We start from the raw sequence: 114,911 nt of genomic DNA, 5'->3' as shown, positions 1-114,911 counted from the left end.
GACATCCCGGTCGAAGTTTTTGTCTTCGCCGGGCTGGCTTTCGCCTTCTTCCTGTTCCTGCGCTACTTCAAATGGGGCCGCTACGTCTATTTCGCCGGCGACAACCCGGTTGCGGCGCGCAATATCGGCATTCCAGTGCGCCCGATGCTGGTGCTGCGCTACGTGCTGTCGGCCCTGGTCTCGCTGGTGGCCGGCTTGCTCACCGCCGCCAGCCTGCATTCGATCAACACCCGGATCGTCAATTCCACGCTGCTCTACGACATCGTGCTGGTGGCAGTGATCGGCGGCATCGGCCTGTCGGGCGGGCGGGGCGGTGTGCGCAACGTGCTGGTGGGTGCCGCGCTGATCGGCATCCTGCTCAACGCCATGACCATTATCGACATTCCGCTGCTCTATCAGAACCTGATCAAGGCAGCGATCCTGCTGGCGGCGATCATCGTCGATGGGTTCATCAATCCGCGCGACGAGCAGACCGCGCAGCAAGGCGACATTTAGACTGACGCGAACGGTTGGGGCCGGCCGCGAACGACATACCAAACCCAGAGGATGTGACATGAAAATCATCAGAACATTTATGGCTGCCGCGGCAGCGCTTGCCGTCTCCGCCTTCGTGGCGCCAGGCTTCGCCGCCGAAGACCCGGGTCCGGCCGCCTATTCGCAAGCGCTCAAGAGCAAGCGTGTGATGCTGGTGCCGATGGCGATGGGCTTCGACCTGGCACAGGGCTGGGCGCATTACCTGAAGACGGAGGTCGAGGCTTGGGGCGGCGTGTTCGAGACGCGTGACCCGAACTGGGTGGTCGATGCCGGCGCGCAGGCGATAACCGACGCAATCTCGTCGGACACCAGGCCGGACGTGCTGATCATCCACTCGCCGGACCTCAACTCCTATGCCAAGCTGATGAAGAAGGCGCAGGCCGCAGGCACCTATGTCCTGCTGGTCGACAACCCGGCAAACTTTCCGGCCGATGCCTTTGTCGGCAGCGACTGGGATCGGCTCGGCCAGCTGGAAGCCGAAGCGGCGATCAAGGGTTGTGGGCCGAATTCTTCCAAGAAGATCGGGCTGGTGCAGGGTGACCAGGCCAATTCGTCGAGCCTGTACCAGTATGCCGGCATCATAAAGGTGCTGGACAAGAACCCCGACTTCAAGGTCGTGGCCAAGCCGGACTCCAACTGGGATGCGACGACCTCGCGCAACGTGACGACGACGATGCTGCAGCAGAACCCCGACATCTGCGCCATCATCGATTTTTGGGACGGCGACGCGACGGGCGCATCGGCTGCGATCCGCGATGCCAAGCTCGAGGGCAAAGTCTTTCTGGTCACGACCGGGGGCGGCGAAAAGACTGCTGATTGCGACAAGCTGCAGGACGGCACCTATGGCGCGGTGGTGATGACCGACCTTGCCCGCCAGTCGGGCGACATGAACGCCATCATAAAATTCCTGCTGCAGAGCGGCCAGCCGGCCGGCACCTCGCACACCTACATCTACACGCTGGAGAAGGCGACGACCAAGGCCGACCTCAAGCCGGACAGCTGCTGGGATTTGAAAGCACTGCAAGCCCAAGCTGCGGCCAAATAAACCGCGGGTCCGTTGGAAGCATCGACGAGGTGGCCGGACGGGGTTCGGCCGCCTCTGTCTCTCTTGAGTGGCAGCAGCAACCGATGTCCTTTCGCGAACGCCTTCAATCCTGGCGCTACAATCTCGTGCCCGACCATCTCGTCGGCGAGATACTGAGCAAACGCTGGACCGACAACGCCATTCCGTTCCTGGCGCTGGTGGCGACGCTCAGCGTGTTCGGTTCGATCATCCCCGGCTTCTTCAAGCCGATGTCGCTGCAGGAATCGACCCGCCAGCTCGGCGAGTTCTCGCTGGTCGTCACCGGCATGACGGTGGTCATGCTGGGTGGCGGCATCGACCTTTCGGTCGGCTCGATCTTCGCGCTGTCCTGCTTTTCGGCCGTGTTCGTCTTCTTCATCCTCGAACAATCGGTGTGGCTGGCGCTGGCCGCCTCGATCGCCACCGGGCTGCTGTTCGGCGCGATCAACGGTTACCTGATTGGCTATTTCCGGTTGCGCGCCTTCCTGACGACGCTGGTCACCTTCATTTTCGGGCGGGCGCTGTTCGACATACTGGTCACCACCTATGCCGCCGACGTCCAGCTTTCCGATGCCACATCGGATGTGCTGGATTTCGTCGGCGACGATACCTTCTGGGGCCTTTCGGTTGCGGTGTGGGCGGCGATTATCCTGGCCATCATTACCCATGTCGCGCTGACGCGCTCGCGGCCCGGCTGGCACGTGCAGGCGGTGGGCGGGTCGCGGCGATCGGCTCACAATGCCGGCATCCGCGTGCGCCGCACCGTGTTCATGACTTATGTGTTTTCCGGCTTCTGCGCCTCGCTCGGCGGCTTCCTCATCGCCTGCCGGCTGAGCGGGGCAGGGCCGGGCACCGGGCTCAATCTCGAGGTCATGGCACTGACGGCGGCGGTCGTCGGCGGCGTCAGCCTGGGCGGCGGCCGCGGTTCGGTGATCAAGGGGCTGATGGGCGCGATCATCGTGCTGACGATGACCAACGGGCTGATCCGGCTCGGCTATGGCACCGGCACCAACCAGATGGTGCTGGGCATCATGCTGGCAGTCGCCGTCACCATCGACATTCGCTGGCTGAAGAACCGCCACAAGGTGCTGGACGAGGTCTACGTCGCACCTGTCTACCTTAAGATGGGCGCAACGCAGTCGGCCGCACCGGGCTCGGGCACGCCTTACGAACTCGACAACCGGTTGTCGGAGGCTGACCATATCGGGCTCGGCGAACTGGAAGGGCCGGAAGACGTCATCCTCGACCGCGACGACCATCTCTATTGCGGAACGAGGCATGGCGAGATCGTCCGTTTCTTCGCGCCAGATTACAAACGCTCGGAGGTCTTTGCCCATATTGGCGGCTTTCCCCTCGGCCTGGCCTTCGACAAAACAGGCAATCTGATCAGCTGCGTTGGCGCGATGGGCCTTTATTCGGTCTCGCCGGACCGGGAGGTGAAGCGGCTATCGGCGGAAACGTCGCGCTCCTGGACCTCGATCGTCGACGATGCGCGGCTGCGCGACCCCAATGATTGCGACATCGCGCCGGACGGCCGCATCTACTTCACCGATTCTACCAAACGCTACGACGCGCACGACTGGGCGCTGGACTCGATCGAGAACCGGGCCACCGGGCGGCTGCTCGTCTATGACCCGAAGGACGGTTCGACCAAGACATTGCTCGACGGCTACCGCTACACCAACGGCGTCTGCATGGCGCACGACGGCAAGTCGCTGTTCTTTGCCGAAAGCTGGGCCTGCCGCGTGCACCGCTACTGGCTGGAAGGGGCGAAAGCAGGCAGCGCCGAATGCGTCATCCGCGACATGCCGGGCTACCCCGACAACATCAACCGTGCCTCCGACGGCAATTACTGGATGGCCTGGCTAGGCATGCGCACGCCGAGCTTCGACCTGTCGCTGCGCCATCCCGACATGCGCAAGCGCATGACGCGCCGGCTGCCGCAGGACGAATGGCTGTTCCCCAACATCAACACCGGCGGTGTGGTGAAGTTCAACGAGAAGGGCGGCATCGTCGAAGCGATGGGCGACCTCTCGGGCGCCGCGCACCCGATGGTGACTTCGATGCGCGAGCACAAGGGTTTTCTGTTCGTGGGCGGTATCCTCAACAACCGGATCGGCCGCTACCGGATTGCCGGCGCCGACCCGAACTGGACCAGCCCCGTTTCCTATTGGGGAGCGAAGCCATGATGCTGGACCCGATCCTCGACATCTTTCGCGGCAAGGCGGTGACAATCCCGCCGCTCGATGGCGCCTTCAGGCCGAATACACTGCTGGACGATGCTCCGGCTTTTGCCGGCCTGACCGAGCCCGACAATCTGCTGGTTGCCGACGGCCGGCTGCTGGCCTCCAGCGGCAATGCCGTCTATGCGGTCGCCGCCGGTGCCGCGCCTGTTCTGGTCGAGACATTTCCGGCCGCGGTTACCGCGCTCGCGCTCTCGCCCGCCGGAGATCTGACGGTGGCGCTCGAAAGTGGCAGGCTGTTGATGGCAGGCAAGGAAGCCGCCGTGCCGGCCGAGATCTGCTGCATGACAGCGCTCGCCTATGCGGCGGATGGCACGCTTTGGCTGGCCAGTGGCTCGGCCGAACACGCGCCGTCGCAATGGGCGGCCGATCTGATGAATAAGGGTGCTTCCGGTTCGCTGTGGAAGCGCGAACCGGAGGGCAGCGAATTCCGCAAGCTCGCCGACGCCATCGCCTTTCCCTATGGGCTGCATCCAACCGGCAAGGATGTGTTGGTTAGCGAGAGCTGGCGGCACCAACTTGTCCGCTTCGATGGCGCGTCGGGCAGCCGCTCGACGGTGCTGGCGCATCTGCCCGGCTATCCCTCTCGCCTGTCGCCTGCCGCTGATGCCGGCGCCTGGCTGGCGCTGTTTGCGCCCCGCAACCGTCTGATCGAATTCGTGCTGCAGGAAACGCACTATCGGAACGGCATGCTGGCGCAAGTGCCGCCGCAGCACTGGATCGCGCCGGCGCTCGCCTCCAACCGCAGCTTCCTCGAGCCGCTGCAATGCGGTGGCATCCGTACCATGGGCATCCACAAGCCATGGTCGCCGAGCCGCTCCTACGGGCTGGTAGTCAGGCTCGATCGGGAGATGCGGCCGCAATTCAGTCTGCACAGCCGCGCCAACGGCACGCGTCATGGCATCTGCAGCGTGGCCGAGAAAGACGGTCGCCTGTTCATTGCCTCGAAAGGCGGCGATTGCCTGCTGGCTATCGACCTGGCTTCAGGAGGGCATCGCTGATGGAACCGATCGTCCGCCTGGAGAACGTGACCAAGACCTATCGCGGCGTGCCGGCGGTGAAGAATGTCAGCTTCGAGCTGCGCAAGGGCGAGATCCACGCCCTGCTCGGCGAGAACGGTGCGGGAAAATCGACTTTGACCAAGATCATCGCCGGCGTCGTCGACGCGACCTCGGGGAAGATGTTCCACAACGGGCAGGAGATCGCCTACGCCTCGCCGCATGCGGCTCTTCAAGCAGGCATCGCCATGGTGTTCCAGGAGACCAGCCTGGTGCCGTCGATGACGGTGGCGCAGAACCTCTATCTCGGCACGGAGCGCTTTCTCAACCGGCTGCGCGGCACCTACATCGCGGCGCAGCAATTCCTGCAGTCATTGAACTTTCCGGTCGACCCGAACGCCATGGTGGCGACGCTGGGCGCGGCCAAACGGCAGATGGTCGAGATCGCGCGCGCCGTCCACCACAATGCCGAGATCATCATCTTCGACGAGCCGACGGCGACGCTGACGCCGGAGGAAAAGCGGCACTTCTTCGCCCTGATCCGTCGGCTCAAGGCAAGGGGTGTGTCGATCGTCTTCATCAGCCATGCGCTCGAAGAGGCGCTTGATGTCGCCGACCGCATCACCATCCTGCGCGACGGCGAACTGGTGATCACCGACGATACCGCCGCTTTCGATCGCGACAGGATCGTCGCCGCCATGGTCGGGCGCACGCTGTCGGGACAGCTCTACAGCCAGCGCGACGAGGCCAGGCTGCGCAAAGCCGGCAAGAAGGTGCTGTCGGTGCAGGACATATCGATGAGCAATGTCGTGCGCAACAATTCCTTCTCGATCTTCGAGGGCCAGATCACGGGCGTTTTCGGGCTGATCGGCTCGGGCCGCACCGAGACGTTCAAGATCGTCTCCGGCATCTACAAACGCGACTTCCTGCGCGGCGGCACCGTCGAACTGGACGACCGGCCGGTGCGCTATCTCGTACCCAGCGAGGCGGTGGCGGACGGCATCGTCTATGTCACTGAAGACCGCAAGAGCGAGGGGATTTTCGAGACGATGGACGTTGCCGAGAATCTGTTCGGCGGCTTTTTGGCGGCTGGACGGGAAAAGAGCTGGGTGATCAATGCGCAGGAGATGCGGGCGCTGTCGGCGGAGTGGACGAAGACGCTGAACGTCAAGGCGATCAACGACAATGCCCGGGTGGTCGAGCTTTCCGGCGGCAACCAGCAGAAGGTGGTGATCGGCAAGGGGCTGGTGCAGAAGCCGCGCATTGTCATCTTGGACGAGCCGACGCGCGGCGTCGATGTCGGCGCCATCGCCGAGATCCACCAGATCATCAACCGGCTCGCCGACGAGGGCCTGGCCGTCGTCGTCATCTCGTCCTACCTGCCGGAGATCATGAACCTGTCCGACCGCATTCTGGTCTGCCGGCAAGGCCGCATCGTCGAGGAGTTCTCGCCGGCCGAAGTGACGGAGGAGAAGATCATGTATGCGGCGGTGCATTAGGGCTTGGCTTAGAGGGTCGACATGTCCGATGGTCGTTGGTGCATACTTTGGAGATTGGCAGAAACGTTCACCGCTTCGTCATCCTGGGGCGAAGCAAGGAGCGAAGCGACGCGGCGCAGACCCCGGGATCCATGCCGTGACTTCCAAGCGTTGCGACGGTCCGGAATTCTGCTCCGCTGCACCCCTCGCGAGAGGTCACGGCATGGATCCCAGGGTCTTCGCGACGCCGGTTCGCGGCTGCTCCGCCCTGGGATGACGACGCTGAGGTGCTTCGGCCAACCTCCACGATTCTACGCTACTCCGCGGCAGAAACTGAATCGGTCGAACCGGTTAGCCGCCTTTGCTCAAAACCTGATTCAAACGAAAGGAGCCTGCCATGGCCACCACAAGACTTCTGACCGATGCCGAGGTCGAGGCGATTCCCGCCGTGAAGGCCGTGTTCGACGACATCCGCGCGACGCGCAAATCCGACTTCGTCAACAATTTCTGGCGCGGGCTGGCCAATGATCCGGTCTCGCTGAAGCGGATTTGGGAACAGCTCAAGGCGGTGATGGTCGCAGACAGCGCCATAGATCCGCTGACCAAGGAGATGATCTACATCGCCGTCTCCACCGCCAATGGTTGCTCCTACTGCGTCCACTCGCATACAGCGGCGGCGCGGGCCAAGGGCATGACCGACGCGCAGCATGGCGAGTTGGTGTCGATCATCGGACTGGCGGGGCAGACCAACCAGATGGTCACGGCGATGCAGATTCCGGTCGATCGCGAGTTCGAGGTGCGGTGAGGGGCGGCGCGGCGTTTTCTCTTCTCCCTTGTGGGAGAAGGTGGCCGAGCGAAGCTCGGTCGGATGAGGGGTGCCGGAAGGATCGCTAGCTTGGAGACGTAAGTGCTTCAAATCGCCGAGATTTCCTCCGCCGAGATTCTTCCAGCACCCCTCATCCGTCTCGGCGCTATGCGCCGATCCACCTTCTCCCACAGTGGGAGAAGGGAAGGTCTCCGCGCACTCACACCGGCCGGTATACCTTCTCCGCCGTGTTCCAGAACATGTCGGCCTCGGCCGCCGTGCCGTGCTTGCCCACCGCTTCCCTGTGCGCCCTGATCAACTCGGCATGGCTGGTCCACAGATTCTCGATCGGGAAGTTCGAGCCGAACATCAGGTGGTCGCTGCCGAGGATGTCGATGGCGTTGTCGACGATATAGCTGATCAGCGCCGGATCGTTGCGATGGACGAAGGTGCCGAGGCCGGACAGCTTTGCATAGAGGTTGGGCGCCGCTGACAGCGTGCGCAGGCCTGCCTTCCAGGCCTCGGTGGTTTCGGGCTCCATGTCGGTCAGCATGCCGGCGTGGGTGAGGATGAAATTGGTCTCGGGGTTCTCGCCGACCAGCGTCAGCCCATCCTTCATCTGGGCGGGGAAAACCTGCAGGTCGAAGGACAGACCATAATCCCTGAGTCGCGCCACATTGGCCCGCACCTTCGGGTCGATGACCTGATCGGCCGAGGGGGCGAAGAGGAAGGCCGGCGTTTCGTGCCAGTGCAGCTGCATGCGCACGCCGCGCAGCAGCGGGTATTTTTTCAGCCGGTCGATCTGGGGACGCACATCGTCCACCGTAATGTCGGCATAGCCGACGATGGCATGCGGCCAGCCGGTCTCGTCCGCGGTCTTCTGCAAGAACGCGACTTCTTTTTCGAAATCTTCCTTGGCCCAGTTGGTCTGGACATAGACCGCCTTCTCGACGCCTGAACCTTGCTGGTCGGCGAGGAATTCCTCGATCGGATAATCGCGGCGGATCGGCTCGTAGGGGCCAAAAATGCGCGGCACCATCGGCCCGACCAGCCAGGGCTGGTCCTGTTGGCGCCAGATGTGGAAATGCGCGTCGATCGCCTTCTGCATCACGAAACCCTCTTCCAGATTGTCGCGGCCGCCGGAGCTGAGCGGGCGAGCGACAGAATGAACTCGGTGAGGCCGGCGATCGACGAGCCGTCGACCAGATCGTCGAGCACCGGCAGGATGGCGCGAAGCGCCGCCGTGACCGGCCGGAAGCGTGGATCGCCGGCCAACGGCGTCGCCAGCGAAAGCCGAAAGGCGCGGGCGCTCAGCCGGCGCATCGCCATTTCCAGCTCGGCATGGTCGCCGCGCTCCAGCGCATCCGACAGGATGACGATCGCCGCCCCGCGTGCAAAGGCGGAGAAGCGCGGCACCGACAGAAACGCGAGCAGCGTCGGTCCCATGCGGGTGCCGCCGTCCCAGTCGTCGACCTGAGCGGCGGCGCGGGCCAGCGCCTGGTCGCGGTCGCGGATGCGCAGCGCCGAGGTGATGCGGGTCAGCCGTGTGCCGAAGGTGAATACCTCCGCCCGGTCGGCGCCTTGCACGGCCGCATGTGCCAGCTTGAGATAGTCCGATGTGTAGAGCTTCATCGAGCCGGACACGTCGATCAGGATAAGAAGCTTGCGCGGCACTGTCTGCCGCCGGCGCAGCAGCGGCGAGGGGATATCGCCGTCGGCATTGACGATTTCGCGGAGCGAGCGGCGCAGGTCGAGCTTGCCGCGAACATGCGTGCGCACGGTACGAAAGGAGCGGCGGGCGGGCAAAGCGGTGGCGAGCTTCCGGCGGAAGGCTGCAAGCCCGTCGCTGTCGCGGCTGAATTCGCGGACGCTCAACTGTTCGCTGGCCGAAGACAGTTCGCCGCCTTGCTCCTGGCGGACCACTTCGATTTCTTGTTCCCTGGTTTCGCCGTCATCTTTGATGCAGGTTTCCTCGTCGCTGTCGCCTTCGACCAGCGCCGCGGCGTCCCCATAGAAATGCCTCCGGAAATGCGTCTCGAATTCGTCGCGGCGGTCGGGCGACGGCGCCAACGTGGCGAGGGCCGCTTCGCGGATGTCGGCCATCGAGCGCGGGCCGAGCAGCGTCACCGCTTGCATGAAACCGGAGACCTGCTCGGGCGCCACCGCAAAGCCGTAGCGGCGCAGCAGCCGGCCGAAGCCGAGGAAGGGTGCTGCGGCGCGGGGCAGGCTACGGTCGGGCGCCATAGCAGATGTACTCCGAGCGTTGCATTCCTTCGCGCCCCCCTCTGTCCTGCCGGACATCTCCCCCACAAGGGGGGAGATTTGCAGCTGCGGCGCCTCTCTTAGTCCTGCAACGACGGAGATCAGCGAAAGCCTCGGGGGCGTCCAATCTCCCCCCTTGTGGGGGAGATGTCCGGCAGGACAGAGGGGGGCGCTGTCCCGCCGACCTCGACGGCTCCCGCGAAACAGGCGAACGGGGATCGTTGATGTCGCGCATCAAGCCAGCGCCTCCTCGACAATCTTGCCGAGCTCGGGCGCGATGCAGGAAAGGTCCTCCTCGTCCTTGATCAGCACGCCGATGGCGCGGCGAAACGCTTCCGGCCACGGACTGCCGCCTTTTTCGAGGATGGTCGCGGCGTTGGCCCATTCGACCGCCTCGGCGATGCCGGGCGGCTTGGCCAGCGGACGGGCGCGAATGTCGCGCACGGCGGCAGCCACGGCGCGCGCCGTGGCTTCGGCGACATCGCCGGCGCGCAGCATGATGATCTCGGCTTCGCGCCCGGCGTCGGGATAGGTGATCCAGTGGTAGACGCAGCGCCGCCGCAGCGCTTCGGCCAGTTCACGGGTGCGGTTCGAGGTCAGAATGACGATCGGCTGCGCCGTCGCGCGAATGGTGCCGCGCTCGGGAATGCTGATCTGGAAATCGGACAGGAATTCCAGCAGCAGCGCTTCGAATTCATGATCGGAACGGTCGATCTCGTCGACCAGCAGCACGCGTTTTTCCGGTGCCTTAAGCACCTGTAACAGCGGCCGAGCGATCAGGAAGCGGTCGTCGTAGATGTCTATCTCGTGCTCGCCGGCATGGCGGATGGCGAGCAACTGGCGCTGGTAATTCCATTCGTAGAGCGCATGTGCGGCGTCGATGCCCTCATAGCATTGCAGCCGCACTAGGTCGCGCCCGAGCACGTCGGTAATCGCCTTCGCCGCTTCGGTCTTGCCGACGCCGGGCGCGCCTTCGAGCAGCAGCGGCTTGCCCAGCCGGATCGCCAGAAAGATGGCGGTGGCCAGGCTCTCATCGGCGAGATAGCGCGAGGCGGCGAGGCGGGACGCCACCGCCTCCGGCGAGGTCGCGACTGTCTCGGCGCTTCTGGTCCGGGCGTTTGCCTTGGGCATTCCAGCACTCAATTCGACGCGTCGGCTTGCGCCTTCAGCGCCCGCAGGATGCGCTCCGGCGTGATCGGCAGCGTGTCGATGCGCACACCGACCGCGTCGAAGAGGGCGTTGGCCACCGCCGGGATCTGCGGGTTAGCGCACATTTCCCCCGGCCCCTTGGCGCCGTACGGCCCGTCCGCCGAGGGCCTCTCCAGCACGATGATCTCGGTTTGCGCGAGATCGCCAGGACCCGGCATCAGATATTGGTTGAAGTCGGTGCCGCCATGGTCGCGGTTGGGATAATACGGTTCGGTCGTTTCGTAGAGCGCATGGCTGATGCCCATCCATGAGCCACCGACCAATTGCTGTTCGACCATTTTCGGGTTCAGCGCGCGGCCGATCTCAAAGACGTTCTTCACCGTCAGCACCGTGACCTCGCCGGTCTCGTCATCGACCTCGACCTCCGCCACCGTGCAGGCGTGCGCGTAGCAGGTAGACGGCTTCATCGCGCCGGTTTCTTTTTCCGGATAGGAGCGTGGGATCAAAAGCATGCCGCGGCCGGAAATCGAACGGCCGCGCTTGAAATGCGCCGACAGCGCGACATCGAAGATCGAGATCGATTTTTGCGGCGCGCCCTTGACCAGGATGTTGCCCAGGCCGTCGGTCTCGAGGTCCGAGGCGTTTACCTCCAGTTCCTCGGCCGCCACTTCCAGCATCACCTGGCGGGCTTCCCTGGCCGCCTGGATGACGGCATTGCCGGCGCGGTGGGTGCCGCGCGAGGCGAAGGTGCCCATGCAGTGCGGGCCGGTGTCGGTGTCGGCGGTGTCGACGACGACACGGTCGGTCGGCACGCCGATCGTCTCGGCGCAGATCTGCGCCATGATCTGCTTCATGCCCTGGCCGAGGTCGACGCTGGAGAGCGTGACCATGAAATTGCCGGTCGGCGTCGAATGGACCAGCGCCTGGGTCGGGTCGCCGCCGAGATTCATGCCGGTCGGATAGTTGATAGCGGCGATGCCGCGCCCGCGCCTGATCGCCATTTCAAGCTCCCTTCGCGTAAGACGACATAGCCATGAATTGTTCCGCCACCGGCCAGTTGGCGGCGCGTGAGGCTTCCTGCATGCATTCGATCAGCGCCGCTCCCTCGGTCGGCTGGCGATGCGCCTTCATGTCGCCGTCGCGGTAGGCATTGATGAAGCGGAATTCGAGCGGGTCCATGCCGATCAGCCGGGCGAGCTTGTCCATCTGCACCTCAAGCGCGAAATCGCCGATAGTGACGCCGAAGCCGCGCATCGCCGAGGACGGGGTGCGGTTGGTGTAGACGCAATAAGTGTCGATCCAGACGTTCGCGATCGTGTAAGGGCCGGGGTAGTGGCCAGCACCTTTCTGCGCGCCGTAGGGCGAATGCCGCGAATAGGCGCCGGCATCGGTGTAGCCGGTCACTTTGCGCGCAACGATGCGGCCGTCCTTCATGACGCCGTCCTTGATGACGACCTTCTCGGCGGCGCGCGGCGAGGAAATCTGCATCTCTTCCTCGCGGCTGTAGATAAAACAGACCGGTCGTCCTGTTATTTTGGCGCCAAGGATGGCGATCGGCTCGACGATGACGTCGACCTTGCCGCCAAAACCGCCGCCGACGGTGCCGCCGACGAAATGCAGCTTGTTGCCGGGCATCTGCAGGATGATCGAGGCGTTGTCCAGGGTGAAGAACATCGCCTGCGTGTTGGTGTAGCAGGTGAAGCGGTCATTGCCCTCCGGTGCGACGATGCAGCCTGTCGTCTCGGTCGGCGCATGCTCGATCGGCGAGGATTGGTAGGTTTGTTCGAGCACGTGGTCGGCTCCGGCGAAGCCGGCCTCGACATCGCCGAAGCGCACCTTGCGGCATTCGCCACTGTCGTAGAGGTAATAGTTCCGGCCGTGATATTCGTTGACGATCGGCGCGCCGGGCTTCAGCGCTTCCTCCATGTCGAAGACGGCCGGCAGCACTTCGTAGTCGACCTTGATCTTGGCGGCGGCTTCCTGCGCGGCGCGCTCGGTCTCGGCCAGCACCGCCACCACGGCCTCGCCTTTCCAGCGCACCTTGCCGTCGGCCAGCACCGTTTCGTCCTCCGGCCCGATCTGGATCAGGATCAGGATGGTGTAGACATTGTGCGGCACATCCTTCGCGGTCAGCACCTTAACGACGCCTGGGTGCTTTTCCGCTGCTGACGTATCGATGCTGCGGATGCGGGCGTGATGGTGCGGGCTGCGCACCATCTTCAAATGCAGCATGCCGGGAAAATTGCGGTCGGCGAAATAGGTGGTCTTGCCGGTGACATGGCCGGGTGAATCCGAACGCGGCCGCGGCTGGCCGATCTCGTGCAGATCGTCCTTGCGCTGGTCGGCGAAATAGCTCTTGCGGAGTTCCATCTTTTTGACTCCCTTAAGCCGCGTTCTGCGAATTTGACCGCGCCGCGGTCAGCACCGCCTGGATGATCGGCTCGTAACCGGTGCAGCGGCAGATATTGCCCGACAGCGCCTCGACCACGTCCTCGCGGCTGGGGTTCGGCGTGTGATCGAGCAGCACCTTGGCTGCCATGATCATGCCCGGCGTGCAGAAACCGCATTGCGTGGCGAAAGCATCGAGGAAAGCGCGTTGCAGCGGATGCAGCACGCCGCCTTCCGAAAGCCCCGACGTCGTGGTGATGGCCGCACCGTTGCAGGTCTCCGCCAGCGTCAGGCAGGACAGCCTGAGCTCGCCATCGATAATGACTGAGCAGGCCCCGCATGTGCCTTGATGGCAGCCGCCCTTCGGCGAGGTGTCGCCGATCTTGTCACGCAGCGCGTGAAGCAGCGTCGTGCCGCTGTCGATGAACTCGGCCTTTTCGGCGCCATTGAGCGTGAACTGAACCGGGACCTTTGCCATCTTTTACTCCTTGCGCCGCAGCCAGGTGCGCGCCATCGGCTTTCAGGCGAGCAGCAGCCGGCCGAGATGGACCGGCAGGACTTCGTTGCGATACCAGGCGCTGGCGATCGGATCGGTTGGCGGCGAAGTGCCGTCGCGGGCAACAGCCAGTGCCGGTGCGATGCCGTCGCTGGTGAGTTTGCGGCCAATCAAGGCTTTCTCCGCCGCGCTGGCACGGATCGGCCGGTCGGCCATGCAGCCGAGCGCGATCCGCGCGGACGACACGGTGCCGTCCGGTGCGCGTTCCAGCACGGTCGCGATGCTCAGCACCGAAATACCCTTTGGCTTGATCCGCGACACTTTCAGGAAACGAAAGCGGCCTTCGTTCGGAAGCGTGAAGCCGACCGCAGTGACGATGGCGTGGTGGCTTTCGCGTTTTGCCAGAAAGGTCTCGATCGGCAGTTCGCCGTCGCCTGTGCTGACGGTTGCGTCTAACGCCAGCAGTGCAACGGTGAAATCGCCGTAAGGCGTTGGCGCGAAGAGATTGCCGCCGACGCTCGCCATGTTGCGGATCGCCGGTCCGCCGACGGCGCGCGCGGCGGGGGCCAGCGGAGCAAGATCCGGGTGACCGGCGACCGCCGCCATGGTCACCGAAGCGCCGATGCGGACCTCGCCGCCGGAAATGCGGATAACCGACAGTGCCGGTTCGGTGGACCGGATGAAACCGGAAATCGACACGTCGCCTTCATTGGCGGCGCGCACGACCAGTGTGCCGCCACCGAGATAGCGGGTGCCGGCGGCCTTCAGCGCCGCGCCGGCGTCCTCCACCGTCGGAAAAGTCTGCAGTGCAAGCGCCATGGAACGCTCCTGTTTGTCAGCTCAAGTCAGCTCAGCCTTGCCCGCAAAATAGGCCTTCAGGGCGTTGAAGCCGCCTTGGAAGACGTTTGCGCCCATGCCTTCGGCCAGCTTGTCGGCTTCCTCTGGGGGCGCATCGAAGCTGGCAGTCCATTCTGCAAAGGTGCGGTTGCCGTCTGTCACCCGCCGCAACTGCAGCGTTGCCTTGTGGTTGGTGAGCGGCTGCGGCGTCTCCAGGATGGAGTAGCTGACGAGGAAATTCTCGTCGGAAAAATCGAGCAGCTTTTCGCGGAGACGGGCGCCGCTGGCGAGCTGGAAATTGCGTACGCAGCCGATCGTGCCGGCATCCTTGCCGTCCTCGATGTGGCTTTCGACCATGCGCGGGTGCCAGGTCGGCAGACCGTTGAAGTCGCGTATGCGCGCCCAAACCTTTTCGACCGGCGCGTCGATGACGCTGGAGATGGTGACTTTCGCCATTTGATCGTTCCCTTGCAAATCAGCTGTTTGGGAGGGTAGGGCGGCGGGTTCCGCGGCGCTTATCAATGCGTCTTGAACGCGTATCAATTAGTCTGAAAAACGGGCGCTCAGCTGATCGCCCGCGCCGCCTCGCGGTAAAGCGTCGGCGGGACGCCGACATGATCGCGGAAGAAGCGCGAGAAATTGCCCTGGGTGGTGAAGCCGAGATTGCAGGCGACCGAGATCAGCGGCTCCTGCGACCACTGCAATTGCCGCACCGCTTCCTCCATGCGCAGCGTGTTCCAATAGACGTTAGGCGTCAGATTGGTCTGTTCCTTGAACAGGGCGAAGAAATGCGGCCGCGACAGGCCGACACTGCGCGCCACGTCGTCGAAGCAGATGCGCTCGCAGACATTGGCTTTCATCAGCTGGATCGCCTTGCGGACACGGAAATCCTGCATGGTGTTGACGCGGGCGCGCACCGTATGCGGTGCGGAGGCTTCGGCGGCATCGAGCACGCTGTCGATGAAGCGCTCGATCTCGTAATTGGCGATGTCGTCGATGCTCTCATTGTCGCTGAGATGGTCGAGAAGGTTGGCCGCTGCCTTGTGCAGCCAAGGCTCGAGCGTGATTGCCGGGGCGGAGAACAGTGGCGCGGAGGAAGGCAGCTCGCGGCGCCTTCGAGCCCAGTCCGGATCGATGTAAAAGGCGAGGAACAGGCCGGGCGTGCCGTCGCGGGACAGAGCGTGGCTGTGCGGCTGGAAGGAATTGATGCCGGCGGCAGTGCCCGGTCCAAGCCGCACCGTCTCGCGGCCGATGGTCATCTCGCCGGCCGTGCCTTCCAGCCAGATGATGATATGCGCCTCGACATGGGCATGAGTGACGAAGTCGCTGGCGACGTTCAGGACAGAAACATGTCCGAACCGGCCCCAGTAGAGCCTGATCGCTTCCGTCATGGGTATATCCTCCCGCAGGCGACTGGCCTCCCTTCGCCTGCTGTGGGCGATTGTGCGGCTCAGTTTAGGCTTGCGTCAAGACGGACGTGCACGTCCGGGCGCCGGCCATGCGCCGCACCGGCGGATTTTCAGACTCGGCGATAGGAGCGCGTCCCTTTCTCCACAAGGGGAGAAGGGGACATTGGGACTTGAACGTCAGTCGTTGCGCCTGAAATTGCGGATGCGGTCGAACAGCACGGCGAGCAGGATGGCGCCGCCGATGAACACGCCTTGCCAGAAGGCATTGATGCCGAGCAGGCCGAGGCTGTTGCGGATGACCTCGATCAGCGCCGCGCCGACGACCGCGCCGAAAGCTGTGCCCATGCCGCCGGCCAGGTTGGCGCCACCGATGACGGTGGCGGCGATCACCTGAAGCTCCATGCCGTTTCCGAGATTTGTGGTGACCGCGCCCAGCCAGCCGGTCTGGATGATGCCGGCAAGGCCAGCCGCCAACGCCGAGATCATGTAGACGACAACCTTGATCTGGCGCACCGGAACGCCGGTCAGCGTTGCCGCATGCTCGTTCCCGCCGATGGCGAAGATGTGCCGGCCGAATTTCGTCCAGCGCAGCACGAAACCGGTGATCAACGCCAGCACGATCATGTAGAGCACAGGATTGGCGATGCCGAAGACCCAGGCGCCGCCGCCGAGCGCAAGCAGCTTGTCGTGGTCCGGCCCGAACTGGAAGACGACGGTGTTGTTGGAAGCGACCATGGCAAGGCTGCGCGCAATCGACAGCATGCCGAGCGTCACCACGAAGGGCGGAAAGCCGAGATAGGCGATCAGAACCCCGTTGAAGGCGCCGATGATCAGCGCTGTCGCGATCGCGGCGCCAATGCCGATCTCGATGCCGTAACCGGCATGCATGGTCACGGCCAGCACCATCGAGCACAGGCAAAGCACCGAGCCGACCGACAGGTCGATACCGCCGGTGATGATGACGAAGGTCATGCCGAGCGCCACGATGGCGACGAAGGTGACGTTGCGGGTGATGTTGTAGAGGTTCTTGGTCGTGGCGAAGGAATCCGTAGCCACCGACAGGAACAGGCAGGCGAGGATGACCGCGATCACCACCCAGAAGGTCTGGCTGGCAAACACCTTGCTCAGCAAGGTGTGTTGCTTGTGCGCGATCGTCTGATCAAGGGTGACTGCCATTATCGACCTTTTTTACTCATGGTTGAGGCGTCAATCATACCTGTTCGATCGCGCCGGTGATGAGCCCTGTGACTTCTTCCGGCGAACTCGATGCGATCGTCTTGTCGGCGACCTTGCGGCCGCGCCGCATGACGATGACGCGGTCGGCAACGTCAAAAACGTCGGGCATGCGGTGGCTGATCAGCACGACGGCGATGCCCTGGTCGCGCAAATGGCGGATCAGGTTCAAGACCTCGGCTACCTGGCGCACCGAGATCGCCGCCGTCGGCTCGTCCATCAGCACGATCTTGGCCTGCGAAAGCATGGTGCGGGCGATCGCCACCGCTTGCCGCTGGCCGCCCGACATCTGTTTGACCAGATCGCGCGGGCGCGTTTCGGATTTCAGCTCGGCAAAAATCTGGCCGGCACGTTTGTACATCGCGGCGTAGTCGAGAATGCGAAGCGGCCCGACGCCGCGGCGCAATTCACGGCCGAGATAGACATTGGCGGCGGCCGTCAGATTGTTGCACAGCGCCAGGTCCTGATGGACGATTTCGATGCCGTGCTGGCGCGCCTCGACCGGCTTGTGCAGGATCAGCTCCTTGCCGTCCATCTGCATCGTGCCGTGGCTCGGCGGGAAATTGCCGGCGATCATCTTGACCAGCGTCGACTTGCCGGCGCCGTTGTCGCCCATCAGGCCGACAACCTGTCCGGCCTCGATCGACAACGAAACGTCGTTGACCGCCTGGATGGCGCCAAAATGCTTCGAGATGTTGGTGAGTTCGAGAACCGCCACCAGCCTTCTTGCCTCCCCGTGCTTTGCGGCCCGCGGTTCTGCCGCGGCCTTTCGCGCCCCAGTTCCTCCCGGGAGCAGCGATTTTGCCCATTTACGCATAAGCCACCTTGGCGTCAACCACGGCCTCTTTCGAAAAATCAGTTTTGTAGGACAAATAGCATTGACGTCGGTGACAAGGCGATATTAGCTAAGTGTCGGAGGAGCTTGCGCCGATCTCCCGGATTGCCGGAAGAAATCGGTGAGGGTTGTCGGTCAGGGATCTGGAAACCGGCGATATCTGTCGGTGCCAGTCTGAGACTGAAGATGAAAATGCTTATCGACCTGGCTTGGCGACACGAGTGCGACGTCCTCTGTCATCTTGCTCCGGGTCGATCTGTGTGTGGCGGGCACGTGGTGTCCGTTTGTTTCAAAAGGGAGGACTGACATGAGGAAATCACTGTTGCTCGCTGCCGCCGCCGTCTTGGCGTTGGGTGCCGGGCCGGCCATGGCCAAGAAACAGCTCGTCATCGTGGTGAAGGGTCTCGACAATCCATTCTTCGAGGCCATCCACCAGGGTTGCGAGAAATGGAACAAGGAAAACGCCAGCTCGGAATACGAGTGCTTCTACACCGGACCGGCATCGACCTCGGACGAGGCCGGTGAAGCCCAGATCGTCCAGGACATGCTGAGCAAGCCCGACACGGTGGCGATGGCGATTTCGCCGTCGAACGCGCCATTGATCGCGCAGACGATCAAAAGCGCCAATCCGTCGATCCCGATCATGACCCTCGACGCCGACCTCAGCAAGGAAGATGCCACACTGCGCAAGACCTATCTCGGCACCGACAACTACCTGATGGGTCACAAGATCGGCGAATACATCAAGAAGGCCAAGCCGAATGGCGGCAAGATCTGCACGATCGAAGGCAATCCGGCGGCCGACAACATCCTGCGCCGCGCGCAGGGTATGCGTGACGCGCTTTCGGGCAAGGAAGGCCTCGCGGCGCTGGCGGGCGAAGGCGGCTGGACGGAAGTTGCCGGCTGCCCGGTGTTCACCAATGACGACGGCGCCAAGGGCGTGCAGGCGATGACCGACATCCTCGCCGCCAATCCCGATCTCGACGCCTTCGGCATCATGGGCGGCTGGCCGCTGTTCGGCGCTCCGCAGCCCTACCGCGACCTGTTCAAGCCGATGGCCGACAAGATCGCCAGCAACGCCTTTGTCATCGGCGCAGCCGATACCATCGGCGACGAGGTGGCGATTGCTCGTGACGGACTGGTGACCGCACTGGTTGGCCAGCGGCCGTTCGAGATGGGCTACAAGGCGCCCTCGGTGATGATCGACCTGGTCGACGGCAAGCCGGTCGCCGATCCGGTGTTCACCGGCCTCGACGAATGCACCAAGGACACCGTCGACACCTGCATCCAGAAGTAGGTCGGCAATTTCGGGGCGCCCGTTCGGCGGGCGCCCCGTCACGCATCGTCCAAAACGCACGAGGCGACGCTGCTTTGGAGCGTAGGCCGCTGCTTTGTCATGTGCTGAGTTCGGGTTTTCGACATGCAGCTGCCGGGGAATACCAATGCCGGACGCGACATCAAAAAAGCGACCCGCCAAGTTGAAGGCAGAGGCTGAGCGGCCGGCCGGCGTTCGGCGTGCCGACGCAGCACACTTTCCCGGCTCGAGCGTGCACGCCTCGCTCGCCAACGAAATCGGGCTGAGGATCGTGCGCGGCGACTATCCGCCGGGAACCATCCTGCCCAACGAAGCCAAATGGTCGGAGACCTTCGACGTCAGCCGCTCGGCGGTGCGCGAAGCCATCAAAATGCTGATGGCGAAGAGCCTTTTGGCGTCGCGCCCGAAGATCGGCAGCTGGGTCGAGCCGAAGGAGCGCTGGAACCTGCTCGATCGCGATGTGCTGGCCTGGTACGCGACCTCACCGGATCGCGAGGTGTTCCTGAGAACCGTGCAGGAATTCCGCCACATCATCGAGCCGGAGGCCAGCGCCTTTGCCGCGATGCGGCGCAGCGACGAGCAGATGGCCGAGATCAGCCAGGCTTGCCGCGAGATGGGCGAGGCGACCAGCCTGCAGGAGCGCACGCGCGCCGACACGCGGTTCCACCTCGCCATCCTGCGCGCCTCGGGCAACGATCTGCTTGTGCCGCTCGGCGTGCTGATCGAATCGGCGCTCGACCACCTCTTTGCTTTCGTCACGCGCGAAACCAGCGACCAGCAGCATGCGCAGAGGCTGCACGAGGCGATCGAGAAGAACATCCGCCTGCAACGGCCGGCTGCAGCCCGCGCCGCGGTGCACAGGCTTCTCGCCAACACCGACGACGTCATCGGGCGGTCGCGGCGGTGATGATTGCGCCGGAGCTGCGGATTTTTACCGCCGCGGCGTATTTTGTTCTTGCTTTGTGCCGGCAGCTATGCTATTAATTTGGGTATGGTGCTAATTGGCTCCAACGACCCGCCTCCCGAGGCGGGTTTTTTTGTTTCTGGCGTCTTCCGATCGGAAGTTGTGCGTGCTGGGGTGCATAGACTTCTCGCGAATACAGATGACGTTATCGGCCGGTCTAGGCGCTAATTCGATCGTTTCTCGGCCGAATAGCGTGTAACTCGGGTCAACCGGCAACGAAGGTCGATCATTCCTGTCGGTGGCAATCGCAAATTTAGGAGATTAGCCGAAACCCTCCCTTCGTCATCCCTGGGCGGAGCAGGGAGCGAAGCGACGCGGCGCAGACCCTGGGATCCATGCCGATACCTTGCGGCAGTGCTCCAGCGGACCAGAACCAAACGCTGCCACCCCCTACGAAAAAGCTCGAAGCACTCTGGGACTGGTCGTTTCGATCAATTCAGTCTCCCGTTGGCGGAACCAGCGCTTCAGCAGCTTCTGGCTCGCGGTCATGGTGGAAGGGCAAGGAGCGCAATGGCGGATGCAAGCGCCGCTCTGAGCCGCTGCATTCTTCGGCGGATGTCACGGCATGGATCCCAGGGTCTTCGCGACGTCGCTTCGCTCCTGCTCCGCCCTGGGATGACGAAGGTGTGGTGGCATGTGGCTAATCGCCAGCGTTGGAGATTGGCGGCTGTAGCTGGTCGGCAGCGAACGTCTACAGTTCCTTTCGGGCTCAATCGAAGAACCAAATCCTCTGTGCAAACGAACTAGCCTGCGGCAGTCGAATGTTGGTGTTTTGCGACACTGCCAGACGTTAATCCCAACGTTCTCAAATCGTCTGCTTCTTGCCATCCCTGGTGGGCATGAGGTCGACGCCGTTGACCTTGCCGATCTGCGTGGCCAGCATCGGTACATATTGGTCGGCGGGGCCGGCCGCGAAGGCGCCGGCGAAGGCGTTCTTGGTGGCGTTGCCGAGCGGGTTGGCGATCCCTGCGGCACCCGCCATCGATTCGAGATAGGTAAGATCCTTGAACGCGTTGGCGATGGTGAATTTGTGCGCGTCGCGGTCGCCTTCCAGCGTCCAGCGCATGAAGGTCTGGTAGAAGCCGCAATCCATGCGGCCGTTGCGAATGACGCTGTCGAAGCGCGGCGGCGAGATGCCGACCTTCTGCGCCAGCGCCAGCGCCTCGGAATAGATCGCTGCGTAGCCGAGCGAAATGAAATTGTTGAGCAGCTTCATGCGATGGCCGTCGCCGGTGTCGCCGATATGGACGATACGACCGGCCCAGGTTTCGAGCACCGGCTTCAGCCTGGCAAAGACCGTGTCGGGCGCGCCGACCATGGCGTCGAGCGTGCCTTCCCAGGCCTCCTTCGGCGTGCGGCTGAGCGGGGCATCGACATAGTCGACGCCGAGCCCTTTGAGTTCGGCGGCCAGCGCCACCGTCGAGACAGGATCCGAGGTCGAGCAGTCGACGACAACCGATCCCTGCTTCAGGCCTTCCTTGAGGCCGCCCGGGCCGCGGATGATGGCTTCGACCTCGCGCGAGCCGGTGACGCAGATGAAGACGATATCGGATGCCACTGCCACGTCGCGCGAGGTCGCTGCTTCCTCGGCGCCGCGGCCGAGCAGGTCTTGCGCCGGCGCGCGGTTCTTGCGGCCGAGAAACGTCAGCGGATAGCCCTTGTCGACGATGTTCTTCGCTATGCCGTGCCCCATCAGGCCAAGCCCGATGAAGCCGATCTTTTCGCTCGCGGCGGTCGTGTTCATGTCGTTTCGTCCTATTTTGCAATGATGGATGACGGCGCTGCACCTTGCCGGCGAATTGTTGAAGCGGGTTTTTGCCGCATGCCGTGGCAGGCGATTGCAGAGTTCGATATTGTCTGACAATACACATGAATCTTAGGGAATGTGGAGAGCAAAATGACGAAGCGGATCATGTTCACCGGCGGCAGCGGCAAAGCCGGGCGCCACGTCGTGCAGTATCTGGTCGAGCAGGGCTGCCAGGTGCTCAACATCGACACCAAGCCGCTCGACAATCCCAAGGTGCGCACGCTGATCACCGACATCACCGACGGCGGGCAGGTGTTCAATGCGCTGTCGAGCTATATGGGCCTGCATGAATTCGACCCGTCGCTGCGTTCACAGCCGGTCGATGCCGTGGTGCATTTCGCGGCGATCCCGCGCATCATGATCACGCCCGACAACGAGGTGTTCCGTATCAACGCGCTCGGCACCTACAACGTCATCGAGGCGGCGGTAAAGCTCGGCATCCGCAAGGTGGTGATCGCCTCCAGCGAAACGACCTACGGCCTGGTCTTCGCCAACGAGCCGCGCGATCCGACGCATTTTCCGCTCGACGAGGACTACGACGTCGATCCGATGGACAGCTACGCGCTGTCCAAGGTCGTCAACGAGAAGACCGCGCGGGCATTTGCACAACGCGATGGCACCGACATCTATGCCTTGCGCATCGGCAACGTCATCGAGCCGCATGAATATTCGCTGTTTCCGAAATGGTTCGCCGATCCGGGTTTCCGCAAGCGCATCGCCTGGAGCTATATCGACGCGCGCGACCTCGGCCAGATCACGCTGCGCGCCATCGAAAAGGACGGGCTCGGTTACCAGGTGTTCAATGCCGCCAACGACGATACCTCGTCCGACCTGCCGACGGCCGAACTTTTGAAGCGGTTTTACCCCGACGTGCCGGTCAAGTGTGAACTTGGCGAATACGAGACGCTGCTCTCCAACCGCAAGGCACGCGACATGCTCGGCTTCCGGCCGGAGCACAGCTGGCGAAAATATGTCAAGACGACCTGACGGGCGGACCTGACGCGGAGCCGGCACTGGGCCCCACTTGTCGTCATGAGGCCAGGCTCAGGGCCCGCTACGACCGATGCGCCCACACCCTACGTTCAGGCGTTCGCCGTCTGGTTCATCCACACGATTTCCCAGACGTAGCCATCTGGGTCTTCAATGTGGCGATTATACATGAAGCCAAGATCCTGTGCCGGGTTGGGATCGGCGCGACCGCCCGCCGCGACCGCGCTGGTCAGTGTTGCATCGACGGCGTCGCGGTTATCGACAGTGAGGACGATCATTGCCTGGCTGTCGCGCCTTGCGTCGCCGATCGGGCGTGTGGTGAATTCGCGGTAGTGGTCATGGGTCAGCAACATCACCCCGATCGTGTCCGAGAACATGAGCGAGGTGGATTTCTCGCCTGAAAACTGCGGGTTCACAGTGCCGCCTAGCGCCACGTAGAACGCCGTCGACGCCGACAGGTCACGGACAGGCAGGTTCACGAAAATCATTTTGGGCATCGATTTCGCCTTCTCCAGGGATGCGCGTTGCGCTATTATCTTGCTGCAATGTTAGTAGATGTGATGTATCTTGATTGCAAGATGCTTTTTTGCCAAGGGAATATCTGCCATGGATCGTGCCGAGGCCGCAGCTAAGGCATGGGCCCGCGAGCGCCCCGATCTTCCGTTGCTACCTGTTGAAACGGTAGGTCGTCTGCTTGATGCCGCTGCGCGGGTTATCCGCGATCACATGAACCCGTTGCTCAAAGATGCAGGCCTGAACGTAGGTGAATTCGATGTGCTCACGCCGCTCAGGCGCGCCGGTGAACCCTATATGCTCTCACCCACTCAGCTCTACGAATCGGCAATGATCTCCTCGGGCGGCATGACGAGCCGCCTGGACCGGCTGGAGCGCGCCGGGCTGATTGAACGACGCCCCGATCCCAACGACCGGCGCGGCAAGCAAATTGCGCTGACGACTGGTGGCAAGCGCGCGATAGACGATTTGATCGGTCCAATGGCGGCGCTGGAAGGGCAACTAATCTCCGTGCTGACGGCGGCGGAGCAGGAAACTCTTAATGCTCTACTTAAGAAATTGCTGACAGGCCTTTAAATTAGAATGGTTTGATCGCCTCACAGAAACGCCGAACCCTATCTTTTCGTTTTGACGCAATTCCGAGCGGAAAGCCGTTTCACACTTTCCTGGAATTGCACAGGTCGTTGTCCACGTCGGCAGTCGCCTCTACCTCTGAATCAATGAGGGCTGACCCTACTTGTCTTTCCAGAATTCGGCCTGGAGTTGCGCCGCTTCGTCGGCAAGCAGCGGTCCGACGACTTCAGTCGGACGCTGCCCAGCTTCGAAGACGATCCTGCAGGGCAGATCGAGCGTGGGATTCTCGACATGTGCACCCGTCAACGCCTTGAGGTCATGTTCGCTCTGGCCAAAGACGACCCGTCCGATGCCCGCCCAATAGATTGTCCCGGAGCACATCGCGCAAGGTTCGGCCGAAGTGTAGAGTGTGCAGGAGGCCAGCTTTTCGAGACTGACGTTCATCCCTGCCCACGAGGCCAGCAGCCTTTCGGCATGAGCGGTGCGGTCGCCCCCGCCGGCTTTGTAAGCGTTGGGCTGCTCGCGCAACACATTGCCGTCCTTGTCGGCGAGGAGCGAACCAAAGGGGTGTTCGCCAGCATCGCGGGCCTTGCGCGCGACTTCGAACGCCTGACGGAGCAGGCGCTCATCATAGGGGCGTTGTGGCATCGGCGGATTCTCCGGCTATGCCGCTGGACCATAGTGCCGAACGATCCGCCGACACAAGTCGGCGGCCTAAAACGCGTCGCGTTCGACCGGCCTCATGCTACGCGCTTCAGGTTCTTGTTTTGATGCATGTCGTATCGCAAAACCGCTGCACAGTTTTGCGCGACATGCATCAGGACTCGTTGCGATTCGGGCGTTGAGCCAGCCAGATGCTGCCGATGACGAAAACGACGCCGGCGATCTGAGGCAAGGTCAGCGTCTGGTCCAGGAATACCCACCCAAGCAGCACCGCGGTCACCGGGCTGAGGAAAAGCAGCGACGACACCACTGCAGATTCCAGTCGCGCAATGCCCCGGAACCAGAGGACATAGGTCAACGCCGCACCGATCAGGCCGAGCCACGCCAGTCCAAGCAGGTTGGCCGCGGTCGGGAGCGGGATGGACGGTTCGAAAAGCAGCGTCACCGGAACGAGAAGCAGACCACCGGCAGTCAGCTGCCATGCCGTAAAGGTAAGCAGCGATACCGGCGGTTGCCACCTACGGGCCAATACGCTTCCGAAGGCCATGGAGGCCGCCCCGGCGAGGCCGGCGGCAACGCCGACCGCATCGAGCGTCGCGTTCGGGGTCAGCACCAGCAATGCGACACCGGCGATGCCGACAAGGGCGGCGACGATCGCTAACGGTCGGACAGCGCTGGCAAGCAGGGCAGCGGCAAGGAAAATCACCATTAACGGCTGGACCGACAGCACCGTCGCGGCGACCCCGCCAGGAAGGCGGTAGGCGGCGACAAACAACATGCTCAGGAAGATCGAGATGTTGAGGGCTCCGAGGACGAAACTGCGCAGCCACCAGATGCCCGTTGGCAGTTGCCGAACGATCGCCAGCAGCAGCAATCCGGCGGGCAAGGCACGCAGCATTGCAACCGTCATCGGCGAAAAGTTGGGCAGGAACTGGGTGGTGACGATATAGGTGCTGCCCCATATCGCGGGTGCAACGGCTGTAAGCAACAGATCGAAACGGCGCGTTTTCATAAGATTTCCAGTACTTCGGCAAGAGCGCGGCGCGGCTTTTGCGGCCAGTTTCCGGGCGCGGCGCGGCCGACCGCGATGAGCATCACCGGCACTTCATTCAGTCCAAGGCCGAACTCGCGCGCCACGCCTTCGGCATCGAAGCCTCCCATCGGACCAGCGACGAGCCCCAGCGCTTCGGCTGCGAAAATCAGCGTTGCAGCGCCAAGCGTTGCCGAGCGCACCGCTTCGTCGCGGGCTGCCTGAGGATCGGCATATTGTGCGCGGGCGCCTTCCTGCCAGCCCGAAGCCATATCCGCCGGCATGAAGCCGGCTTCGACGAAAGGACGCAGCTTGGCATCGAGGGCGGCGTGGTCGGGCAGTACGCCGCAGACGATGAAGGTGACGGCTGCTTCCTGCACCTTGGCCTGGCCGTGGGCCACGCTGCGCAACCGCGCCTTTGCTTCCGGCGTCCGCACCGCGATGAACCGCCAATTCTGAAGGTTGTAGGCGCTTGGCGCGCGTGTTGCGAGACGTGCCAGTTCCTCGACCTCGGCATCCGTCAATGCGTGCGAGGCATCGAACCGATTGGCCGACATGCGTCGCTCGATAAGGGAGATTGTGGGGTTCGTCATCATGTCATTCCGAAATTGAGTAAGCCGTTCGGACAGCAGATAGAGAATTTACCACGGAGCGATAATATGCAACAATTGCAAGACATTGTTTACTGAAAGAGAATGGTGCGATGGATCGCCTGACCGCGTTGCAGGTTTTCCGCCAAGTGGCGGAACTGAACAGCTTCGCCGAAGCCGGGCGGCGGCTGGGTCTCTCTCCTCCGGCGGTCAGCAAGAACATCGCAGAGCTGGAGGCGCATCTGGGTGTGCGGCTCATCAATCGGACGACGCGGCGTATGGCACTTACCCAAGAGGGCAGGATCTATCTCGAGCATGTCACGCAGGGGCTCGATGCGCTGGCCAGGGCCGACCAGGTCCTCGGTCCGATCAAGACCGCGCCGAGCGGCACGTTGCGGGTCAGCGCGCCAATGACCGTCACGTTGACCCGGCTTTCGGCTGCCATCCCCGCGTTTCTATCGCGCTATCCCGATTTGAAACTCGACCTGCACCTTGACGACAGGCGCGTCGATATCGTGCGCGAGGGATTTGACCTTGCCATTCGCGGCAGCGACAATCTCGAGGATTCCAGCCTGGTCGCGAGAAAGCTTGCGGTCATGCCGCACGTGCTTTGCGCAGCTCCGGCCTATTTCGACAAGCATGGCCGGCCACAAACGCCTGCCGATTTGAAGGCGGCCAATTGCATCCGGTTCAGCCTCTCGGGACATGCGGACATATGGGAGTTCGGCAAGGACGGCCGCAGCGAGCGGATCGCCATCGACGGACGATATTCGGTGTCCTCAAGCCTTGCCGTGCGCGATGCGCTGCGCGCCGGCTTCGGCGTCAGCCTGATCCCCCATCCCTATGTCGAGAGCGACCTGAAAGCAGGCCGGTTGCAATCGGCCCTGGATGACTGGGACAAGGTCGAAACCACACTCTACGCGGTCTATCCGACACGGCAGCATCTTGCCCCGAAAATCCGCGTCTTCCTTGATTTCCTGATCGAGGAATTCAGTCGGGACAATGAGAAGTCGTTTGCCGCTCCCGCGTGAACGGCCGGCAAAGCGCGGTGCCGGCGAGGCGACGGATGCGGAAAACCAAACGAAGATATTGCCGTCGATTTCATCTCCTTGACACGCCCCCAAATCCGGACTTTGTGGAGCCATGCAGGACGCGAAGCCGGATAAGGGAAAGACAGCGGCCGAGGCTTTCGCCGAACGCACCAGCGGTGTCCGCCGGGCCGATGCGGCACGCATGCCGGGGACGAGCGTGCATGCGTCGCTCGCCAACGAGATCGGGCTGAGGATCGTGCGCGGCGACTATCCGCCGGGAACCATCCTGCCCAACGAAGCCAAATGGTCGGAGACCTTCGACGTCAGCCGCTCGGCGGTGCGCGAAGCCATCAAGATGCTGATGGCGAAGAGCTTGCTGTCGTCACGTCCCAAAATCGGCAGTTGGGTCGAGCCCAAGGAGCGCTGGAACCTGCTCGATCGCGACGTGCTGGCCTGGTATGCGACCTCGCCGGACCGCGAGGTGTTCCTGAGAACCGTGCAGGAGTTCCGCCACATCATCGAGCCGGAGGCCTCGGCCTTTGCCGCCATGCGGCGCACCGACGAGCAGATGGCCGAGATCAGCCAGGCCTGCCGCGAGATGGGCGAAGCGACCAACCTGCAGGAGCGCACGCGCGCCGACACGCGGTTTCATCTCGCCATCCTGCGCGCCTCGGGTAACGATCTGCTGGTGCCGCTCGGCGTGCTGATAGAATCGGCATTCGATCATCTGTTTGCCTATACGACGCGGGAACTCGACGATTTGCAGCATGCGCAGAGGCTGCATGAGGCAATCGAGAAGAGTATCCGCCTGCAGCGGCCGGACGCGGCGCGCAATGCGGTGCGCAAGCTGTTGGCCAATACCGACGAGGTCATCAAGTCCAGGTAGCTGCCGTTCGGCTCTAGATTTTGAGCGCTTAGTCGAACGGTGCGGTCGCGAGATGCTGCCAGGTCAGGCCGAGGAGCAGCTCTTGGTCGCGGGCGGCGTGTTCGGGCGGGTTGACGACGGCATCGCCATTGACGATTGCCGCCCAGAAGCCACGCATCTCCTCGACGAAGGCTTCGGCATAGCCGGCACGCAAATCTTTCTTCGACAATGTGTGACCGTCCGAGGTCGTCACCGTCAGCCGGGTCGGATGATGGCTGAGCCAGGGCGAGGGGAATTCGAGCTCCAGGCTGGCATCGTCGAAGAACAGCGTGATCCGCTCCTTGTATTCGGCGAGCTTCGGCACGGTAAGATGGGTCATGGTCCACAGCGCCTGTCCGTCCAGCAGCTTGACGGCGCCCTGGCCGCCGTCGCCATTGGCGAAGATCTGCGCGCCGACGACCTCGCCGTCCGGCACGCCGAGCGCGTCGAGCAGGCCATGGACGGCATTGACGTCGTGAATCAAGGCCGAGCTGTAAGCGCCGGTAAATCCACGGAAAGCGAGCTTGGTCACGGGAACACCGATGGCGTGTTCGACCTGGCGCTTCTGCCTGGCGGCGACAGCAGCGATCATGTCGTTCGGGATATCGGTGCCGCGCCTGTAGGGCTGATGGGCTATGAACGGCCAGGCGTCGGGGTCATTCACTTCCACCGAGACCGCGCGCAGCGTGCTCGATGTGCCAGGCAGCGAAGCGAGCGCAAGCCGGTAGCTCGGATCGAAGCGCTTCATATAGCCGACCTGAACGATTTTCCTGGCGGCGTCGCGTGCGGCGACGATCTCGGCGATTTCCGCCAGTGAATAGCAGAGCGGCTTTTCGCAAAAGACATGCAGGCCGCGCGCCAACGCCGCCAGGACCTGTTCGTGATGCAGTGGGTCCGGCGAGCCGATCACCACTGCGTCGAGGCGCTGGTCGAAGAGCTGGTCGATCGTTTCGAAATTGGCAATGCCATGGGTGTCGGTGACGAACTGCCGCGAAATCCTCGAGGGATCGGCGACCCCGACCAGCTCGAACAATTCACCGAGACGCAGCAGATTGGGGATATGCTCGACCTGCGAGATCATGCCGGCGCCGACGACCGCGACGCGTAACCTGCTCATGCCATCATTCCCCGCAATGTCGATTGTCAGCTCAAGGCGCCGCAGGCGGCCGGTTGCCGATCTGGGCGAGCAGGCCGGCAATCTCCGCCTCGACCGCCTTCAGATCCTCGCCGCCCGACATGATCGAGATGACCTCGTCGCGCGAGATGTCCGATTTGGCGTAGGTGCCGCGATTGCGGCCGCGGTTGAGTAGTGTGAAGGTGTCGCCGACCGGATAGGCATGGTGGATGTTGTGGCTGATGAAGATCACGGCCAGGCCTCGCATGCGCGCTTCGATGATGAACTTCAGCACCATTGCCGCCTGGTGGACGCCGAGTGCGGAGGTCGGCTCGTCGAGGATCAGAACGCGCGCGCCAAAATGCACGGCGCGTGCGATCGCTACCGACTGGCGCTCCCCGCCCGACAGCGTGCCGACGGCTTGCGTCGGGTCGCGCACGTCGATGCCGATATCGGCCATCGCCTGCCTGGCAATGGTGTTGGCGCGCTCCTTGTCGATGCGCGAGAAGGGCAGGCTGCTTTTGGTCGGCTCGCGGCCGAGGAAGAAGTTGCGGGTGATCGACATCAGCGAGATCATGCCGAGGTCCTGGAACACCGTTGCAACGCCGAGCTCCTGCGCGTCGCGCGGGCTGCGGAAGGTGACCGGCTTGCCGTCGACCAGGATTTCGCCCTTGCTCGGCCGGTAGACGCCGGACAGAACCTTGATCAGCGTCGACTTTCCGGCGCCGTTATCGCCGAGCAGGCAATGGACTTCGCCCGGATAAACCTTGATGTCGATGTCCTGGAGGGCGCGCACCGAGCCGAAATTGACGCTGACGCCGCGCAGTTCCATTGCCGGTTCGGTCGTTCGGGCCGGTTCGCTCATTTGGGCTGGCGCAGTCATTTGCCACCTCCGCGTCCCAGCGCCTTCAGCCTGATGTAGTTGTTGACCAGCACGGCCATCAGGATGACGATGCCGAGGAAGACCTTGAACCAGTCGGTGTCGATGCCGGTGTAGAAGATGCCCATCTGCACCAGTCCGAAGATCAGCGCCCCGAACAGCACGCCATAGACTGTGCCGTAGCCGCCGGTGAGCAGCACGCCGCCGATGACGGCGGCGATGATCGCCTCGAATTCCTTGAGCAGGCCGCGTGTGGTGTCGGCGGAGCCCGCCTCCATCACCTGGATGGTGGCAAGCAGCGTCGCCGCGCAGGCGGTGTAGACGAACAGGCTGATCTTGACGCGATCGACCGGCACGCCGACGTTGCGGGCTGCGATCAGGTCGCCACCGGTAGCGAAGATCCAGTTGCCGTACTTCGTCTGGGTGAGCACGTAGCCGGCCAGCGCCGTCAGGCCGAGCCACCAGACGATCGACATCGGAATGCCGGCGACGAAGGGAATGCCGTCGCTGCGAGTGGCGATCCAGCCTTGCGCGCCCATCCAGTGGAACAGGCCGGTGAGCAGATGACCGTTGAAAATGCCGGCCGTCGCCGGGTCCGGTGCGCCTTCGAGGATGTAGGGGATCTGGGTGCGGCCGGTGACGGCGCGGGTGATGCCGATCGACAGTCCGCGCAGGATATAGAGCGTGGCGAGCGTGACGATGAAGGAGGGCAGGCGCGTCTTCACCACGATCAGGCCGTTGAGATAGCCGGTGAGGATGGCGACGGCGAAGGCACAGGCAATGCCGCCCCATAGCGGCAGGCCCCAGTATTTCACCGTCAGCCCGATGACGACGCCAGCAAAGCCGACCATGGAGCCGACCGAAAGATCGAACTCGCCGGCGATGATGAGAAGTGCCGCCGCGGTGGCGACGATGCCGAGCTCCGCCGACAGCGTCAGGAAGGTCATCGATCCCTGCAGCGAATAGAGGTTCGCCGCGCCCGGCAGCAGGGCAAAGATGATGATCGTCGCAAGCAGCCCACCAGCGGCACCGGCTTCCGGCCGGCGCAGCCACTGGGTCAGCTTGCCGGTGCTGGCCAGCCGCTCGTCGGCGCCGGCGGCCCGCTTCGATGTCATGCCGAAGCGGTCGGTCGCCTTCAGTTCACCCGAAGATATCGCTTTGTCTTCCACGACCGCCATTAGGCTCTCCAATCGCTCAATTCGCAATCTTCGAACGCAACGGGAGAGCGCTGGCCGCATTCTCCCGTTCCGTCGGAGCGCTCGCCTAAAAGCGCGTCGCGTTCGACCGGCCTCATGCGACGCGCTTTATTCTTGTTTTGATGCATGTCGTTACCGCAAAACCGCTGCACACTTTTGCGCGACATGCATTAGCGGATGCCCTCTTTGGCGAGCGCCAGGATCGCCTTGGCTTTTTCCGGCGAGTCTATGAACAGCGGTCCGGTATAGGAATTGTTCTGCGGCCAGAAGCCGTGCGTCGCCTGCTCGACCAGATAGATCACCGGCAGGTAGCCCATCAGATATTGCTGGGCGTCCATGCCGAAGCCCATTTCGCCGGCGACGACAGAGTCGAGAACCTCGGGGCTGATGTCGAACGTGTAGAGCTTGAGCTTGCCGAACAGTTCCTTGTCGCGGAACATCGGGATCAGCGGGTTGGCGGCCGTGGCGCCAAGCGCAAAGACGGCCTGCGTGTCGGGATGTGCCGACAGATAGGCTTCGGTGCGGCGCTGGATGTCGGCCGGATCCGGCGCCACGGCCAGAACCTCGGTGCCGCCGCCGGAGGGCTTCAGCCCGTCATTGAGCCCCTGGCAGCGCTGGTCGAGGCTGACGTTGCCGACCTCGTGGTTGATACAGACGACCTTCAGCGTGCCTTCCTTGGCCAGCCGCTCGCCGGCCTTCTTGCCGGAATCATATTCGGAAACGGTGCCGACATAGAGCGTCGTGCCGAGCTCGGCGCCTTCCTTTTCGCCGGAATCCAGAACCACCATGGGAATATTGGCGGCAAGCCCGGATTTGACAGATTTGCCGAGCGCATTGGCGTCGGCGATGGAGACGGCGATGCCGTCCGGCTTGGTGGCAATGGCGGCATCGAGAAGCCGGGCCTGCTCGACCACGTCGAAGACCTGCGGCGCGTAATATTCGACCTTGGCGCCGGTCAGCGCCGCCGCGTCATCGACGCCGCGCTTGACCACCGACCAGTAGGGATCGGACGCCGACCCATGCACCACGAAGGTAATGTGGACGTCCTTCGGATCCTTGAGGCCCGCGGCCTGCGCAATGCCTGTCATCAGGCCCGCCGAGACAAAGGCGCCCAATGCCACTTTTAGAAGAGTTTTCATCTTATTCTCCCATTTATCGTTGCAGTTCCAATCCCTTGTCCAATCCCTTTGGCGCCGTTTTCGGTCGCGACGATCGGCTCATGTCGCGGATCGGGTGGCCGCTTTGCGGGCCTTTGCCGACGCTAATCGCTGTTCGCCCGCGGTGTCTCCGCGGCTTGTTGTTGTTGATCGCCCGGCCGAGAGTGTTGCGCGAAGCTCCTCGCGCAACGGCTTCATGCCGATGACTTCGATCGGCTGCGCGGCGAGCCAGTCGCGAAAGCCCTGGTCGCGGAACAGCTCGTACTCTTCGCTGCGGATATAGGCGGAGCGCGGCTCGATCAGCTCGAGTTCACCGGGCGCGTTGCAATGCAGGCAAAAGAAGGTCAGGCCTTCGCGCACGCCCTCGATGAGCGCTTTGTAGGCGGGCTCGATCGGCTTGGAACGCGGCCGGCCCCAGGTCGTCTGGATCGCGGTGTCGAAAATGGCAAAGCCGCCGGCACGGGCCAGTGCCACGCCGCGCTGGAATGCCTCCTCGGTGACGCCGACCAGATTGTCGTTGGGGGAATAGGCGGACAGTGTCCTGGTCAGCAGCACAGGCAGCTGATATTCGAGCCCGAGCTTGATGTAGATGTCGCAAAATTCCGGCGACAATGCCGCGCCCATATGCGCGTCGAGATGGGTGACGTCAATGCCGGCGCGATAGGCGTTGTCGATCTGGGCGCGAAGCTCGGCCTCGACCGCCTGCGGCACCGCCTTGCGGCGCGTGGCCGCCACGTCGGGCCAGAAGAAGCCGAACTCGTCGGTCAGACCGGCCGCTCGCGACGGCGCAGTCAACGGCCGCCATTTATAGTGCTGCTTCTCGCTGTTCAGCGTCAGATGGACGCCGAGGTCGAGGCCAGGGTCGGCGGCGGCGCTTTCGGCCATTTCGAGGAACCAGGGGCACGGCACCATCACCGCGCCGGAACTGCAGACACCCAGCGCGCTCAATTCGAGAAAGGCGCTGTTGGCGCCATGGCACATGCCGACATCGTCCTCGTGGAGCACGAGCCGCTTGCTGGAGCCGGCCGCGTTCACGAATGGCCGCCTTTCCGCCGGCACGCCGGTTTCGAGGGTCTTCCAAAGTGTGTCCCGTATTTCATGGAACCAACCGTTTGCCAACTGGCCGGAATGGAACGCCGAAAGCTGGGTTTCCGACAGGGCCACTTTGGCGAATTCGGATGGGTACGATTTGCCTGCCGGCTGAGACACTTAGCTGCCGATTTCCCAAATCAGGGTTCAAAACCACTCATCGGAACCGTCTTTCGGGCCCAGATGGCTTGGTCGAATTGCGGCGGAGTGGTTCTTTCAAACTGTGCCGACAAGCCTACAGCTGTCCACACCATCAAGCGACCACATTATCAAGTGACCCAAATTACCAAGTAAGTTGGAGGCCTGTCATGTACACCGCCGGCGAAGAGGAAATCGAAGCCATTGCCAGGGTGATCCGCTCGGGCGCGTTGTTTCGTTACGGCAAGGACAGCGAATGCGACCGCTTCGAGGCACGCTATGCGCGGCATCTCGGCGTCGAGCATTTCGCGCTGGCCGCCAGCGGCACCTATGGGCTTGCGGCCGGCCTGATCGGGCTCGGCATCGGCCCCGGCGACGAAGTTCTGGTGCCTGCGCACACCTATATGGCGACCGCGACCGCGGTGCTGTCGGTCGGGGCAATTCCCGTCATCGTCGACATCGACGAGAGCCTGACCATCGATCCCGTCGCCTTGCGCGACGCCATCGGCCCGCGCACCAGGGCGATCATCCCGGTGCATATGTGGGGCGCGGCCTGCAACATGAATGCGATCATGGACATTGCTGTCAGGCGCGGCTTGCTGGTGCTGGAGGATGTCTGCCAGGGCATCGGCGGCGGCTACGAGGGCCGCAAGCTCGGCTCGGTCGGCCATGCCGGCGCCTATTCCTTCAACTACTTCAAGAATATGACCTCGGGCGAGGGCGGTGGAATCGCTACCAGCGACCCGAAAGTGGCGGAGCGGGCGCGCTGCACCATCGACCCTTGCCATTTCTATTGGCAGGGCAGAAGCGATAGCATCAAACCCTTCGCCGGCATCGGCGCGCGTGCTTCCGAACTGATGGGGGCGATGCTCAACGTCCAGCTCGATCGACTGGACGGCATCATCGAGGCGATGCGGGCCGAGAAGAAGAAGGTGCTGGCCGGCACCCGCCATCTCGGCAATCTCGGCCTGACGCCATCGCCGATGAACAGCCCGGACGACGATTGCGCTGCACAGGTGATGTACCTGCTGCCGAGCGAGCAGGCTGCGCAGACTTTTTCGAAGACCATTCCGAGCGTCGTTGCCGGCAAGACCGGCCGTCACAATTTCACCCAGTGGGACCAGGTGCTGATGCATGAAGGCGCGCATCATCCGGCGCTCAATCCTTATGCATTGCCCGAGAACCAGGGCCTGCGACTGGATTACGCCGACGACCTCGGCAAGCGCTCGCTCGACATTCTCAACCGCACGGTGATGGTCGCCATGAACCCGGCGCACAGCGATACCGACATTCAGGACATGATCCACAACATCGACGCGGCGGCGCGGGTGGCGCTGGAGAATGCTTCGCTGGATGATGTCGAATTGCGCAAGGCGGCACCGGTTGATCTACAGAAGTTCGACAGTGTGAACTAGACCAGTTCCGACGCGATTTGCTACCCTGCGGCCGAGTTCCCTGTCCGGCGGCCGGGCGAGGATTCCGGCCGGCATAACCGGTCGTCAAAAAATCCGCAGGCCCGTGTCGGATAGGCCGGGCTCCGCTCGTCCTAGGGGCATCGATCACCAACATGGAGGATTAACGATATGCCCGGCACCGTACGTCTGCACCGCGTTCTGACAACCAGCCCGGAGAAAGTCTACCGCGCGTTCCTCGAAGCGGATGCACTTGCGAAATGGCTTCCGCCGAACGGCTTCACCTGCACGGTTCATCACTTCGAGGCGAAAGTCGGCGGTACATTCAAAATGTCGTTCCGCAACTTCACCACCGGCGGCAGCCACTCGTTCGGCGGCGAATATGTCGAGCTCGTGCCCAATGAGCAGCTGCGCTACACCGACCGGTTCGACGACCCCAACCTGCCCGGCGAGATCGAGGTGACCGTGACATTGAAGAAAGTTTCCGTCGGCACCGAAGTGAATATCACGCAGGCCGGTATTCCAGACGTCATCCCGGTTGAGGCCTGCTATCTCGGCTGGCAGGAGTCGCTGCGAAATCTGGCGAAACTCGTCGAACCCGAGATCAACCAGTAAGATAAAGCTGCCCTGGCGGGTTGGCGTCGCTAACCGGAAACCCAGGGATGACGCCGTTCTTCCCACCCAACATGCGCCGGCGCCGGAAACGCGGGGTCGGCGAAGCAGCCGACCGCGACGGCGATCCATTCAGGCTTTCGGTCGGGCTCCCAGAAGACGCTCGAGCCGCAGCCCGGGCAGAAATGGAAAGTGACGTGATGGCCGCTCCGAGCCGATCGCCTGTAGGTATTGGCGTCGCCTTCGGCTTTTACCTTGTCTCGCGCGAAGAAGGCCGCGACGCCATATGTGCTGCCGGTCCGTTTCTGGCAGTCGAGGCAGTGGCATTGCGCGACCAGTCGCGGGTCTCCTTCACAGGAGATCCTCAGTTGCCCGCAGGCACAGGATGCGGTTCTCATTGCAGTCCTCACGGTCAGACGAGTGCGTTGCTCCGCCAATTTCGGCGGTTGGCTTCTGGTTTTCGGGGAGATTCGGCCTTGTGAGTGGCTCCCTGCGCAAACGTGGCGAAGGACCAGGACCGATGCCGTATTTCTAATCGCCTCGGGCGAATGTTGCAACCGCGGTGAACGAGATGACGCGCTTGCCTAGCTTCTGTCCAACCTCAGAAACGCGGCGCGCAGGGCAAGCACGGCGCGCAGGATCTGGCGTTCGTCCATCGCCGCATAGCCGAGCAGCAGGCCGTGTTCGGGTTCAGTGGAATGGTAGTTGATGGAAATGCCCTGGACGTCGAGCCCTTCCTTGACAGCGGCGGCGACCACGTCGCTGTCCTTATAGGGCCTGACGAAGCTCGCCAGCAGCTGCATGCCGGAATCGTTTTCCGTGACGGTCAGCCATTCCGCCAGATGCTCCTGGCACAGCTTGACGAAGTTCGCCTGCCGACGTGCATAGAGCCGGCGCATGCGCTTGAGGTGCGTGGCGAAATAGCCCTGCGTGATGAAGTCGTTGACCGTTGCCTGCAGGATCAGGGGCGCGAACTGGCCGGTGATGCTGACCGCCCGGTCGAACGGCACCGACAATTCGCGCGGCACGATCAGATAGCCGATGCGCAGCGCCGGGATCAGCGTCTTGCCGAAGCTGCCGATATAGACGACGCGGTCGGAATGATCGAGCCCGCGCAGCGCCGGCACCGGCCGGCCGCGGAACCGGTATTCGCCGTCATAGTCATCCTCGACGATCCAGGCGCCGTTGCGTTCGGCGATGTCGAGCAACTGCAACCGCTCCTCGATGCGCATGATGGTGCCGAACGGCCATTGGCAGGATGGCGTCACATAGATCAGCCGCGGCGGCGGCAGCTCCGGATCGGCAAGATGCCAGCCGCGCCTGTCGACCTTCAACGGTGCTAATCTGGCGCCGCTGGCGAGAAAGGCGCTCTTGGCGCCGAGATAGCCGGGCTCTTCCATCCAGACATGGTCGCCTTCGTCCATCAGCACGCGCGAGACGAGATCGAGCGCTGCTTGCGCACCGGTGACGATGATCACCTGGTCGGCGGTGCAGCTGATGCCGCGCGACAGGCCGATGGTCGAGGCAATGGCCTGACGCAGACCGGGGTGGCCGGCAAAGGAGAGATAACCCAGCAGGCTCTCGTCGCGGCTGCGTGCATTGCGCACCAGAAGGCTTGACCAGATGGTGAACGGAAAAGATGCCGTTTCGGGCACGCCGGGATGGAAATTGATGACGCCGGCATTGCGTGGCGGTTGCGGGCCGTTGACGATGGTCTGGCCACGCCGCGACAGTTTTTGCGGCGCTGCCAGTCCGGCGCGCAGGGACGCCAAGGGGCGGTTCTGCTGGATCGGTGCGACCCAGGTGCCCGATCCGGCACGCGCCTCGATGAAACCTTCGGCGAGGAGCTGGTCATAGGCGGCGATGACGGTGTTGCGCCCGACCTTCAGATCTTCGGCCAGCGAGCGCGTCGACGGCAACAGCGTGTTCTGCGGGATTTGGCCGTCAAGGATGAAGCGTCGCAAGGCGCCGTAGATCTGACGATGCATCGGTTCTTCCGAAGCGCGGTCGACCGACATGATGTCGAGGGAAAGGCGCATGTGGTCGGCCAAGGCACTATCCCCCGACGAACCGGGCGGCGCGGGCGATCTTTTCCTCGTTGAGCCGGCAGACGGTATCTAGCACCAGTCGCCTGGTTTCGGGCCGGATCTCGCGGCTGTTCTTCAGCGCGCGATGCACGGTGGCGGCGCCAAGTTCCGCCTTCTCGGCGATCTCCCGGATGGTGCAAAGCCGTTCCATGCCAAGCGCAGCTTCGAAAGCCATGTCGCTCCTCCTCGGTTGCATCAAGGCACGGCTTCCGGCCGGCCTCAAGCTTGAAAGTCGGGGTTTGAAATCCACAGCCGGGATTCTGCGATCCGCGCCGCGCAGGGAGCAAGACGGCGCGGATCGCCGGGCGCTTTCGCGTCGCTAACCCCATTGAGGCGCGCGCCCATTGTGTTCCTCCGGCTCGCATGCGGGCCGGTCAGTCTGCCTGCCGCGTCGCCACTTCGAAGCCGGCTTGGCGGGCGGTGGCGAGCAGCGAGAAATAGCCCTTGCTGGCATAGGTCAGCGGATGCGCCTTGGCCGGATCCTGCTCGGCCTCGACAACGATCCAACCTTCATAGCCGCGCGCGGCGAGGGGTTTCAGCAATGACAGGAAATCGACCGAGCCGTCGCCGGGCACGGTAAAAATGCCTTCCAAAACGGCCGCCATGAAGCTCATGTCCTCGCGGCGTGCCTTTTCCAGCACCGCCCTGCGAATATCCTTGCAATGGAAATGCACGATACGGTCGAGATGCCGCTGCAACAGCGATTGCGGCTCGCCGCCCGAAAACAGGCAGTGGCCGGTATCGAACAAAAGGCCGACGCTTCGGTCCGTCGCCGCCATCAGCCTGTCGACTTCATCGTCCGTCTCGACGATGGTGCCCATGTGGTGGTGGAAGGCCATGCCGACCCCGAATGCGGCCATGCGCTCGGCGAGGGCGGTCAGTTTCTCGCCATAGGCCCGCCAGTCGCCGTCGCCGAGGCGCGGACGCTCGGAGATCGGTGCGAAAATGCCGTCGTGGCGACCGCGCGAGGTATCGGCATAGACGGCGACCTCGGCGCCAAGGTCGCGCAGCAACGTCAAATGCGGCGTAATCGCCGCGAATTCCTCGTCGACCGTGCGGTCGAGAATGCGGCCATCATACCAGCCGGAGACGAGTTCCAGGCCATAGGAGGACAGGATTGGGCCAAGCACATCAGCCTGGCGCGGAAATTTGCCGCCGAGTTCGGTGCCGCGGTAGCCGGCCTGCGCCGTTTCCGCCAGACAGGTCTCCAAGGGCGTATCGCCGCCAAGTGCGGGAACATCGTCATTGCTCCAGGTGATGGGATTGATGCCGATCTTGACCGTCATGACGCCAGGCTTTTGCGGGCTTGGGAATACAAGCCGAGCCTGCAGACTGGCGACAAAGAGGCCCTGTCACTAGGTCCAGTTCAGCCGAATTTGGCGGAACCAATCAACGGCAACCGATTCTAGTCTTCCTTTTGGCGGCCAAGAAGGACACGCAATTCATCTTTGGCATCCTCCAGCACTTTCTTCTGCGCCGCCGGCAGGTTCTTGCCGGCGCGGTTGATGTAGAAATTCAGCATCGACATGGCGGATTGAAACGGCCCCGCCTTGCGCCGATCGCTTTGCTCGGCCGACCGCTTCAGCGAGGCGGCGATTTTCCTTGGATCGTGGGATTCGAAGATGTGTTCCTCGAGGTCCAGCGCGTCGCTATGCTCAGTCACGTCGGCGGACCATTTCCGTTGCGCGGTCATGGCAAACTCCTTCCTAGGTCGTTGCCGGCAAAACGCCTTATGGCGCACCCTGTTCCCACTTCGGCCCGAATCCCTGGAGCCACGGATTTGCCTGTCGTGGCGCTGCTCGGGGAGGCGAATGCGCCGATAGTGGTCAGAACCGCCGATCTAAGAACCGCGGACAGGAAACGCTCTTGACCCCAATCGTCTCAAGCCAGGCAGGAAGTTCCGGCATCGACAGTGCCTATGCCTGGATACGTCTCGGCATCTCGATGCTGCTGGCAACGATCGGCGGGGTCGGCATGTGGGCGGTGGTCGTGGTGCTGCCCGCCGTGCAGGCCGAGTTCGGCACCGATCGTGCCGCTGCCTCGATGCCCTACACCGCGACCATGGTCGGCTTTGCCGCCGGCAATGTGCTGTTCGGCCGCGCCATCGACCGCATGGGGTATTGGATCCCGGCGCTGATTGCCGCGATTACACTTGGCGCCGGCTTCCTGCTGGCCTCGCTGACGAGTTCGATCCTGCAGTTCACCCTCGTCCAGGGCCTGTTGATCGGCGTCGGCTCGTCGGCGATTTTCGGGCCGCTGATCGCCGACATCTCGCACTGGTTCAACCGGCGCCGCGGCGTCGCGGTGACGGCTGCCGCGTCCGGCAACTATCTCGCCGGAGCGATCTGGCCGACGGCGATGCCCTATGTCATGCAGACGCAAGGCTGGCGCTTCACCTATGCCGCGATCGGTGTCGTCTGCCTGTTCACCATGGTGCCATTGATCCTGCTGCTCCGGCGCGGCGCACCGCCCCAGGCAGCTCCGGGATCGCCGGGCAGCCGCGTGGTCCGGCCGATCTCGTTATCGCCGGCGGCCTTGCAGGCGCTGCTCATCGTCGCCGGGCTCGGCTGCTGCGTGGCGATGTCGATGCCGCAAGTCCATATCGTCGCCTACTGCATGGATCTCGGCTACGGCGTGGCGCATGGCGCCGATATGCTGTCGATCATGCTGGCGGCGGGCGTCGTCAGCCGGCTTGGCTCGGGTTTCCTTGCCGATCACATCGGCGGCGTGAAAACCCTGCTGATCGGCTCGGTGCTGCAATGCCTGTCGCTGTTGTTCTATATCCCGTTCGACGGGCTTGCCTCGCTTTATGTCGTCTCGCTGGTCTTCGGCCTGTCGCAGGGCGGCATCGTGCCCTGTTATGCGATCATCGTGCGCGAATATATGCCGGCCAAGGAGGCTGGCCAGCGCGTCGGCATCGTTATGATGGCGACCATTTTCGGCATGGCTATCGGCGGCTGGATGTCGGGCTGGATCTACGATTTGACCGGTTCCTATGCCGCCGCGTTCCTCAACGGCATTGCCTGGAACCTGCTGAACATTTTGGCCATGGTGCTGCTGCTGTGGAAGGCCCGGCGCAGCGCTGCTGTGACGGCCTGAAGCACGGCGGTACGGGTACAGTCTCGCCGGCCGTCGCTTGACAATAGCCGAAGCCTGCGCGACGCCAGACAAGGTGTGGCAATGGGCGAGGTTGGCAAGGCAGCAGTGGCAAAGACGCTGAACATCGTCTCGGAACCAATGCGGTGATCAAGCCGCGCTCGCGCCGCGGCGGCGGCCGCCCGACCATCGCCGACGTCGCCCGCAAGGCCGGTGTCGGCGCCATTACGGTATCGCGCGCCTTGCGTGAGCCGGGACGTGTCTCGGAAGATCTGCGCCGCCAGATCGCGTCCGCCGTGAACGAGCTCGGCTATGTGCCCGATCCGAATGCGCGGGCGCTGGCTTCGGCGCGCGCCGAGGTGTTTGGCGTCCTGGTGCCGTCGCTTACCAACAACGTCTTTGCCGAAGTGGTGCGCGGCATCTACGACAGCCTGTCGGGCGGCCCTTTCCGCATCCAGCTCGGCAACACTCACTATTCCGGCCTCGAGGAAGAGCGGCTGCTGCAGGTGTTTGGCCCGCAACGCCCGGCGGCGCTGATCGTGGCCGGCATCGACCAGACGCCGGCGTCGCGAAAACTGCTGGAAACGGCAGGCTGTCCGGTGGTGCAGGTGATGGAGACCGGGCCCGATCCGGTCGACATGATGGTCGGTTTCTCACATTTCGAGGGCGGCAAGGCGGCTGCGGAACATCTGATCGAGGCAGGCTATCGCCGGATCGGCTTCATCGGCGCGCGCATGGATCCGCGTTCGCAGCGGCGGCTTGCCGGCTATCGCGCGGCGATGGAGGCGGCCGGCCTGTTCGATCCGAGGCTCACCACCACGACGCCGGTGCCCTCCAGCGTCACCCTCGGCCGCGAATTGTTCCGCGACGCGCTGGCCAAGGTGCCAAGCCTTGACGGCGTGTTCTGCAATAATGACGATATCGCCCTTGGCGTGCTGTTTGAATGCCATCGCGCTTCGATCGCCGTGCCGAAGACGATCGGCATCGTCGGCTTCAACGATCTCGACATGATGGAAGTGGCGTTTCCGTCGGTCACCAGCGTTCGGACCTATCGCTACGAGATCGGCCGGCGGGCTGTCGCCATGGCGCTTGCGGCTATCGAGGGCAACAGGCCGGAACAGCGCGTCGTCGATCTCGGCTTCGAACTCAAGCGACGTGAGAGCACGGCGCGCTGAAGCGAACTTCCACGCAATGGCGCTTTACACTACGTCATGGTAGCGCTACCAGTTATCGCCGGGCGGTACGTCGCCCCGAAGATGCGAGGCTGTTTATTATACATAAGCGACAGCTCACGCTTGTTTATTATGTATAATATGATAGTTTTTGCGGGATTAGCCGGGCAACAAAGGAGGGGATCGGGTCGGCATTCGGCCACCTGAACGCGCAACGGGTACGGCGGGAGGTGCCGGACCGGAAACGCGCAAATTCATCGGCGTAACAACAAACAAAACTGCAACTGGGAGGAATATCGATGATCAAGTCACTCGTTGGCGGTATCGTTGCCGCCACTGCTTTCGTCATGCTGAGCTCGTCGGCGATCGCCGACCCTGAAATCGTCAAGGGGCCATCGGCCGAGCCTGAGTGCTTCGCGCCCTGGTCGGCCGATACGCAGTTCTTCAAGTTCCCTAAAAAAGACGGCCCCTATCGCATCGCTCTGGCCAACGGCTACATCGCCAACACGTGGCGCATCCAGATGGTGCAGACGGCGAAGGCCTATGCAGCGCAGCCGGAAGTCGCGGCCAAGCTCAAGGAATTCAAGGTGGTCTCGACCGGCGAGGACGTGCCGGCCCAGATTTCGGCAATCAACAATTTCATCGATTCCGGCTATGACGCGATTGTCGTCAACGCGCAGAACCCGACCGCATTCGGCCCTGTCATCAAGCGGGCCAAGGAGGCAGGCGTCGTGCTGGTCGCCTTCGACAACATCCTCGACACCAAGGATGCCATCAACGTCAATGTCGACCAGAAAGGCCTTGGCGAATTGTGGGGCAACTGGCTGGTCAAGCACATACCAAACGGCGGCAAGATCCTGGAAGTCCGCGGCGTAGCCGGTACGTCCGTCGACACCGACCGTCACAACGGCATCCACGAGGTTCTCGACGCGTCGGGCAAGAAGTGGGATGTCACCGAGGTCGTCGGCAAATGGGATGACGGCGTTGCGCAAAAGGCTTCGGCCGACGCCATTGCCACCAATGGTCCCTTCGACGGCGTTACCGGGCAGGGCGGCGATACCGGCATCGTGCAGGCGATGATCGATGCCAAGCATCCGTTCGTGCCGTTCGGCGGCGAGACGGAGAATGGCTTCCGCAAATTCTGCGCCAAGTTCGCCGCTGACGGCCTGAAATGTTCGTCGGCGGGCACCGGCCCGGCTCAGGTCGCGGTTGCCATCAAGACGGCGATTGCAGCACTTGAAGGCCAGGTCGTGCCGCAAGCGGTCAAGCTGCCGCTGGCGATCGTCGAGGATCCGAACTTCAAGCCAGGTCAGGATTTCTTCCCCGACCAATCCGACAATTTCTTCGTCGGCAATTCCTTCCCGACCTGCGGCATCAATTTCACGGCGCAGGAAATCATGGGCCAGAGCAAGGAAAACCAGTAAACTCCAACAGTCCGACGCCGCGGGAAATCCTGCGGCGTCGGCGCTCGACATCCTGATTGCCAAGCGCCTGGGGAGGGCCGATGGACGGTGCGGTTCCGCTCTTCCGGATGGAAGGCATATCCAAGCGTTATGGCGGCGTGCGAGCGCTGGAGAAGGCCGAACTGTCGGTCACTCCAGGCAGCATCCACGCCATTCTCGGCGAGAACGGCGCCGGCAAATCGACGCTGATCAAGGTCATGGCGGGGGTCGTCGCGCCCGACGAGGGCCGTATGATGCTGGACGGAAGCGAAGTGACCTTCGCTTCGCCGGCCGCTGCCAACCAGGCCGGCATCGTCTGCATCTTCCAGGAACTGTCGCTCGTCCCCGAACTCAGCGTGGCCGACAACATCGCCATTTCCGATCCGCCCAAGCGTTTCGGCATGATCGACCGCAAGGCGCAGCGCCGCATCGCCCAACAAGCCCTGGCTCGCGCCGGCGCCTCCGATATCCATCCGCTGGCGCTGGTGAAGGATCTTCCTCTTTCGAGAAGGCAGATGGTCGAGATTGCCAAGGCACTGGCGCGCAAGCCACGCATCCTGATCCTCGACGAGGCGACCTCGGCGCTGACCGCGGCTGACGTCGCCAGGGTTTTTGCCGTGTTGAAGCGGTTGCGTTCGGAGGGGCTGGCGCTGCTCTATATATCGCACCGCATGAACGAGATCGCCGAACTGGCCGACCATTGCACGGTGTTCCGCAATGGCCGCAATGTCGCCAGCTACGCGGCCGGCACCAAGAGCGACAACGAGGTCGTCGAACTGATGATCGGGCGCGAGTACAGCCACATCTTTCCGCCTAAGCCTGCGCGGGCGGCGGCTGCAGTCACGCCGGTTCTGGAGGCGCGCAGCCTGTCCTGGACGGATCGGCTGCACGATGTCTCGCTGTCGGTCGGGGCGGGAGAGGTGGTCGGGCTTGGCGGCCTCGACGGCCAAGGCCAGCGCGAATTGCTGCTCGCCTTCTTCGGTGTGCTGCGCGGCCTGTCAGGCCAGATCCTGATCGACGGCAGACCGGTGGCGATCGCCAGCCCGGCCGCCGCGCGCGATGACCGGATCGGCATGGCGCTGATCCCGGAGGACCGCAAGACCGAAGGGTTGATGCTGCCGATGACGGTGCGCGAAAACCTCTCCTTCGCCGCCCTCGACCGGCTGTCCAGGGCCGGCATCATCGATCGCGTCGCCGAGCAGCAACTGATCGACGACATGGTCGGTCTTCTTGCGATAAAGACCGCCGGGCTTGACATTCCGGTCGGCGCGCTGTCCGGCGGTAACCAGCAGAAGGTCGTCATCGCCAAATGGCTGATGCGGCAGCCGCGCATCATCCTGCTTAACGATCCGACACGCGGCATCGATGTCGGCACCAAGCAGGAGCTCTACCAGTTGATGCGCAAGCTTGCCGACCAGGGCGCGGCGATCCTGTTTTATTCGACCGACTATGACGAGCTGATCGGCTGCTGCGACCGGGTGCTGGTGCTCTATGACGGGGCGGTGAAGCGTGAACTGGTCGGCGCCGAAATCACCGAGCGGGCGCTGATCGCCAGCGCGCTCAACATTCACGAAGAGATGCCAAAGCAAGGAGCGGACGCGTGAAGGATTGGCGCTACTGGCTTGCCGAACAGCGCGGAACGCTGCTGGCGTTCGGCATCTTCGTCGTCATGTTCGTCATCTACACCTCGAACCATCCGGCGGGCTTCACCGCGAACGTCGTACAGACGGCTTCGAACAAGGGCGTGCTGCTCGCCTTCGTCGCCATGGCGCAGACGCTGGTGGTGATCACCGCCGGCATCGATCTTTCGGTCGGCATGATCTTCACGCTGACCAACTGCCTGGCGTCGTGGCTGGTCGTCGGCACCGGCATCGAGACCGCCTTTGGTGTCATCGCCGTGCTCGGCACCGGGCTGCTGTGCGGGGCAATCAACGGCGCCATCGTCATCTATGGACGCCTGCAGCCGATCGTCGCCACCATCGCCACCGGCGCGGTCTATTTCGGTATCGCGCTGCTGCTGCGGCCGTTTCCGGGCGGCTCGGTCAATGAGGGGCTCGCCGACGCGCTGACAGGGCGCCTGTTTGGTATCGTGCCGGCGAGCCTGGTGGCGCTGGTGGCGGTCGTGCTTGTCGTTTGGGTGCCGTTCAGCCGGTCGGTGCTCGGCCGCGCCGCTTATGCAGCCGGTTCCTCGGAGATGGCGGCCTACATGTCCGGCGTGCCGATCCGGCGTGGAAAGTTCGCCGCCTATGCGCTTGCCGGGCTGCTTGCCGCGATCGGCGGGCTGTTCCTGACGTTCTTCACCTATACCGGCGATGCGGCCTATGCGAGCGGCAACGCCTATACGCTGTTTTCGATCGCCGCGGTCGTGCTTGGCGGCGTGTCGCTGTTCGGCGGCAAGGGCAGCGCCATCGGCGCGATCTTCGGCGCGCTTGCCTTCCGCACTATCGGCGACCTGCTGTTCGTCTTCGATTTCGATCCGCTCTGGCAGCCCCTGTTCCAGGGCGTGATCCTGCTGATCGCGGTCAGCCTCGGCGCCTTCGCCCTGTTTCGGGTCCGCAACCGGCTGGAGTGGTTCCTGTGAGCGAAACGACTGTAAGTGGTCTCGCCGGCCGCATGCCGAAATTCCTTCGCCGCGCCGACCCGGCGGTGCTGACGGCGTTCGCTTGTATCGTGCTGCTGCTGTTGCTCGGCAGCCTCTATTCGCGCAGCTTCCTGTCGCCTGAATACCTGTTGCAGCAGCTCAAGGTGGCATCCTTTCTCGGCGTCATCGCCACCGGCATGATGCTGGTCATCCTGCTCGGCCAGATCGACCTTTCGGTGCCATGGTCGGTGGCGGTCGGCGCCATGATGGCTTGTGCCGCGGCCGCATACGGCCCTGTCGGCGTGGCGCTTGCCATTCCGTTCGGCATCTTCTGCGGAGTCCTGATCGGCATCGTCAACGGCATTGGCGTCGCTTATCTGCGCATTCCCTCGATGATCATCACACTCGCCACCAACGCCGTCGCGCAGGGACTGATGGTGGTCTATACGGGCGGTTTCTCGCCGCAGGATTCGGCAACCGGTGCGATGCGCTATCTGGCGACCGGCTTTGCCGTTCCTGGCGTGCCCAACGCCGTCCTCATCTGGGCGCTGATCGGCGCAGCAACGGTCTTCGTGCTGACCCGCACCGGCTTCGGCCGCACCGTCTACGGGATCGGCAATCGCGAGCGTGCCGCCTATCTTTCCGGCATTGATACAAGGCGCGTGGTGATGATCGCCTTTGCGGTTTCGGGTGGGCTCTCGGCCTTCGGCGGCGTGCTGTTGGCCGGCTATGCCTCCAAGGCGGCACAGTCGATGGGCGATGCCTATCTGCTGCCGTCGATCGCCGCCGTGGTGCTCGGCGGCACCTCGATCCTCGGTGGGCGCGGCTCCTATCTCGGCACCGTCGCCGGCGTGATCCTGATCACGCTTTTGCAATCCATTCTCTCGGTCATGCAGATGCCGGAGGCGGGACGGCAGATCATCTACGGCGTCGTTATCGTTGCCATGCTGCTGCTCTATGGCCGGGCGCCGGCAAGCCGCTGACCTGCATGACCGGGAAAGACGTGGCATATAGACCGGCGAGCACTGTTCGAACGAAACCCGCCATCGTGGTGATGGGCGTCGCCGGCTGCGGCAAGTCGGTCGTAGGCGAAGCGCTTGCAGCGGCATTGGGCGCGCTCTTTATCGAAGGCGACAGGCTTCACCCCCCCGAAAACGTCGCGCGCATGGCGAGCGGGCAGCCGCTCACCGACGCGCTGCGCGAGGGTTGGCTCGACGCGATCGGCCAGCGCATGGCCGCATCGGCAGCAAGCGGGCAAGGTGTGGTCGCCGCCTGCTCGGCGCTGAAGCGCAGCTATCGCGATCGCCTGCGCGGCTTCTGCCCGGATATCGTTTTCGTCTATTTGGACATCGACCCGGCAACGGCAAAACAGCGCGTCGGAAGTCGCAAGGGTCATTTCATGCCGGCAAGCCTGGTCGACAGCCAGTTCGCCACGCTCGAGGCGCCAGCGGCGGACGAGGCGGCGATAACCTTGGATGGCACGCGGCCGGTCGCCGACATCGTTGCGACCGCCTTGAGCCTGCTCGCGCGCTAGATTTGCGACGTCAGTTCGACCGGGAAATCGTCATTGTCGGCGTCGCGCATGGCGGCGAGGCTGCGGTTGTCGAGCACCTCGGCGATCGCCTGCCGCACCTCCAGCATCATGTGGCGGACCTGGCAGGTCGCCTCGTCGCAATCGTCGCACCGCTGGTATTGCGTGCGGCTGGCGCAGGGGATCGGCGCCAGCGGCCCGTCGAGGACGCGCACGACATGGCCGATCTTGATCTCGGAAGCCGGCCGGGCAAGGCGGTAACCGCCTTCCTTGCCCTTGCGGCTCTGGACGAAGCCGGCGTTGCGCAACTCGCCCAGGATGGCATCCAAAAATTTCTTCGGGATGTTGTTGGCGACCGCAATGTCGTTGACGAATGCGAGCTGGCCGACCGGCAGACCCGACAGATGCACGAGGGCCTTGAGGCCGTATTTGCCTTTTTTGGTAAGCATGCCCGAACCAACCCATGAAGCCCCAACCAACCGCATCTGGCGGCTGTTTGTGTGCAAATAATGACGGTTTGGCCATGTGACGCCGTTCGCGCAGACAGACCGCCCGACGACATATTGCGTGCAAACGCGTTGATTCTTCGTAACGTTTTGGACGGCGGGCGGTCCGCAACGTGCGGAAGCCGCGTTTTCGTCGGGCAAATGAAGAAAAAGCCGGCAAGCGCCGGCGTTCAATCAGTTCGCGAGGTTGGCGACGTCAGCGGCTGCCATAAGTCTGGTCGAGCAGGCCGCCCGCAGCAAAATGCTCGGCCTGGACCTTGGCCCAGCCGCCGAAGACGTCCTCCACGGTCAGCAGGCGGACATCGGGAAACTCAGCCTTGTATTTGGCGGCGACCGCCGGGTCGCGGGCCCGCAGGCCGTTGCGGGCGGCGATGTCCTGACCCTCCGGCGTATAGAGAAAGTCGAGATAGGTCTTGGCGAGATCGCGTGTGCCGTGCTCGTCGGCGACCGTGTCGACGATCGCCACGGGAAACTCCGCCAACAGGCTGACCGAAGGCGTCACCTGCTCGAATTTGTCCTCGCCATACTCCTTGCGGACGCCGCGCGTTTCCGACTCGAAGGTGATCAGCACGTCGCCGATCTCGCGCTGTACGAAGGTGGTTGTCGCGGCGCGCCCGCCGCTGTCGAAGACCGGCACGTTGTTGAACAGCTTTGTCACAAACTCCTTCACCTTGGCATCGTCGCCCTTGAAAGCTTCCTTGGCGTAGGCAGTGGCCGCGAGATAGGTGTAACGCGCATTGCCCGACGTTTTCGGATTGGGGAAGATCACCTGAACGTCGTCGCGTACGAGATCGTTCCAATCCTTGATGTTCTTCGGATTGCCGGCGCGCACCAGGAAGGACGGCAGCGAATAGAAAGGCGAGGCGTTGTCCGGAAAATCCTTCTGCCAGTCGGCGGAGATGAGACCCTTCTTGACCAGGAAGTCGACGTCGATGACCTGGTTGAAGGTGACCACGTCGGCGCCGAGGCCTTCGGCAATGGCGCGTGCCTGCGCAGACGTCCCGGCATGCGACTGATCGATGGTGACACCGGGGTGGCCGGCGACGAACGCCTTGTTGACCTGCGCAAACAGTTCGCGGCCAACATCGTAAGAGGCGTTCAGCAATTTGTCGGCCGACCAGGCTTGGGAGGATGCGAGGAACAGGCCGGCCAACGTAGCGACGCCAAGCAAAAATCGCTTCATGTAAACAGGCTCCCTGAAACACCGTTGTCCAACGTCCAAGATAATAGGGCATCAGGTCCACAGGACGAGGTATGCTGCCGGGTCTCCAAAACGGCTATGGGAAAAACCACCGTCAAAACAGCCGGTTGGTGGGATTTTCTTCCAAGATAGAGTCTTTCCGGCGTGTTTTGGCCGTGTCGACATCTCTACGCGGCCGGAAAAAGCTTCCAGCGCCGCGGCCGAAAAGCCACTCGACTTTTCTGCGCCGCCGGATGGTCGACGGGCAATTCGATTTCGACCCGTTGGCGTTCGCCGCCGATTTCGAGCTCGACCCGCCTGGTGCCGGCGACGCGGCGGCTGGCGGCGACCGTGCCGGCTATGCAGCCGTTGCATTCTTCCACCAGATCGACGTCGTGCGGGCGAAAAAACAGCGTCGCTTCGCCTTGCGATGCGTGCGGCGCGGAAAGCCCGATCGGCCGGTCGGCGATCCAGACTTGGCCGTCCTCGACCTTGACGGGAAGCGAGCTCGATTCGCCGATGAAGCCGTAGACGAAGGGCGAGTTCGGCGTGTCGTAGATCTCGTCAGCGGTGCCGACCTGCTCGATGCGGCCCTGGCTCATCACCACGACGCGGTCGGCAAGTTCCAGCGCCTCTTCCTGGTCATGGGTGACGAAGACCGTGGTGTGGCCGGTGGCGTCGTGGATTTCGCGCAGCCAGCGGCGCAGTTCGCGGCGCACCTGGGCATCGAGCGCGCCGAACGGCTCGTCGAGCAAAAGCACGGCCGGTTCGATCGCCATGGCGCGGGCCAGTGCCACGCGCTGGCGCTGGCCGCCCGAAAGCTGCGCCGGATAGCGTTTTTCCAGACCGGAAAGCTGAACGAGGTTGAGGAGTTCCGAGGCGCGTCGGCGGATTTCCTTCGCCGACGGGCGTGACGGCCCGTGCCGGACCTTGAGTCCGAAGCCGATATTGTCGGCGACCGTCATATGGCGAAACAGCGCGTAGTGCTGGAAAACGAAGCCGACATTGCGCTCCTGGATCGACTTTTGCGAGGCATCCTCTTCGCCGAAGAAGATCTTTCCGCGGGTCGGCCGCTCCAAGCCGGCAATCAGCCTGAGCAGCGTCGTCTTGCCGGAACCGGAAGGTCCCAGCAGGGCGATCAGTTCTCCCGACTTGATGTCGAGCGAAACGTCGTGGAGGGCCGGAAACCGCTCAAACTCCTTGCGCACGTTGGCAACGCGAACTTCCATGCAAACCCCTTTTGTAGTTGATGCATGTCGTTATCCCAAAAACCGGTTCCCACTTTTGGGCGACATGCATTTTGTCAGTGTCCGCGCGTCGCGGCGATCTCGGCGCCGTAGCGCATCTCGAGAAGTGTTTTCAAGACCAGCGTGACGAGCGCCAGGCCGGCAAGCAGCGAAGCGACGGCAAAGGCGGCGGCGGCATTGTACTCGTTATAAAGGATTTCGACATGCAGCGGCATGGTGTTGGTCAGCCCGCGTATGTGGCCCGACACCACCGAGACCGCGCCGAACTCGCCCATGGCGCGGGCATTGCACAACAGAACGCCGTAGAGCAATCCCCATTTGACGTTGGGCAACGTCACGTACCAGAACGCCTGCCAGCCATTGGCTCCAAGCGACAGGGCTGCCTCCTCGTCGCCGTTGCCCTGTTCTTGCATCAGCGGAATCAATTCGCGGGCCACGAAGGGGAAGGTGACGAAAATGGTGGCCAGTACGATGCCCGGCACGGCAAACAGGATGACGATGCCATGCGCCTTGAGCCAGGCGCCGAGCAGGCCTTGCGCGCCGAACAAAAGCACGTAGACAAGCCCCGAAATGACCGGCGAGACGGAAAAGGGCAGGTCGATCAGCGTGGTCAGGAACGCCTTGCCCTTGAATTCGAACTTGGCGATCGCCCAGGCGGCGGAAATGCCGAAGACGACGTTGAGCGGCACCGAGATCCCAGCGACCAGAAGCGTCAGGCGGATCGCCGAGCGCGTGTCCGGTTCCGACAGCGCCTGCGTGTAAGCCTCGATGCCTTTGGCGAAAGCTTCCTTGAAGACGATGATCAGCGGCAGGAGCAGGAAAATGCCGAGGAAGGCAAAGGTCACGATCATCAGCACGGCTCTCGCCGTGCGGCTTTCGGTCACAGCTGGCGACTGGCTTTCGTGGTGCGGCGCGTAGGATTTGATCTCCGGGTCAGCCATAGCGCTTGCGGCTCCAGGTCTGCACCAGGTTGATGACCAGCAGCATGACGAAGGACAGCGCCAGCATGATCGCCGCGATCGCGGTCGCCGCAGCGTAATTGTATTCCTCCAGCCGGATGACGATCAGAAGTGGCGCGATCTCGGATTTGAAGGGCAGGTTGCCGGCGATGAAGATGACGGAACCGTACTCCCCGACACCGCGCGCGAAGGCCAGCGCGAAACCGGTGACGATGGCCGGCGCCAGTCCGGGTAGCAGAACGCGGCTGATGATCTGAAAGCGATTGGCGCCGAGTGTGGCGGCCACTTCCTCTACCTCCTTGTCGATCTCCTCCATGATCGGCTGCACGGTGCGCACGACGAAGGGCAGACCGATGAAGACCAGCGCGATGACGATGCCGAGCGGCGTGTAGGCGACCTTGATGCCGAGCGGCGTCAGCAGGCTTCCGATCCAGCCGTTCGGTGCGTAAAGCGTGGTCAGCGCGATGCCGGCCACCGCCGTCGGCAGCGCGAAGGGCAGGTCGACCATGGCATCGACGATGCGGCGGCCGGGAAAGCTGTAGCGCACCAGCACCCAGGCGACGATCGTGCCGAAGACGACGTTGACGGCGGCGGCAATGAAAGCGGTGCCGAAGCTGATTTCAAGCGCGTTGATGGTGCGGCGGTCGGTGACGATCGCCCAGAAGTCGGTCCAGCCGAGCGCCGCCGAGCGCCAGATCAGTCCGGACAGGGGAATGAGGATGATGAGGGTGAGGTAGGCAAGCGAGAAGCCGAGCGTCAATCCGAAACCCGGAATGACGCTCGGCTGTCTGAACCGCCACCCCGCCTTGGCGGGTGCTGTGGTCATGTCGTCCTGATCTAGATGCTACTGGGCCGGCTTATAGATCTGGTCGAATATACCACCATCGCCGAAATGATAAGGCTGTGCCTTCTTCCAGCCGCCAAAAAGCGGGTCGTCGATGGTGATCAGCTTGATCTCAGGCAGCTTGGCCAGGTCCTCCGCCGGCACCAGGTCGGGCTTCGAAGGGCGATAATGGTTCTTGGCGATGATCGTCTGGCCTTCCTTGGAATAGAGGTAGCTCAGATAGGCTTCGGCAACTTTGCGCGTGCCTTTGGCGTCGACATTGGCGTCGACCACGGCGACTGGCGGCTCGGCCAGGATCGAGGTCGGCGGGTAGACGATATCGAAATTGTCGGCGCCGAACTCGTCGAGCGCCAGATAGGCCTCGTTTTCCCAGGCGAGCAGCACGTCGCCCAGCCCCTTTTGCGCGAAGGTCACGGTGGCGCCGCGCGCACCGGTGTCGAGAACCGGGACATGCGCATAGAGATTGCCGACGAATTCCTTGGTCTTGGCCTCGTCGCCGCCGTCCTTGGCGCTGGCATAGGCCCAGGCGGCGAGATAGTTCCAGCGCGCGCCACCGGAGGTCTTGGGATTCGGCGTGATCACCTGGACGTCTTCCTTGACCAGATCGCCCCAGTCATGGATGCCTTTCGGGTTTCCCTTGCGGACTAGAAAGATAATAGTCGAGGTGTAGGGCGCCGAATTGTTTTCGAATTTCGTCCGCCAGTCGGGATTGATCTTCTTCGTTTTCGAGACAATGGCGTTGATATCGCCTTCGAGCGCCAGCGTCACCACGTCGGCGTCGAGCCCGTCGATCACGGCGCGCGCCTGGGCGCCGGATCCGCCATGCGACTGCTGGACGGTGACCGTCTCGCCTGTCTCGGCCTTCCAGTGGGCAATGAAGGCCTCGTCGAACTGCTTGTAGAGCTCTCGCGTCGGGTCATAGGACACGTTGAGAATGGTGGCGTCGGCAAACGCGAAACCGAGCGTGCCGAACTGGACAGATGTGGCGACCAGTGCGCCGAGCAGTTTCCTGAAATGAGGTTTGGTCATTTCCGCCTCCGTTGAACTCGCGCCAAATCTACCGAATTGATAGAATTTAGATGCATTCAATGTTGCCTTTTTTGGCTCATTGAAGCAATTTTTCGCCTGCTTTCGGCGATGCGAGGAACTATTTTCCCCGCACGGACCATGATCGCGCTCCCGACGCGATTAACTAGAGACGGCCAGCTCTTCGGCAATGGCTGCTTCGCGTCCGAAGGTTCGGCTGGCTATTCGGCGGTAACGGGAAAGTTGAAGCGCTCTCTTGGAAACGGCTCGTTTTCCAGCGTGAAGTGCCACCATTCGCGCGCGTAATTCTTGAAGCCGCTGGCGCGCATCGCCTCGACAAGTTTTTTGCGATTAGCCGCCGCTTCACTGGCGATCGGTCGGTGAGCCGTTTCGCTCGCCGGATCGAAACAGTCGAAACCCGTGCCGAAATCGAGCGTGTCGGCATCGGTCGCGCCGCAGGCCGGTTTCGGAGCGCTCTTGCGATCGGCCTGCTTGTGGTCGATCCGGGCGATCGCGACATCGACCGTCGATCCGCGCGAATGGGTGGACAGTTCGCCGATATAGCCCTTGGCGATGAGATCCTTGCGCTTGACCTTCGGGTACCATTGCGGGTCCGGTGGTCCGCCCGTTTTGGTCCATTCACCCATGTCGATGACAGCCCGTGCAGGGCGGTAGCAGTCGAACACGACAAGCGTCAGCCCTTCGGCGGCAATCGCTTGCTGCACTGCCGAAAGTGCTTGCGCCGCTTGCCTGGTGAGCACGCATCCCGGCGCATCGTAACCGCTTACCTTGCGATGCAGGAAGTTTTCGAGGCTGGCATAGCGGATATCCTGCCGGATACTGGGGTCGATGTCGGCCAGCCGAACAAAGCCGGCGGGGAGGGCGTCAGCAGAGGCCGAGGAAATACCGGCGGCCGAAAGCAAGGCGTAAAACCCAATCCGCTGAATCACCTGCCGGAAACTATTCAAGGGAAACTTTCACTCGACAAAAACCTTCACACTGGCCGCGCGCCCCGCCGCGTCGATTACGGTCAGGGTGGAATAACCGGCGCCGTCCGGCTGCCAGGTCGCGGTGCGCCGCCGGTCGATGCCGACCAGCGGCTTGCCGTTGGCCAGCCAGCGGAACGGTGCGCGGCCGCCTTGCAGCTTGAGCACCAGCGGCGAGGCGTCGGCCGAGGAAGTGCGGAGATCGACACGGGCGCCGTCAGGCGGAAAGACGATGGTTGGTGCAGGTTCGGTCGGCGCCGCCTGCACCAGCCCATCGGTGCCGGCGCCGAAGCGCGTCAGTGTCACCGGCAATTCCTCGCGCTTTGGCCGGCGGACGCCGGACGGTTGGCTTGGCAGCGGCACGGCGGCCAGGCTGGAACGGACAAAGCCTTCGAACAGGATGGGCGCGGCCGAGACATAGCCGGACAGGCCGGGCACCGCGCCGGCATCGGGGCGGCCCACCCAGACGCCGAGGACGTAGCGGCCGTCGAAGCCGACCGACCAGGCGTCGCGATAGCCGTAGGAGGTGCCGGTCTTGTAGGCGATGCCGCGCTGGGCAGCACCCTGCGGCGGCTTGACGCCCGACAGGATGTCGGTGATCTGCCAATTCGCCTGCCCGTCGAGGATGGTGGTGGTCGAGCGTTCGGCATTCGCCGGCTCGGTGCCGTCATGCAGCGTGTGTGCCTTGCCGCCATTGGCAAGCCCCGTATAGAGCTGAACCAGGTCGCGCAGCGTCACCCCGACGCCACCGAGGCCGATTGCCAGGCCAGGCGCTTCGTTGACGGGCAGTATCGGCATCACGCCTGCCTGGCGAAAGCGCGCCATCAGCCGGGCCGGGCCGACCGCGTCGAGCACGCGGATCGCCGGCACGTTGAGCGACAATTGCAGCGCCTGCCTGATGCTGACATCGCCCTGATAGCCCATGTCGAAGTTCTTGGGCCGGTAACCGGAGAAATCGGCCGGGCTGTCCTCGATCAGCATCTCCTGCGCCACCAGGCCTTGCTCGAAGGCGAGGCCGTAGATGAACGGCTTCAGCGTCGAGCCAGGCGAGCGAACGACTTTGGTCATGTCGATCCAGCCCGAACGGCTGGCATCGAAGAAATCGGCAGAGCCGACCTCGCCAAGAATATCGCCGGTGCGGGCATCGGCCAGCACCATGGCCACCGAGAGGCGAGGGCCGAGCCTGGCGGCGGCATCCTTAGCCACCTGCTCCAGCCCTTCCTGGACACTCTTGCGGATGGTCAGTTGCAGCTTCTGGCCGGCGATGGCCTTGGGCAGCATTGCAAAGGCAGCATGAGCAGCGAGCGCCGGCAAGGTGCGCCGCAGCCCCGACACATCGTCGAGCGCGGCTCGTGCGGCCTCACGTTCGCCGAGCAGGCCTGCCGAGACCATGCGGGTCAGCACGCGGTCGCGGGCCGCATGGGCGATTTCGAGATTGCGGTCGGGGCGCCGCTTTTCCGGCAATTGCGGCAAAGCGACGAGCAGGGCCGCCTCCGAGACCGCCAGCCGTTTCGGCTCCTTGCCGAAATAGGCGAGCGAAGCGGCGCGCACGCCTTCGAGATTGCCGCCATAGGGCGCCAGGGTCAGATAGCGTTCGAGAATCTCGCGCTTGGAAAGGCGCCGTTCGATTTGCAGGGCGCGCAGCATCTGCTTGATCTTCGAGCCGAGGCTGCGGCTGTCGCGTGGTTCGATCAGCCGGGCGAGCTGCATCGATAGCGTCGAACCGCCGGAGACGATATGGCCGCTGGTCGCGAATTGGCCGGCGGCACGCGCCAGTGCCAGCACGTCGACGCCGTCATGATCCCAGAAGCGCTTGTCCTCATAGGTGACCAGCATGTCGAGGAACTGCTTGTCGACCTGGTCCAGGCTGGTGGCGAGCCGCCAGTAGCCGTCCGGCGTGGCGAAGGGGCGCAGCAGCTGGCCGTCACGGTCCTGCACCTCGGTCGAGACCGTCAGCGCAACCGGCAGCGGCGGCGGAAAGGCGCGGTCGAGCTGCCAGAGGGCGGCCGCGGTAATTGCAGCGAGACCGGCGAAGGAAATGCCCGTGATGGCCGCTCGGCGCAGAAATTTTCGGGAGAGCATCGCGCCGCCCCTCATCCGCCTGCCGGCACCTTCTCCCCGTTTAGTGACGGGGAGAAGGGCGCTGTCGTGACCCTTGGTGCCTTTTCTGCGACGTCTAAGGTTGGCGAAAGCTTCGGCGCAAGCCTCTTTCTCCCCGTCTCTATACGGGGAGAAATGCCCGGCAGGGCAATGAGGGGCAGCGCCATCGCCATGTTTCTGTTCGCCATCTTTGCCTTACGGCGCCTTGACTTCCATCATGCCGGTGGCGGTGCGGGCCGAATATTGCGGCCGGTACATGTCCTCGATCGTTGCCGCCGGGTGGGCATAGGTGCCCGGCGTCACCGCGCGCACGACGTAGGCGAGCGTGATGTTGCGGTCGCCGTCGCCGTCGTTCGGATTGAACGCCGCAACGAAACGGTCGTCGCGGAATTCGAGATGGGCGGCATCGGTCTGCGCCAGCCAGGAGAAGTTCGTCAATTGGGCACTGGAGACCAGGCCCGGATTGTCGATCTCGAAGCCGGCCGGCAACAGGTCGGTGATCAGCAGCCGCGAAGGCCAGGTGTTCTGCTCGTAAACCTTGAGCACGACGACGTAGCGTTCGTTCTGCTTGACCTCCGTCACGTTAGCCTCTGTGCCGTCGAGCTTGTAGTAGGTACGGCTGATGGTAAAGCCGTTGCCGCCGGCCGGCAGAGGTTGGATCGGCGAGGCAACAGTGGTGACGACCGCCTGCAGCGGATTCCTGCCGGTATTAACGATGGTCAGCGGACTGTCGGCCAGGTCGCCACCGGCGACCTGGTCCGAATAGCCGCCGGCATGCGGTGCGCCGTTGACGGTCAGCGCGATCGAATCGTTGCCGGCCTTCAGCGCGCGGGCCGCCAGCAGCATCCAGGACTCGTCCTGCGTGCTGGTCCACCTGACGTCGGCGCGTTCCCTGGTCACCAGCTGGATCAGCGCCGGCACGATGGTCGGCACCGGTTTGCTTTCCGCTGCAAGGGCCAGGATCGCCGCGCCGTCACGCAGCGGCGAGCCGTAGTCGGACCGGTAATAGTCATATTCGGGCGTCGACTTGGCCAGTTGCAGCGCGGCCTGGAAGGTTGCCTCCGAGCGCTGCGTGTCACCGTAGAGCGCGAGAGACGCCGCCAATTGGGCGACGGCCATCGGGCTGGTAAAGGCCTCGAGCTGGGTGTCGGCATAATAACGCAGATCGCCAACCGAGGCCTTCTTGTTGCGGGCAAGCACATAGAGCGCATAGGCGATCTCGCTGCCGCGATCCTGGACGTCCTGATCGTAGCCGATCGCGTTCTGCAGATTGCTCAGCGCCTGGTTCATCGCCAGGGCCGGCACGTCGTATTTCTGCTCGCGCGCCCGGGTCAGGAAATCGGTGACATAGGCGTCGAGCCACAGATCGCCGGAACCCGGGCCCCACAGGCCGAAGCTGCCGGCCGAGGCCTGGTAGCTCAGCACCTTGTAGATGGCGTCCTGGACGCGGCCATGCAGATCGGGGTCGCTGGCCATGCCGACGCCGGAAGCCATCTCGTTGACGTAGAGAAGCGGCATGGCGCGGCTGGTGGTCTGTTCGGCGCAACCATAAGGATAGCGGTCGAGCGTCATCAGCAGCGACGGCACGTCGAAGGCAGCCGCCTGCGAAACGCCGACGCTCACCGAAGCGCCATGGAGCAAGCTCGCCGCCAGCAGTTCCTTGTCGACGCGCAGCGCGCCGCCATTGCCCTTGAGGTCGACGACCATACGGGTGGTCACCGGCAATTGCGCCGGGCGCACCGGCACATAGAGCGTCTGCTCGACGGCGGTGCCGTCCGCATGCGCAAGCTTGATGGTGATCGAGGCGTTGCCCGCGGTCCGCGCAATCAACGGCACGGCCAGTGTCTGCCGCTTGCCTTTGGCCAGCGTCAGCTTTTCAGGCAAGGCGGCACTGCCGGTAGACAGGTCGCCCGTCGTGTCGATGCTCAGCTTGTAGTCGCCAGCGGGGCCGTCGGTGTCGGCGACGTCGAGCCGCATGACGGCGGAATCGCCGGGTGCCAGGAAGCGCGGCAGGCCGGCGGTGATTACCACCGGATCACGAACGATGACGTCGGACTGGGCATGGCCGACGGCTTCCTTGGTCCAGGCGACGGCCATCACGCGAACGGTGCCGTTGAACTGCGGAACGTCGAAGTCGATCCGCGCCTTGCCGTCGGCATCGAGCTGGACCGGGCCGGAGAAGAAGGCGACCAGCTTTTCGGTCGGCGGGCTGCCTTGCGACTGCATGTTGGCCCCGTCGCCGCCGGTGCGCAGCTTGCCGGTCGTGCCCAGCGAGCCGTCGATCAGCCGGCCATAGATGTCGCGAACCTCGAGGCCGAGCATGCGCTGCCCGAAAAACCAGTTCTCCGGATCCGGCACCTTATAGTTGGTCAGGTTTAGGATGCCGACGTCGACGGCCGCGACCATGACATAGGCGTTGGTGCCGGGCTGCACGCCGGCAACGGCGACCGGGATCGACAGCTGCTGACGCGGCATGGTCTTGTCCGGCGGCGCCAGGCTGACGGCAAGCTTCCGCGAGCCGGGATCGAGCTTCAGCCATTTGACGCCGATGGCGCGCGCCGGCATGCGTGTCTCTTGCGCATCGCCCGGCCTGAACAGCGTTGCCGTGACGTAGGCGCCGGCACCCCAGTCGTCGCCGACGGGGATATCGACTGTGCTGCCGCCGGCCGGCACGCTGGCGGTGACGGTCTTCAGGAGCTTGTCGGCGCCGATGGTGACGAGCAGCTCGCCGGCAAAGTGCGGCGACACTTTGAGCTTGGCCACTTCACCCGCCGCATAGGTATCCTTGTCGAGGGCGATCTCGAGGCCGTCGGGCGTTTCGGTGGTGGTGGAACTGACATACCAGCCGGCGTCGAACTCGTAGCTGGTGGCCGGGCCTTCCGGATCCGCTGTCTCGATCTCGAGCCGGTAGCGGCCCCAGTCGACTGGCAGCGACACCGTAGCCTCGCCATCGGCGCTCAGGTCGACCTGGCCGTTGGCCACCGCCTTGGTGAAGGTGACCGGCTCATAGTTCCAGGAGTTGCTTGAGCGGTACCACTGGTAGCTGCGCTCGACCTTGACCAGCGACCACTGCGCGCCCTTCAGCGCCTCACGCTTGCCGTCTGGGTCGACAGCGATCAGGCTGAACTTGGCCGTGCCGCCTTGCGGCACCTCGTCGTCGTCGAAATCCGGGCGGATGCCGATCATGTGGCCCTGCGGGCGTATGCCGATATTCAGTGAGCGCTCGACGGCACGGCCGCCGGTTTCACGCATCCTGACCGTGACCTTGGCGTCGACTAGCTTGGTGGTCGACGGCAATTGATCGACGGAAACCGGGAAAATCGCCTTGCCGTCCTCGCCGACCACCGGCAGGCCGGTGAAGGGCGTCACCGTCGGTTCCGCCGACTGTTCGTCGGCGAGACCGAAGGAATAGCCTTTGAAGCGGTCCCAGTCGCGGGCGGTCGACAGCGTCAATTCGCCTTCGAGCGCGAGGCCCGCGGCCGGCGCGCCATAGAGAAAGCGGCCATCGACGGTAATGTTGGCGGTCTCGCCCTGAGCGATCTCCTGCTTGTCCGAGGACAGGTCGAACTCGATGCGATCCGGTACGAAGTCCTCGACCAGGAACATCTGGCTGGCGACCGCCGCCTGCTTGGGATCGGTATGGATCGCCACCGTCCAGGTGCCGCGCATGGCGTTGGGTTCCAGCGGCAGGTCGACGGCGTGACCGCCGGCCGATGCGCCGTCGCTGACGATGCGGCGGTCCTCGACACCGTCGGGCCGCGAGAAGATGAAGGTCAGCGGCAGGTTCTCGACGGCTTTGGCGGCACTGTCGCGGGCAAGAGCCGCGACATGGACGTCTTCGCCGGCGCGGTAGATGCCGCGTTCGGTCCAGGCATAGACGTCGAGCGCGCCAGGCGCCGGCCGTCCGGCGACGCCACGGTCGGAAAGGTCGAAGCCGGCGCGGCCCATATCGAGGAAGACGAAATCGTCGTCGCCCTGTTTGGCCATCAGCACGGCCGGGGCCATGCCGCTGTCGCCGCGCGTCAGGCCGGGATTGAACACCGCACGCCCTTCCGCGTCGGTGGTCGCGGTGCCGAGGATTTCATTGTTCCTGGCCAGCAGTGTCAGCTCGGCGCCGGCGATCGGCTTGGCGATTGCAAGGGAACGGGCAAAGACGTTCAGCCCATCCTGACCGGTATAGGTCGACAGGCCGATGTCGGAGACGACGAACCATTGCGTGGCGTGCGAATCATAGTCGTCGCTGCGATCGTTAACGGCTTGTGCGGTCAGCACATAGACGCCGGGCTTGCGCTTCGGCAACGCCTCGTCGATGGGAAAGGAGGTCGTGACTTCCTTGTTGAGGTCGTTGGCGATGTCGAGCTGGCCTTGCCAGACCGGCTCGCCCATCTGTTCGGAGATGTTCGAAATGTCGTAGCCGTCAAGCTGGCGGAGGAACTGATATCCCGACAGAAGCTGCGCCAGCGAGCGGTCGCCGACGCGGAAGAGCTTCATTTCGGCGGCGTTCATGTTGACGGTGACGACCGGTATGCCGCGGCGTGCGCCGGCGGGCAGCACGAAGCTGTCGCCGGTGAAGCGAGCCGAAGGCGCGCGGTCCTGCACGTAGATCGACAGAACCACCGGTGCCGCGGTGACCTCGCCAATGGCGGCCGGCAGGCCGGCGCGGAAGGTCACGTCATAGTGTTGGCCGTGCTCGAGTCCTTCGACGCAGATCTGCTTGTCCTTGGCTTCGACGCCCTTGGGAGCGGCGTTGTCGACGGTGACGAACTGCGAATAATCGACGCCGGTCTTGACCAGCTCCTCGGAGAACTGGGCGCAGATGCGCGGCGCGCTGGTGTCGGCATCGACGGTATGATCGATGACGCGGAAGCCCTTGCGGGCCTTGAGATCCTGATAGGCGGCCCTGACCGCCGGCGAATTGACCAAAGCGAGGCTCGCCTCGTAGGCCTGCAGGGCCGGCCTGTAGAGGTCGCGGCGATCAAGGCCGTCCCCGAGCAGCGCCAGCACGTCGGCGCGCGTCTTGGTGGTGCGCAGCAATCTGTAGGCGTTGAAGGCGGCGGAAGTGGCGTTCGCCGGCAGGGTCGACGGCTCCGAACTGTTGGCGGTCGGATGGACGGCAAGCGTTTCGCGCGCCAGCTCGAGCCAGAGCTGGCCATCATCAGGCAACACCGAAACCGACGCTTCGTATTTGTGCATGGCCGAACGATGATCGCCGGTTAGCGCCGACTGTTCGGCGGCCGCCCTCAGCGCCGTCAGCCCCTCGGTCGGCTTGGTGTAGGTCGGGCCGGTGAGCTTGTTACGGTATTGCTGGGCCTGGTCGGCCATCCAGTTGGGGAAGAAGGCGAGTTCGGGTGGCGCGCCGATGTCGGGATCGCCATCGATGTTGACGACCTTGCCGCCGACGGCGCCGCCGAAGGGTTTCAACCAATTGTAATCGGATTTAAGGAAGCACCATTTGGCCTTGAGGTTGTAGGTGAAGGCGCGGCAGGCCGGGTCGCCGAGGCAGGTGGTCTTGCACTGGTCGAGGCTGACATTCTGGTCGGATCTGAGATCGAAACCAAAATAGTCGGAATTGTCCGATGTCACCACCCGCCGGGCTTCGGCGGCTTGCGCGACCCCACCCCACGCGAAAAACAGAAGGAAAAGAATCGATAGACCACGAGCCGCACGCATTGCCATAAACCCCTCCAGACAAGTGCTAACGTCCAGACATGTTCAAGCTTCAGTCGCGCTTGTCAACATCAGGACGCGGCAGGAAGCGCCTGCCGACGGATTGCTTTCCGGTCGGTGACCGGTAGTAGCTCCATAGGACAGGGGATCACGCTTTCTTGCGGCGACGCAGAAGGTGTGAGTTCCAAGCCCTGTCTATTTCAGCAATTGGATTGTGGCCCCTTTACGAGTGCTTCAGAACTTCATTCCAATTTTAGGTTTGCGAGCTAGGCTAGGAGCATAATGCCGGCGTATGAAAGGCAGATGTCGGGAGGAACCGCGCCACGGCGCGCGCTTTCGCGCGCCCTGCTTTTTGCATTGTTGTGCTCGACGGCACTTGTTGCCGAAACCGGAAGTGCGGCAGCCTTCGAGATTTTCGGCATCAAGCTGTGGGGGTCGTCAAAGGACGAAGATGCCGACATCGTCGACCCGCTGCGCTATGCCGTAACGATAGAAGCGCCCGACGCCGACAAGGATCTCGCCGAGAAGCTCGAAAACGCCTCCGCGCTGAAAGCCGACGAGGAACACCCGGTATCAGGTTCGCTGGGTCTTTTGGCCAAGGCGCGCAGCGACCGTGAGCAACTTGTCGCCGCGCTCTATGCGGAGGCGCGCTACGAGGGTGTCGTCACCATCACCATCCAAGGCAAGCCGCTAGACGATTTGCCGCCCGATGCCGAGTTTTCCGGCCCGCAGCCGATTCCGGTGGTGATAAGCATAGCAGCCGGGCCGAAATTCACGCTTGGCAACGTCAGGCTGAAAGGCGATGCAGCGGGGCTGGCAAGTGCCGATTTCGGTCTGATCGCCGGCGGTGACGCCAGTTCGGGCGCCGTGCTCAAAGCCGAGGCGGCGATCGTGCGGGCACTCAAGCAAGAAGGCAGGCCGCTGGCCAAGGTGACGGGCCGCGAGATCGTCGCCGAGCACGCCGGTTCGACGCTCGACGTGACGCTCACCGTCGCGGCCGGGCCGGTCGCCGGCTATGGCGACACCACTGTCGAGGGCACCGAAAAGGTCGACCGCGACTTCACCGAATATATGACCGGCCTGAAGCGCGGCCGCCGATATTCGCCCGATGAGATCGACGATGCACGCGACCGGCTGCTCGGGCTCGAGGTCTTCAACAGCGTGACGGTGAAGGAAGCCGACGCCCTCGACGCCGAGGGCAACGTCCCGATCGGTGTCCAGGTCAGCGAACGCAAGCCGCGCTATTTCGGCATTGGCGGCAGCTTCTCAAACACCGAAGGGCTGGGCCTCGAAGGCTATTGGGGGCACCGCAATCTGTTTGGCCACGCCGAAAAGCTGCGCATCGACGGCAAGATCAGCGGCATCGGCAGCAACGACTTGACCCAGCTCAATTACAATGCCGGCGTCATGTTCGAAAAGCCGGGCGTGGTCGGACCGGCGTCGAAATTCATCGCCAGCGTCAATACCGTGCTGGAGCACCCCGACGCCTACGACCATTTTTCGGTCAAGGGTAGCACCGGCCTATCCTACGAACTCGACAAGAAGCAGACGGTTTCCGCGCAAGTCGCGCTTGATTACTCGAGAATCCACGACGCTTTCGGCAAGCACACCTATCTGATCGCCAGCATTCCGCTGCAATATGTCTACGACAATCGCGACAACAAGCTCAATCCGACAAGGGGCTTCAGGGTGCTGGCCTATGCCGAGCCGAGCTACGACGTTTTGAGCGGGGCTGCCTTTGTCAAGCTGAAGGGCGAGGGGTCGGCCTACCAGTCGCTCGATTCGGCCTCGAAATTCGTTTTCGCCGAACGTGTCGCCATCGGCTCGATCATCGGCGCCGGTCTTCAGGATGTTCCGGCCGACCGCCGCTTCTACTCCGGCGGCGGCGGCTCGGTGCGCGGCTATGCCTATCAAGGCATCGGCCCGAAGGACAGCAATGGGGAGCCGATCGGCGGGCTTTCCTTCTTCGAGACCTCGGTCGAGATGCGCATTGCCGTCACCGACAAGATCGGCGTCGTGCCGTTCGTCGATGCCGGCACGGTGTCGACCAGGCAGGTTCCCAATTTTTCGGACATGAAGGTCGGCGCGGGTGTAGGCTTGCGCTATCTGACGGCGTTCGGGCCGCTGCGCATCGACGCGGCAGTGCCGCTCAACCGCGGCCCCGACGATCCTCATTTCGGCATTTATGCCGGCATCGGCCAGGCATTCTGATGGCAATATTCAGGCGCATCCTACGTATGCTTTTCTACACGCTGCTCATCATCGCGACAGCGGCGGTGGGAGCGCTCGTCGTGCTGACCAAAACCGAGGGCGGCCGCGAAAACCTTGCCGGCATCATCTCGACCATGGCCTCGACCGGTGATCGCAAGATCACTGTCGTCGGCATTGACGGCATCTGGTCGGGCGCGCTGAGGGTTGATCATGTCGTTCTGGAGGATCGCGAAGGCGCCTGGATGGTGGCGCGCAACGTGGCCGTCGACTGGTCGCCGCGGGCACTCCTGTCGAAGAGCTTCAGCGCCGATCGCATTGCGGTCGAGCGTATCGAGTTGGCAAGGCTGCCGGTGGCCAATACACAGCCGAGCCAAGGCGGAGCGACGACGCTGCCGGTTTCCATCGACGTGAAGCAACTCGACCTTCCCGAGATCGCGCTCGGGCAGGCTCTGGCCGGCAGCGGTGTCGCCGAACTTGCAGCCAAGGGAGCGCTCAAGGCCGACGCCTCACCATTGGCGATCGAGACCAACCTCAACGTCATTCGCCACGACAGCAAGCAAGGCACGGTCGACGCCAAAGCCCATTTCGCGCCGGCCGACAACAAGCTCGACCTCGACCTTAAAGCATCCGAGCCCGCCGGCGGCATCATCGCCAACCTGCTCAACCTGCCGGGCGCGCCGCCGGTCAACATTGTCGTTTCCGGCACAGGACCGCTCGCCAACTGGAATGGCATCGGGACCTTCGTTGTCGACGGCCGGATCGTCACCCAGCTTACCGGTCGCCATCAGCTCACCGACAAGGGTCATTATGTCGAGGCCAATGGCGATGGCGAATTCGAGCGCTTCCTGCCCGAAACCCTGAAACCGCTGTTTGCCGGCAAGACCAGCTTCGACCTCGCCGGCACAGCGACCGCGGCCGGCGGCGTCGATGTCGAGCGCGCCACTATCGACAGCGGCGCCGTGCACGCGACTGCCGCAGGCATTGTCGATCCGAACGGCGCCAGCGATCTTTCGGTGAAGCTCGCCGCAAAGGGGCCGCCGATCGTGCTCAGCCTCGCCAGCGAGGCGCAGCCGATAACCGTGGCGATCAAGGATGCCACGGCCCGCGCGTTCGGCGATGGTAAGGCGCCGATGGTCGATATCGGCGTGTCGCTGGTCTCGGTGGTGGCGGGCGGCACGCGGGTGGACGACCTGATCGGGCAAGTCCATTCCGATGGTTTCGACATCCAGAACCGTAGCGGCCCGGTCACTATCCAACTGACGGCGGCCGGCCTGAACACCGACGTCGCGACTTTGGCGCCGCTGGTAACGGGCAGGGTCAGCGCCGGTCTGGCCGGCTCGGTTAGCAAGGATCAGGTCGTCGTCGACCAAGGCACGCTGCGCAGCGACGCGCTCAATGCGTCCGTGACGGCGACCGTGGCACTTGCCGATCTGTCGATGACGCTCAAGATGAATGCCGACGCGGCTTCGACGGCGCTGCCGCCGCAGATCAGCGCGGTTCTCGGCCAGCGCGTGCAGTTTTCCGCAACCGCGACCCGCGACCCGGACGGGGCGTTCGCCGCCAATGCATTGCAACTCACCTCAGGCACGCTTAGCGCCAGCGGCACCGCCAGTGCGCAAGGCACCGATATCCGGGCCGATATCAAGGGCACGCTGGCCGACGTGTCGGTGCTGTCGCCGCTGGTCGGCGCCAATGTCGGCGGCGCCGTCGGTTTCGCGCTGACCGCAAGCGGCGCGCGCAGCGCACCGGATTTCTCGGTTTCGGCCAATAGCGACAGCCTGACGGCGTCCGGCCATGTGGTGAAGCAGATCAAGCTGAGCGCAAGCGGCAAGGCCGATATCGCCAGTCCCGCCGCCGATGTCTCGCTGACCGGCTCGGTCGACGACCAGCCGCTCGACCTCAAGGCATCGCTGGTCACAACCGACGGCAAGCGTTCCATCAACGGACTTGCCGTCTCGCTGGCCGACAACAAGGTCTCCGGCGACCTCGGGCTCGACGACAACCTGCTGCCGCTCGGCACGTTGACCCTCGATGCCGCCGATATTGCTCCGCTGGCCAGACTTGCCGGCCAAACGGTAGCCGGCGACGTTCGAGGCACCATCCGATTTGCGAACGACAACGGAGCGCCGACGGTCGCGATCGATGCGATGAGCGCCGTGATTTCGCGCGGCGAACTGGCGGCCAAGACAATCGCCGTCAACGCACTGGTCGCCAATTATCTCAAAGCCCCGGCAATCTCCGGCAAGATCAAGGCCGACACGATCACCTCCGGAACGACGGTGATCAGCGGCATCGATGTCGACCTGAAGCGCGACGGCGACTGGACCGGCTTTAGCGGCGGCGCCACGGTCGCCGGCATTCCGGCCAGCGCGGCCGGGCGGATCAGGGTTGCGAACGGCACCACCAGCATCGAGCTTGCCTCGGGCGAGGCGACCATCCGCGGCATCGAGGCAGCGGTCGCGCAGCCATCGGCGCTGACAATCGCCAATGGCATGGTGAGCATAGAGAAACTGGCGCTCGGTGTCGGCGGCGGTTCGGTTGCCGTATCGGGTTCGGCTGGCCAGACGCTCGATCTCGCTGCCACCTTGTCGGCGGTGCCGGCAGCACTTGCCAATGATTTTTCGCCGGGTCTCGATGCCGTGGGCACGCTCAGCGGCACCGCACAGGTCACGGGATCGTCGGCTGCCCCAGATATTCGCTTCAACGCGCGGCTCAGCGGCGCCGAAACCAGCCACACCCGACAGGCTGGGCTCGGGCCACTCAATGTCGATGCGGCAGGCCGTTTCTCGTCGGCCAGCGGCCTGGCGATCGAGCAGGCGACGCTTGCCGGCGAGAAAATCTCCGGCAAGGCGGCCGGCACTATCAATCCGAACGGTGCCAGCGATTTTGCGCTTGACCTAGCCTCTACCGGCCCGAGCTTGCCGTTGTCGCTTGGCAGCAAGGAGAGCCCGATCAAGCTCGAGCTGCAGGCGCTGTCGCTGAAGGCCGTCGGGCAGGGCACCCAGCCGCAGCTCGATATTTCCGCAACGCTGCCCTCGGCTGCGACCAATGCTGCCAAGGCCGAGAGCATTAGCCTTGCGCTTCACTCCGATCGCTTCGACGTCAAAGCGCGCAGCGGGCCAATCTCCGGCACCGTGACTGCCCAAAAAATCGGCCTCGACAATCCGAGCATCGCGCCGCTGGTCGCCGGCAAGGTCATCGCCAAAGTCGCCGGCAGCCTTGCCACCGATGCCATCGTCATCGATAGCGGCACGGTGACCAGCGACGCGTTCAACAGCGGCTTCAACGGACGGGTCTCGTTGGCCGACGGCGCCATCGACCTTAATGTCAAGGCGGATGCCGCGTCAGCAGCGCTGCCGGCCGGAGTTCGTGGCATGCTCGCCGAGCGGACGCAATTCGGTGCCGCGCTGAAGCGGGACGCCAACGGCAATGTCACTGCCAACGCCGTCAGGCTATCGTCCGGTTCGCTGAGGGCAGACGGAGAGGCGAGCCTTGCCGACAACAAGCTCAGCGCCGACGTCAGAGGCGCGCTGGGCGACGTTTCGTTGCTATCCAAGGACGCCAAAGGCGCCATCTCTTTCGCGCTGAATGCGCAAGGCGCCGCCACCGCGCCGGATCTGTCGCTGACTGTCAACAGCGACAGGCTTTCGGTCGCGGCGCGCGAGATCACCGGTCTGAAGCTCACTGCCACTGGCAAGGCTGATGCCGCCAACCCGGCTGCGAATGTGCAACTCACCGGAAATGTCGGGGGTCAACCGCTGCAGGGCAGCGCCGTGCTGGCGACATCGGACGGCAAACGCGCCATCAACGGGCTTTTGCTGTCGCTCGGCAAGAACCGTATCTCCGGCGACCTGGCGCTCGACGATGCCTTCGTGCCGGCCGGCACCGTGGCGCTCGACCTGCCCGATATCGGTCCGCTTGCGGCCCTGGCATTGGAAAAGGCCGATGGCGATGTGCGCGGCACGATCGCCTTCTCCAAGACGGGCACCGTGCCGCAGGTCGCCGTAAAGGCGACAACGGCCTCGATCTCGCGCGGCGATGTCTCGGCGAAGGCCGTGACAATCGATGCGCTGATCGCCAATTATCTGGCGGCACCGGTGATCTCGGGCAAAATCCGTGCCGATAGCGTAACTTCCGGCGGCACAGCTATTCGGGGCGTCGATGTCGATCTCAAGCGCGACGGCGAATGGACCGGTTTTTCCGGTGGTGCCTCCGTCAAGGATATTCCGCTGAGGGCCGCCGGCCGGGTCAAGGCGATCAAGGGCACGACGACGGTCGAACTAGCCTCCGGCGAGGCGACCATCCGCGGCATCAAAGCGGCCATCGCCCAGGGCTCGACCATCAACATCGCCAATGGCGTGACCAGCCTCGACAGGCTGGTGCTCAATCTCGGCGGCGGCACGGCGACGGTCACGGGCAAGGCTGGGCAGGCGCTCGATCTCAACGCGGCGCTCGCACGCGTGCCGATCTCGATAGCCAACAGTTTTTCGCCGGGCCTCGATGCCGTCGGTTCCATCTCGGGCACGGTGAAGGTGACGGGTGCGCCGGCCAATCCGGCCGTTGCCTTCAAGATCGACGCCGCAGGCGTTCAGACGTCGCAGACCCGTGGTGCAGGTTTTGGCGCCATGGGCGTTTCATCCTCGGGTACGTATTCGGGCAACAGACTGACCTTCGACGCCAACATGAGCGATGCCGCCGGCCTCGGCCTCAAGGGCGGCGGCACGATGACAACATCAGGCGGGCCTACCCTTGATCTCAAATTTTCCGGCAAGGTGCCGTTCGCCTTCCTCACCAGGACACTCGCCGCGCAAGGCCTGTCCTTGAGCGGCACGGCCGACGTCGATGTGCAGGTGCGCGGCCCGGCGACGTCGCCGGTGATCTCAGGCACGGTCCGCACGTCAGGCGCCCGCCTGCTCGACGCGCGCTCGGGGCTTGCGGTCAACGACATCACTGCCGATGTCGCCATCGGTGGCGGCGTGGCCAGGATCAACCGCCTGACCGGCACGCTGTCGACGCGCGGCAGCCTCTCGGCCAGTGGCACCGTCGGCATCGATCCGGCTAAGGGTTTTCCGGCCGATCTGTCGATCAAGCTCGTCGACGGCCGCTATACCGACGGCAAGGTGGTCACCGCCAATCTTGGCGGCGACCTCACCGTCAAGGGACCGCTCACCTCCGCGCCGGTGATTTCCGGCACCGTCAACCTGGCCAAGACCGTCATCACGGTACCCGAAAAGCTGCCCGGCTCGCTGGCCCAGCTCAATGTCAAGCACAAGAACGCGCCGGCCGCCGTGCGTGCGCAGGACAAGGCGTTGCGCCCGGCCGCTGCAAGCAGCGGTGGCGGAGGCAGCGGCCTCAACCTCGACGTCACGGTGAATGCGCCGAGCCAGATCTTCATCCAGGGCAGGGGCGTCGACGCCGAACTCGGCGGTTCGCTGCGGCTGACCGGCCCGGCATCGTCACCCCAGGCGGTCGGCACCTTCACCTTGCGGCGCGGACGGCTGACGATCCTTGCCAAGCGGTTGACCTTCACCGAAGGCTCCGTCGGCTTTTCCGGCTCCCTGGTGCCTTACCTCAACCTCACGGCGCAATCGAAGACAACCAGCGCCACCGTGACCATCGTAGTGTCGGGCGAGGCGAACAACCCGAAATTCACCTTCTCCTCGGTGCCCGCGTTGCCGGAGGATGAGGTGCTGGCGCAGCTGATCTTCGGCCGTTCAATGTCGAACCTGTCGCCGCTGCAGATCGCGCAGCTTGCCGAGGCTGCCGGACAACTGGCCGGCGTCGGCGGCTCGACCTCCCTGCTGCAGAACCTGCGCAGCGCGATCGGCGTCGACGATCTCGACGTAATCACCGACGAAGCGGGCGGCACCGCCGTCTCGGCGGGCAAGTATCTCAACGACCGCACCTATGTGACGATCCAGAAGGGCGACAGGCCTGGCTCGGGCAAGGCAACCGTCGATCTCGACGTGGGGCGCGGCGTCAAGCTGCGTGGCGAGGCAACCGACGCCGGCGAAGCCAAGGGCGGTGTTTTCTACGAACGGGAATATTGAAACCAGCCGTTCGCGCAGAACGGTTGCTTGTCCGAAGAACGCGCTACGCAGCAGCGAATGCCCCAGTTTAATCGCCCGTTGAGATTTCGGCCGAAATCCCTGGCGCAGTAGCAAATTTGCGCCAAGACTGTCGTTATCGCGCGAACCGCCCTGCTTTCAAAGTTGCACATTCCTTGGCATGTTCCCAATCCGTGCCGTCTTTGACATCATGGCGCGAATGCGGAATGTTAAAAGGCAGAAAGCCAACAATGGGAGTTAGTCATGACGATCTACAAGAGTAACGGCGACCGCGTTCCCGATCACATCCTGGCCATGGCCGAAGACGCCAAGGCAGGCAAGATGGATCGTCGCGAATTTCTGGCTCTCGCCAGCGTCTTCGGCGCGTCGACCGCGATGGCCTATGGCATGCTTGGCCTTGCAGACCCGACGCCGGCCAAGGCGGAAGAGGTCCAGGGCAAGAAAGGCGGCGTATTGAAGGTCGCGCAATGGATCAAGGATCCGAAGGATCCGCGCAAGTCCGACTGGTCGGAAATCGCCAATGCCGAGCGTCAGGCGCTCGAGCCGCTGGTCAAATATACCACCGAATACACATTCCGCCCCTATCTGCTGGAGAGCTGGGACGTGAATGACGACGCTACCGAATACACGCTGCATGTGCGCAAAGGCGTCACCTGGAACAACGGCGATCCTTTCACCGCAGACGACGTCATCTTCAACCTCAAGCGTTGGGCCGACAAGAAGGCCGAAGGCAATTCCATGCCCGGTCGCCTCGGTTCGCTGGTCAAGGACGACAAGCTGGATGAGAGCGCGGTGACCAAGGTCGATGACCACACGATCAAGCTGACGCTCAGCAAGCCGGATATCGCCCTCATTCCCAACGTGTGCGACTATCCCGGCCTCATCGTCCACAAGACGTTCGACGAAAAAGGTGGCGACTTCAAGTCCTGCCCGATCGGCACTGGGCCGTTCGAGCTGGTCTCCTACGATGTCGGCCAGAAAGTGGTCTATAAGCGCCGCGAAGATAACAAATGGTGGGATGGTGACGTCTTCCTGGACGGCATCGAGTTCATCGACTACGGCACCGATCCGGCGGCGATGGTCAGCGCTTTCGAAGCTGGCGAAGTGCACACCAATTTCGAAACCTCGGCCGACTATGTGTCGATCCTCGACGGCATGGACTTGGCGAAGTCCGAGGTCGTCACCGCCTCGACGATCGTCTGCCGCACCAATGTGACCAACAAGCCTTACGGCGACCAGAAGGTTCGCAACGCCCTGCAGCTCGCGGTCGACAACGCTGTCGTCCTCCAGCTCGGCTACGGCAATGCCGGCACGGTTGCCGAGAACCACCATGTCGCCCCGATCCATCCGGAATACTACGAATTGCCGAAGGTTGCTCGCGACCCGGCCAAGGCAAAGGCGCTGATGGCGGAAGCCGGCCAGGCCGATTTCGAGCATGAACTGATCACGGTCGACGAAGACTGGCACAAGAACACCGGCGATGCGATCGCCGCGCAGATGCGTGACGCCGGCATCAAGGTCAAGCGTACGGTGCTGCCGGGTTCGACCTTCTGGAACGACTGGACGAAGTATCCGCTGTCGATGACCAATTGGAACATGCGGCCGCTCGGCGTCCAGGTTCTGGCGATCGGCTATCGTACAGGTGAAGCCTGGAACGAGACGGCCTGGTCGAATCCGGAGTGGGATGCCAAGCTCAACGCTGCGCTCGCGGTTGCCGACGCAGCCAAGCGCAAGGAAATGATGAAGGATATCGAGCAGATCCTGCAGGATTCCGGCATTATCATCCAGCCTTATTGGCGCAAGCTCTACAGCCATTCGGTCAAGGCGGTGCAGAACTACAAGATGCACCCGACCTTCGAGCGCGACTACGGCAAGGTCTGGCTCGACCAGGCCTGACCTGACGATCCGGAAAGGGGCGTCTCGCCCCTTTCCGTCGCTCTTTGCATGGTCCTTGGGACCGGAAGTCGGCGCAGCAAAAAGTTGCGGACTCTTCGGTCGGGGTCTGCAATAAAAAGGGTATTGCATCTGGGACTGGTCTGAAGGCTTGTTCTGTCGCTGACGGCAGGGCACGGCTTGCAAACCGGTTCCAACCCCCAACCCGACCGGCAGGGGACCGCCATGCTTTCTTTCGTTATCAGGCGTCTCGGCACCATGGCATTGACGATGCTGTGCCTGACGATGATCGTCTTCTTCCTGGTTAATCTCGGGCCTAATCTGAAGAAGCTCGCGATCAGCCAAACCGAAATGCACACATCGGCCGAGCAGCTTGAGGCTTGGCTGGTCAACCATGGTTATCGGCAGAATTTCTTTATCCGCTACGGTCAATGGCTGGGCGTCATGCCCAAGCAGCCGGTGACCGACCCGGCGACCGGCAAGCCCGCACAGCGTTTCTCCTTCTGCAACGATCCGGTCGTGCCGACATTCTCCGGCATCCTGCAGGGCGATTTCGGCTGCTCGACCAAGTTCAAGACGACCGTCGCCTCAAAGCTCTTTCCGGCGCTCAGCGCGACCGGCATACTGATGCTCTGCGTGCTTGCGGTTATGGTGCCCGTCTCGCTCCTGATCGGCATTCTTGCCGGCATGCGCGAGGGCTCACGCACCGACCGCACGTTGTCGGTGGCTTCGATCGCCTCGACGGCGACGCCCGAATATGTGTCGGGCGTCATCTTCACCGTCATCTTCGCCTCCTGGCTCGGCGTGCTGAACGGTTCGGCCGCCTCGGCCAGCCAGGGCATCACCTTCTACAATTTCACCTTGCCGGTGATGACGCTGGCGATCTACGGCATCGGCTACATCGCCCGCATGACCCGCGCCTCGATGGTGGAGGTGATGACACAGCAATATATCCGAACCGCCCGGCTGAAGGGCCTCTCCTTCGGCAGCGTGGTGATAAAGCACGCTCTGCGCAACGCGCTGATCGCACCGTTCACCGTCATCATGCTGCAGTTTCCCTGGCTGCTCACCGGCGTCGTCATCGTCGAGGTGATGTTCCGCTACCAGGGTTTCGGCTACACGCTGGTCGAGGCCGCCGGCAACAACGACATCGATCTTCTGCTCGGCTGCTCGCTGGTCTCGGTGTTTATCGTCCTGATCACACAGCTCATCTCCGATGTCGGCTACGCGTTCCTCAATCCGCGCATCAGAGTTCAATAGGAGACCAGCGGATGCAGGTCGAATATCTCAGCGCCTTCAATGTCGTACTCGGCGTGCTTACCCGCTTCTGGCCGGTCTGGATCGCTCTCGCCCTGGTGATGGGGGCGAGCTTCGGCTACAAGAAGAAGCTTGGCCTTTACGGCCAGCTTTTCGACAGCGGGGTCGGCATCGTCGGCGTCGGCATCTGCCTGTTCTGGCTGTTTACTGCGATCTTCGCCTCGACCATCTCGCCCTTCGATCCGCTCGCCCAGGTGCCGATCATGAAGGACGCGCTGCCGGGCGCAATCGATTCGCAATCGGGGCTCGCCTATCTCTTCGGCGGCGACAAGCTCGCCCGCGACGTGTTCAGCCGAATGGTCTATGGCAGCCAGATCGTGCTGATCATCGCGCCGGCGGCGACCGGTTTTGCGCTGATGGTCGGCATCACGCTCGGCCTGCCTGCCGGCTATTATGGCGGCAAGATCGATACGGTGCTGTCCTTCCTCGCCAACCTTGTGCTGGCCTTCCCGGTCATCCTCCTGTTCTACCTGCTGGTGACGCCGGGCATCATGGACACGCCGATCCCTTACGCGATGGCAGGGCTGTTCTTCCTGTTTCCGATCATCTTCTTCAGCGTGCTGTTCTGGACGCGCTACAAGAACCGGCCCGACCGCCTCTATATCCTGCTTGGGCTGACGTTGGTGGTTGGCGGCTGGATCTATGCCGGCCTTGTCTTCGATGCCGATCCGTTCAAGATCATCCACATCGATCCCAACCAGCTCAACATCTTCGTGGCGGTGGTGTTCGCCTCCAGCCCGGGCGTGTTCCGCATCGTGCGCGGCCTGGTCATGGACATCAAGACGCGCGATTATGTTGCGGCGGCGCAGACGCGCGGTGAATCGCCCTGGTACATCATGCTGTGGGAGATATTGCCCAATGCGCGCGGGCCGCTGATCGTCGACGCCTGCCTGCGCATCGGCTACACCACGATCCTGCTGGGCACGCTCGGCTATTTCGGGCTGGGATTGGCGCCGGAAAGCCCGGACTGGGGCACGGCGATCAAGGATGCCAGCCGGCTGCTGCGCTCGTTCATCCACCCGGCGCTGCCGCCGACGATCGCATTGATGTCGTTCGTGCTCGGCCTCAACCTCCTGGCGGATTCATTGCGCGAACAGTCTATGAAAGATTGATGCCGGGAAAGATTTGAACGCCGAGAAAGATTGACGCCGGGAAAGATCGATGCCGGGTTCGGCCCGACATGCCTGAAGAACAAGGATTGGAGCGACCCATGAATGAGGCAGTTCGAAATCCCGCCAAGCCGACCAATGGGCCGACGAACGGGCCGATCATCGAGATCGAGAACCTGTCGATCTCATTCTTCACCCGCAAGGGCGAGATCCCGGCCGTCATGGATTTTTCCTGCACGGTGATGCCCGGCGAGGCGATGGGCATCGTCGGCGAATCCGGCTGCGGCAAGTCGACCGTTTCGCTCGGCATCATGCGCGACCTCTCCAACATCGGAAAAATCGTCGGCGGAAAGATCAAGTTCCAGGGCAAGGACATGGGAGAACTGTCCGTCGAGGAACTGCGTGCTATCCGCGGCAACAAGATCGCGATGATCTACCAGGAGCCGATGGCCAGCCTCAACCCGGCGATGAAGGTCGGCCAGCAGCTGATGGAAGTGCCGCTGATCCACGACAAGGTGTCGAAGGACGAAGCCTACAAGCGCGCTTTGGAAATGGTGCGCGCGGTGAGGCTGCCGGATCCCGAGCGCATGATGCGTTCCTACCCGCACCAGCTTTCCGGCGGACAGCAGCAGCGCATCGTCATTGCTATGGCGCTGCTGTCGAAGCCGGCGCTGCTCCTGCTCGACGAGCCGACGACAGCGCTCGACGTGACGGTTGAGGCCGGTATCGTCGATCTGGTCAAGGGGCTGGGCGAGAAGTTCGGCACCTCGATGATCTTCGTGTCGCACAATCTTGGCCTGATCCTGGAGACCTGCGACCGCATCACGGTGATGTATTCGGGCGAAGCGGTGGAGACGGGCAAGATCAAGGACGTCTTCGACCGGATGCGTCATCCCTACACGCAAGGCCTGTTCCGCTCGATCCCGTTGCCGGGCGCCGACAAGAATTCACGGCCGCTGATATCCATCCCTGGGCAGTTGCCGCTGCCGCACGAGCGGCCGAAGGGCTGCAATTTCGGCCCGCGCTGCCACCATTTCGTCGAGGGCGTCTGCAACGCCGCCGAAATTCCGATGATCGCGGTCGAAGGCCATGACGGGCATTTCTCGCGCTGCGTGCGCTTCAACGAGATCGACTGGGAGGCGCTGCCACCCGGCGCCAAGAAGGTCAACGAGCGGGTGGTGCCTGGTGCGCCGGTGCTCCAGATCGAGGACCTCAGGAAGTATTACAAGGTCGGCGGCAGCGAAGTGTTCGGCTCGAGCGAGGGGCGTGTCGTCAAGGCCAACGAGACGATCTCGTTCATGGCGCGCGAATCCGAGACCGTCGCTATCGTCGGCGAATCCGGCTGCGGAAAATCGACTTTGGCCAAAGTGCTGCTCGGCCTCGAAACGGCAAGCTCCGGCCGCGTGAAGCTCGGCAACAAGGAGATCCAGTCGACCGGGATCGAGAAGCGCAGCGTCGACACGGTGTCGTCGATCCAGATGGTGTTCCAAAATCCGTTCGACACGCTCAATCCCAGCCATTCGGTCGGTTCGCAGATCATTCGCACGCTGGAAAAGTTCAATGTCGGCGACACAGTGGCCGACCGACGCAAGCGGATGCTGGAATTGCTCGACCTGGTGAAGCTGCCGAGGGCGTTCGAGACGCGCAAGCCGCGCCAGCTTTCAGGTGGCCAGAAACAGCGCATCGGCGTTGCGCGGGCCTTTGCCGGCGACGCCAAGGTGGTGGTGGCCGACGAGCCGGTCTCGGCGCTGGATGTGTCGGTCCAGGCCGCGGTGACCGAGCTCTTGATGGACATCCAGCGCAAGAACAAGACGACGATGCTGTTCATCAGCCACGATCTGTCGGTGGTGCGCTACATCGCCGACCGCGTCGTCGTCATGTATCTCGGCTATATCGTCGAGCAAGGTACGACCGACCAGATATTCGCGCCGCCCTATCACCCCTATACCGAGGCATTGCTGTCGGCGATCCCTATCGCCGACACCAGCGTGGTCAAGAAGCACATCGTGCTGGAGGGCGACATCCCTTCGGCGATGAACCCGCCGTCCGGCTGTCCGTTCCAGACGCGCTGCGGCTACAAGAAACTGGTGCCGGACAATCTTTGCGAAACCAAGGTGCCGCCAGTCAAAAATCTCGGCGACGGCCATATGAGCCTGTGCTGGCTGTCGGACGACGTGCTGGCGAAAATGGAGCCGGTGATCAAATTCGACAAGGAGCACGCCGCGAATGAGGGCGTGCCGGATGATGCAAGCCACGGTGTTGGCCCGGGCTTTGCCGGAGATCCGCCCAAGCGACCGCATGGAAAGACTGGCAGTGTTGAAACCGATGCCGAGGGCCAGGCAGTGGAGAATGCCGAAGCGGTCGCCAAAGCCCGAAGTCACGAGGTTCGCGACGACGTTTCAGAGACCGGCGGCACCTCAAGCCCTGCCGACAGCGCGGTGGCACCAATCATGCCGCCGACTGTCGGCGACGGCCGCCAGGCCGAGGACGCGACGCGCAAGCCGCGCAAACCCAAGGGCGGCTGAGAGCCGTTAATACGCGCCGTTAAATGCTAGCGCGCGCATTGCCGTAGCTGCGCGGCGTAGTCCTGCGCCATCTGTTCGGTGGCGTGCGCATAGCGCTGCACGTCGGCGTCGCCGCGATTGCCGCGCTTATAGGCGTTCCAGCCGAGATAGTAGGCGAGATACAGATTGTAGGTGTCGTTGCGGGCGACGCCGAGCGTGTCGGCGGTTTTCGAATGATACCAGCCGACAAAGTCGACGGCATCGGCAAAGCGGGTGCGGCGCGCCGCCCAGCTGCCGGTCTCGTTCTGGTATTGCGCCCAAGTGCCGTCGAGCGCCTGCGAGAAGCCGGTGGCGCTGGAGATATGTTTCCAGGGAATGAAGCCCAGCAGCTTGGTGCGCGGCGGCCTGGCATTGCTCTTGAAGCCGGATTCCTTGCGCACCGTCGCCATCAGCACCGGGACCGGCACACCGTATTTCTGCTCGGCGCGTTGTGCCGCCGCCTGCCAATTGTCGAACCAGCCGTCATTCTGGTCGAAAACGGCGCAGACATCGTTGATGTGGCTCGGCGGCGTCGCGCAGGCCGAAAGCGTCAGCGGCACGGCAATCGCGACAATTTTACTAAAACTCGACCTATGCATTGGAAGACCATTAGGCCGAAAACATAAAAGGAATCTTGCTGCCTTCCTTAACGGCTCACTGGCCGCTTTGGCTGGCACTGAGCTAGTATTAACATTCCGACCTTTGTTGTCGCTTTTACGACGTGAAATTCCCGTAATGGCGCCTTGGCTAAAATCACGCCCGCAGGTGGCGGAATCTTGACAGCTCGATCCTTGTGCCGGCGCTTTGATGCCCCGTATGAGCGAACCAAGACGCAAGCGCGGCGCCGAGCGAACTAGCAACAGGGGACCGACCGCCATCCCGCAGCTGCCGCTCAGGCGGGTTACAAATCCTTATCCGCCGATGGCGATGCTCTCGGCCGACCAGATCGAGGCGATCCACCAGGCGTCGATGCATATCCTGGAGAATTTCGGCATCGAGGTGATGAGCCCGCGGGCGCTGTCGCTGTTCGAGCAGGCCGGGGCCAAGGTCGATCGTGCCTCGATGAACGTCCGCATCGATCGCGGGATGATCGAGGAGGCGCTGAAGAAGACACAGTCCAGCTATACGCTGACACCGCGCAATTCCGCCCATGCCGTCCACCTCGGCGGCAATACCATCAACTTCACGCTCGTCGCCGGGCCGCCGAATGTGCACGACATGGAGCGCGGCCGCCGTGCCGGCAATTTACGCGATTATTCCGATCTCGTCCGGCTGGCGCAGCATTTCAACTGCATCCACATGCTCGGCAACCAGGTCTGCGCGCCGGTGGAACTGCCGGCGAATTCCCGTCACCTCGACACCTATTTCGCCAATCTGACACTGACCGACAAAAGCTTTCACGTCTCGGCCATCGGCCGCGGCAGGGCGCTCGACGGCATCGAAATGATGGCAATCGCGCGCGGACTGACGCTTGACGAGATTCGCGACGATCCCGGCGTCACCACGATCATTTCGGTCAACTCGCCGCGCCGCTTCGACGAGATGATGGCCGAGGGGCTGATGACGATGGCCGAGTTCGGCCAGTCGGCGGCGGTAACGCCATTCACGCTGATGGGGGCGATGAGCCCGGTCACGCTTGCCGGCGCGCTCGCCCAGCAGAATGCCGAGGCGCTGTTCGGCGTGGTGCTGACGCAGCTCGTCCGCCCCGGCGCGCCGGTGATGTACGGCGCCTTCACCTCCAATGTCGACATGAAATCGGGAGCGCCGGCTTTTGGCACGCCTGAAAACACCAAGGCGAATATAGCGTCCGGACAGTTGGCACGGCGTTACAAGCTGCCTTACCGCACGACACCGGGCTCGGCTTCCAATGCCGCCGATGCGCAAGGCGCCTATGAGACGCTGATGGCGTTGTGGGGCGCGGTGCTAGGCCATGGCAATCTCGTCTACCATGCCGCCGGCTGGCAGGAGGGCGGGCTGACAGCGTCGTTCGAAAAGTTCATCATCGACGTCGAGATGATCCAGCACATGATGGAGTTTTTGCGCCCGATCGAAGTCAACGAGGCGGAGCTTGCCGTCGAGGCTTTGGGTGCGGTGCCGACCGGCGGCCACTTCTTCGGCGAGCCACACACGCTGGAGCGCTACGCTACGGCCTTCTACCAGCCGATTCTGTCCAACTGGCAGAATTTCGAAGCCTGGCAGGAGGCCGGCGGGCTCGACGCCACGGCGCGTGCGACGCGGCTTTGGAAGAAGGCGCTGGAGGACTATGTCGAGCCGGTGATGGACATCTCCAGGCGCGAGGCGCTGGAGGCGTATGTCGCCAAGCGCAAAGAAGCGATCGGGCAAAGCGAGCCTTAAGCACCACTCTTCTCGGATCCATTTTCTTCTCCTCCTGAATCATGGAACCCATCCAACTCTTTGAAATGACGAGAATCCCATGAAATCGCATGCAAAGGTCGTGGTTATCGGCGGTGGCGTTGTCGGGTGCTCCGTGCTGTTCCATTTGGCCCGTCACGGCTGGACCGACATCGTGCTCCTGGAGCGCGATGAATTGACCTCCGGCTCGACCTGGCACGCCGCCGGCGGCATGCACACGATCAATGGCGATCCCAATGTCGCCAAGCTGCAGAAATACACGATATCGCTCTACAAGGAGATCGAGGAGCTGTCCGGCCAGGCGACCGGCGTGCATTTGACTGGCGGCGTCTTGCTGGCGGCGACCGAGGCGCGGCTCGACTGGCTGCGCGGCGTCGTCGCCAAGGGCCGCTATCTCGGCATCGAGCTCGAGGAGATATCGCCTGATGAGGCGGCCGAGCTGATGCCGTTGCTCGATCGCAAGCAGTTCGTCGGCGCCGTCCGCAACAAGGAGGATGGTCATCTCGACCCGTCCGGCGTTACCCACGCCTATGCCAAGGCGGCGAGGAAGCTTGGTGCCGAGGTCGAGCGTTTCACCAGGGTCGAGGATATCGTGCGGCGCGCCGACGGGCTGTGGCGCGTCATTACCAACAAGGGCGAGGTGGTGGCCGAGCATGTCGTCAACGCCGGCGGCCTGTGGGCGCGCGAGGTCGGACGAATGGTCGGGCTGGAGCTGCCGGTGCTGGCGATGGAGCACATGTACCTGATTACCGAGGACATGCCGGAAGTCGCCGCCTGGAACCAGAAGACCGGCACGGAGATCATCCATGCAGTCGATTTCGACGGCGAGCTCTATCTGCGCCAGGAGCGCGGCGGCATGCTGATGGGCACTTACGAAAAGGCCAACAAGCCGTGGTCCGAGTTCCAGACACCATGGAATTTCGGCCACGAGCTGCTCGAACCCGACATCGACCGCATCGCACCGTCACTGGAGGTCGGCTTCCGGCATTTCCCGGCCTTCCAGAACACCGGCATCAAGCAGATCATCAACGGGCCCTTCACCTTCGCGCCGGACGGCAATCCGCTGGTCGGGCCGGTACGCGGCCTGCCGGGTTTCTGGGTGGCCTGTGGTGTCATGGCGGGGTTCTCGCAGGGCGGCGGCGTCGGACTGGCGCTGTCGAACTGGATGATCGAGGGCGATCCTGGCGCCGATATCTGGGCGATGGATGTGGCGCGCTACGGCGACTGGGCGACAATGGCCTACACCAACGCCAAGGTGCGCGAAAACTATTCGCGGCGGTTTTCGATCCGCTTCCCCAACGAGGAACTGCCCGCCGGACGGCCGCTCAAGACGACACCGATCTACGATCTGTTGTCGGCGAAGGGCGCGCAATGGGGGGTCGCCTACGGGCTGGAGGTTCCGCTCTGGTACGCGCCCGAAGGCGTCAGGGACGAATTCTCCTGGCGCCGCTCGAACGATTTTGAGCATGTCGCGAAAGAAGTGGAGACGGTTCGGCAAGGCATTGGCCTGTCGGAAATCTCGTCATTCGCCAAGTACAGAGTAACCGGCGAGGGCGCTGCAGCGTGGCTCGACCGCTTGCTTGCCTGCAAGCTGCCAAGGCCCAGCCGCATGACGCTGGCGCCGATGCTGAAGGAAGACGGCAGGCTGATCGGCGACTTTACGCTGGCCAATCTCGGCGGTCCAAATTCTGCAAGTAACGATTGGTTCCTCGCTGGCTCCGGCGTCGCCGAGCAGTACCATATGCGCTGGTTCGAGGCGCATCTGCCGAAGGACGGCTCCGTCAGCATCGAGGCGCTCGGAGCAAAACTCACCGGCTTGTCGATTGCTGGACCGAAGGCGCGCGATGTGCTGGCAAAGGTTACGCGGTCGGACGTATCCAATGCCGCCTTTCCGTTCATGGCCATCAGCAAGATGGATGTCGGCATGGCGCCATGCCTGGTCGGGCGCGTCAGCTACACCGGCGATCTCGGCTACGAAATCTGGGTCGCTCCGGAATATCAGCGTGCGGCATTGCAAGCCTTGATGACCGCGGGCGAGGAATTCGGCATCGGCCTGTTCGGCTCGCGCGCCCTCAATGCGCTGCGGCTTGAGAAGAATTACGGCTCGTGGGCGCGCGAATACCGGCCGATCTACGGGCCGTTGGAAGCCGGGCTCGACCGCTTCGTCGCCTACGGCAAGCAGGCCGATTTCATCGGCAAGCAGGCGGCGCTGGCCGAGCGCAAACACGGCGGAAGACTGCGGCTGCGGGCCTTTGTCGTCGGTGCTGTCGATGCCGATGTCATCGGCGACGAGCCAATCTGGTACGGCGGTGCGATGCGCGGTTGGGTCACGTCGGGCGGGTACGCGCATCATTCGAAAAAGTCCGTCGCCATCGGCTATGTGCCGAAAGAGATTGCCGACGAAGTCGAAGGCTTTGAAATCGAGCTTTTGGGCAAACGACACGTCGCACGCACGCAGCCGACCCCGTTGTTCGACGCGAATTTCGAGCGGATGCGCGGCTGAAGTTTCAGGCACCGCGGCGGTTGGGAGGAATGCCGCAGCCTTGGGGCCGCCGATGGCGGCCCCGCGATAGCGCGGCCGCTAATGCCCGGGCGCTGTCAGGGCAAAGTGTGCGCCTTGCGGGTCTGTGCACTGCACGATCCAGCTGCCGCCGGGAACCTCCATCGGACCCATCAGGATCTTGCCGCCATTGTCGGTGACGCGCTTGGCTGCCGCATCGATACCGGGCACATTGAAATAGAACTGCCAGACCGCCACCGGGATCTGCTCGGGCTTGTTCATCATGCCGCCAACGGGTTCGCCGCCGAAGGAAAAGAGCTGGTAGACGCCCATCGGACCCATATCCATGGCGTCGCCCTTCTCCCAGCCGAACTGGCTGGAATAGAAATCGAATGCCGCCTTCCAGTCTGACGTATAGAGCTCATGCCAGCCGATGTTGCCGGGTGTCGTCAACGGCAGCGGCGGCTGGTCGGGACCGCTGGGCTGCAGGAAGTTGAACATCGCGCCTTGCGGGTCGGCAACGACGGCGAAGCGGCCGACGCCTGGAATATCGTCCGGCTCGCGGTGAACCGCGCCACTAGCCTTCTTGAGGGAGGCGGTTGCGGCATCGACATCCCTGGTGAGGATATAACCGATCCAGGCCGGCGGCATGCCCATCTTGCGCGCGTCATCGGGCAGCGTCATCAACCCGCCGACGCCGCGCTCGCCGACATTCATGACGATGTAGCGCGGCATGCCCGGCGCCCCGTCGAAAGGCTGCCCCCTCCAGCCCACCACGGCGGTGTAGAACGCCTCGGCGGCGTCGAGATCGGTGGTCATCAGCTCGTACCAGAAGAAGGGCATCGGGGACTGTGGCATTGTCGTGCTCCTTGCGGTTTGTACATCGATCATGCGCGATCCATTCTAGGACGATCTTCACGACGAAAATCCGACAGCCAACCAAAAAGATGACGGCAAATTGGAAATGTTACTGGGTTGCGCGCTTTGCGGTTTTCGACTTTGCTTACGGTCAACGAGGGGTTGCTGATCCATGCGCCGGATGTCGCTCACTTCCGAACTTGTCGCGCTGTGCCATCGGGAGGAGATCGATCCCGGCCCCGATGGCAGCTGGACGCAGCTGACCGACGAAGATTTCCGAGCCCTTGCCTTGCGCCTTTCAGGCGAAGCAGACGAGGCCCCCTTGTGGGTGTTCGCTTACGGCTCGCTGATCTGGAAGCCGGCGTTCGAATCCGTCGAACGACGACGCGCCACCGCGTTTGGCTGGCACCGGTCCTTCTGCCTCGACATGGTGCGCTGGCGCGGCAGCGTCGAGCAGCCAGGACTGATGATGGCGCTCGAGCGGGGCGGGCGATGCAACGGCGTCATCTACCGCCTGCCGGAAGGCGAAAAACCGCTGCAGGTCGAAAGGCTGTTGCGGCGCGAGATCGATGACCGAGAGAGTATCGGTTCTGTCAGGTGGCTTCCCGTGCATACGGCCCAAGGCACGGCCAGGGCGTTGGGCTTCTGGGTCGGCGTAACCGGCAGGGGCACCTCGCTCCAACAGCCGCTGGAAAAGGTGGCGCGGGTGCTGGCGAGATCCTGCGGGCATGTCGGATCCGGTGCCGAATATCTCTACAACACCGTCAGTCACCTGGAAGAGTTCGGCATTCGCGACCGCAATCTGTGGCGGCTGCAAGAGTTGGTCGCGGACGAAATCATTTCGATCCATGGCAACACTCCTGAACGCGGTTCCGTAACTGCTTCGTGACGTATATGGCCGTTTGGAAAATATGACTGTTGCAGTCAAGTTTATTGAAGCTTTTCAGTCGGTTGCACTGAAAATTGACCAATTGATAAAAAAATAAAACGTGCTAGCCTTCTCCAAAACAAGAACGTGGGGAACTGACGATGCCAGAAGGCCAGTTCAAGCAAGGCATTGCCGGCGGGCGGCTCGCGCCGGAACAATACGCCGACAATTTCGCCGACCTGCATCCGCCGCTCGATCATCACGAGGCGCTGGTCGAGTCCGACCGCTGCTATTTCTGCTATGACGCGCCGTGCATGAATGCATGCCCGACCTCGATCGACATCCCGCTGTTCATTCGCCAGATTTCGACAGGCAATCCGATCGGCTCAGCCAAGACCATTTTCGACCAGAACATTTTGGGCGGTATGTGCGCCCGCGTCTGTCCAACCGAGACGCTGTGCGAACAGGTCTGCGTGCGCGAGGTAGCCGAAGGCAAACCGGTGCAGATTGGTCGACTGCAGCGCTATGCCACCGATGTCGCCATGGCCGAAAACAAGCAGTTCTACAAGCGCTCCGAACCGACCGGCAAGACGGTCGCCGTGGTCGGCGCCGGACCGGCCGGGCTTGCGGCCGCGCATCGACTTGCCCGCTACGGCCACGACGTGACCATCCTGGAAGCCCGGCCGAAGCCCGGCGGCCTCAATGAATATGGTATCGCCGCCTATAAGAGCGTCGACAATTTCGCCCAGGCCGAAGTCGATTATGTCACGTCGATCGGCGGCATCGACATCCAGAACGGCAAGGCGCTCGGCCGTGATTACCAGCTGTCGGACCTGACCAGGAATTACGATGCGGTGTTCCTCGGCATGGGGCTTGCCGGCGTCAATGCCTTGCGAGCGGATGGCGAGGAGGCGCAAGGCGTCACCAATGCCGTCGACTTCATTGCCGAGCTTCGCCAGGCCGGTGATCTGGCCCGCCTGCCGGTCGGACGGCGTGTTGTCGTCATCGGCGGCGGCATGACGGCGATCGACGCGGCGGTGCAATCGAAGCTGCTCGGAGCCGAAGAGGTGACGATCTGCTATCGGCGCGGCCCGGAGCACATGAATGCCTCCGAATTCGAGCAGGATCTGGCTGCCGCCAACGGCGTCATCATCCGGCACTGGTTGCAGCCGAAGCGGGTCATTGCCGATGGCGGCAAGGTGTCGGCGATCGAGCTCGAATACACCGCGATGGACGGCGACCGGCTCGTTGGAACCGGCGAGCGGCTGATGCTGACCGCCGACCAGGTGTTCAAGGCGATCGGCCAGAGCTTTGTCCCGGCTGCGCTCAACGGCAGCGGAGCCTTGCTTGCCCTGGAAGCCGGCCGCATCAAGGTCGACGCCGAAGGCCGCACCTCGCTGCCAAACGTATATGCCGGCGGCGACTGCATTTTCGGCGGCGACGACCTGACAGTCTCGGCTGTCGCGCAAGGCCGCGACGCGGCCGAATCCATCCACCGGGCACTGACCTCGAACGGGAGGGCATGAGCATGGCAGACATCCGCAACAATTTCGTCGGCATCAAATCGCCGAACCCGTTCTGGCTGGCCTCCGCGCCGCCGACCGACAAGGCCTATAACGTCATCCGCGCCTTCAAGGCCGGCTGGGGCGGCGTTGTCTGGAAGACGCTCGGTGAAGAGGGTCCGCCGGTGGTCAATGTCAACGGCCCGCGCTATGGCGCGATCTGGGGCGCCGATCGCCGACTGCTTGGCCTCAACAACATCGAGCTGATCACCGACCGCGACCTGCAGGTCAATTTGCGCGAGATCAAGCAGGTCAAGATGGACTGGCCCGACCGGGCGATCGTCGTCTCGCTGATGGTGCCGTGCGAGGAACATGCGTGGAAGGCGATCCTGCCGGTGGTCGAGGAGACCGGCGCTGACGGCATCGAGCTCAATTTCGGCTGCCCGCACGGCATGTCGGAACGCGGCATGGGTGCGGCGGTCGGCCAGGTGCCGGAATACATCGAAATGGTGGTGCGCTGGTGCAAGGCCAACACCCGCATGCCAGTCATCACCAAGCTGACGCCCAACATCACCGACATACGCAAGCCGGCACGCGCCGCGCTTGCCGGCGGCACCGACGCGGTGTCGCTGATCAACACCATCAATTCGATCACGGGGGTCAATCTCGACAATTTCGCACCGGAGCCAACGATCGACGGCAAGGGTTCGCATGGCGGCTATTGCGGCCCGGCGGTGAAGCCGATCGCCATGAACATGGTGGCCGAGATCGCGCGCGATCCGGAAACGAAAGGCCTGCCGATCTCCGGCATCGGCGGCATTACCACCTGGCGTGACGCCGCCGAATTCATGGCGCTCGGCGCCGGCAATGTGCAGGTGTGCACGGCGGCGATGACCTATGGCTTCAAGATCGTGCAGGAGATGATCGCCGGCCTGGAAAACTGGATGGACGAGAAGGGCCATGCCTCGCTTGACGACATCGTCGGTCGCGCCACGCCCAACGTCACCGACTGGCAGTATCTCAATCTCAACTATATCGCCAAGGCGCATATCGACCAGGACGCCTGCATCAAATGCGGCCGCTGCCACATCGCCTGCGAGGACACCTCGCACCAGGCGATCACCAGCATGGTCGACGGCGTCAGGCATTTCGAGGTCATCGAGGCCGAATGCGTGGGCTGTAATCTCTGCGTCAATGTCTGCCCGGTCGAGAACTGCATCACCATGGAGCCGCTGGCGGTCGGCGTGATGGACCAGCGCACCGGCAAGCCGGTGTCACCGATCTACGCCAACTGGACGACGCATCCGAACAACCCGATGGCCAAGGTGGCGGCGGAATAGCATTGCGAAAAAAAGCGGCATTCATGGGCGCCGCTTTTTAACTTTCCTATTGCGGATGAAAATTATCCACGATAGTCTTTATCCATGAGCAGGAGAGCACGATGAAGCTGGGCGAGGGCGTCGAAGCGGCCATTCATTGCGCCGCGATGCTTGCCGGCGTTGATGGCGCGGCGACCATGCCGGGTGCTGCAATGGCGGAAGCGTTCGGGTTATCGCCGAGCTATCTGCTTAAGCATCTCAATATGCTGACGGCGTCGGGCATTCTGGAGTCGGTGCCGGGGCCGTCCGGCGGTTACCGGCTGGCGCGGCCTGCGGAACGCATAACGCTGCTCGATATCGTACTGGCCGTCGAGGGGCGCGAACCGGCCTTCCGTTGCGCCGAAATCCGCCAGCGCGGCCCAGCGAAGCTCGATGCCTCGGTCTATGTCAAACCTTGCGGCATCAAGGTGGCGATGCTGAAGGCCGAGCGTGCCTATCGCGCCGCGCTCGCCGACGCCCGGCTGTCGGACATCGTTGCGGAATACACGGCCGATGCCGATCCTCGTTCGGTCGTCGCCAACTGCGCCTTTGTCGAGCGCCACCAGCGGCCGCAGAAATTAAGTACAACCAAGCAAGCATGAAAGGCTACGGACGATGAAACAGAGGCTGCAATTTTTCGGCGCGGCGCCGGAGATCATGAAGGCGGTGTCGGCGCTCAACAAGGCAGTCGACGAATGCGGGCTCGAAAAAAACCTGTTGCATCTGATCAAGCTCAGGGCGTCGCAGATCAACGGCTGCTCGTATTGCGTCGAGATGCACAGCCGCGAGGCCCGCCGCGACGGCGAAAGCGAGCAGCGGCTCTATCTCGTCTCCGCCTGGAAGGAATCACCGCTGTTTTCAGAGCGCGAACGCGCAGCCTTCGCCTGGACCGACGCGCTGACCAGGATCGCCGACAACGGTGTGTCGGACGAACTCTATGCAAGGACGCTCGAGCATTTCTCGGACGAGGAGCTTGTCAAGCTCTCGGTTGCGCTCGGCATGATCAACACCTGGAACCGGCTTTGCGTTCCGTTCCATGCAATCCATCCGATGCCGGCGGTCATGGCCGCTTGAGCATGGACCAGGCGCGCGGCCTTGCGCGCGCGCCTCTCTTCTGCCCAAGGACCGACAGCATGTTTTCAAACTTTGATAGTGAGATCCTATTCGCCGCCCGCTTGCTGCTTGGCAGCACTTTTGTCTTTGCCGGCCTGCGCAACATCCAGAATGCGGCGTTGGTGAGCGAATTGATGAGGATGCGCGGCGTGCCGCAGGCGCGGCTGGTGCTGTGGCTGGGGATTGTCCTGCAGATCATCGCCGGAGCACTGGTGATTGTGGGCATCTGGACCGCTGCCGCCGCTCTGTGCCTGATCCTGTTCCTTATCCTTGCTACGCCGATGTTCCATAATTTCTGGGATCATCAGGGCCCCGAGCGCGCGTCCCGCATCAATGGCTTTGTCGGCAACGTCGCGCTGACCGGAGGATTTCTGGCGCTGATCGCGCAGTCGCTTTGAAAACGATCGCCGCCTTGTGGAGGCAGCCGCTCACGCCGCATACCGCAAACCGCCATCGCAGGTCAGGACCTGGCCGGTGACGAAGCTGTTCGAAACCAGGAATGCGATCGCCTCAGCAACGTCCTCGGCCCGGCCGATGCGGCCGACCGGCGTCTTGCCGGCATACTCGGCAAATACCGCCTGGCGCTGATTATCGGGCAGGAAATCCCACCAGGGCGTGTCGATGACGCCCGGCGCCACGACATTGACGCGTAACGGCTTCAGCTCCATCGCCAGGATCGGCACCACGGTCAGCAGCATGCCGTTGATGGCGGCGATGCCGGCGACACCCGGCGCCGCCAGTTGCGCCGACACCGCCGAGATGAAAGTCACCGAGCCGCTCTTGTTCAGCGTCGGCAAGGCGGCCTGCAGGCAGGAGAGCTGTGGCCGGACCTTCTCGTCGACGCCGCCGCCGATGTCGGTCAGGTCAAGCGTTTCGAACGGGCCGAGCCCCTTGCCGCCGCTGGCAGCCAGCACCAGGTGATCGAAAGGGCCGAGATCCCTGAAGAACCTGCAGACCTCGTCCGGCTTCGCGGCATCGAAGGCAGCTTTTTCGACCGCGCCTCCAAGGCTTTGCCACGCGTTGTCGAGCCTTTCCTGGTTGCGCCCGGTGATCGTCACCTTCATGCCCGGGCCGAGCAGCTTTTTCGCGGTGGCGAGGCCGATGCCGGAGGAGCCGCCGACGATAACGGTGTGATAGGTTTTCTCGGTCATGAATTTTCTTTCTTCGATGTTGCGGAAGCGGCTGCGAGCCCGACAAGGCCGAGGCTCAATTCGCGCAACTGCTGCCTCGCCTTCGCGTCATAGGCTTGCGCATCGGCGCGGGATTCTCTTTGGCCGTCGAAATAGAGGCCGCTTCGCCCTTCGAGCGCCGGCGATGTGGCGAGATTTATGATGGCTTCGGCGCCGGTTTCGACCGAGCTCCACGGCGTGATGCCCGCCTGCCGCACCATCGTGGTGTTCATGTAGCTTGCCGGATGCAGGCTGTTGACGGTCACATTGCTGCCGTTCAGTTGCTCCGCCAGATCGATGGTAAACATGATCTGCGCCAGTTTGCTCTGGCAGTAGGCACGGACGCCGTCATAGGAGCGGGTCAGCATGAGGTCGTCGAAATCGATCGCCTGCTGGCCTGCCGAGGCGACGTTGACAATGCGCGCCGGAGCGCTGGCCTTGAGCAGCGGCAGCAGCTCCGTGGTGAGCAGGAAGCCGGCGAGATAATTGACGGCGAAGCGCAGTTCGTAGCCATCGGCGCTGACCTGCCGTTTTGCTTTTGGGCCGGCGGTGCCGACGCCGGCATTGTTGATCAGGATTTCGAGCCGCTTGGTCCTGGCGCGCACGGCCTCGGCGAGGCGGCGGACTTCCGCCAGGGAGGAGAAGTCGGCGACAAGCAGCTCGGCCTTGCCGCCGGCGGCTTCAATCTCGGCCACGGTCGCCTTGCCCCTTGTCGCGTCCCGGCCATGCACCAGGATGCGGGCGCCGCCGGCGCCGAGCCTTTGCGCGACGACGCGGCCGACGCCATCGGTCGAGCCGGTGATGAAGATTGTCTTGTCTTTCAGTTCCATGTTCAGAGCCTCCATCTCATCGCTCTGAGCGGAAAGATGGGGCACCGGCCACTTGCCAAACAGTTCAAACTTTATCCTGGTATCGATACTGCTATAATAGCGCATGGATTCCACCACGCATTCCGCCGAAGACAGCCGCCGCCGCGAGCTTGGCGCCTTTCTGCGTTCGCGCCGCGAAAGGCTGACGCCTTCGGCCACGGGCATCTCGACGGGGTTGCGCCGGCGCACGCCCGGGCTGCGGCGCGAAGAGGTGGCGATGATCGCCGGCGTCGGTACGACCTGGTACACCTGGCTGGAGCAAGGCCGTGACGTCAGGCCATCGGTGGAAGTGCTGACGGCGCTCGGCCAGGCGTTGCGCCTGGACGCGGCCGAGAAACGGCATCTGTTCATCCTTGCCGGCCGGCCGCAGCCGGAGCGTCGCGTCGACGCGCCGGACAAGGTCGATGGCCCGTTGCTGCACATGCTGCAGAGCCTGGTCCTGCAGCCGGCCTATGTCCTTGGGCGGCGCTGGGACGTGCTGGCCTGGAACTCTGCCGCGGCAGCCGTGTTCGGCGACTATGGCCTGCTGGAGGGCGATGCCCGCAACATTGTCCACATGGTTTTCACCAGCCCGCAGCATCGGCGCCTGCTCGTCGACTGGGAGGAATTGGCGCGTGCCGTGCTGGCGTCATTCCGGGCGGAAAGCGCCAGATATGTCGGCGATCCGGATTTCGAGCGGCTGATCGCGCTGCTGACGCGTTCAAGCCCGGAGTTCCGTGCCTGGTGGCCGCTGCGCGACGTCGCCCGCAACCTATCGGGTGTGAAGCATGTCCGGCACCCGATAGCGGGCGCCATGGCATTCGAGCATATGAGCCTGTCGATCGACGACGGGTCGGACATGAAGCTGATCGTCTACACGCCGCTCGCCGAGCAGAACTCGATCGCTAAGCTCGAACAACTGCTGGAGACGCTTCCGGCCGAGCGGCGCAGCGCGTGAACCATCAAGGCTAACCCTTCGGCTTCAGCCCCTCGATGAACAATTGCTCGAGAAACCTCGCGGCATCCTCAAAGCGGCCGTCGCCGCCGCGGTCGGGGCCGAGCACGGCGCGGACCTGGACGTCGAAATCGGCATAATGCTGCGTCGTCGCCCAGATCGAGAAGATCAGGTGCCAGGGGTCGGTGCGAGCAATCTTGCCGGCGCGCATCCAGCCCTTGATGACGTTGGCTTTCTCGTCGACCAGCGTCTTCAACTCGCCTTCCAGCATCGGCATGATGCGTGGCGCGCCCTGCAGGATCTCGTTGGCGAACAGCCGGCTCTCGCGCGGGAAATCGCGCGCCATTTCGAGCTTGCGCCTGATGTAGCTGCGCAGTTCAGTCAGCGGATCGCCGATGTCGTCGAGTTCGCGCAGCGGCGCCAGCCAGGTGTCGAGAAGCCGCTGCATCAGCGTCTCGTGGATGTCCTCCTTGCGGCGGAAATAATAGAGCAGGTTCGGCTTCGACATGCCGGCGGCTTCGGCGATCTGGTCGATGGTCGAGCCCCGAAAACCATTGGTCGAGAAGACTTCGAGCGCTGCCTCGAGGATGAGCTCGCGCTTTTCCAGCTGGATGCGGGTACGGCGTGGAGCGGAGCTTTCGACCGCCCCCGTCACCTCGAAAAACCTTCGCTGCGAGGAGCATCTGGACCAATTCTCTGGACCAGTTTTTCACCGCCCTGTGGAGCGCACTTCGAAAGCCGCATTTCCGCTAGTAATCCCTTGACCGCTGATAGAGCGGTGCTAACGTTTGTCCAACCGGTCAAAAATTTGCGTAGCACGAAAACACAGCAAAGACCAAGTGTTGGAAGACCAGGCGTTAGCCGCACCGAAACAGGTTACAAGGGGAAATCTTGGTCATGTCCAACCGGCTGAAAGTCACGCCGAACGATCTCAGCGCATTCTGGATGCCGTTCACGGCAAACCGGCAGTTCAAGCAGGCACCGCGCATGATGGTGTCGGCCAAAGACATGCACTACACGACCAGTGACGGGCGCAAGGTTCTCGACGGCACCGCCGGCCTGTGGTGCGTCAATGCCGGCCACTGCCGTCCGAAGATCACCGAGGCGATCCAGAGCCAGGCGGCCGAGCTAGACTATGCGCCGGCCTTCCAGATGGGCCACCCGATCGTGTTCGAACTGGCGAACCGGCTGGTCGACATCGCGCCGAAGGGCATGGACCATGTGTTCTTCACCAATTCCGGATCGGAATCGGTCGAGACCGCGCTGAAGATGGCGATCGCCTATCATCGCGCAAATGGCGAGGGCTCGCGCACCCGCCTGATCGGCCGCGAGCGCGGCTATCACGGCGTCAATTTCGGCGGCATCTCGGTCGGCGGCATCGTCACCAACCGCAAGATGTTCGGCACGCTGCTCGGCGGCGTCGATCACATGCCACACACCCATCTGCCGGAAAAGAATTCCTTCACCCGGGGCGTGCCCGAGCACGGCGCGGAACTGGCGAACGAGCTCGAGCGCATCGTCGCCTTGCACGACGCCTCGACCATTGCCGCCGTAATCGTCGAACCGGTTGCCGGTTCCACCGGCGTCATCCTGCCGCCGAAGGGCTATTTGCAGAAGCTACGCGAGATCTGCACCAAGCACGGCATCTTGCTGATCTTCGACGAGGTCATCACCGGTTTCGGCCGTCTCGGCACGCCGTTTGCCGCCGACTATTTCGGCGTCACGCCCGATATCATGACCACCGCCAAGGGCGTCTCCAACGGCGTCATTCCGATGGGCGCGGTGTTCGTCAAAAAGGAAATCCACGACGCTTTCATGACCGGCCCCGAGCACATGATCGAGTTCTTCCACGGCTACACCTATTCGGGCAATCCGATCGCCTGCGCGGCGGCGCTGGGCACGCTCGACACCTACAAGGAAGAGGGGCTGCTGACGCGCGGTGAGGAACTGGCGCCGTACTGGGAGGACGCGCTGCACTCGCTGAAGGGCGAGCCGAACGTCATCGATATCCGCAACATCGGCCTGATCGGCGCGATCGAGCTGGCGCCGATCGCCGGGCAGCCGACGAAGCGGGCCTTCTCGGCTTTCGTCAAGGCGTTCGAGCGTGGTGCGTTGATCCGCACCACCGGCGACATCATCGCGCTGTCGCCGCCGCTGATCATCACCAAGGGCCAGATCAACGAATTGATCGACCATGTCAGGGATGTGCTGAGGTCTATCGATTGAAGAACTGGGAGCGGATATCCCTCCCCCTCGAGGGGAGGGTGGCCGCGAAGCGGTCGGGTGGGGTCGGTGCGGCAGCGCGCCAACCTGACCTTGGGCCGCATGAGTGCCTGTGATGCCGCGGACCCGCGTGACCTTCGAAATGCGCCAAAAGGCACGCGCGCTTCGAGTTCGCGCGACCAAAGGCGAATCCCTGCTGTGGTATGAACTGCGCGAAATGAAATCGGCCGGGATGAAATTCCGCCGCCAGTGTCCGATCGAACCTTATATCGTCGACTTCGCTTGCCTAGCGGTAAAGCTGGTCGTTGAAGTCGATGGTGATCTGTATGAACAGGAGAGGGGCAAACGGCACGACGCCGTCCGTGATGCCTATCTGCGATCGCTTGGGTTCGATATATTTCGCGTCGATGAGCCCGATGTCATAAATAGCGCCTGGCATGTCGCACAGGCGGTCAAGAAGAAGGTCGCGCGCATGTCAGCCGACCCCACCCGACCGCTTCGCGGCCACCCTCCCCTCGAGGGGGAGGGGGACGCCGCGCAACCAAAGAGGTTTTGAATGGCCGCCCCCGGCGAGAATCTGCGAGTGAATTCAGACCGTTTGTGGGATTCGATAATAGAGATGGCGAAGATCGGCCCCGGCATTGCCGGCGGCAACAATCGCCAGACCGTTACCGACGAGGACGGCGAAGGGAGGCATCTGTTCAAGCGCTGGTGCGATGAGGCGGGGCTCGAAATGGGCGTCGACGAGATGGGCACGATGTTTGCCCGTCGCGAAGGCACCGACCCCAGCCTGCCGCCGGTCTATGTCGGCAGCCATCTCGATACCCAGCCGACCGGCGGCAAGTATGACGGCGTGCTCGGCGTGCTCGGCGGGCTGGAGGTGGTGCGCTCGCTCAACGATCTCGGCATCAAGACCAAGCACCCGATCGTCGTCACCAACTGGACCAACGAGGAAGGCGCGCGCTTTGCGCCGGCGATGATGGCGTCCGGCGTTTTTGCCGGCGTGCTCGACCAGGCCGACGTCTATTCGCATGTCGACAAGGACGGCAAGAAGTTCGGCGAGGAACTCGAACGCATCGGCTGGAAAGGCACCGAGAAAGTCGGCGAGCGAAAGATCCACGCCTTCTTCGAATTGCATATCGAGCAAGGCCCGATCCTCGAGGACGAGGGCATCGACATCGGTGTCGTCACCCATGGCCAAGGGTTGAAATGGCTGCAGGTGACGCTGACCGGCAAGGAGGCGCATACCGGCTCGACACCGATGCCGAAGCGCCGCAATGCCGGGCTCGGCATGGCGCGGGTGATCGAACTGGTGCACGAAATCGCCATGGACTATCAGCCCGACGCCGTCGGCGCGGTCGGCCACATGGAGGTCTATCCGAACTCGCGCAACATCATCGCCGGACGCACCGTCTTCACCATCGACATCCGCTCGCCGGAAAAGGAGGTGCTGGACGCCATGGACGGCCGCATCCGCGAAGGCATAGACACGATCTGCGACGCGCTCGACATCAAATATCAAATCGATCAGGTCGGCCATTTCGATCCGGTCACCTTCGACGCGGGCTGCGTCAGGGCTGTGCGGGATGCGGCGGAGCGCCTGGGTTATACGCATCGCAATATCGTCTCCGGCGCCGGCCATGATGCCTGCTGGATCAACCGCGTTGCACCCACCGCAATGGTGATGTGTCCCTGCGTCGACGGTCTCAGCCACAACGAGGCGGAGGAAATCACCAAGGAATGGGCGGCGGCGGGTGCGGACGTGCTGTTCCACGCGGTGGTCGACACGGCGGTGATTGTCGAATGATGGGATAGCTGCCGCCTCGCAACGCCGCTCACAAGAAGCGCGACAAGAATAAGGGAACAAGAAAATGTCCAAAGTCATCAAGAACGGCACCATCGTCACCGCCGACCGGACGTGGAAAGCCGATGTGCTGTTCAAGCACGGCAAGATCATCGGCATCGGGCCGGATCTGCGTGGCGACCATGAGTTCGACGCCAGCGGCTGCTATGTGATGCCGGGCGGCATCGACCCGCATACCCATCTCGAAATGCCGTTCATGGGCACCTATTCGGCCGACGATTTTGAATCCGGCACCCGCGCGGCACTTGCCGGCGGCACGACGATGGTCGTCGATTTCTGCCTGCCGGCACCGCAGCAATCGCTGCTCGAGGCCCTGCAGATGTGGGACAACAAGACCTCGAAGGCATCCTGCGATTATTCCTTCCACATGGCGATCACCTGGTGGGGCAAGCAGGTGTTCGACGAGATGGCCACCGTCGTCGACAGGGGCATTACCTCGTTCAAGCATTTCATGGCCTACAAGGGCGCGCTGATGGTCGATGACGACGAGCTCTATTCGTCGTTCCAGCGCTGCGCCGACCTCGGCGCGCTGCCGCTGGTCCATGCCGAGAATGGCGACGTCGTGGCCGCCCTGTCGCAGAAGCTGCTGGCTGCCGGCAACAACGGTCCGGAAGGACACGCCTATTCGCGCCCGCCGGAAGTCGAAGGCGAGGCGACCAACCGTGCCATCATGATCGCCGACATGGCCGGCGTGCCGCTCTATGTCGTGCATGTCTCCTGCGAGCAGGCCCATGAGGCCATCCGCCGGGCACGCCAGAAAGGCATGCGGGTATTCGGCGAGCCGCTGATCCAGCACCTGACGCTGGACGAGAGCGAATATTTCAACAAGGACTGGGACCATGCGGCCCGGCGCGTCATGAGCCCGCCCTTCCGCAACAAATGGCACCAGGATTCGCTGTGGGCCGGCCTGCAGGCCGGGTCGCTGCAAGTGGTGGCGACCGACCATTGTGCCTTCACCACCAAACAGAAGCGCAACGGCGTCGGCGACTTCACCAAGATCCCGAACGGCACGGGCGGGCTCGAGGATCGTTTGCCGGTGCTGTGGACGACCGGCGTCAAAACCGGCCGGCTGACGATGAACGAGTTCGTCGCGGTGACCTCGACCAATATCGCCAAAATCCTCAACATGTACCCGAAAAAGGGGGCCATCGTTGAAGGCGCGGACGCCGACATCCTCGTATGGGACCCCAAGCGCAAGAAGAAGATCACGGCCAAGAAGCAACAGTCGGTGATCGACTACAACGTCTTCGAAGGTTTTGAGGTTACCGGTCTGCCGCGCTTCGTCTTCTCGCGCGGCGAACTGTCGATCGAGGAAAACGAGGTCAAGGCAAAGCTCGGCCATGGCGAGTTCGTCGCTCGCGAGCCGAACGCAGCGGTCAACCGGGCGCTGTCGACGTGGAAGGAAATTTCCGCCCCGCGCAAGGTGGAACGGACAGGCATCCCGGCGACGGGCGTCTGAGCTTGGCAAGCCACGGAGCGATTATCTCAATGGCCGCGGTGATCCTTGCCGCCGAGCCGGCGGCGGCTGACGTCCTTGCCGGCTCCTTTGGCAATGAGGTCGGTTGCGTTGGTGTACGGCTCGGTTATCAGGACCGCGACGATTATGTCGTGCTGACCGCCGACGGCATCGAAACCTATGGCAGCGGCTGCCAGTTCGCACAGCGATTGACGACGGCGCCTGGCACCCTGTTGTTGAGCTCCACCTGTTTCGCCGAGGGCGAGGAGGGGACGACCACGGATGTCGTCAAGGTCATCAACAAAGGAGGGGACGGTTTCTTCGTGACCATTCCCGGCCTTGAGGAGGTAGGGCCGCTGAAATCATGTTCTTGAAGGTGCCGATGACGGCCGCTGCCTCGATGCCGGCGTCAGGCGACCAACCCGTCCAGTTCCGGCAGCAGGACGACGCTTTCCTGTTCGTTGGGGTCGGTGCGGGCGATGACCGCCGAGGCGGGGCTGTCGCTGAGATTGGCTGGCAGATGCGGCACGCCGGGGGGAATATAGAAAAGATCGCCGGCCTTGACCACGATATGCTGTTCGAGCCGGGCGCCATACCAGGTATGGACTTCGCCGGAGAGCACATAGATCGCGGTTTCATGGTTTTCGTGCATATGCGCCTTGGCGCGGGCGCCCGGCGGCATGGTCAGCAGATGCATGCAGATGCCGGAGGAGCCGACTGTTTCGGCGGCGATACCGGCGAAATAACTCAGGCCCTGCTTGCCTTCATAAGAGCTTTCAGGGCGGATAAGATGACAAGTCGGTTCGGGCGACATCGGGGCAACTCCGGGCGTCTATCTGATCGGACAAGGGCGTAGGACCGGGGCGAGTAGGACCGGGGCGACTAGAACCGGGGCGAGTAGGACTGGGCGAGTGGAAAGCAACATCGCGGTAAAATCAACGGGATTCCGGCCGGCGCAGCAGTGGCCGGAAGCGGCAGGCTACGGCCGATGACGGGAGCATCGCCAGCCGTTGTTTCGGCAAGCAAGCTTTGCCTGACCTTCCAGACCAATGATGGTCCGGTGCAGGCGCTGTCGAACGTCGACCTGACGATCGGCAAGGGCGAATTCGTGTCCTTCATCGGGCCCTCCGGCTGCGGCAAGACGACCTTGCTGCGGGTCATCGCCGATCTGGAGAAGCCGACATCGGGAGCCATCTCCGTCAACGGCATGACGCCCGAGCAGGCGCGCCAGAGCCGCGCCTATGGCTATGTCTTCCAGGCGGCCGCGCTTTATCCGTGGCGCACGATCGAGCGCAATGTGGCGCTGCCGCTCGAGATCATGGGCCTGTCCAGGGCGGAGCAGGCCGCTCGCATCAAGCGCACCCTCGACCTCGTCAACCTCAGCGGCTTCGAGAAGAAATACCCCTGGCAGCTTTCGGGCGGCATGCAGCAGCGCGCCTCGATCGCACGGGCGCTCGCCTTCGACGCCGATCTTTTGTTGATGGACGAGCCATTCGGCGCGCTGGACGAGATCGTGCGCGACCACCTCAACGAACAGCTGCTGGAGCTTTGGGAACGGACCAACAAGACCATCTGCTTCGTCACCCATTCGATCCCCGAGGCGGTCTATCTGTCGACGCGCATCGTCGTCATGTCGCCACGGCCGGGGCGTGTCAGCGACGTCATAGAATCGACGCTGCCGAAAAAGCGGCCGCTCGATATCCGCGAGACGCCGGAGTTTCTGGCCATCGCGGCACGGGTGCGCGACGGGCTGAGGGCAGGGCACAGCTATGATGATTAAGGGGGATGAACTCCCTCCTCTCCTCAGCGGGGAGAGGGTGGCCGGAGCGAAGCGGAGGTCGGGTGAGGGGGCGGCTAACCACGCCTTCGTCATCCTACGGCGGAGCAGCCGCGAAGCGGCGTGCGCAGACCCTGGGATCCATGCCGTGACGTCGGCCGAAGGGCGCAAGCGCTCGAGAATAAGCGCCACTCGGAGGGATGCGCAGGGAGCCGTTTTCAGCACCGCTCCGGAGCGGAAAGGTAACGGCATGGATCCCAGGGTCTGCGCCGCGTCGCTTCGCTCCTTGCTTCGCCCTAGGATGACGAAGGCGGGGTTGGGCGCTCCCTTTGCGCACGCCGCTTCGCGGCTGCTCGGCCCCAGGAAGACGAAAGAAACGATTGCCGGGGCGAAAGTACCCGGCCTCCGCTTCGCTCCGGCCACCCTCTCCCCGTCGGGGAGAGCAGGGCGTGTACCTGGCGAGGCCTGCTAAATGGACTCGTTTCGCGACAAGCTTGTTCCGGTGGCCTCGATCCTCCTGGGCGTCGTCGTCGTTTGGTACGTTATGGCCGTCATCCTCAACATGCCGTTCCAGCGCGATCTCGACCGCCGCGCCAATCAGACCCCGGGCGTTGTGGAATTCATCGGCAAGACGCTGGCGCAACCGAAGCCGACGCTGCCGGCGCCGCATCAGGTGGCGGTGAATTTTTTCGAGAATACCTTTTTGCGCAGCATCACCTCGAACCGCAGCCTTGTCTACAATGCCTGGGTTACGCTGTCGTCGACGCTGCTCGGCTTCGCCTTCGGCACCGCGCTCGGCATCGTCATTGCCGTCGGCATCGTGCATGTGGCGACGCTCGACCGCAGCCTGATGCCGTGGATCATCGCCTCGCAGACCATTCCGATCCTGGCGGTGGCGCCGATGATCATTGTCGTGCTGGCGGCGGTCGGCATCACCGGGCTGATCCCGAAAGCGCTGATCTCGACCTATCTGTCGTTCTTCCCGGTGGCGGTCGGCATGGTGAAGGGACTTCGCTCGCCAGAGCTTACGCACCTCGACCTGATGCACACCTACAATGCCAGTCCCTCGCAGACCTTCTGGAAATTGCGGGTGCCGGCTTCGGTGCCGTTCCTGTTCACCTCGATGAAGGTGGCGGTGGCCGCCAGCCTGGTCGGCGCCATCGTCGGCGAGCTGCCGACCGGCGCCGTCGCCGGTATCGGCGCCAAACTGCTCGCCGGCGCCTATTACAGCCAGACGATCGACATCTGGTCGGCGCTGGTTGCGGGGTCGGTGGTCGCGGCGCTGCTGGTGATGGTCGTCGGCATTGCCGGGCGCCTCGTCGACCGCGCCATGGGCGGGAGGCCGGCATGAGCTCGCTCCTGAGTCTTTCCTCAATCACGCCTCGATCCTGGCAAGGGTATGCCGCTATTGTCCTTCTTGTCGGCGCGCTGCTTGTTTGGCCGCTCGTCAGTGCCACGCCCGGTTACGGCATGGCGGCTACGGTTTCGATTTTCATTTTGCTGCTCGTGGCAATCGAGGCCGACAACTTTCCACCGATGATCGGGGTGGTATTGTTGTTCCTTGGCGCGCACGGCGCGGCGTGGATGCTGCTCGCCGGCATAACCGGCAATGAGGGCAGCGCTCGTGGCTCGTTCTATCTGCTGCTCGTCGCGGCGTGGCTTTTGGCCTGGCGCTGCGTAACGGTCTTGTCGTCGTTTCGCCCGACATCGCGCTGGGCGTCAACCGCCTTGCGCCTGATCATTCCGGCCATCTTCGGCGCCTGGATCCTGATCATCTGGGAAGCGGTGACGCGTGGTGCCGGCATTCCCTTCATCCTGTTGCCGCCGCCAAGCGCCATCGGTGCGCGCATCGTCGGCTCGCTGCCGGTGCTGGGGGCCGATGTCAGGCAGACCATCTTCAAGGCGGTGATCTTCGGCTATGTGGTGGGCAGCGGCGCCGGCTTCCTCGTTGCCATCGCCGCCGACCGCGTGCCGTTCCTGCGGCGCGGGCTTTTGCCGATCGGCAATATGGTGTCGGCGCTGCCGATCATCGGCGTCGCGCCGATCATGGTGATGTGGTTCGGCTTCGACTGGCAGTCGAAGGCAGCGGTGGTCATCATCATGACCTTTTTCCCGATGCTGGTGAACACCGTCGCCGGGCTTGCCGCCTCCGGCCATATGGAGCGCGACCTGATGCGCACCTATGCCTCGAGCTACTGGCAGACGCTGTTCAAGCTGCGGTTGCCGGCGGCAGCACCCTTCATCTTCAACGCGTTGAAGATCAATTCGACGCTGGCGCTGATCGGCGCCATCGTCGCCGAGTTCTTCGGCACGCCGGTGGTCGGCATGGGATTCCGCATTTCGACGGAAGTCGGGCGGATGAACATCGACATGGTGTGGGCGGAAATCGCAGTTGCAGCACTTGCGGGTTCGGTCTTTTATGGCGTGGTCGCTCTTCTCGAGAGAGCAATCACGTTTTGGCATCCCTCTGTCCGTGGTGGATAGGGGCGGTGGGTTTAGGGCGCTAACTTCAGAGGGTAAAAACATGAAAAGACTTGTTGTTTCGATGCTGGCCGGCGCAATGTCGCTTGCCGCGTTCCAGGCGATAGCCGCGGACAAGGTGACGCTGCAGCTGAAATGGGTCACGCAGGCACAGTTCGCCGGCTATTATGTCGCCAAGGCCAAGGGCTTCTATGAAGCCGAGGGCCTCGACGTAGAGATCAAGCCCGGTGGCCCGGACATCGCACCGGAGCAAGTCATTGCCGGCGGCGGCGCCGACGTCATCGTCGACTGGATGGGCGGTGCGCTGGCTGCACGCGAAAAGGGCGTTCCGCTGGTCAACATCGCCCAGCCGTTCAAGAAGGCCGGCATGGAGTTGGTCTGTCCGAAGGACGGCCCTGTCAAGACCGAAGCCGACTTCAAGGGCCATACGCTGGGCGTCTGGTTCTTCGGCAACGAATATCCGTTCTATGCCTGGATGAACAAGCTTGGCCTGAAGACCGATGGCGGGCCGGACGGCGTCACCGTGCTCAAGCAGAGCTTTGACGTGCAGCCGCTGATCCAGAAGCAGGCGGATTGCATTTCGGTCATGACCTATAACGAGTACTGGCAGCTCATCGACGCCGGCTACAAGCCGGAAGAGCTGACCGTCTTCAACTATTCCGCCATGGGCAACGATCTGCTCGAAGACGGCCTCTATGCCCTAGAGGACAAGCTCAAGGATCCGGCCTTCGAGGACAAGATGGTGCGTTTCGTGCGGGCTTCGATGAAGGGTTGGAAATACGCCGTCGACAATTCCGACGAGGCGGCCGGCATCGTCATGGACAATGGCGGCCAGGACGAGAACCACCAAAAGCGGATGATGGGCGAAGTCGCCAAGCTGATCGACAATGCCGATGGCAAGCTCGATCCGGCGACCTACGAGCGCACCGCCAAGGCGCTGCTCGACCAGAAGATCATCAGCAAGGAGCCGACCGGCGCCTACACGACGGCGATCACTGACGAGGCCATCAAATAGGGCTGTCAAACTGGCTTGTAGCGGAAAAAGGGGCGGGCGCCCGCCCCTTTTTTAGCGGGATGTAAAATGAACGTTACCCGCGGAAACATCTGCTCGCAAAATCGTTGTGCCGGTGCATCCAACTCAGGGGTGCCACAACGGAGGTTTCCATGCGCATCCACTCCTTCACGCCGATGCTTTCGGCGCTGGCCATTTCTGCAGCCATTTTCTCTGCTTCACCGGCCCTGGCCGAAACCGTAAAGATGACTGCGACGCTCGATGGTGCTCAGCAGAGCCCGCCTGTGACCACGAAGGGCAAGGGCACCGCCACGCTCAGGTTCAACACCGCCACCAAGAAACTCAGCTGGACGGTGAGATATTCCGGCCTCAGCGGGCCGGCGACGGCCGCACATATTCACGGCCCGGCGGCAAAGGGTCAAAACGCCGATCCGGTGGTACCGTTCGAAGGCAAGCTGAAGAGCCCGATCAAGGGTTCGGCGACATTGACCGATGCCCAGGCCACCGATCTTGAGGCCGGCAAATATTACGTCAACATCCACACCAAGAAAAATCCGGACGGGGAGATCCGCGGGCAGATCGAGAAGGCGGCGGCGACGATGTAGCACAAGCCATTCCGCCGACGGAAGGGGCGGACGACCGCCCTTTCCGTCGGATTACGACTTGTCGCGTATTTGCGTCATCGTGCGGGTTGGCGTGATGGCTTCGGGGTCGAGCCTGATCTCTACGATCGACGGCTTGCCGCTGGCCCGCGCTCGCTCGAAGGCCACCGCGAAGTCGGCGGTCTTTTCCACCGTCTCGCCATGGCCGCCATAGGCGCGGGCCAAAGCGGCAAAGTCGGGATTCTTCAAATCCGTGGCGACGACACGGCTGGGATATTCGCGCTCCTGATGCATGCGGATGGTGCCGTAAATGCCGTTGTTGATGACGATGACGATGATCGGCAGCCCGTATTGCACGGCGGTGGCGAATTCCTGGCCGTTCATCAGGAAACAGCCGTCGCCGGCAAAGGCGATCACGTCGCGGTCGGGGAAAAGCTGCTTGGCGGCGACGGCCGCCGGCGTGCCGTAACCCATCGAGCCGGATGTGGGTGCTGCCTGCGTGCCGAAACGCCGGAAGCGATGGTAACGATGCACCCAGGTGGCGTAGTTGCCGGCGCCATTGGTGAGGATGGCGTCGTCCGGCAGCATCGTTTCCAGGTAATTCATGATCGGCCCCATCTGCACGGCGCCGGGGCCGCTCTCCGGAGGCGTCGACCAGTCGAGATAGGCGGCGTGCAGCTTGGCTGCCTCCGCCGCCCACACCGGCGTTGCGGCCGGCTTGCGGTTGGCAAAGGCTTCAACGAAAGCGGCAGGCGAGGCATTGATCGCCAGCGTCGGCCGGTAGACGCGGCCGAGCTCGCTGGCGTCGGCATGGATATGGACCAGCGTCTGGTCCGGGTAGGGGCTCTTCAGCAGCGTGTAGTCGGATGACGGCATCTCGCCCATGCGGCCGCCGATCAGCAGCACAAGGTCGGCCTGCTTGATGGCGGTTGCTATTTTGGGATTGATGCCGATGCCGATATCGCCGGCATAGTTCGGGTGGAGATGGTCGAACAGCATCTGGCGGCGGAAGGAGCAGCCGACCGGCAGCGACCAGGCTTCGGCTATCGTCCGCATCCGTGCAACGGCCTGCGCGTCCCAGCGTGTTCCGCCAAGGATGACGAATGGCCGCTTTGCCTTATTGAGCAGCTCTTCCAGCGCATCGAGCTCGACTTCGCCAGGCCGCGTCTCGACAAGGGTGTAATGCCGGGCTTCCGGTGCCTCGGCGAGGCTGGTCAGCATATCCTCGGGCAGTGAGATGACGACCGGGCCGGGGCGGCCGGACGTCGCCACCGAAAAAGCGCGCGTGACGAATTCGGGGATGCGTGCGGCATCGTCGATTTCGACCACCCATTTGGCGATATCGCCGAAGAACCTGACGTAGTCGACCTCCTGGAAGGCCTCGCGCCCCTTGGCGTGGCTGGCGACCTGGCCGATGAACAGGATGAGGGGGACTGAATCCTGCATGGCGATGTGGATGCCGGCCGAGGCATTGGTGGCGCCTGGGCCGCGGGTGACGAAGCAGATGCCGGGCTTGCCGGTCAGCCGGCCATGGCAGTCGGCCATCATCGCGGCGCCACCCTCCTGGCGGCAGACGATGGTGCGGATTGGCGAGTCGTGCAGCGCGTCGAGCACCGCGAGATAGGATTCGCCCGGCACGCAATAGATACGGTCCGTTCCGTTGGCTTCGAGCGCATCGACGATGAGTTGTCCGCCGGTCTTCATTTTCCTGACCTCTCCAGCTCGGCAAGGATTTCTTCGGTGTGTTCGCCGAGACGCGGCGAGGGCCGCTCATAGACCAGCGGCGTGCCGGACATGACCATCGGCGCCCGCACGGAAGGCAGGAGATTGCCATGGCCGTCATCGAGGTCGAGCCGCATGCCGCGCGCGATGGTCTGCGGGTCGGCAAACATCTGGCCGATGTTGTTGATCGGGCTAGCCGGCACGCCGGCCGTCTCGAGCCTGGCCAGCAGCGGGTCGCGATCGAAGGCTTTCAGCGCTTCGATCATATGCTCGCGCAGCTTTGCCCGGTTGGCGACGCGGGCGGGATTGGTGGCGAAATCAGGGTTCGACGCCAGCTCGTCTAGCCCGACGGCAGCGCAGAACTTTGCGAACTGGCCGTCATTGCCGACCGCCAGGATGATGTGGCCATTCTTCACCGTCACCACTTCGTAGGGCGCGATGTTCATATGCGCGTTGCCCATCTGCACCGGCGACTGTCCGGAGACGAGATAGTTGAGGTTCTGGTTGCCGAGCGTCGAGATCTGGGTGTCGTAGAGCGCCATGTCGATATGCTGGCCTTCGCCGGTCTTCTCGGCATGGCGAAGCGCCGCCTGGATTGCAATGACCGAATAAAGCCCGGTGAAAACATCTGAAATAGCCACGCCCGCTTTTTGCGGCTCGCGGCCGGCTTCGCCGGTGATCGACATCATGCCGGCCATGCCCTGGATGATGAAATCGTAGCCGGCGCGCGGCGCGTACGGTCCCGACTGGCCAAAACCTGTGATCGAGCAATAGATCAGCCGCGGGTTGATTTTCTTCAGGCTGTCATAGTCGAGGCCGTATTTCTTCAGTCCGCCGACCTTGAAGTTTTCGATCAGGACATCCGATGTCGCGACCAGCCGGCGCACCGTCTCGGCGCCCTCGGGCGTCGAGAAATCGATGGCGATGGAGCGCTTGCCACGGTTGCAGGAATGGTAATAAGCGGCCGAAAGGTTCTCGCCGTCATGGCCGATGACGAAGGGCGGTCCCCATTTGCGGGTGTCGTCGCCGCCGTCCGGGCTCTCGACCTTGATCACGTCAGCGCCGAGATCGGCAAGCAGCTGCCCGGCCCATGGCCCGGCGAGGATGCGTGCGAGTTCGATGACGCGGATGCCTTTGAGCGGAGGCTCAGTCATGGATCACCGTGGTTGATCGAAAGCGCAGCCTCTATCAACCCCGCGCGCCGCTGTCACGGCCCTTGCGATGGGCCAACCGTTACGGCGCCCTCAGCACGCGGTCGGCCCAGAGCGCAAAATCCTCCATGATGATGTCTCGGTTGATCTCGTTCAGGCTTTCGTGGCGGGTTTTGGCGTAAACCTTTGAAACGAGATTCGAAAAGCCCATCATGTGCATCCGGCCGGCGAGATGGCTGACCGCCTTGCCGCCGTCGGAGGCCGGATCCTGCTCGCCGCCGACCAGATTGACGAACAGGTCGCGCCGCACGCCGGAAAAATTGCGGTCGCTGCCGCAATGCAGCGCCATCTTGACGATGTCCTGCCACATCGACACCGACGCATCCCAGCCGCAAAGCGGATCGGCGATATATTTCTCGACTTCAACGGCATCCCGCGTCAACCAGTCGAACGGCGTCCGGCGATTGGGCACCGCCTTGCCCCAAGCCCGGAACGTCAGCCGGGGTAGCAAGCGCGACGGCACGTCTGAGCCAAGCCGGAACTTTTCCCAACCAAGCACGCCCAGCGCGATCTGGCCGAGCAGTCCGGCCGAGAAATTGCCGTTCCAGATCGCGGCGGCATGGATACGCGCCGAGTGGCGGAGGACAAAGTTCAGCGCGACCGACGCGCCCAAGGAGTGACCGAAGGTGATGACCGGCAGGCCCGGCTGTTCCCTGGCGATGAGATCGTGGACGGCGGCGACATCGGCGATGACCTTCGCACCGCCATCTGCATCGGCGAACCTGCCATGTGGCGCGTCGGGCGCCTTGGTGGCGCCGTGGCCACGGTGGTCGTGCGCGTAGACCTGGTAGCCGCGCTCGCCAAGGAAATCGGCGAAGCGGGCATAGCGCGCGGCGTGCTCGGCCAGCCCGTGGTTGATCTGGACGATTGCGCGCGGCTGGCCTGTGGCGTGTTTCACATAAAGGTTGAGCTCGGCGCCGGTCGGCGATCGAAGCACAAGCTGTTGGTCGAATGACATCGCCGCGTCGTCTCCAACGCCCCGACACGATACCGGACGCGAGATTTGTTTGCGCCGGCGCCGGTTTTGCGTCAATCCGGCGTGACCGATTTGCGCGCCGACGTTTACCGCACGTTCGCAATTCTGACATGGTGGCAGCGGCAGTCTGTTGCCGCAGTTTTTCAGCCGAGGACCCTTATGCGGACAGGTTTTGTTTTCGGATTGGCGCTTGCGGCCGTACTGCTTGCCGGCGCGGCGCGGGCCGATGTGAAGATGACCGGCTCTTTCGTCGCCGATGCTGCCTGTCCGGCAACGCAGGCGATCAAGAGCGGCAAGAACCCCGGCAACATATCGACCGCGACTGGTCAGAGCTACGATCTGCTGGCCGGCAACAAGGACGCGCCCACGCATTATCTCATTCGCGTGCCGGGCGCCGATCCGGAGCGCCGCTGGGTCAAGATCGGCTGCGGCCATGTTTCGGGCGGCAGCGCCTCGACGATGCCGGCTGCACCGGCGCCTGCCGAGCCGAACAAGCCATCGGCGTCCGGAAAACCGGAATATGTCCTCGCGCTGAGCTGGCAGCCGGCTTTCTGCGAGACCAAATCCAGCAAGGCCGAATGCCGGGCGCAGACCGCCGCCGGTTTCGATGCGATCCACTTCACCTTGCATGGGTTGTGGCCGCAACCGAATGGAAATTTCTATTGCCAGGTCGCGGCAAGCGACAGAGCGAACGACGATCCGGCGCACTGGCGGGATTTGCCGCCGGTCGCGCTGGACCCGAATACGCGGTCGGAACTCGACCAGGTGATGCCGGGCACCGCATCCGCCCTCGAAAGGCATGAGTGGATCAAGCACGGCACCTGCTACGGAAAGAGCCAGCAGGAGTATTTCTCCGACGCCTTGAACCTGATCCGCGCGGTGAATGCGTCGCCGGTGCGCGATCTCTTCACCAGGAACATCGGCAAGCAGCTGACATCCGACCAGATACGGAGCGCCTTCGACAGCGCCTTCGGCAAAGGCGCGGGCGACCGGGTTCGCGTATCCTGCGTGGTCGATCCTTCGAGCGGCAGGCGGCTGATTGGCGAGCTGACGCTCGGCCTGGCCGGCCCGATCGCGTCGAACTCTTCGCTCGGTGCCCTGCTGCTCGCCTCGGCGTCGACAGCCAAGGCCGGCTGCCCGAAGGGCACGGTCGATGCCGTCGGGTTCCAGTAGGGCGCTGGCGGTTTCGCTCGGCCCGTTGGCGCTACGTGCCGGCGCTGCGCTCCGGCCTGGTCCATGTGTTGCGGCCGTCTGCTTCGTCGCCGCCAGGTTCGCCGACAACGCGATCGCGCCCAGTCGATTTGGCCTTGTAAAGACGCTGGTCGGCCAGCGCAAAGAGATCGGCAAGGCAACGGGTCGTCTCGCTGACCGTCGAGATGCCGGCGCTGACGGTGATGTCGAATCGGCTGGTGCTCGCGGACGTCTTGACCGCTTGCCTGACGGTTTCGCCCAGCAGTCTGGCGAGCGGCTGCGGACGCCAGCCGAGGATGGCGAATTCCTCGCCGCCGATCCTGAACAATTGATCTTCGGTCCCGACAAGTTCGCCAAGCAAAATCGCCAGCGCTTTCAGCACCTTGTCGCCCTCGGCATGGCCGAAGCGGTCGTTGATCGATTTGAAGTGGTCGACATCGATGATCAGCAGGCTGAGCGGCCTGGCGGTTCGCAGGCTGGTTGCCACGGCGGCCTCGCCATCGCTGTCGAAGCGACCCCTGTGCAGCAGGCCGGTGAGGCCGTCGCGACCGACATGCTCGACCAGCGCTTCATAGCGCTCGCGATAGGTCAGCGTATCAAAAAGGTCGGAAAGCCCGCGCGGCGCCGGCACCTGCCGCGCCTCGAACCACCTGATATAGGCGACCAGCATGGTGCTGTAGACCAGGGCCGCTGCCATCTTGGCGAACCAGCCGCCGAAGAACACCGCGACCGGCGCACCGGTGACGAAATGCAGCGCCGTAAAAAAACCTGCCTGGTCGAAGGTGAGCACGCATGCGACGGAGACCAGGATGCGGGTGAAAAGCGCCTTGCGCAGATATTTGCCGAGCTTTTCATAGAGCAGGATGATCAGGATGGCGTCGACGAACAGCAGCGTCGTGCCCCACACCATCAGCCAGCCCATCTCGTCGATGAAGCCGATGTCGAGAAGCTTGCCGTCGGGCAGCGGTGCGATCTCGTGCAGGCGAAGGATCAGCACGAGCCCGATCATAAGGGCATTGCCGAGCAGCAGGCCGTAGATGGGTTGCCGGACGGTTGCCGCATCCTCCTTGATGTAGAGCAACAGAAGCATGACCAGCTTGCCGGAAAACAGCACGGCCGAACCCGGCGACACCACGCCGAACGGCAGCGCGACGTAGAAGACGCTGGCGAGATAGGTTTCCAGGAAATGCATGACGCCAAGGGCGCAGACAAAGACGCCGAGGCCGATGCGGCCCCTGAACCGGAAGAGCGTGACCATGATGCCGAAATAGAGCACCGCTTCGGCAAAAAGCAGGAAACTGTTCAGCACGGCCCGATCTCTCCCCGAAATCGCGGCTGCCGGCGATTTCCCATCCAACATTGTTTTGACGCGGAATGGTTAACCGGAGCTTTCGCCCGGGCGCCGGCACGAAATGAAGCGGCTAAGCGTTTGCGGGTGCGACCAAATCCGCTTGGGGCCAAAACTGTTTGCCGTTCGGGGCCGCATCGCTTACATAGCGCCCAACTCAATCCGACATCAGTCGACTTTTCAGGGAAAGCGCGCGTGGCACGCCAGTTCATCTATCACATGGCCGGCCTCAACAAGGCCTACGGCACCAAGAAGGTGCTCGAGAACATCCATCTGTCCTTCTACCCGGACGCCAAGATCGGCATCCTCGGCCCCAACGGCGCCGGCAAGTCAACGATACTCAAGATCATGGCCGGCATCGACAAGGAGTGGAGCGGCGAGGCCTGGCTGGCCGAGGGTGCTACCGTCGGTTACCTGGCGCAGGAGCCGGCGCTCGATCCGAACAAGAACGTGTTCGAAAACGTCATGGAAGGCGTCGCCGCCAAGACCGCCATCATCGAGCGCTACAACGAATTGATGATGAACTATTCCGACGAGACGGCGGACGAGTCGGCCAAGCTGCAGGACGAGATGGACCGGCTCAACCTGTGGGATCTCGAACAGCAGGTCGAGATGGCGATGGAGGCGCTCGGCTGCCCGCCCAAGGAGGCCGATGTCACCAAGCTATCGGGCGGCGAGCGCCGTCGCGTCGCGCTCTGCCAACTGTTGCTGCGCCAGCCCGACCTTCTGCTGCTCGACGAGCCGACCAACCATCTCGACGCCGAGACGACGGCGTGGCTGGAAAAGCATCTGCGCGCCTATCCGGGCGCGGTGATGATCATCACTCACGACCGCTACTTCCTCGACAATGTCACCGGCTGGATCCTTGAGCTCGATCGCGGCCGCGGCATCCCGTACGAAGGCAACTACACCAAATATCTCGAAGCCAAGGCCAAACGGCTCAAGCAGGAAGGCCGCGAGGACGACGCGCGCCAGCGGGCGATCGGCCGCGAGCGCGAGTGGATCCAGTCGAGCCCGAAAGCCCGGCAGACCAAGTCGAAAGCCCGTATCCAAGCGTTTCAGGACCTGCTGGATGCCGCCGACAAGCGGCGCCCGAGCGACACGCAGATTGTCATTCCGCATGGCGAGCGGCTCGGCAATGTGGTGATCGAGGTCGAGGGCCTGTCGAAGGGCTTTGGCGACACGCTGTTGATCGACGATCTCGAATTCAAGCTGCCGCCGGGCGGCATCGTCGGCGTCATCGGCCCGAACGGCGCCGGCAAGACGACGCTGTTCCGCATGATCACCGGCCAGGAAAAGCCGGACGCCGGCACCATCCGCGTCGGCGAGACGGTCAAGCTCGGTTACGTCGACCAGAGCCGCGACGCCCTCGACCCGACCAAGACTGTCTGGGAAGAGATCTCGGGCGGCGCCGAAGTGGTCAAGCTCGGCAAGTTCGAAGCCAACACCCGCGCCTATTGCGCGTCGTTCAATTTCCGCGGCGGCGACCAGCAGCAGAAGGTCGGCAACCTGTCCGGCGGGCAGCGCAACCGCGTGCATCTGGCCAAGATGCTGAAGACCGGCGGCAATGTGCTGCTGCTCGATGAACCGACCAACGATCTCGATACGGAAACGCTGGCGGCACTCGAAGACGCGCTGGAAAACTTCGCCGGCTGCGCCGTCATCATCTCGCACGATCGCATGTTCCTCGACCGGTTGGCGACACATATCCTCGCTTTCGAGGGCGACAGCCATGTCGAATGGTTCGAGGGCAATTTCGAGGATTACGAGCAGGACAAGATCCGCCGCCTCGGCCCGGAAGCGGTCAACCCGCACAGGATGACATATAAGCGGCTGACGCGGTAGGGAACGGATTGGTTGCAAGCATTCCAGGCTGCTCGTAGAATTACCGGAAGGAGACAAACATGCTTAATGTGGAACTTCCTACCGCGCTGGAAAAACGCCTCGAGATCGTGGCAAGGAAAACTGGCCGGACAAAACACGACGTAGTCGTTGAGGCCATTGTCGAGCAAATTCAAGATTTGGAGGACGGACTAATCGCCCTCGAGCGCCTTAACGATGGTGAAGGTGAATGGCTTTCTCTGGCCGAAGTTAAGGGACGACTGGGATTGGACGATGCAAGCGACCGCAGTGACGGCTGACCGTGTGGACAATTCGTGTCGAGAAGCGTGCACTGAAGGATATCTCCAGATTGCAAAGGTCCGATCAGCGTCGGATTGTCGACTTCCTGGAAAACAGGCTCGCCCCGCGCGATAATCCACGCGAACTTGGCGAAGCGCTAACAGGACCGCTTGCGGGGCTCTGGAAATATCGTGTGGGTTCATTCCGAATTCTGACAAGGATTGACGATAGCGCTGTAGCAATTTGGGTGGTTCAAGTCGGCGACCGTCGCGAGGTCTATCGATGAATACAGTCGCTAAAGTAAGACCCGACTGGTCCGCCGCCCTCTACCTGAAATTCGAGGATGAGCGCACCCGCCCGGCGCGCGATCTCGTTGCGCAGGTGCCGGTGCGGGAACCGCGCCAAGTGGTGGACATTGGCTGCGGGCCCGGCAATTCGACCGAATTGCTGGTCGAGCGCTGGCCGCAGGCGCAGGTCAGCGGCTTCGACACTTCGCCCGACATGATCGAGAAGGCGAGGGCGCGCCTGCCCGGCGTCAGCTTTGGCTTGGCGGATGCGGCGGCGTGGCAGCCGACGGAACCCGTCGACGTGATCTTTGCCAATGCGGTGTTTCAATGGCTGCCGGAGCATCCGGCGGTCTTCCAGCGGCTGATGGGATTTTTGGCGCCCGGTGGCGCGCTTGCCGTGCAGATGCCGGACAATATGGCCGAGCCATCACACCGGCTGATGCGGGAGACCGCGGCGGAGGGGCCGTTCGCCGAAAAGCTCGGCGACGCTGCCCGCGCGCCGCTGCCGCCGGTCGCGTTCTATTACGACCTTTTGTCGCCATTTTCGGACCGGCTCGATATCTGGCACACGATCTACAACCATCCGCTGGCCGATGCCGAGGCGATCGTCGAATGGGTGAAGTCGACGGGGCTGAAGCCGTTCCTCGATCCGCTCAATCAAGACGAGCGACGGCTTTTTCTCAAGCTCTACACGGCAAGGATCGCCAAGGCCTATCCGAAGGCGGCGAACGGCAAGGTGCTGCTGCGCTTTCCCAGGCTCTTCGTCGTCGCGCGGCGTTCCGCTTAGCCACGGCAATCGCTTGAGATTTTGCGGCGCCGTTTTCCGGACGGCGCTGAGTTCGAAGTGGCGGTCTCCCCCAACAAGGTTCGTCGGAAGCGATTGCACTGAGGCGATGCACGGCGGCGCTTGATCCGGTTTCGCCGCCATGCATGTCAGGCGCGCACAATCGTGATCTTTTGCCTCGGGCACTTGATTTAAGCCGGCGTAAACAGGCTAGGTGCGAAAACTGTTGCGCTGCGTTCTCGCAGCGCCCAAATGAAGCCGCAACGCCTGCGCACGGGACGAACTGGAAATGCATCGCGTCATCATCAGCGGCATCGGCGTTGAAATCCCCGAAGCTTCGATCACCAATGAGGAACTCGTCGCCAGCTTCAACAGCTGGGTGGACATGGAGAACGTCCGCCGGGAAGTATCGGGCGAGCCGCTGCTGCAGAAATCGGACAGTGCCTTCATCGTCCATGCCTCGGGCGTCCAGACCCGCCATGTCATCGAACGGGAGGGCATCCTCGACCCGACCCGCATGGCGCCGCGCTTCCCGGCCCGGCCCGACGATGCGCTGTCGCTGGAAGCCGAGTTCGGCATCGCCTCGGCCAGCAAGGCGCTCGATCATGCCGGGCTGAAACCCGGGGATATCGACCTGGTGATCTGCTCGGCCTCGCACCATCAGCGGCCCTATCCGGCGATCGCCATCGAAATGCAGCAGGCGCTGGGGACGAAAGGCGCCGGCTTCGACATGGGGCTTGGCTGCTCGTCGGCGGCGGCGGCGTTGCACATTGCGGTCAATCTGGTGCGGGCAGGGGCGCACAAACGCGTGCTGGTGACGACGCCGGAGATCATCACCGGGCATCTCAATTTTCGCGACCGGCAGACGCATTTCATCTTCGGCGACGCGTCCGTGTCGATGATCGTCGAGGGGCTCGCCCAGGGCGAGAAGCGGCCGGGGCGCTTCGAGGTGCTCGACACGCGCACCTGGACGCAGATGTCGAACAGCATCCGCACCAATCTCGGTTACTATACCCGCGCCACCCAGGAAGATCCGTACATGGTCGATCTGGAAGGCAATCTGATCAAGCAGATCGGCAACAAGGTGTTCAAGGAAGTCACCGTCGCTGGCCACAAGTTCATCGTCGAATTCCTGGCTGAGCACGGGCTGACGCCGCAAGCGATCCGGCGCTTCTGGCTGCATCAGGCGAATGCGCGGATGAACGCCATGATCCTGAAACTGTCGTTCGGCCATGACGTCGACCATGACCGCGCACCGATGGTGCTGGAGCGCCTCGGCAACACCGCCGCCGCCGGGGCCATCGTCGCCCTGTCGGAGAACCATGCCGATATGAAGGCCGGCGACTACGGCCTGCTCTGCGCCTTCGGCGCCGGCTACTCGATCGGCGGCGCGCTGTTGCGCATGCTCTGACTATTTCGGCGCGAACGGCACCAGCATTGGAACGCGTCTGCTGTACTCCTCATAGGCGGTCCCGAGTTCGCCGCGCAGAAAACGCTCCTCCAGCCTTGCCGTCATGACGATGCCTGCGGTGAGAAGAATGGCACCGGCGACGCCCCAGACGGTGCCTTTCGCCGCCATGGTAGCGAGGATCGCCAGTAGCAGCCCGGTGTAGATAGGATGGCGGACCAGCCGGTAGGGACCGGTGTCGATGACGCGGTGTGCGGCCTTGGCTGTCACCGTGCCCGACCACAGCCGGCCGAGATGCAGCCGCGCCCACCAGGCAAATGCCAGGCCGGCGGCAATCAGCGCGACGCAGATCCACGCTCCGGCAAGGTTCGCCGTCCAAAGCCTCAGCGGGCCGGCATAGCCGTGCGCCGGGATGAAGAGCAGGATCGTGCCAACCACCAGCATCGCCCGGTAGGGCAGTTCGGCCTCCAAGCCGGCGCGTTTTTCGGCCCGGTCGGCCCAGAAGGCGGCCGCGGCGCATGACACAACCCAGAGCAGCCAGAGCTGCGCGATTGCTGATGCGGGATGCATGATAACCTCCGCAGGCTTTTACCTGATGATATTATCAACCGATGCAGGGCTGCAGCAATGCGGCACGCTTTTGTAACGGCTGATTCGACCAGGGAGCTGGTGGTGTCGACCCTATCAGCCGTCTTGATTGGAGCATCAACGCTTTCGACTGGACCCCATAAATCGACTTCGGCTAATTGCATCCAGTCGCCAGGAATGAAACCAATGCCGGATCTGTTTCCCGCAACCGAAAGTCCGGTCGAGATCGTGCCGGCGCGAAAACTCGCCGCCAGGGTGGCCGCGCTCTATCTCGCATCATTCGATCGTTTTGAGACACGAGCGGTGGATGCGCTGCAGCTCGGTTTCCACGGCATCGAGGGCGATTTCCATGCCGGTACGACGCGGCGCTCCGGCGGGCGGGAACCCTGGTATCCGCGCGGCACCGAGATGCGCAACGGGCGGCAATTGTCGATCGTGGCGGCGGACGAGCTGGCAATCGTTGCCGAACGGATGGGCATTGCCGAGATCAAGCCGGAATGGATCGGCGCCAATCTCCTGATCGAAGGGCTGCCGCACCTCTCCATGTTGCCATCCGGCTCGCTGCTGTTCTTCAAAGGCGGCGCGACCGTCAAGATCGACGCGCAGAACGGGCCATGCCGGATCGCCGGGCGATCGGTCGCCGAAAATGCCGGGATTGCCGATCATGAGACCGGCGCGCTGCTGTTCCCGAAAGCGGCGAAGCGCTTGCGTGGGCTCGTCGCATGCGTCGAGAAGCCCGGCACGATCGCGGCCGGCGAGGAGATTTCGGTGCGCGTGCCCGAGCAGTGGATTTACCGGGCCTAGTCCAGGCAAGGCGGCATTGCCAGTCGAAGCCGCGTTCCTTCGTACCCCTATATCCTGCAGGGCAGAGGGGCACTGTCTCCCTCGACCTCTCAAAAACTGGGTTCCTCGCCCACCGCGAAGCGGGGGAGAGGTGGCCGCGAAGCGGCCGGAGAGGGGCTCTTTCGTAGAGCGCAGTCCCCCACAACCTTGGGCGGGAGGACCGGCGCCCCCCCCCCACACACAGCTGTATATTATAATAA

99 protein-coding genes (1 of these 99 cut by a window edge) are annotated in these 114,911 nt (G+C 63.2%); 53 read left to right on the top strand and 46 right to left on the bottom strand.

All coding sequences use genetic code 11. The features are described 5' to 3' along the window. From AC0L2P_RS13645 to AC0L2P_RS13620, 6 genes are all read left to right on the top strand, one after another. On the top strand, nt 1-495 hold the 3' portion of the coding sequence (locus AC0L2P_RS13645; protein WP_473501759.1) for an ABC transporter permease. It extends 492 nt beyond the left edge of the window; only the last 495 of its 987 coding nucleotides appear in the window; its start codon lies off the left edge, out of view; it ends in the stop codon at nt 493-495. A gap of 58 nt (nt 496-553) precedes the next feature. Next, nucleotides 554-1,579: a sugar ABC transporter substrate-binding protein gene (locus AC0L2P_RS13640; protein ID WP_473501758.1), complete on the top strand. Its 1,026-nt coding sequence runs from the start codon at nt 554-556 to the stop codon at nt 1,577-1,579. A gap of 83 nt (nt 1,580-1,662) precedes the next feature. Continuing rightward, nucleotides 1,663-3,786, top strand: coding sequence for an ABC transporter permease (locus tag AC0L2P_RS13635; protein ID WP_473501756.1), 2,124 nt, complete (start codon nt 1,663-1,665; stop codon nt 3,784-3,786). Continuing rightward, nucleotides 3,783-4,841, top strand: a complete 1,059-nt coding sequence (locus AC0L2P_RS13630) for an NHL repeat-containing protein (RefSeq protein ID WP_473501754.1) — start codon at nt 3,783-3,785, stop codon at nt 4,839-4,841. The genes AC0L2P_RS13635 and AC0L2P_RS13630 overlap by 4 nt, the downstream gene beginning before the upstream one ends. Next, a complete protein-coding gene (locus tag AC0L2P_RS13625; protein WP_473501753.1) occupies nt 4,841-6,337 on the top strand; it encodes a sugar ABC transporter ATP-binding protein in 1,497 nt (498 codons plus the stop codon). The genes AC0L2P_RS13630 and AC0L2P_RS13625 overlap by 1 nt, the downstream gene beginning before the upstream one ends. 376 nt (nt 6,338-6,713) lie before the next feature. Beyond that, on the top strand, nt 6,714-7,121 hold the full coding sequence (locus tag AC0L2P_RS13620; protein WP_473501752.1) for a carboxymuconolactone decarboxylase family protein: 408 nt from the start codon (nt 6,714-6,716) through the stop codon (nt 7,119-7,121). A gap of 220 nt (nt 7,122-7,341) precedes the next feature. Here AC0L2P_RS13620 and AC0L2P_RS13615 read toward each other — a convergent pair whose 3' ends face one another. From AC0L2P_RS13615 to AC0L2P_RS13565, 11 genes are all read right to left on the bottom strand, one after another. Continuing rightward, on the bottom strand, nt 7,342-8,229 hold the full coding sequence (locus tag AC0L2P_RS13615; RefSeq protein ID WP_473501808.1) for an amidohydrolase family protein: 888 nt from the start codon (nt 8,227-8,229) through the stop codon (nt 7,342-7,344). Continuing rightward, nucleotides 8,229-9,365, bottom strand: coding sequence for a vWA domain-containing protein (locus AC0L2P_RS13610; protein WP_473501751.1), 1,137 nt, complete (start codon nt 9,363-9,365; stop codon nt 8,229-8,231). The genes AC0L2P_RS13615 and AC0L2P_RS13610 overlap by 1 nt, the downstream gene beginning before the upstream one ends. A 252-nt stretch (nt 9,366-9,617) precedes the next feature. Further along, entirely contained in the window at nt 9,618-10,514 is an 897-nt protein-coding gene (locus AC0L2P_RS13605; protein WP_473501750.1) for an AAA family ATPase, read from the bottom strand. Nucleotides 10,515-10,522: 8 nt separating this feature from the next. Beyond that, on the bottom strand, nt 10,523-11,533 hold the full coding sequence (locus AC0L2P_RS13600) for a xanthine dehydrogenase family protein molybdopterin-binding subunit (RefSeq protein ID WP_473501749.1): 1,011 nt from the start codon (nt 11,531-11,533) through the stop codon (nt 10,523-10,525). Nucleotide 11,534: 1 nt separating this feature from the next. Continuing rightward, a complete protein-coding gene (locus tag AC0L2P_RS13595; RefSeq protein ID WP_473501748.1) occupies nt 11,535-12,902 on the bottom strand; it encodes a xanthine dehydrogenase family protein molybdopterin-binding subunit in 1,368 nt (455 codons plus the stop codon). A gap of 13 nt (nt 12,903-12,915) precedes the next feature. Then, a complete protein-coding gene (locus tag AC0L2P_RS13590; protein ID WP_473501747.1) occupies nt 12,916-13,398 on the bottom strand; it encodes a (2Fe-2S)-binding protein in 483 nt (160 codons plus the stop codon). A gap of 42 nt (nt 13,399-13,440) precedes the next feature. Beyond that, complete coding sequence (locus AC0L2P_RS13585) at nt 13,441-14,235, bottom strand: FAD binding domain-containing protein (protein WP_473501746.1); 795 nt, start codon at nt 14,233-14,235, stop codon at nt 13,441-13,443. A 21-nt stretch (nt 14,236-14,256) separates the two neighbouring features. Continuing rightward, nucleotides 14,257-14,709 carry an SRPBCC family protein gene (locus tag AC0L2P_RS13580; RefSeq protein WP_473501745.1) on the bottom strand — a complete coding sequence of 151 codons (453 nt, stop codon included), beginning with the start codon at nt 14,707-14,709 and terminating at the stop codon, nt 14,257-14,259. A gap of 107 nt (nt 14,710-14,816) precedes the next feature. Beyond that, complete coding sequence (locus AC0L2P_RS13575; protein WP_473501744.1) at nt 14,817-15,644, bottom strand: helix-turn-helix domain-containing protein; 828 nt, start codon at nt 15,642-15,644, stop codon at nt 14,817-14,819. Nucleotides 15,645-15,839: 195 nt separating this feature from the next. Beyond that, nucleotides 15,840-16,838 (bottom strand): ABC transporter permease, encoded by a 999-nt coding sequence (locus AC0L2P_RS13570; protein WP_254820532.1) that lies wholly within the window; start codon nt 16,836-16,838, stop codon nt 15,840-15,842. 34 nt (nt 16,839-16,872) lie between these two features. After that, nucleotides 16,873-17,613 (bottom strand): ATP-binding cassette domain-containing protein, encoded by a 741-nt coding sequence (locus AC0L2P_RS13565; protein ID WP_473501743.1) that lies wholly within the window; start codon nt 17,611-17,613, stop codon nt 16,873-16,875. A 424-nt stretch (nt 17,614-18,037) separates the two neighbouring features. Here AC0L2P_RS13565 and AC0L2P_RS13560 point away from each other — a divergent pair, with 424 nt between their 5' ends. Continuing rightward, the gene (locus AC0L2P_RS13560) at nt 18,038-19,027 is read left to right on the top strand and encodes a sugar-binding protein (protein WP_473501742.1); all 990 of its coding nucleotides are present in this window, start codon (nt 18,038-18,040) and stop codon (nt 19,025-19,027) included. 145 nt (nt 19,028-19,172) lie between these two features. Beyond that, nucleotides 19,173-19,952 carry a FadR/GntR family transcriptional regulator gene (locus AC0L2P_RS13555; RefSeq protein ID WP_473501741.1) on the top strand — a complete coding sequence of 260 codons (780 nt, stop codon included), beginning with the start codon at nt 19,173-19,175 and terminating at the stop codon, nt 19,950-19,952. An 862-nt stretch (nt 19,953-20,814) separates the two neighbouring features. Here the strand turns inward: AC0L2P_RS13555 and AC0L2P_RS13550 are convergent. Next, nucleotides 20,815-21,753 (bottom strand): NAD(P)-dependent oxidoreductase, encoded by a 939-nt coding sequence (locus AC0L2P_RS13550; RefSeq protein ID WP_473501740.1) that lies wholly within the window; start codon nt 21,751-21,753, stop codon nt 20,815-20,817. Between the two features lie 153 nt (nt 21,754-21,906). Between AC0L2P_RS13550 and AC0L2P_RS13545 the strand changes: the two genes are divergently transcribed. Next, on the top strand, nt 21,907-22,803 hold the full coding sequence (locus tag AC0L2P_RS13545; protein WP_473501739.1) for an NAD-dependent epimerase/dehydratase family protein: 897 nt from the start codon (nt 21,907-21,909) through the stop codon (nt 22,801-22,803). Between the two features lie 95 nt (nt 22,804-22,898). Here AC0L2P_RS13545 and AC0L2P_RS13540 read toward each other — a convergent pair whose 3' ends face one another. Then, a complete protein-coding gene (locus AC0L2P_RS13540) occupies nt 22,899-23,303 on the bottom strand; it encodes a VOC family protein (protein WP_352815684.1) in 405 nt (134 codons plus the stop codon). 109 nt (nt 23,304-23,412) lie between these two features. Here AC0L2P_RS13540 and AC0L2P_RS13535 point away from each other — a divergent pair, with 109 nt between their 5' ends. After that, a complete protein-coding gene (locus AC0L2P_RS13535) occupies nt 23,413-23,895 on the top strand; it encodes a MarR family winged helix-turn-helix transcriptional regulator (protein WP_473501738.1) in 483 nt (160 codons plus the stop codon). Nucleotides 23,896-24,051: 156 nt separating this feature from the next. Here the strand turns inward: AC0L2P_RS13535 and AC0L2P_RS13530 are convergent, their stop codons facing one another. The 3 genes from AC0L2P_RS13530 to AC0L2P_RS13520 all read right to left on the bottom strand — a co-directional run bounded on the left by AC0L2P_RS13530 (nt 24,052) and on the right by AC0L2P_RS13520 (nt 26,178). Continuing rightward, on the bottom strand, nt 24,052-24,540 hold the full coding sequence (locus AC0L2P_RS13530) for a nucleoside deaminase (protein WP_473501737.1): 489 nt from the start codon (nt 24,538-24,540) through the stop codon (nt 24,052-24,054). Between the two features lie 169 nt (nt 24,541-24,709). Further along, nucleotides 24,710-25,567 carry an EamA family transporter gene (locus AC0L2P_RS13525; RefSeq protein WP_473501736.1) on the bottom strand — a complete coding sequence of 286 codons (858 nt, stop codon included), beginning with the start codon at nt 25,565-25,567 and terminating at the stop codon, nt 24,710-24,712. Further along, the gene (locus AC0L2P_RS13520) at nt 25,564-26,178 is read right to left on the bottom strand and encodes a nitroreductase family protein (RefSeq protein WP_473501735.1); all 615 of its coding nucleotides are present in this window, start codon (nt 26,176-26,178) and stop codon (nt 25,564-25,566) included. Before AC0L2P_RS13520 ends, AC0L2P_RS13525 begins: the two co-directional genes overlap by 4 nt. 110 nt (nt 26,179-26,288) lie before the next feature. Here AC0L2P_RS13520 and AC0L2P_RS13515 point away from each other — a divergent pair, with 110 nt between their 5' ends. Together AC0L2P_RS13515 and AC0L2P_RS13510 are read left to right on the top strand one after the other, a co-directional pair. Then, the gene (locus tag AC0L2P_RS13515) at nt 26,289-27,206 is read left to right on the top strand and encodes a LysR family transcriptional regulator (RefSeq protein ID WP_473501733.1); all 918 of its coding nucleotides are present in this window, start codon (nt 26,289-26,291) and stop codon (nt 27,204-27,206) included. A 112-nt stretch (nt 27,207-27,318) separates the two neighbouring features. After that, the gene (locus AC0L2P_RS13510; RefSeq protein ID WP_473501732.1) at nt 27,319-28,092 is read left to right on the top strand and encodes a FadR/GntR family transcriptional regulator; all 774 of its coding nucleotides are present in this window, start codon (nt 27,319-27,321) and stop codon (nt 28,090-28,092) included. A 28-nt stretch (nt 28,093-28,120) separates the two neighbouring features. On the opposite strand, the gene AC0L2P_RS13505 is transcribed toward AC0L2P_RS13510, so the two are convergent. The 5 genes from AC0L2P_RS13505 to AC0L2P_RS13485 all read right to left on the bottom strand — a co-directional run bounded on the left by AC0L2P_RS13505 (nt 28,121) and on the right by AC0L2P_RS13485 (nt 33,492). Then, nucleotides 28,121-29,227, bottom strand: coding sequence for a Gfo/Idh/MocA family protein (locus AC0L2P_RS13505; protein ID WP_473501731.1), 1,107 nt, complete (start codon nt 29,225-29,227; stop codon nt 28,121-28,123). A gap of 31 nt (nt 29,228-29,258) precedes the next feature. Continuing rightward, the gene (locus AC0L2P_RS13500; protein ID WP_473501806.1) at nt 29,259-30,089 is read right to left on the bottom strand and encodes an ATP-binding cassette domain-containing protein; all 831 of its coding nucleotides are present in this window, start codon (nt 30,087-30,089) and stop codon (nt 29,259-29,261) included. A 14-nt stretch (nt 30,090-30,103) separates the two neighbouring features. Then, a complete protein-coding gene (locus AC0L2P_RS13495) occupies nt 30,104-31,219 on the bottom strand; it encodes an ABC transporter permease (RefSeq protein WP_352456268.1) in 1,116 nt (371 codons plus the stop codon). A gap of 251 nt (nt 31,220-31,470) precedes the next feature. Beyond that, nucleotides 31,471-32,439 (bottom strand): rhizopine catabolism ABC transporter substrate-binding protein, encoded by a 969-nt coding sequence (locus AC0L2P_RS13490; RefSeq protein WP_473501730.1) that lies wholly within the window; start codon nt 32,437-32,439, stop codon nt 31,471-31,473. Nucleotides 32,440-32,517: 78 nt separating this feature from the next. Then, nucleotides 32,518-33,492, bottom strand: coding sequence for a polysaccharide deacetylase family protein (locus AC0L2P_RS13485; protein WP_473501729.1), 975 nt, complete (start codon nt 33,490-33,492; stop codon nt 32,518-32,520). A 362-nt stretch (nt 33,493-33,854) separates the two neighbouring features. Here AC0L2P_RS13485 and AC0L2P_RS13480 point away from each other — a divergent pair, with 362 nt between their 5' ends. Beyond that, entirely contained in the window at nt 33,855-35,099 is a 1,245-nt protein-coding gene (locus AC0L2P_RS13480; protein WP_473501728.1) for a DegT/DnrJ/EryC1/StrS family aminotransferase, read from the top strand. 168 nt (nt 35,100-35,267) lie between these two features. Beyond that, a complete protein-coding gene (locus AC0L2P_RS13475; RefSeq protein ID WP_473501727.1) occupies nt 35,268-35,711 on the top strand; it encodes an SRPBCC family protein in 444 nt (147 codons plus the stop codon). A 29-nt stretch (nt 35,712-35,740) separates the two neighbouring features. Here the strand turns inward: AC0L2P_RS13475 and AC0L2P_RS13470 are convergent, their stop codons facing one another. The 5 genes from AC0L2P_RS13470 to AC0L2P_RS13450 form a co-directional block, all read right to left on the bottom strand. Then, entirely contained in the window at nt 35,741-36,106 is a 366-nt protein-coding gene (locus AC0L2P_RS13470) for a GFA family protein (protein WP_473501726.1), read from the bottom strand. A gap of 186 nt (nt 36,107-36,292) precedes the next feature. Then, nucleotides 36,293-37,759, bottom strand: a complete 1,467-nt coding sequence (gene mocR, locus AC0L2P_RS13465; RefSeq protein ID WP_473501725.1) for a rhizopine catabolism transcriptional regulator MocR — start codon at nt 37,757-37,759, stop codon at nt 36,293-36,295. A gap of 4 nt (nt 37,760-37,763) precedes the next feature. Next, nucleotides 37,764-37,970: a LacI family DNA-binding transcriptional regulator gene (locus AC0L2P_RS13460; RefSeq protein ID WP_352453276.1), complete on the bottom strand. Its 207-nt coding sequence runs from the start codon at nt 37,968-37,970 to the stop codon at nt 37,764-37,766. A 199-nt stretch (nt 37,971-38,169) separates the two neighbouring features. Further along, entirely contained in the window at nt 38,170-39,081 is a 912-nt protein-coding gene (iolE, locus tag AC0L2P_RS13455) for a myo-inosose-2 dehydratase (protein WP_473501724.1), read from the bottom strand. A 119-nt stretch (nt 39,082-39,200) separates the two neighbouring features. After that, the gene (locus AC0L2P_RS13450; protein WP_473501723.1) at nt 39,201-39,488 is read right to left on the bottom strand and encodes a DUF3175 domain-containing protein; all 288 of its coding nucleotides are present in this window, start codon (nt 39,486-39,488) and stop codon (nt 39,201-39,203) included. Between the two features lie 173 nt (nt 39,489-39,661). Here AC0L2P_RS13450 and AC0L2P_RS13445 point away from each other — a divergent pair, with 173 nt between their 5' ends. The 7 genes from AC0L2P_RS13445 (at nt 39,662) to AC0L2P_RS13415 (ending at nt 47,620) form a co-directional block, all read left to right on the top strand. Next, nucleotides 39,662-40,894, top strand: coding sequence for an MFS transporter (locus AC0L2P_RS13445; RefSeq protein WP_473501721.1), 1,233 nt, complete (start codon nt 39,662-39,664; stop codon nt 40,892-40,894). Between the two features lie 143 nt (nt 40,895-41,037). Next, entirely contained in the window at nt 41,038-42,066 is a 1,029-nt protein-coding gene (gene gntR, locus AC0L2P_RS13440; protein ID WP_473501720.1) for an HTH-type transcriptional regulator GntR, read from the top strand. A gap of 296 nt (nt 42,067-42,362) precedes the next feature. After that, nucleotides 42,363-43,487, top strand: coding sequence for a sugar ABC transporter substrate-binding protein (locus tag AC0L2P_RS13435; protein ID WP_473501719.1), 1,125 nt, complete (start codon nt 42,363-42,365; stop codon nt 43,485-43,487). An 80-nt stretch (nt 43,488-43,567) separates the two neighbouring features. After that, nucleotides 43,568-45,109 carry a sugar ABC transporter ATP-binding protein gene (locus tag AC0L2P_RS13430; protein WP_473501718.1) on the top strand — a complete coding sequence of 514 codons (1,542 nt, stop codon included), beginning with the start codon at nt 43,568-43,570 and terminating at the stop codon, nt 45,107-45,109. Next, nucleotides 45,106-46,086, top strand: coding sequence for an ABC transporter permease (locus AC0L2P_RS13425; protein WP_023721232.1), 981 nt, complete (start codon nt 45,106-45,108; stop codon nt 46,084-46,086). Before AC0L2P_RS13430 ends, AC0L2P_RS13425 begins: the two co-directional genes overlap by 4 nt. After that, on the top strand, nt 46,083-47,069 hold the full coding sequence (locus tag AC0L2P_RS13420; RefSeq protein ID WP_473501716.1) for an ABC transporter permease: 987 nt from the start codon (nt 46,083-46,085) through the stop codon (nt 47,067-47,069). The genes AC0L2P_RS13425 and AC0L2P_RS13420 overlap by 4 nt, the downstream gene beginning before the upstream one ends. Nucleotides 47,070-47,140: 71 nt before the next feature. Next, nucleotides 47,141-47,620 carry a gluconokinase gene (locus tag AC0L2P_RS13415; protein ID WP_473501805.1) on the top strand — a complete coding sequence of 160 codons (480 nt, stop codon included), beginning with the start codon at nt 47,141-47,143 and terminating at the stop codon, nt 47,618-47,620. On the opposite strand, the gene AC0L2P_RS13410 is transcribed toward AC0L2P_RS13415, so the two are convergent. The 9 genes from AC0L2P_RS13410 to AC0L2P_RS13370 all read right to left on the bottom strand — a co-directional run bounded on the left by AC0L2P_RS13410 (nt 47,617) and on the right by AC0L2P_RS13370 (nt 62,141). Continuing rightward, entirely contained in the window at nt 47,617-48,066 is a 450-nt protein-coding gene (locus AC0L2P_RS13410) for an RrF2 family transcriptional regulator (protein ID WP_136622569.1), read from the bottom strand. The two genes, AC0L2P_RS13415 and AC0L2P_RS13410, sit on opposite strands and share 4 nt — an antisense overlap. Nucleotides 48,067-48,319: 253 nt before the next feature. After that, the gene (locus AC0L2P_RS13405; RefSeq protein ID WP_473501715.1) at nt 48,320-49,306 is read right to left on the bottom strand and encodes a sulfate ABC transporter substrate-binding protein; all 987 of its coding nucleotides are present in this window, start codon (nt 49,304-49,306) and stop codon (nt 48,320-48,322) included. Between the two features lie 185 nt (nt 49,307-49,491). Then, entirely contained in the window at nt 49,492-50,532 is a 1,041-nt protein-coding gene (locus AC0L2P_RS13400; RefSeq protein ID WP_473501713.1) for a sulfate/molybdate ABC transporter ATP-binding protein, read from the bottom strand. Nucleotides 50,533-50,606: 74 nt separating this feature from the next. Then, nucleotides 50,607-51,491 (bottom strand): sulfate ABC transporter permease subunit CysW, encoded by an 885-nt coding sequence (gene cysW, locus AC0L2P_RS13395; RefSeq protein ID WP_473501712.1) that lies wholly within the window; start codon nt 51,489-51,491, stop codon nt 50,607-50,609. Next, entirely contained in the window at nt 51,484-52,335 is an 852-nt protein-coding gene (gene cysT / locus AC0L2P_RS13390; protein ID WP_352665961.1) for a sulfate ABC transporter permease subunit CysT, read from the bottom strand. Before cysT ends, cysW begins: the two co-directional genes overlap by 8 nt. Before the next feature lie 18 nt (nt 52,336-52,353). After that, the gene (locus AC0L2P_RS13385; protein WP_473501711.1) at nt 52,354-53,382 is read right to left on the bottom strand and encodes a sulfate ABC transporter substrate-binding protein; all 1,029 of its coding nucleotides are present in this window, start codon (nt 53,380-53,382) and stop codon (nt 52,354-52,356) included. Nucleotides 53,383-53,600: 218 nt separating this feature from the next. Beyond that, nucleotides 53,601-54,329, bottom strand: a complete 729-nt coding sequence (locus AC0L2P_RS13380) for a M15 family metallopeptidase (RefSeq protein WP_473501710.1) — start codon at nt 54,327-54,329, stop codon at nt 53,601-53,603. Nucleotides 54,330-54,356: 27 nt separating this feature from the next. After that, nucleotides 54,357-56,447, bottom strand: coding sequence for a penicillin-binding protein 1C (gene pbpC, locus AC0L2P_RS13375; protein ID WP_473501709.1), 2,091 nt, complete (start codon nt 56,445-56,447; stop codon nt 54,357-54,359). 213 nt (nt 56,448-56,660) lie between these two features. Then, a complete protein-coding gene (locus tag AC0L2P_RS13370) occupies nt 56,661-62,141 on the bottom strand; it encodes an alpha-2-macroglobulin family protein (protein WP_473501708.1) in 5,481 nt (1,826 codons plus the stop codon). Between the two features lie 273 nt (nt 62,142-62,414). Between AC0L2P_RS13370 and AC0L2P_RS13365 the strand changes: the two genes are divergently transcribed. From AC0L2P_RS13365 to AC0L2P_RS13340, 6 genes are all read left to right on the top strand, one after another. Next, nucleotides 62,415-64,343 carry an autotransporter assembly complex protein TamA gene (locus AC0L2P_RS13365; RefSeq protein WP_473501707.1) on the top strand — a complete coding sequence of 643 codons (1,929 nt, stop codon included), beginning with the start codon at nt 62,415-62,417 and terminating at the stop codon, nt 64,341-64,343. Then, complete coding sequence (locus AC0L2P_RS13360) at nt 64,343-70,393, top strand: translocation/assembly module TamB domain-containing protein (RefSeq protein WP_473501705.1); 6,051 nt, start codon at nt 64,343-64,345, stop codon at nt 70,391-70,393. Before AC0L2P_RS13365 ends, AC0L2P_RS13360 begins: the two co-directional genes overlap by 1 nt. Before the next feature lie 261 nt (nt 70,394-70,654). Further along, complete coding sequence (locus tag AC0L2P_RS13355) at nt 70,655-72,307, top strand: ABC transporter substrate-binding protein (RefSeq protein WP_473501704.1); 1,653 nt, start codon at nt 70,655-70,657, stop codon at nt 72,305-72,307. A 222-nt stretch (nt 72,308-72,529) separates the two neighbouring features. Beyond that, on the top strand, nt 72,530-73,564 hold the full coding sequence (locus AC0L2P_RS13350; RefSeq protein WP_292663614.1) for an ABC transporter permease: 1,035 nt from the start codon (nt 72,530-72,532) through the stop codon (nt 73,562-73,564). Between the two features lie 11 nt (nt 73,565-73,575). Then, on the top strand, nt 73,576-74,733 hold the full coding sequence (locus AC0L2P_RS13345) for an ABC transporter permease (RefSeq protein ID WP_473501703.1): 1,158 nt from the start codon (nt 73,576-73,578) through the stop codon (nt 74,731-74,733). 98 nt (nt 74,734-74,831) lie between these two features. Further along, nucleotides 74,832-77,255, top strand: coding sequence for a dipeptide ABC transporter ATP-binding protein (locus tag AC0L2P_RS13340; protein WP_473501702.1), 2,424 nt, complete (start codon nt 74,832-74,834; stop codon nt 77,253-77,255). 26 nt (nt 77,256-77,281) lie between these two features. Here AC0L2P_RS13340 and AC0L2P_RS13335 read toward each other — a convergent pair whose 3' ends face one another. Continuing rightward, the gene (locus AC0L2P_RS13335) at nt 77,282-77,872 is read right to left on the bottom strand and encodes a transglycosylase SLT domain-containing protein (RefSeq protein ID WP_473501701.1); all 591 of its coding nucleotides are present in this window, start codon (nt 77,870-77,872) and stop codon (nt 77,282-77,284) included. A 217-nt stretch (nt 77,873-78,089) separates the two neighbouring features. On the opposite strand from AC0L2P_RS13335, the gene AC0L2P_RS13330 reads away from it, so the two are divergent. Continuing rightward, a complete protein-coding gene (locus tag AC0L2P_RS13330) occupies nt 78,090-79,628 on the top strand; it encodes a trimethylamine methyltransferase family protein (protein WP_473501700.1) in 1,539 nt (512 codons plus the stop codon). 79 nt (nt 79,629-79,707) lie between these two features. Continuing rightward, the gene (locus tag AC0L2P_RS13325; protein ID WP_473501699.1) at nt 79,708-82,149 is read left to right on the top strand and encodes a GcvT family protein; all 2,442 of its coding nucleotides are present in this window, start codon (nt 79,708-79,710) and stop codon (nt 82,147-82,149) included. Nucleotides 82,150-82,227: 78 nt separating this feature from the next. Here AC0L2P_RS13325 and AC0L2P_RS13320 read toward each other — a convergent pair whose 3' ends face one another. Further along, a complete protein-coding gene (locus AC0L2P_RS13320) occupies nt 82,228-83,004 on the bottom strand; it encodes a VOC family protein (RefSeq protein ID WP_473501697.1) in 777 nt (258 codons plus the stop codon). Nucleotides 83,005-83,176: 172 nt separating this feature from the next. Between AC0L2P_RS13320 and AC0L2P_RS13315 the strand changes: the two genes are divergently transcribed. From AC0L2P_RS13315 to AC0L2P_RS13290, 6 genes are all read left to right on the top strand, one after another. Further along, nucleotides 83,177-83,893, top strand: a complete 717-nt coding sequence (locus AC0L2P_RS13315; RefSeq protein ID WP_473501696.1) for a gamma-glutamylcyclotransferase — start codon at nt 83,177-83,179, stop codon at nt 83,891-83,893. 140 nt (nt 83,894-84,033) lie between these two features. Beyond that, the gene (locus tag AC0L2P_RS13310) at nt 84,034-85,398 is read left to right on the top strand and encodes an NAD(P)-dependent oxidoreductase (RefSeq protein WP_473501695.1); all 1,365 of its coding nucleotides are present in this window, start codon (nt 84,034-84,036) and stop codon (nt 85,396-85,398) included. 2 nt (nt 85,399-85,400) lie between these two features. Next, on the top strand, nt 85,401-86,714 hold the full coding sequence (gene preA / locus AC0L2P_RS13305; protein ID WP_473501693.1) for an NAD-dependent dihydropyrimidine dehydrogenase subunit PreA: 1,314 nt from the start codon (nt 85,401-85,403) through the stop codon (nt 86,712-86,714). Nucleotides 86,715-86,815: 101 nt separating this feature from the next. Beyond that, a complete protein-coding gene (locus tag AC0L2P_RS13300; protein WP_473501692.1) occupies nt 86,816-87,334 on the top strand; it encodes an RrF2 family transcriptional regulator in 519 nt (172 codons plus the stop codon). 13 nt (nt 87,335-87,347) lie between these two features. Next, nucleotides 87,348-87,806: a carboxymuconolactone decarboxylase family protein gene (locus AC0L2P_RS13295; protein WP_473501691.1), complete on the top strand. Its 459-nt coding sequence runs from the start codon at nt 87,348-87,350 to the stop codon at nt 87,804-87,806. A 59-nt stretch (nt 87,807-87,865) separates the two neighbouring features. Beyond that, nucleotides 87,866-88,243, top strand: coding sequence for a DoxX family protein (locus AC0L2P_RS13290; RefSeq protein WP_473501804.1), 378 nt, complete (start codon nt 87,866-87,868; stop codon nt 88,241-88,243). A gap of 30 nt (nt 88,244-88,273) precedes the next feature. Here the strand turns inward: AC0L2P_RS13290 and AC0L2P_RS13285 are convergent, their stop codons facing one another. Together AC0L2P_RS13285 and AC0L2P_RS13280 are read right to left on the bottom strand one after the other, a co-directional pair. After that, nucleotides 88,274-88,996, bottom strand: coding sequence for an SDR family oxidoreductase (locus AC0L2P_RS13285; protein ID WP_473501689.1), 723 nt, complete (start codon nt 88,994-88,996; stop codon nt 88,274-88,276). After that, nucleotides 88,993-89,844 (bottom strand): SDR family NAD(P)-dependent oxidoreductase, encoded by an 852-nt coding sequence (locus AC0L2P_RS13280; protein WP_473501688.1) that lies wholly within the window; start codon nt 89,842-89,844, stop codon nt 88,993-88,995. Before AC0L2P_RS13280 ends, AC0L2P_RS13285 begins: the two co-directional genes overlap by 4 nt. A gap of 103 nt (nt 89,845-89,947) precedes the next feature. On the opposite strand from AC0L2P_RS13280, the gene AC0L2P_RS13275 reads away from it, so the two are divergent. Then, nucleotides 89,948-90,820 (top strand): helix-turn-helix transcriptional regulator, encoded by an 873-nt coding sequence (locus AC0L2P_RS13275; protein ID WP_473501687.1) that lies wholly within the window; start codon nt 89,948-89,950, stop codon nt 90,818-90,820. A 10-nt stretch (nt 90,821-90,830) separates the two neighbouring features. On the opposite strand, the gene AC0L2P_RS13270 is transcribed toward AC0L2P_RS13275, so the two are convergent. After that, nucleotides 90,831-91,472: a TetR family transcriptional regulator C-terminal domain-containing protein gene (locus tag AC0L2P_RS13270; protein ID WP_473501686.1), complete on the bottom strand. Its 642-nt coding sequence runs from the start codon at nt 91,470-91,472 to the stop codon at nt 90,831-90,833. Between the two features lie 242 nt (nt 91,473-91,714). Between AC0L2P_RS13270 and aptA the strand changes: the two genes are divergently transcribed. The 5 genes from aptA to AC0L2P_RS13245 all read left to right on the top strand — a co-directional run bounded on the left by aptA (nt 91,715) and on the right by AC0L2P_RS13245 (nt 96,734). Beyond that, nucleotides 91,715-93,043, top strand: a complete 1,329-nt coding sequence (gene aptA / locus AC0L2P_RS13265; protein ID WP_473501685.1) for an omega-aminotransferase AptA — start codon at nt 91,715-91,717, stop codon at nt 93,041-93,043. 112 nt (nt 93,044-93,155) lie between these two features. After that, entirely contained in the window at nt 93,156-93,596 is a 441-nt protein-coding gene (locus AC0L2P_RS13260) for an endonuclease domain-containing protein (protein WP_473501684.1), read from the top strand. Beyond that, a complete protein-coding gene (locus AC0L2P_RS13255) occupies nt 93,597-94,847 on the top strand; it encodes a Zn-dependent hydrolase (RefSeq protein WP_473501682.1) in 1,251 nt (416 codons plus the stop codon). It begins immediately after the preceding gene. Nucleotides 94,848-94,911: 64 nt separating this feature from the next. Then, nucleotides 94,912-96,363 (top strand): dihydropyrimidinase, encoded by a 1,452-nt coding sequence (hydA, locus tag AC0L2P_RS13250; protein ID WP_473501681.1) that lies wholly within the window; start codon nt 94,912-94,914, stop codon nt 96,361-96,363. Between the two features lie 29 nt (nt 96,364-96,392). Next, a complete protein-coding gene (locus AC0L2P_RS13245) occupies nt 96,393-96,734 on the top strand; it encodes a hypothetical protein (protein WP_473501680.1) in 342 nt (113 codons plus the stop codon). Nucleotides 96,735-96,769: 35 nt separating this feature from the next. Here the strand turns inward: AC0L2P_RS13245 and AC0L2P_RS13240 are convergent, their stop codons facing one another. Beyond that, a complete protein-coding gene (locus AC0L2P_RS13240) occupies nt 96,770-97,174 on the bottom strand; it encodes a cupin domain-containing protein (RefSeq protein ID WP_473501679.1) in 405 nt (134 codons plus the stop codon). 174 nt (nt 97,175-97,348) lie between these two features. Between AC0L2P_RS13240 and AC0L2P_RS13235 the strand changes: the two genes are divergently transcribed. The 5 genes from AC0L2P_RS13235 (at nt 97,349) to AC0L2P_RS13215 (ending at nt 102,235) form a co-directional block, all read left to right on the top strand. Further along, on the top strand, nt 97,349-98,140 hold the full coding sequence (locus AC0L2P_RS13235) for an ABC transporter ATP-binding protein (RefSeq protein ID WP_473501678.1): 792 nt from the start codon (nt 97,349-97,351) through the stop codon (nt 98,138-98,140). A gap of 469 nt (nt 98,141-98,609) precedes the next feature. Continuing rightward, nucleotides 98,610-99,488: an ABC transporter permease gene (locus AC0L2P_RS13230; protein ID WP_473501677.1), complete on the top strand. Its 879-nt coding sequence runs from the start codon at nt 98,610-98,612 to the stop codon at nt 99,486-99,488. After that, entirely contained in the window at nt 99,485-100,621 is a 1,137-nt protein-coding gene (locus tag AC0L2P_RS13225) for an ABC transporter permease (protein WP_473501676.1), read from the top strand. Before AC0L2P_RS13230 ends, AC0L2P_RS13225 begins: the two co-directional genes overlap by 4 nt. Before the next feature lie 40 nt (nt 100,622-100,661). After that, nucleotides 100,662-101,633, top strand: coding sequence for an ABC transporter substrate-binding protein (locus AC0L2P_RS13220; protein ID WP_473501675.1), 972 nt, complete (start codon nt 100,662-100,664; stop codon nt 101,631-101,633). A 149-nt stretch (nt 101,634-101,782) separates the two neighbouring features. Continuing rightward, nucleotides 101,783-102,235, top strand: a complete 453-nt coding sequence (locus AC0L2P_RS13215; protein ID WP_473501674.1) for a CHRD domain-containing protein — start codon at nt 101,783-101,785, stop codon at nt 102,233-102,235. A gap of 51 nt (nt 102,236-102,286) precedes the next feature. Here AC0L2P_RS13215 and AC0L2P_RS13210 read toward each other — a convergent pair whose 3' ends face one another. The 3 genes from AC0L2P_RS13210 to AC0L2P_RS13200 all read right to left on the bottom strand — a co-directional run bounded on the left by AC0L2P_RS13210 (nt 102,287) and on the right by AC0L2P_RS13200 (nt 106,123). After that, nucleotides 102,287-103,936: a thiamine pyrophosphate-binding protein gene (locus tag AC0L2P_RS13210; RefSeq protein ID WP_473501673.1), complete on the bottom strand. Its 1,650-nt coding sequence runs from the start codon at nt 103,934-103,936 to the stop codon at nt 102,287-102,289. Next, nucleotides 103,933-105,108 (bottom strand): CaiB/BaiF CoA transferase family protein, encoded by a 1,176-nt coding sequence (locus AC0L2P_RS13205; RefSeq protein WP_473501672.1) that lies wholly within the window; start codon nt 105,106-105,108, stop codon nt 103,933-103,935. Before AC0L2P_RS13205 ends, AC0L2P_RS13210 begins: the two co-directional genes overlap by 4 nt. Nucleotides 105,109-105,187: 79 nt before the next feature. Next, complete coding sequence (locus AC0L2P_RS13200; protein WP_473501671.1) at nt 105,188-106,123, bottom strand: alpha/beta fold hydrolase; 936 nt, start codon at nt 106,121-106,123, stop codon at nt 105,188-105,190. A 177-nt stretch (nt 106,124-106,300) separates the two neighbouring features. On the opposite strand from AC0L2P_RS13200, the gene AC0L2P_RS13195 reads away from it, so the two are divergent. After that, nucleotides 106,301-107,314, top strand: a complete 1,014-nt coding sequence (locus AC0L2P_RS13195) for a ribonuclease T2 family protein (protein WP_473501670.1) — start codon at nt 106,301-106,303, stop codon at nt 107,312-107,314. Nucleotides 107,315-107,345: 31 nt separating this feature from the next. Here the strand turns inward: AC0L2P_RS13195 and AC0L2P_RS13190 are convergent, their stop codons facing one another. Continuing rightward, nucleotides 107,346-108,641, bottom strand: coding sequence for a GGDEF domain-containing protein (locus tag AC0L2P_RS13190; protein ID WP_473501669.1), 1,296 nt, complete (start codon nt 108,639-108,641; stop codon nt 107,346-107,348). 234 nt (nt 108,642-108,875) lie between these two features. Between AC0L2P_RS13190 and ettA the strand changes: the two genes are divergently transcribed. From ettA to AC0L2P_RS13165, 5 genes are all read left to right on the top strand, one after another. Next, the gene (gene ettA / locus AC0L2P_RS13185; RefSeq protein ID WP_352644759.1) at nt 108,876-110,525 is read left to right on the top strand and encodes an energy-dependent translational throttle protein EttA; all 1,650 of its coding nucleotides are present in this window, start codon (nt 108,876-108,878) and stop codon (nt 110,523-110,525) included. 59 nt (nt 110,526-110,584) lie between these two features. Beyond that, the gene (gene relB / locus AC0L2P_RS13180) at nt 110,585-110,821 is read left to right on the top strand and encodes a type II toxin-antitoxin system RelB family antitoxin (protein ID WP_473501668.1); all 237 of its coding nucleotides are present in this window, start codon (nt 110,585-110,587) and stop codon (nt 110,819-110,821) included. A gap of 2 nt (nt 110,822-110,823) precedes the next feature. Next, complete coding sequence (locus AC0L2P_RS13175) at nt 110,824-111,087, top strand: type II toxin-antitoxin system RelE family toxin (RefSeq protein WP_473501666.1); 264 nt, start codon at nt 110,824-110,826, stop codon at nt 111,085-111,087. Then, on the top strand, nt 111,084-111,875 hold the full coding sequence (gene tam / locus AC0L2P_RS13170) for a trans-aconitate 2-methyltransferase (protein WP_473501665.1): 792 nt from the start codon (nt 111,084-111,086) through the stop codon (nt 111,873-111,875). The genes AC0L2P_RS13175 and tam overlap by 4 nt, the downstream gene beginning before the upstream one ends. Nucleotides 111,876-112,161: 286 nt before the next feature. Continuing rightward, the gene (locus tag AC0L2P_RS13165) at nt 112,162-113,283 is read left to right on the top strand and encodes a beta-ketoacyl-ACP synthase III (RefSeq protein ID WP_473501664.1); all 1,122 of its coding nucleotides are present in this window, start codon (nt 112,162-112,164) and stop codon (nt 113,281-113,283) included. On the opposite strand, the gene AC0L2P_RS13160 is transcribed toward AC0L2P_RS13165, so the two are convergent. After that, nucleotides 113,284-113,850 (bottom strand): methyltransferase family protein, encoded by a 567-nt coding sequence (locus AC0L2P_RS13160; RefSeq protein ID WP_473501663.1) that lies wholly within the window; start codon nt 113,848-113,850, stop codon nt 113,284-113,286. Nucleotides 113,851-114,054: 204 nt separating this feature from the next. On the opposite strand from AC0L2P_RS13160, the gene AC0L2P_RS13155 reads away from it, so the two are divergent. Then, nucleotides 114,055-114,672, top strand: coding sequence for an MOSC domain-containing protein (locus AC0L2P_RS13155; RefSeq protein ID WP_473501662.1), 618 nt, complete (start codon nt 114,055-114,057; stop codon nt 114,670-114,672). Nucleotides 114,673-114,911 lie beyond the last annotated feature (239 nt).

The organism is Mesorhizobium sp. WSM4836 (assembly GCF_055811815.1).
This window is presented reverse-complemented; position numbering and strand designations above follow the sequence as displayed.

What these genes read in the sequence shown, in the direction of transcription:
- AC0L2P_RS13630 (WP_473501754.1), top strand. Translation starts at nt 3,783, where the DNA reads ATGATGCTGGACCCGATCCTCGACATCTTTCGCGGCAAGGCGGTGACA.
- AC0L2P_RS13215 (WP_473501674.1), top strand. Translation starts at nt 101,783, where the DNA reads ATGCGCATCCACTCCTTCACGCCGATGCTTTCGGCGCTGGCCATTTCT.
- AC0L2P_RS13480 (WP_473501728.1), top strand. Translation starts at nt 33,855, where the DNA reads ATGTACACCGCCGGCGAAGAGGAAATCGAAGCCATTGCCAGGGTGATC.
- AC0L2P_RS13605 (WP_473501750.1), bottom strand. Translation starts at nt 10,514, where the DNA reads ATGCCCAAGGCAAACGCCCGGACCAGAAGCGCCGAGACAGTCGCGACC.
- AC0L2P_RS13500 (WP_473501806.1), bottom strand. Translation starts at nt 30,089, where the DNA reads ATGAGCGAACCGGCCCGAACGACCGAACCGGCAATGGAACTGCGCGGC.
- AC0L2P_RS13430 (WP_473501718.1), top strand. Translation starts at nt 43,568, where the DNA reads ATGGACGGTGCGGTTCCGCTCTTCCGGATGGAAGGCATATCCAAGCGT.
- AC0L2P_RS13505 (WP_473501731.1), bottom strand. Translation starts at nt 29,227, where the DNA reads ATGAGCAGGTTACGCGTCGCGGTCGTCGGCGCCGGCATGATCTCGCAG.
- AC0L2P_RS13320 (WP_473501697.1), bottom strand. Translation starts at nt 83,004, where the DNA reads ATGCCACAGTCCCCGATGCCCTTCTTCTGGTACGAGCTGATGACCACC.
- AC0L2P_RS13235 (WP_473501678.1), top strand. Translation starts at nt 97,349, where the DNA reads ATGACGGGAGCATCGCCAGCCGTTGTTTCGGCAAGCAAGCTTTGCCTG.
- hydA (WP_473501681.1), top strand. Translation starts at nt 94,912, where the DNA reads ATGTCCAAAGTCATCAAGAACGGCACCATCGTCACCGCCGACCGGACG.
- AC0L2P_RS13355 (WP_473501704.1), top strand. Translation starts at nt 70,655, where the DNA reads ATGACGATCTACAAGAGTAACGGCGACCGCGTTCCCGATCACATCCTG.
- AC0L2P_RS13290 (WP_473501804.1), top strand. Translation starts at nt 87,866, where the DNA reads ATGTTTTCAAACTTTGATAGTGAGATCCTATTCGCCGCCCGCTTGCTG.
- AC0L2P_RS13195 (WP_473501670.1), top strand. Translation starts at nt 106,301, where the DNA reads ATGCGGACAGGTTTTGTTTTCGGATTGGCGCTTGCGGCCGTACTGCTT.
- AC0L2P_RS13255 (WP_473501682.1), top strand. Translation starts at nt 93,597, where the DNA reads ATGGCCGCCCCCGGCGAGAATCTGCGAGTGAATTCAGACCGTTTGTGG.
- AC0L2P_RS13205 (WP_473501672.1), bottom strand. Translation starts at nt 105,108, where the DNA reads ATGACTGAGCCTCCGCTCAAAGGCATCCGCGTCATCGAACTCGCACGC.
- AC0L2P_RS13160 (WP_473501663.1), bottom strand. Translation starts at nt 113,850, where the DNA reads ATGCATCCCGCATCAGCAATCGCGCAGCTCTGGCTGCTCTGGGTTGTG.
- AC0L2P_RS13615 (WP_473501808.1), bottom strand. Translation starts at nt 8,229, where the DNA reads ATGCAGAAGGCGATCGACGCGCATTTCCACATCTGGCGCCAACAGGAC.
- AC0L2P_RS13595 (WP_473501748.1), bottom strand. Translation starts at nt 12,902, where the DNA reads ATGGAACTCCGCAAGAGCTATTTCGCCGACCAGCGCAAGGACGATCTG.
- AC0L2P_RS13385 (WP_473501711.1), bottom strand. Translation starts at nt 53,382, where the DNA reads ATGACCAAACCTCATTTCAGGAAACTGCTCGGCGCACTGGTCGCCACA.
- AC0L2P_RS13415 (WP_473501805.1), top strand. Translation starts at nt 47,141, where the DNA reads ATGGGCGTCGCCGGCTGCGGCAAGTCGGTCGTAGGCGAAGCGCTTGCA.
- relB (WP_473501668.1), top strand. Translation starts at nt 110,585, where the DNA reads ATGCTTAATGTGGAACTTCCTACCGCGCTGGAAAAACGCCTCGAGATC.
- AC0L2P_RS13510 (WP_473501732.1), top strand. Translation starts at nt 27,319, where the DNA reads ATGCAGGACGCGAAGCCGGATAAGGGAAAGACAGCGGCCGAGGCTTTC.
- AC0L2P_RS13450 (WP_473501723.1), bottom strand. Translation starts at nt 39,488, where the DNA reads ATGACCGCGCAACGGAAATGGTCCGCCGACGTGACTGAGCATAGCGAC.
- AC0L2P_RS13545 (WP_473501739.1), top strand. Translation starts at nt 21,907, where the DNA reads ATGACGAAGCGGATCATGTTCACCGGCGGCAGCGGCAAAGCCGGGCGC.
- cysT (WP_352665961.1), bottom strand. Translation starts at nt 52,335, where the DNA reads ATGACCACAGCACCCGCCAAGGCGGGGTGGCGGTTCAGACAGCCGAGC.
- AC0L2P_RS13610 (WP_473501751.1), bottom strand. Translation starts at nt 9,365, where the DNA reads ATGGCGCCCGACCGTAGCCTGCCCCGCGCCGCAGCACCCTTCCTCGGC.
- tam (WP_473501665.1), top strand. Translation starts at nt 111,084, where the DNA reads ATGAATACAGTCGCTAAAGTAAGACCCGACTGGTCCGCCGCCCTCTAC.
- AC0L2P_RS13520 (WP_473501735.1), bottom strand. Translation starts at nt 26,178, where the DNA reads ATGACGAACCCCACAATCTCCCTTATCGAGCGACGCATGTCGGCCAAT.
- AC0L2P_RS13490 (WP_473501730.1), bottom strand. Translation starts at nt 32,439, where the DNA reads ATGAAAACTCTTCTAAAAGTGGCATTGGGCGCCTTTGTCTCGGCGGGC.
- AC0L2P_RS13335 (WP_473501701.1), bottom strand. Translation starts at nt 77,872, where the DNA reads ATGCATAGGTCGAGTTTTAGTAAAATTGTCGCGATTGCCGTGCCGCTG.
- AC0L2P_RS13345 (WP_473501703.1), top strand. Translation starts at nt 73,576, where the DNA reads ATGCAGGTCGAATATCTCAGCGCCTTCAATGTCGTACTCGGCGTGCTT.
- AC0L2P_RS13540 (WP_352815684.1), bottom strand. Translation starts at nt 23,303, where the DNA reads ATGCCCAAAATGATTTTCGTGAACCTGCCTGTCCGTGACCTGTCGGCG.
- AC0L2P_RS13260 (WP_473501684.1), top strand. Translation starts at nt 93,156, where the DNA reads ATGCCGCGGACCCGCGTGACCTTCGAAATGCGCCAAAAGGCACGCGCG.
- AC0L2P_RS13285 (WP_473501689.1), bottom strand. Translation starts at nt 88,996, where the DNA reads ATGACCGAGAAAACCTATCACACCGTTATCGTCGGCGGCTCCTCCGGC.
- iolE (WP_473501724.1), bottom strand. Translation starts at nt 39,081, where the DNA reads ATGACGGTCAAGATCGGCATCAATCCCATCACCTGGAGCAATGACGAT.
- AC0L2P_RS13525 (WP_473501736.1), bottom strand. Translation starts at nt 25,567, where the DNA reads ATGAAAACGCGCCGTTTCGATCTGTTGCTTACAGCCGTTGCACCCGCG.
- AC0L2P_RS13405 (WP_473501715.1), bottom strand. Translation starts at nt 49,306, where the DNA reads ATGAAGCGATTTTTGCTTGGCGTCGCTACGTTGGCCGGCCTGTTCCTC.
- AC0L2P_RS13155 (WP_473501662.1), top strand. Translation starts at nt 114,055, where the DNA reads ATGCCGGATCTGTTTCCCGCAACCGAAAGTCCGGTCGAGATCGTGCCG.
- AC0L2P_RS13280 (WP_473501688.1), bottom strand. Translation starts at nt 89,844, where the DNA reads ATGGAACTGAAAGACAAGACAATCTTCATCACCGGCTCGACCGATGGC.
- AC0L2P_RS13620 (WP_473501752.1), top strand. Translation starts at nt 6,714, where the DNA reads ATGGCCACCACAAGACTTCTGACCGATGCCGAGGTCGAGGCGATTCCC.
- AC0L2P_RS13515 (WP_473501733.1), top strand. Translation starts at nt 26,289, where the DNA reads ATGGATCGCCTGACCGCGTTGCAGGTTTTCCGCCAAGTGGCGGAACTG.
- AC0L2P_RS13245 (WP_473501680.1), top strand. Translation starts at nt 96,393, where the DNA reads ATGGCCGCGGTGATCCTTGCCGCCGAGCCGGCGGCGGCTGACGTCCTT.
- AC0L2P_RS13400 (WP_473501713.1), bottom strand. Translation starts at nt 50,532, where the DNA reads ATGGAAGTTCGCGTTGCCAACGTGCGCAAGGAGTTTGAGCGGTTTCCG.
- AC0L2P_RS13475 (WP_473501727.1), top strand. Translation starts at nt 35,268, where the DNA reads ATGCCCGGCACCGTACGTCTGCACCGCGTTCTGACAACCAGCCCGGAG.
- AC0L2P_RS13580 (WP_473501745.1), bottom strand. Translation starts at nt 14,709, where the DNA reads ATGGCGAAAGTCACCATCTCCAGCGTCATCGACGCGCCGGTCGAAAAG.
- cysW (WP_473501712.1), bottom strand. Translation starts at nt 51,491, where the DNA reads ATGGCTGACCCGGAGATCAAATCCTACGCGCCGCACCACGAAAGCCAG.
- AC0L2P_RS13220 (WP_473501675.1), top strand. Translation starts at nt 100,662, where the DNA reads ATGAAAAGACTTGTTGTTTCGATGCTGGCCGGCGCAATGTCGCTTGCC.
- AC0L2P_RS13275 (WP_473501687.1), top strand. Translation starts at nt 89,948, where the DNA reads ATGGATTCCACCACGCATTCCGCCGAAGACAGCCGCCGCCGCGAGCTT.
- AC0L2P_RS13535 (WP_473501738.1), top strand. Translation starts at nt 23,413, where the DNA reads ATGGATCGTGCCGAGGCCGCAGCTAAGGCATGGGCCCGCGAGCGCCCC.
- AC0L2P_RS13435 (WP_473501719.1), top strand. Translation starts at nt 42,363, where the DNA reads ATGATCAAGTCACTCGTTGGCGGTATCGTTGCCGCCACTGCTTTCGTC.
- AC0L2P_RS13495 (WP_352456268.1), bottom strand. Translation starts at nt 31,219, where the DNA reads ATGACATCGAAGCGGGCCGCCGGCGCCGACGAGCGGCTGGCCAGCACC.
- AC0L2P_RS13365 (WP_473501707.1), top strand. Translation starts at nt 62,415, where the DNA reads ATGCCGGCGTATGAAAGGCAGATGTCGGGAGGAACCGCGCCACGGCGC.
- AC0L2P_RS13225 (WP_473501676.1), top strand. Translation starts at nt 99,485, where the DNA reads ATGAGCTCGCTCCTGAGTCTTTCCTCAATCACGCCTCGATCCTGGCAA.
- aptA (WP_473501685.1), top strand. Translation starts at nt 91,715, where the DNA reads ATGTCCAACCGGCTGAAAGTCACGCCGAACGATCTCAGCGCATTCTGG.
- AC0L2P_RS13295 (WP_473501691.1), top strand. Translation starts at nt 87,348, where the DNA reads ATGAAACAGAGGCTGCAATTTTTCGGCGCGGCGCCGGAGATCATGAAG.
- AC0L2P_RS13210 (WP_473501673.1), bottom strand. Translation starts at nt 103,936, where the DNA reads ATGAAGACCGGCGGACAACTCATCGTCGATGCGCTCGAAGCCAACGGA.
- preA (WP_473501693.1), top strand. Translation starts at nt 85,401, where the DNA reads ATGGCAGACATCCGCAACAATTTCGTCGGCATCAAATCGCCGAACCCG.
- AC0L2P_RS13165 (WP_473501664.1), top strand. Translation starts at nt 112,162, where the DNA reads ATGCATCGCGTCATCATCAGCGGCATCGGCGTTGAAATCCCCGAAGCT.
- AC0L2P_RS13560 (WP_473501742.1), top strand. Translation starts at nt 18,038, where the DNA reads ATGAGGAAATCACTGTTGCTCGCTGCCGCCGCCGTCTTGGCGTTGGGT.
- pbpC (WP_473501709.1), bottom strand. Translation starts at nt 56,447, where the DNA reads ATGCTCTCCCGAAAATTTCTGCGCCGAGCGGCCATCACGGGCATTTCC.
- AC0L2P_RS13625 (WP_473501753.1), top strand. Translation starts at nt 4,841, where the DNA reads ATGGAACCGATCGTCCGCCTGGAGAACGTGACCAAGACCTATCGCGGC.
- AC0L2P_RS13555 (WP_473501741.1), top strand. Translation starts at nt 19,173, where the DNA reads ATGCCGGACGCGACATCAAAAAAGCGACCCGCCAAGTTGAAGGCAGAG.
- AC0L2P_RS13370 (WP_473501708.1), bottom strand. Translation starts at nt 62,141, where the DNA reads ATGGCAATGCGTGCGGCTCGTGGTCTATCGATTCTTTTCCTTCTGTTT.
- AC0L2P_RS13230 (WP_473501677.1), top strand. Translation starts at nt 98,610, where the DNA reads ATGGACTCGTTTCGCGACAAGCTTGTTCCGGTGGCCTCGATCCTCCTG.
- AC0L2P_RS13460 (WP_352453276.1), bottom strand. Translation starts at nt 37,970, where the DNA reads ATGGCTTTCGAAGCTGCGCTTGGCATGGAACGGCTTTGCACCATCCGG.
- AC0L2P_RS13340 (WP_473501702.1), top strand. Translation starts at nt 74,832, where the DNA reads ATGAATGAGGCAGTTCGAAATCCCGCCAAGCCGACCAATGGGCCGACG.
- AC0L2P_RS13410 (WP_136622569.1), bottom strand. Translation starts at nt 48,066, where the DNA reads ATGCTTACCAAAAAAGGCAAATACGGCCTCAAGGCCCTCGTGCATCTG.
- AC0L2P_RS13240 (WP_473501679.1), bottom strand. Translation starts at nt 97,174, where the DNA reads ATGTCGCCCGAACCGACTTGTCATCTTATCCGCCCTGAAAGCTCTTAT.
- AC0L2P_RS13315 (WP_473501696.1), top strand. Translation starts at nt 83,177, where the DNA reads ATGCGCCGGATGTCGCTCACTTCCGAACTTGTCGCGCTGTGCCATCGG.
- AC0L2P_RS13200 (WP_473501671.1), bottom strand. Translation starts at nt 106,123, where the DNA reads ATGTCATTCGACCAACAGCTTGTGCTTCGATCGCCGACCGGCGCCGAG.
- AC0L2P_RS13600 (WP_473501749.1), bottom strand. Translation starts at nt 11,533, where the DNA reads ATGGCGATCAGGCGCGGGCGCGGCATCGCCGCTATCAACTATCCGACC.
- AC0L2P_RS13310 (WP_473501695.1), top strand. Translation starts at nt 84,034, where the DNA reads ATGCCAGAAGGCCAGTTCAAGCAAGGCATTGCCGGCGGGCGGCTCGCG.
- AC0L2P_RS13350 (WP_292663614.1), top strand. Translation starts at nt 72,530, where the DNA reads ATGCTTTCTTTCGTTATCAGGCGTCTCGGCACCATGGCATTGACGATG.
- AC0L2P_RS13575 (WP_473501744.1), bottom strand. Translation starts at nt 15,644, where the DNA reads ATGACGGAAGCGATCAGGCTCTACTGGGGCCGGTTCGGACATGTTTCT.
- AC0L2P_RS13330 (WP_473501700.1), top strand. Translation starts at nt 78,090, where the DNA reads ATGAGCGAACCAAGACGCAAGCGCGGCGCCGAGCGAACTAGCAACAGG.
- AC0L2P_RS13590 (WP_473501747.1), bottom strand. Translation starts at nt 13,398, where the DNA reads ATGGCAAAGGTCCCGGTTCAGTTCACGCTCAATGGCGCCGAAAAGGCC.
- AC0L2P_RS13570 (WP_254820532.1), bottom strand. Translation starts at nt 16,838, where the DNA reads ATGGCAGTCACCCTTGATCAGACGATCGCGCACAAGCAACACACCTTG.
- AC0L2P_RS13585 (WP_473501746.1), bottom strand. Translation starts at nt 14,235, where the DNA reads ATGGCGCTTGCACTGCAGACTTTTCCGACGGTGGAGGACGCCGGCGCG.
- AC0L2P_RS13470 (WP_473501726.1), bottom strand. Translation starts at nt 36,106, where the DNA reads ATGAGAACCGCATCCTGTGCCTGCGGGCAACTGAGGATCTCCTGTGAA.
- AC0L2P_RS13360 (WP_473501705.1), top strand. Translation starts at nt 64,343, where the DNA reads ATGGCAATATTCAGGCGCATCCTACGTATGCTTTTCTACACGCTGCTC.
- AC0L2P_RS13550 (WP_473501740.1), bottom strand. Translation starts at nt 21,753, where the DNA reads ATGAACACGACCGCCGCGAGCGAAAAGATCGGCTTCATCGGGCTTGGC.
- AC0L2P_RS13640 (WP_473501758.1), top strand. Translation starts at nt 554, where the DNA reads ATGAAAATCATCAGAACATTTATGGCTGCCGCGGCAGCGCTTGCCGTC.
- AC0L2P_RS13300 (WP_473501692.1), top strand. Translation starts at nt 86,816, where the DNA reads ATGAAGCTGGGCGAGGGCGTCGAAGCGGCCATTCATTGCGCCGCGATG.
- AC0L2P_RS13635 (WP_473501756.1), top strand. Translation starts at nt 1,663, where the DNA reads ATGTCCTTTCGCGAACGCCTTCAATCCTGGCGCTACAATCTCGTGCCC.
- AC0L2P_RS13530 (WP_473501737.1), bottom strand. Translation starts at nt 24,540, where the DNA reads ATGCCACAACGCCCCTATGATGAGCGCCTGCTCCGTCAGGCGTTCGAA.
- AC0L2P_RS13325 (WP_473501699.1), top strand. Translation starts at nt 79,708, where the DNA reads ATGAAATCGCATGCAAAGGTCGTGGTTATCGGCGGTGGCGTTGTCGGG.